Below are 115,343 nucleotides of genomic sequence, written 5' to 3' on the forward strand. Positions count from 1 at the left end.
TCGTCGTCAGTACCGCCTCGACGAGGTCGTCGATGGCGTTGATGTTCGCCCAGGACTCGGCTGCGGGGTCGTCGGCCGCCTCGATGACGTTGAGGTGGATGCCGTTGGAGAAGAAGTCCCGTTCGCCGCCCAGCACCAGTACCGCGGTGGGGCGCGCGCAGGCCTCCCGGTAGGCGTCCAGCAGCCGTCGGCATCCGTCGGTGCTCATGGCGCCGCCGGGGAAGGAGAACGCGAGGAAGCCCACGTCGCCGTCCTCCCGGTAGCGGATGTCCGTCCAGGTGTCGCACCGCGGCCCGGGCGGGAACGGCGCGGGGTGCTCCGGCAGCGGCGGCAGCCGGTCGCCCAGGGCCGACACGGCGGGCAGCTTGAACGTGGGGGGCCCGCCGGGTGCGCGCCGGGGCCGCAGTTCGGGAATCCACACGGCGCCGTCGCTGGTGGCCCGGCAGACCGCCCCGGTCCGGGTCGCCAGCAGTTCGCCCGGGCGGCCGCGCAGCACGCTCTCGGGGTGACCGCCGTGCAGGTACCACTCGCCGTCGAGCAGCGTGTCCAGGACACCGGGCTGCGAGTCCGCCGCCCGCAGCTTGCGCAGGACGGTCCGGGTGGAGTCCTCGGCCCAGTCGATCCGGCGGACGCTCTGGTCGAGATACGGGCGGGTGCGCAGGGGTGCGTCGGCGGCGCCCGCCGTGTCCTGCCTGCGCGGCACGTGGGTTCCGCCGGCGAAGCGCTCCACGGCGAGCAGGACCGCCTCGAGCGCGGCGTCGGCGATCTCACCCCGGTACAGCTCGCTCTTGGACACCGGGGGAAGCCGGCACGGCACGGTGGCCCACACGTCGCCGGCGTCCATCTCCGCGTCGGCCTGGAGGACGGTGACCCCCCAGTCCTCGATGCCCTCGTGGATCGCCCAGTCCAGGGAGGACGGCCCCCGGTCCCCCACGGGTCCCGGATGCACCACGAGGCAGGTGTGCGCCGTCCAGACCTCCTCGGGGATCGCCGTCCTGAGCATGGGCGCCACGATCAGCTGCGGTGCGTGCCGCCGCACGGCACCGGGCAGGGAGTGGCCGGGCAGGGCGAGTTCCAGTGCCACCCGGTGGCCGCGGTCGCGCAGCTCGGCGTGGACGCGCTGGGTCAGGCTGTTGAACGCGCTGGCCAGGATGAGGATGTGCACGGCTGCCTCCGGGCGGACGGACGGCAGGGATGTCCGCCGCCGCGATCCTCGGCCCCCGTCGGCCGCCGTCCCCGCCGACAGGCGGTCGGATCATCCGAAAGCGGGCCTCGATCCGCCGTCCGGCCTCACCCTCCGCCGCTCCGGGCGACACCGGCGTGCGCGGGGGCGCCGCACGCGGTGGGCCGCCGTCAGCCGTCGGCGGGGCTCAGCGTCGTCGCAGGCCGCTGGTGATGCGCTCCCACGGGGAGCGGGTGGCGCCGAAGTGGGTCTCGTGCGCCCAGATGTGGGTGCACGAACGGCACTGGAGGTGCAGCAGGCTGCCGGCGTTGGCGAGCAGATAACGCCAGTGCTCGGAGCAGGTCCGCCCCTGTTCGCAGGTGGCGCATCCCTGACGGTCGTCACAGTTCGGGCAGGCCACCCAGGCCCGGCGCCCGACGTCGGCCTGCGGGTCAAGCGGCAGCATGGCCACCGCCCCGGCTCGGAAGCACCCCGGCCGAGACCAGTTCGTCGTACACGCGCTGCTGCTCGGCGTCGAGGCCGGAGTACAGCAGCGCGTACGCGGCCTCCTCGCCGCGCAGGGCGGCGACGGGGTCCCAGTCGGTGCCGAGGGCGTCCAGGACGTGTGCGCGCCGGAGCATCTCGTGCGCGCCGAGGTCGATGGCGAAGTCGGCCGGCGGGAGGGCGCCGGACCTGTCCGGGACAGGCCCGCTCGCCGTATCGGGTTCGTCCGGTTCGCCGGTGAAGGCGCGATCGTCGGGGGCCATACGCCCGAACGTAGGTAAGCGTTCCTCGCGCAGGCAAGAGCGCGTGGGAGAAGTCACAGCGGGGTGTACGCGGGCAATCCCCACGGCGGCGCGGAAGCGGGCGGTGATCTCCTCCGCGGCGGCCCGCGGGCAGGGGTCTCCCTGCGGCCCGCCGCGGAGGGCTCGCACGGGAGGCGCCGCCGCCGGCCTCGCGCCGCCGCCCGTGCCACGGCCAGTGCGGCCCGCTCGGATCACGAGGGCCCCCGTACGAGCCGCGGGCGGCAGCACCGGACCGGGCTGCCCGGACGTCCGCTCGCGCCACCCCGGCGACATCGTCGTCGTGTGTGGGGGGAGCGGGCGGAAGGACCGGGTGCGCGTGGGTGGTGGCGGACGCGGGGCGGATCCGCGGCGGCCGCCCGTCAGCGCTCGTGCGTCGTGTCGTCCTCGCCCGCCTCCAGCAGGGTGGCCGCCGCGCCGATGATCCGCGGGTCGGGACGGCCGACGACCTCCTCGTCCTTGTCCGTGTAGTCGAAGCGGGCCAGGACGCTGGGGCCTCCACGCGGGCGCGCTTCTTGTCGTTGCTCTTGACCACCGTCCACGGGGCGTGTTCGGTGTCCGTCTCACGGAACATGGCGACCTTCGCGGCGGTGTAGTCGTCCCACAGGTCGAGGGACGCCAGGTCCATGGAGCTGAGTTTCCACTGCCGCACGGGGTCTACCTGACGGATCGTGAAACGGGTGCGCTGCTCGCCCTGCGAGACGGAGAACCAGAACTTGACCAGTTCGACCCCGTCGTCCACGAGCATCCGCTCGAACAGCGGCGTCTGGCGCATGAACCGGCGGTACTCGTCGTCCGTGCAGAAGCCCATCACCCGCTCCACACCGGCCCGGTTGTACCAGGAGCGGTCCAGCAGGACGATCTCGCCCGCGGTCGGCAGATGCTCTACGTAGCGCTGGAAGTACCACTGGCCGCGCTCGCGTTCGGTCGGCTTCTCCAGGGCCACCACGCGGGCGCCGCGGGGGTTGAGGTGCTCGGTGAACCGCTTGATGGTGCCGCCCTTGCCGGCCGCGTCCCGCCCCTCGAAGACGATGACGAGCCGGCGCCCGGTCTCCTTGATCCAGCTCTGCAGTTTCAGGAGCTCTATCTGCTGGAGCCGCTTGTGCAGGTCGTACTCCCTGCGCTCCATGCGCCGGTCGTACGGGTAGTTCTCCCGCCAGGTGTCCACCGGGGTGCCGTCCGGCCGGATCAGCACCGGATCGTCGTGGTCCGTGTAGTCGACGCGCATCCCTGACAGCAGTTGTTCCATCCCCCGAGGGAAGCAAGTGCGTACGTACGGGGGGCCAACGGCGCGCGAAGCCCAGGTGTCCGCCACCGCGCGGGCGGCTCGCCGCAGGAGTCCTGCGCTGCCGCCGGGGGCCGCCGGCGCCAGGAGAGGCCGAGGTCACAGGGGCACAGCGGCCAAGGTCACAGCCGTGCCCTCTGCTGCCGGCGGGTCCGTCTGGCCTAGCATCCGGAGCATGAAGGTCGTGCCCGACGACGGGCTTTCGCTGGCCGCCGAGTTCCCTGACGCGAACCTTGAGCAGTGGCAACGCCTCGTGGCGGGTGTCCTGCGCAAGTCGGGCAGGGAGGTCTCGGACACGGCAGCCGAGGAGGCTCTGTCCACCGCGCTGGAGGACGGGCTCCGGGTCCGGCCCCTGTACACCGCGGACGATCCCGCTCCCGACCCCGGCCTGCCCGGTTTCGCGCCCTTCGTGCGCGGTGCCCGGGCGGAGGGGAACACCGTCGGCGGCTGGGACGTGCGGCAGCAGCACACGGCCGGCGGCGCGGTCCTCGCCGACCTGGAGAACGGCGTCACGTCACTGTGGCTGGTGCTGGGCGAGGGCGGTGTGCCGCTCTCCTCCCTCGGCGCGGTCCTCGAAGGCGTCCATCTCGACCTGGCGCCCGTCGTCCTGGACGCCGGAGGCGACGTCGAGGCCGCCGCGCAGGGGCTGCTGCGGCTGTACGAGGAGCGGGGCGTCGCCCGGGAGGCGGCGCGCGGCAACCTGGGTGCGGACCCGCTGGGCCACGAGGCCCGTACCGGCCGGCCCGCCGACTTCGCGCCCGTGGCCGGCCTCGCGCGCAGGTGCGCCGAGGCGTATCCGGGGCTGCGGGCGCTGACCGTGGACGCGCTGCCGTATCACGAGGCCGGCGGCTCCGCCGCGCAGGAGCTCGGCAGTTCGATGGCGACCGCGGTGGCCTACCTGCGGGAGCTGACCGAGGCCGGCCTGCCCGTGCGGCAGGCCTGCGCGCAGCTGGAGTTCCGGTACGCCGCCACGGCCGACCAGTTCCTGACCGTCGCCAAACTGCGTGCGGCCCGCCGCCTGTGGGCACGCGTCACCGAGGTCTGCGGGGCGCCCACCGGGCAGATCCAGCACGCCGTGACCTCGCCGGTGATGATGGCCCGGCGCGACCCCTGGGTGAACATGCTGCGCACGACCGTCGCCACGCTGGCGGCCGGGGTGGGCGGCGCCGACGCGGTGACCGTGCTGCCCTTCGACCACTCGCTCGGCCTGCCGGACGCCTTCGCGCGGCGCATCGCCCGCAACACCTCCACCATCCTCATCGAGGAGTCGCACCTGTCCCGGGTCATCGACCCGGCGGGCGGCTCCTGGTACGTGGAACGCCTCACCGACGAACTCGCCCGTGCGGGCTGGGAGTTCTTCCAGGAGATCGAGCGGACGGGCGGCCAGGCGGCCGGTCTGCGCTCGGGCCGGATCGGCCAGGACCTGGCGGACACCTGGCAGGCGCGCAGCACGAAGCTCGCCCAGCGGCGCGAACCCGTCACCGGTGTCAGCGAGTTCCCGAACCTCGCCGAGCGTGCGGTGGAGCGCGCCCCCGCGCCGGCACCCCGTTCCGGCGGGCTGCCCCGGGTCCGGCGTGACGAGACCTACGAGAGGCTGCGCGCCCGGTCCGACGCCCATCTCGCGGCGACCGGATCACGCCCCCGTGTCCATCTCACCGCCCTCGGCCCGGCCGCCGCGCACACCGCCCGCCTCGGCTTCGCCGCGAACCTGTTCCAGGCCGGCGGCATCGAGCCCGTCACGGAGGGCTCCTTCGCGGACAGCGGCGCCACCGAGGTCTGTCTGTGCTCCAGCGACGCGCTGTACGAGGAGCAGGCGGCGGCCGTCGCCCAGGAGCTCAAGGACGCGGGCGCCTCGCACGTGTTCCTCGCGGGGCGTCCGGGCGGGTACCCGGGAGTCGACGCGTACGTCTTCGCGGGCTGCGACGCCGTCGCCGTGCTCTCCGCCGCCCTCGACCGCATGGGAGTGTCCTGATGGGAATCCCCGACTTCGCCGGGATCGAACTGGGGACCCCGGCCGCCGACGCCGGCCCCGACGAGTGGCGTACGGCTGTCAAGCAGGCCACCGGGGGCGACGAGCCGCTGTGGGAGACCCCGGAGGGCATCGCCGTCAAGCCGCTGTACACCGGTCATGACCTGGAGGGCCTGGACTTCCTGGGCACCTACCCGGGCATCACCCCGTATCTGCGCGGCCCGTACCCGACGATGTACGTCAACCAGCCCTGGACGATCCGTCAGTACGCGGGCTTCTCCACCGCCGAGGAGTCCAACGCCTTCTACCGGCGCAATCTGGCGGCCGGCCAGAAGGGTCTGTCGGTCGCCTTCGACCTGCCCACCCACCGCGGGTACGACAGCGACCACCCACGGGTCACGGGCGACGTGGGCATGGCGGGCGTGGCCATCGACTCGATCCTCGACATGCGGCAGTTGTTCGACGGCATCCCGCTGGACCGGATGACGGTGTCGATGACGATGAACGGCGCCGTGCTGCCGGTGCTCGCGCTCTACATCGTGGCGGCCGAGGAGCAGGGTGTACCGGCGGAGAAGCTGGCCGGGACCATCCAGAACGACATCCTCAAGGAGTTCATGGTCCGCAACACCTACATCTACCCGCCGAAGCCGTCGATGCGGATCATCTCCGACATCTTCGCCTTCACCTCGCAGCGGATGCCCCGCTACAACTCCATCTCGATCTCCGGCTACCACATCCAGGAGGCGGGCGCGACGGCCGACCTGGAACTCGCCTACACCCTCGCGGACGGCGTGGAGTACATCCGGGCCGGGCGGGAGGCAGGGCTGGACGTGGACGCGTTCGCGCCCCGGCTGTCGTTCTTCTGGGCGATCGGCATGAACTTCTTCATGGAGATCGCCAAGTTGAGGGCAGCGCGTCTGCTCTGGGCCAAGCTCGTGCGGCAGTTCGACCCGCAGAACGCCAAGTCGCTTTCCCTGCGCACCCATTCGCAGACCTCGGGCTGGTCGCTGACCGCGCAGGACGTGTTCAACAACGTGACCCGTACCTGCGTCGAGGCGATGGCGGCGACGCAGGGCCACACCCAGTCGCTGCACACCAACGCCCTGGACGAGGCGCTCGCGCTGCCCACCGACTTCTCGGCGCGCATCGCCCGCAACACACAGCTGCTGATCCAGCAGGAATCCGGCACCAACCGGGTGATCGACCCGTGGGGCGGCAGCGCGTACGTCGAGAAGCTGACGTACGACCTCGCCCGGCGGGCCTGGCAGCACATCCAGGAGGTCGAGGCGGCGGGCGGCATGGCCAGGGCGATCGACGCCGGCATCCCCAAACTGCGCATCGAGGAGGCCGCGGCCCGCACCCAGGCCCGTATCGACTCCGGGCGCCAGCCGGTGATCGGCGTCAACAAGTACCGCGTCGAGACCGACGAGCGGATCGACGTGCGCTCGGTCGACAACTCCTCGGTGCGCGCCCAGCAGATCGCCAAGTTGCGGCGGCTGCGCGCCGAGCGTGACGAGCGGGCCTGTCAGGACGCGCTCGACGACCTGACCCGGGCGGCCGGCGGGGAGGGCAACCTGCTGGAGCTGGCGGTGCGCGCGGCCCGCGCGAAGGCCACCGTCGGGGAGATCTCCGACGCCCTGGAGAAGGTGTACGGGCGCCACGCGAGCCAGATCCGTACCATCTCCGGCGTGTACCGCAACGAAGCCGGAGAGTCCCCTTCCGTGGAACGCACGCGCACCCTGGTGAACGCCTTCGAGGAGGCCGAGGGCCGCCGGCCGCGGATCCTGGTCGCCAAGATGGGCCAGGACGGGCACGACCGCGGCCAGAAGGTGATCGCCACCGCCTTCGCCGACCTCGGTTTCGACGTGGACGTCGGCCCCCTGTTCCAGACGCCTGCCGAGGTGGCCCGGCAGGCCGTCGAGGCGGACGTGCACATCGTCGGCGTCTCGTCGCTGGCCGCCGGGCACCTCACCCTGGTGCCGGCGCTGCGGGAACAGCTCGCCGAGGAGGGCCGCGAGGACATCATGGTCGTGGTCGGCGGGGTGATCCCGCCGCAGGACGTGCCCCTGCTGCTGGAGATGGGCGCGGCTGCCGTCTTCCCGCCCGGGACGGTGATCCCGGACGCGGCGTACGACCTGGTGGAACGGCTGTCAGCCGGCCTCGGACACGATCTGTAAGCCCCATGGCGATCGATGTGGACGCGTATGTGAAGGGGGTGCTCGACGGCAGGCGGGCCCTGGTGGCCCGTGCGATCACGCTGGTCGAGTCCACCCGGCCCGATCACCGCGCGCTGGCGCAGGGCCTGCTGACCGAGCTGCTCCCGCACAGCGGAAAGGCGCGGCGGATCGGGGTCAGCGGGGTGCCCGGCGTCGGCAAGTCGACGTTCATCGACGCGTTCGGCACCATGCTCACCGGGCTCGGGCACCGGGTCGCGGTGCTCGCCGTCGACCCGTCCTCCAGCCGCACCGGCGGCTCGATCCTGGGCGACAAGACGCGGATGGAGCGCCTGGCCGTCGACCCGGCGGCCTTCGTCCGTCCGTCCCCGACCTCGGGGACGCTGGGCGGGGTGGCCAAGGCGACGCGCGAGTCGATCGTGGTGATGGAGGCCGCGGGCTACGACGTGGTCCTGGTGGAGACGGTGGGCGTCGGTCAGTCGGAGACGGCGGTCGCGAACATGGTCGACTCCTTCCTGCTGCTCACCCTCGCCCGCACCGGCGACCAGCTCCAGGGCATCAAGAAGGGCGTCCTGGAACTGGCCGACGTGATCGCCGTCAACAAGGCGGACGGTCCGCACGAGCGCGACGCCCGCGCGGCCGCCCGGGAGCTGTCGGGCGCCCTGCGGCTGATGCACGGCCGGGACGCCGCCTGGACCCCGCCGGTCCTCAGTTGCAGCGCCCGCGAGGCGGCCGGCCTGGACACCGTCTGGGACCGTCTCGAACAGCACCGCGGCCTGCTCGACTCCACCGGCCGGCTCGCCGCCAAGCGCCGCGAGCAGCAGGTCGACTGGACCTGGGCCATGGTCCGCGACGAGCTGCTCGGCCGTCTGCACTCGGCCCCGGCGGTCCGGGCCCTCGCACCCGAGCTGGAACAGCGGGTCAGGGACGGTGAGTTGACGGCCACGCTGGCCGCCGAGCGCATCCTGAGGGTGTTCGGAGGAGGAGAGGGCTGAGAGCCGCCGGCCCGGCGGTCCCGACCGGCGGGGCGAGGCGACCGGGCGCCGGGCGGGCCGACCGCCTGCTCAGGGGGGCGCCCCGCCGCCCTCCGGGCTCAAAAGATCTTCGCGGCAGCGTTGCTCTTCCGACCGTATTGTGACGTAATCGAATCTCAGGAACGGATCTTGGCGGTGCCCCCGCCGCGCCGGAAGGAGCGGCTGGCATGCATGGGTATGCGGCGGACGGCGACGAGGTCACGGCGGCGCCCAGCGGCTTGCTGGACCTCCTGAAGGTCGCGGCCGTCGTGCTGGACGCGCGCGGGCACATCGCGCTGTGGAGCCCCGAGATCGAACAGCTGCTCGGCTACTCGGCGCAGGAGGCCCTGCGGCAACGCGCCGACACCCTCCTCGTCGCGCCCGGGAACCGGGCGCGGGGCCGGGAACTGTTCACGCAGGTCCGTTCGGGGGCCCGGTGGGCGGGTGTGTTCCCGCTGCGCCACCGGGACGGCACGGATCGCGCCGTGGAGTTCCGCACGATGCGGCTGCTCGACAGCGAGGGGCAGCCCCATCTGCTGGGACTCGCCACGGACGCGATGACGGTGCGCGGCGTGGAACGGGATCTGGCCCTCTCCCACAGTCTCGTCAACCAGACCCCGGTCGGCATCGCCGTCTTCGACAACGATCTGCGCTGGGTGGGCGTCAATCCGTCGCTCGAGCGCATGAACGGCGTGTCCGAGGCGGCCGTGGTGGGCCGCCGGGTGGGCGAGGTGCTCCCGGACCTGGACGTGGAGGCGATCGAGGCCCGTATGCGGCATGTCCTGGCGACCGGCCGTCCGCTGCTCGACCAGCAGACCGTCGGGCGTACGGCCGCGCACGTCGAGGACCGCGCGTACTCCGAGTCCTATCACCGCATCGAGGACACGAACGGCCGGGTGCTCGGCCTCGCCATGGCCGTCCTGGACGTCTCCGAACGCCAGCAGGCCGCGGCCGAGGTCGCCCGGGCCCGCCAGCGCCTTTCCGTGATCGCGGACGCCGGGGTGCGGATCGGCACCACCCTGGACCTGCGGCAGACCGCGCGGGAACTGACCGACGTGACCGTCCCGCACGTGGCCGACCTGGCGGCCGTCGACATCCTGGAGTCCGTGGTGGCCCACGGGACCATCACGCCCGTGACGGGTCACGCCCCGGCCGAGTTCCGGGCGCTGGCCGTCGCCGCCGGGTACCCCACCGACGCCATCCACGCCGCCGACCCGGTCGGCGAGCTGGCCACCTACGGCCCCTCGCGCATCATCACCCGCTGTGTGCGCAGCGCCCGGCCGGTCCTGGTGGAGCGCGTGGAGGCGCGCATGATGCGACGCATCGCCCGTGACGCGAACGCCGCTCGCACCCTGCACGCGGCAGGCGTCCACTCCTACCTGGCCCTGCCGCTGATGGCGCGGGGCAAGGTGCTCGGGACGCTCAGCCTGTACCGCACCGTCAACGAGCGGCCCTTCGACGAACAGGACCGGGTGCTCGCCTCGGAGCTCGCCGCGCGCGCCGCGATCTGCATCGACAACGCCCGCCTCTACGGACGGGAACGCACCACCGCCCTGACCCTCCAGCGCAGCCTGCTCCCGTCCGCGCCCGCCGCGCGGGAGGGACTGGACATCGCCGCCCGGTACCGCCCGGCTCTCAGCGAGGTCGGCGGTGACTGGTACGACGTGCTGCCCCTGGGGCCGCAGCGCACCGCTCTCGTCGTCGGGGACGTGATGGGCAAGGGCGTCCAGGCCGCCGCGATCATGGGTCAGCTGAGCAGCGCGACGCGGGCGCTGGCCCGGCTCGACCTCCCGCCTGCCGAGCTGATGCGGCACCTCGACGACATCGCCGGCTCGCTCGGCGACGCGATCGCCACCTGCGTCTACGCCGTGTGCGACCTGCGGCGCGGCATCTGCACCCTGTCCGGCGCGGGCCATCTCCCGCCGGTTCTGACCAGGCCGGACGGCACCACCGAACTGGTCGACATCCCCGGCGGCGTACCTCTGGGGGTGGGCGGGGTGGACTTCGGGACCACGGAGCTGGAGCTCTCCGCGGGGTCGTTGCTCGCCCTCTACACGGACGGCCTGGTCGAGAACCGGGAGGACCCCATCGACACCGGCCTCACCACCCTGACCCGGCTCCTCCAGAGCACCGGCGGGGACTCCCTGGAGCAGACTGCCGACACCGTCCTCAGCGCCCTGAGTCCGGAGCCCGACGACGATGTCGCGCTCCTGCTGGCCCGGACCCGCCCGGCCGGCTGAGGACGCCGGTCGCGTACTGAGACAGAGGCGACCGGCTCACCGCGGCCGCCCCTGTCTCAGGCGTCGGGCGGCGTGGCGGCGAGGTCGGCCGCCGTCGCGCACACGCGGCGTCCGACGCCCGAACGCCTCCGCCTCACCCGGTAACCGCGTCGGGCTTGCTTCCCCTGCCGGGCGCGCGTTGAGTACGCGTACTCAGGCGCGTTCCTCCCCCGCGGCACGACACTGGGGCTCCGATCGCCCTCACCGGAGGTTCCCTCGTGTTCAGCCGTGCCGTTCTCGCCCTGACACCGTTCTTCGGACGTCTCACGGTCACCAGTGAGATCAAGCTGCGTCTGCCCGCGGGGACCATCTTCGTGGCCAACCACGACTCCATGGCCGACCCCGCCGTCGTCATGGCCGCGCTGCGGCGGCTGGACCTGGAGCCGGTGGTGATGGCGACCGCGGGGCTGTGGCGCATACCGCTGCTCGGCAGGGCGCTGACCCGCGAGGGGCACATACCGGTCCACCGCCGTACGGCGCACGCGGCGCTGGCCCTGGACGCCGCCGCCGAAGCCCTGGCGGGCGGGCGGCACGTCCTGCTCTACGGAGAGGGCCGGCTGCCGCGCCGCCGGGACGCGGCCGCCACCGCACCCGAACCGTTCCGCACGGGGCTCGCCCGCCTGGCCCGGGCGAGTGGCGCTCTGGTGGTGCCGGTGGGCCACGCGGGCGCCCGGCGGATCGCCTCGGGGTCGGCCGCGAAGCAGCTGGCGGGCACGTTGACGGCACCGGTCCGCAGACCGCACTGCCACGTCCATCTCGGCGCGCCGCTGCGGCTCCCCGCGGAGACGGAGCGCGGCACGGCGGCCGCCCGCCTCGCGGTCACCACGGCCTGGCGAACAGCGGCCCGCGCCGTGGGCGAACACCCGCGGTAGTCACCGCCGCACAGCGGGGACGAACACGGGGGCGAACCGCGCGGGACGGACGCCGGCCGATCCGTGGCGTCGGCCTGGAGCGCGCACGCCCGACCCCGCAGCGGCGGCACCGCGTTGAGGACCCCGGCCCCCGCGGCAGGCGAACCCGAGGCGGCCGGCGGCTCGCTCCCGCCTCGAAGCGGCCACCGTGGCAGCGCGGCCCCGGCCCCGGCCCGCGCGCTACACGCACACCCGAGGCGGCCCTGAGCAGGCCGTACTCCGAAGCGGCTGCCTTCGCAGCGCGACCGCGGTCCACGCCATGGGCGTGTCACCGGTGCATCCGTCGGACCGGTGGGACCGGCGCCGTCGTCACCGGGGCGTCGGCGGTGGCGCCGTGCTCTGGCGCAGCACCAGCCGCGTCGGTACGAGCGTCGTCCCGTGTTCCGAGCCGTCCGGGCGCATCTTGCGCAGCACGGCCTGGACACAGAGCCGGCCGACCTCGGCGAAGTCCTGGTGCAGGGTGGTGAGCGGGGGCAGGAAGGAGCCCGCCTCGGGGATGTCGTCGAAGCCGATGACGCTGACGTCCTGCGGCACCCGGCGCCCGCCTTCGTGCAGGGCGCGCAGCAGGCCCAGTGCCATCTGGTCGTTGGCCGCGAAGACGGCGGTGCAGTCCTCGCGGGCCACCAGTTCGCGTCCGGCCAGGTAGCCGGACTCCGCCGACCAGTCACCCCTGACCAGCGGCGGTGCGCTGCGGCCCGCCTCGGTGAGCGCGGCCCGCCAGGCGTCCGCACGGCGCTGGGCGGCGAACGAGCCCTCGGGTCCGCCGAGATGCCAGACGGTCCGGTGGCCGAGGTCGAGCAGGTGGTGGACGGCGGTCTTGGTGCCGCCGGCCTGATCGGTGTCCACGACGGTGTAGTGGTCGCCGGCGTCGGAGTCCACCACCACGACCTGGACGTGCGGCGGCAGCTTCACGGTCGCCGCGTCCAGCAGGTGGACCTCCATGATGACGATCACGGCGTCGACGGCCAGCTCCTCCAGCCGGGAGAACGCGCCGCGCACCTCGTCGCTGGTGGGGACGGCCACCGGGAGCAGGGTCACCGCGTAGCCCTCGGCGGCCGCCGAGGTCGCGATCGCCTCCAGGGTGCGCACGTTCCCGGTGGTGGACAACGTGAACGTGATGACGCCGATCGTCCGGAACTCGCCGCGCTTGAGGGCGCGGGCGGCGCTGTTGGGCCGGTAGCCGAGTTCGGCCATGGCGTGGAGGACCTGCTGCCGGGTCTCCTCGTTCACGCCCGCGTAACCGTTGGAGACCCGGGAGACGGTCTGCGAGGACACGCCGGCGAGCCTCGCGACGTCCGCCATGGAGGCCGTGGCCCGGGTGCGTCTCGGCACGTTGGCCGGTGTTCTCTCAGCCATGTCCACTCGGTGTGCCCACCTCTCTGTCGGCGCAGGTGCGACGGCCGCCCCAGAGGACTCTTGACCATCGTTATCGGGGCAGTGTAGACATGCCGCCATCAGATGTTTACGTAAACATAACAGCTTGCCAAGCCTCTTGCGTGGCTGATGTTTACGTAAACATCATGGTGGTGGTGAGGCGTTCGGAAATCTCCGCGCGTTCGGAAATCTCCGCGCACCACCGCCGGGCTCCAGGACTGGACGAGCGAGGAACGACATGACGACGCTGCAACCGCCGGTGGCCGCCGAGCCGCGGCCGGCACCGCCTCCGGCGAAACGGGACCGCCGCTCCTGGACGGGATGGGGTTTCATCGGTCCCTTCGTGGCGGTGTTCGCGCTGGTCTTCCTGGCGCCGATCGCATACTCGATCTACCTGAGCCTCTTCCGGGACCAGTTGATCGGCGGCAACCAGTTCGTCGGGCTGGACAACTACACACGGGCCCTCCAGGACGAGGCGTTCTGGTCGGCGGTCGGCCGCGTGGCGCTCTTCCTGGTGATCCAGGTGCCGATCATGCTGGGCATCGCCCTGCTGGTGGCGCTGGCACTGGACAGCGGCCGCCTCTACGGCAAGAGCTTCTTCCGGATCACGATCTTCCTGCCGTACGCCGTGCCCGCCGTGGTCGCCACCCTGATGTGGGGCTTCATGTACGGCACCAAGTACGGCCTGGTGGGCGACATCAACTCCGCGTTCGGTGTCACCCTGCCCGACCTGCTCTCCCCCAGCTGGGTACTCGCCTCCATCGGCAACATCGTGACCTGGGAGTTCGTCGGCTACAACATGCTGATCTTCTACTCGGCGCTGCGGGTCGTCCCGACCTCGCTCTACGAGGCGGCGGAGATCGACGGCGCCGGTCAGTGGCGGATCATCAGCGCGATCAAGCTGCCCGCGATCCGGGGCGCGCTCGTCATCGCGACGATCTTCTCGATCATCGGCAGCTTCCAGCTGTTCAACGAGCCGAGCATCCTGCGTCCGCTGGCCCTGAACTCCATCACCACGGACTTCACACCGAACTACTACACGTACTCGCTGTCCTTCAACGGCCAGCAGCACAACTACTCCGCGACGGTGGCCATCATCATGGGCGTCATCACGATGATCGTCGCCTACGTCGTCCAGCTGCGCGGCATGCGCAAGGGAGCGTGACCCGATGAGCACGACTGTCACCGCCTCCCCCGCGAAGAACACCGCCCCGAGGCTGCGGACCCCCCGCAAGAAGCACAGCCCGGGCAAGCCGAAGCGCAATGTGCTGCTGACGGTGCTGATGGCCCTGATGGTCCTCTACACCGTGGTGCCGCTGATCTGGCTGGTCATCAACTCCACGAAGACCCAGGCGGGCCTGGCCGACTCCAACGGACTGTGGTTCGCCCACGACTTCGCCCTCTGGGACAACATCCGGACCACCTTCACCTACCACGACGGCATCTTCGGACGCTGGCTGCTGAACACGCTGCTGTACGTGGTGCTCGGTGCGGGTGGCGCGACCCTGCTGGCCGTGCTGGGCGGGTACGCCCTTGCGAAGTTCCAGTTCCCCGGCAAGCGCGCCATCTTCGCCGTGGTGATCGGTGCGGTCGCCGTGCCGGCCACTGCGCTGGCCGTGCCGACCTTCCTGATGTTCAGCAAGATGGGGCTGACCGACACCCCGTGGGCGGTGATCATCCCGTCGCTCGTGTCACCGTTCGGCCTCTACCTGATGTGGGTGTTCGCCGCGGAGGCGATCCCGACCGAGCTGCTGGAGGCGGCCCGGATGGACGGGGCGAGCGAGGTGCGCACCTTCTTCCAGGTCGCGCTGCCGCTGCTGGCTCCCGGGATCGTGACCGTCCTGCTGTTCACCACGGTCGCCACCTGGAACAACTACTTCCTCCCCCTGATCATGCTGAAGGACCCGGACTGGTACCCGCTGACCCTGGGTCTGAGCGCCTGGAGCTCGCAGGCACAGACCATCGGCGGTGACGTGATCTTCAACCTGGTGATCACCGGATCCCTGCTGACGATCATTCCGCTGATCGCCGCCTTCCTGTTCCTCCAGAAGTACTGGCAGTCCGGCCTCGCCGCCGGAAGCGTCAAGGAGTGACGTGGACGGCGCCCCCAAGCCCCACATTTAAGCCATACCAGCACCACCCCCACCCTCACCTGTCCCACCCACGAAGAAGTGGAAGCCCCATGCGCAGAACAACGAGCCGCATCCTGCGCGGCATCGCCCTCGTCTCCACCCTCGCCCTGGGCGTCACCGCCTGCGGCGGTTCGGACGATGACTCCGACACCAAGGCCGTCTCCGCCAACGACATCCAGACTGCCCTGGACAAGGGCGGCGACATCACGGTCTGGGCCTGGGAGCCCACCCTGAAGACGGTGGCCGCCGACTTCCAGAAGAAGTACCCGAAGGTCAAGGTCAACCTGGTCAGCGAGCGCTCCGGCGACAAGCACTACACCGCGCTGTCCAACGCGATCTCGGCCGGCAAGGGCGTCCCGGACGTCGCCCAGATCGAGTACTTCGCGCTCGGCCAGTACTCCCTGACCAAGGGCCTGACCGACCTGGCGCCCTACGGTGCCGACAAGCTCGCCTCCAAGTACACGCCGGGCCCGTGGAACGCCGTGAGCGACGGCGACAAGGTCTACGGCCTGCCGATGGACTCGGGCCCGATGGCGCTGTTCTACAACAAGACGGTCTTCGACAAGTACAAGATCGCCGTCCCCACCACCTGGGACGAGTACCTGGACGCGGCCCGCAAGCTCCACAAGGCCGACCCGAAGGCCTACATCACCAGCGACCTCGGTGACGCGGGCCTCACCACCTCCCTGCTGTGGCAGGCCGGTTCGCGCCCCTACAAGGTCGACGGCACCAAGCTCGGCATCAGCTTCGACGACGCGGGCGCCAAGAAGTACGAGACGGTCTGGCAGCAGCTGATCAGCGAGAAGCTGCTCGCCCCGGTCAACGGCTGGACCGACGACTGGTACAAGGGCCTGGGCGACGGCACCATCGCCACCCTGCCCACCGGCGCCTGGATGCCCGCCAACTTCGTCACCGGCGTCCCGAACGCCAAGGGCCAGTGGCGCGCCGCGGCGATGCCGGCCTGGACCAAGGGCGACAAGGCGAGCGCGGAGAACGGCGGCAGCTCGCTGGCCGTCCCGGCGCTGGCCAAGAACAAGGAACTCGCCTACGCCTTCACCGAGTACGCCAACTCCGGCGCCGGTGTCGCCACCCGCATCGGCGAGGGCGCCTTCCCCGCCACCAAGGCGGAGCTCGAGTCGCCCGCGTTCCAGAGCAAGAAGTTCGACTACTTCGGCGGCCAGGAAGCGAACAAGATATTCGCCGACTCCGCCGCGAACGTGGCGAGCGACTGGTCGTACCTCCCGTTCCAGCCGTACGCCAACTCGATCTTCAACGACACCGTCGGCAAGGCCTACGTCTCCGGCACCAAGCTGGCGGACGGTCTGAAGGCCTGGCAGGACGCGTCGGTCAAGTACGGCGGCGAGCAGGGCTTCACCATCGAGAAGTAGTCGGGGAGCACTCCTCGCAGTACCTCGCCACGCGGTGATCGGTACGCAGTGATCGGTACGCAGTAAAACGCCGGGCGGCGCGGCTCCCGGGCCGCGCCGCCCCCGTGCACCACCCTTCGGAAGGACCGCCATGATCTCCACCCTCCAGTCCCGCATGCTGCGCGGGGCGGACGGTGACCCCGCCCCGCGTCTGGCGTACGGCGCCGACTACAACCCCGAGCAGTGGCCCCGGGACGTGTGGGAGGAGGACGTCCGGCTGATGCGGGAGGCCGGTGTCACCGTCGTCTCCGTGGGGATCTTCTCCTGGGCCCGTATCCAGCCGGGCCCGGACACCTGGGACTTCGGCTGGCTCGACGAGGTCATGGACCTGCTCCACGCGGGCGGGATCGGCGTCGACCTGGCCACCGCCACCGCGTCCCCGCCGCCCTGGCTCACCACCGCCCACCCGGAGATCCTGCCGGTCACGGCGAACGGCGAGACGCTCTGGCCGGGCGCCCGCCAGCACTGGCGGCCCACCTCGCCCGTCTTCCGCGAGCACGCCCTGCGTCTGGTCCGGGAGATCGCCGACCGGTACAAGGACCATCCGGCCCTGGTCGCCTGGCACGTCTCCAACGAGCTCGGCTGCCACAACGTCTACGACTTCTCCGACGACGCGGCCCGCGCCTTCCGGGTGTGGCTGCGCGCCCGCTACGGATCGCTCGACGCCCTGAACCACGCCTGGGGGACGGCGTTCTGGTCGCAGCGCTACAGCGACTGGGAGCAGATCCTGCCGCCGCGGCTGGCCGCCTCGCACCCCAACCCCACCCAGCAGCTCGACTTCAAGCGGTTCTCCTCGGACGCGCTGAAGGACCATCTCGTCGCGGAACGGGAGATCCTGCGGGAGATCACGCCCGGGATACCGGTCACCACCAACTTCATGGTGATGGGCGGCACCAAGGGCATGAACTACCCGGACTGGGCCGACGAGATCGACTTCGTCTCCAACGACCACTACGTCCACCCCGGCCCGCAGGACCGCGACGAGCTGTCCTTCTCCGCGAACCTCGTCAGCGGCATCGCGAGCGGCCGGCCCTGGTTCCTGATGGAGCACTCCACCAGCGCCGTCAACTGGCAGCCCGTCAACGTGGCGAAGCGGCCCGGGGACCTGGCCCGCGACTCGCTGCTGCATGTGGCGCACGGCGCCGACGCGGTGTGCTTCTTCCAGTGGCGGCAGTCGGCGGCCGGCGCCGAGAAGTACCACTCGGCGATGGTCCCGCACGCCGGAGAGGACAGCGACCTGTTCCGCGCGGTGGCCGACCTCGGCGCCACCCTCAAGGCCCTTGCCCCGGTGGCCGGTTCCGAGCGGGAGACGGCCGCCGTCGGCATCCTCTACGACTGGGACTCGTGGTGGGCCAGCGAGCAGGACTCGCACCCCACCGCCCTGCTGGACTACCGGCAGGAGGCGCTCGACTGGTACTCGGCGCTGCTCGCCCTCGGCGTCCGCGCCGACCTCGTCACCACCCGCGCCGACCTCTCCCGGCACCAGGTGCTCATCGCGCCCGTGCTGCACGTCGTGCCGGCCGAGCTCGCGAAGGAGCTCACGCGCTACGCCGAGCAGGGCGGCCACCTCGTCACCACGTACTTCTCCGGGGTCGTCGACGAGAACGACCACATCTGGCTCGGCGGCTACCCGGGCGCCCTGCGGGAACTGCTCGGCATCCGCATCGAGGAGTTCGGTCCGCTGCTCGCCGGGGAGTCCGTGGAACTGGACGACGCCACCTCGGGCAGCCTGTGGACCGACCGGATCACCGTCACCGACGGAGACACCGAGGTGCTGGCGCACTACCGCACCGGTGTGCACGCCGGACGCCCCGCCGTCACCCGGCGCCCGACCGGAGGCGGTTCGGCCTCCTATGTCTCCACCCGGCTGGGCGTCGACGGGCTCCGCTCGCTGCTGCCCCGGCTGCTGGACCCGGCCGGGGTCAGCAGTGAACTCCCCTCGGACGTCCGGGGATCGGTCGAACTGACCGTCCGGCGCGGCGCCGAAGGCCGTTTCCTGTTCCTGGTCAACCGGACCGACGGCACGGTGCCGGTGACCGGACTCGACGGCGAGGTGCTGATCGGCACCGGCGGCGCGCAGGGCGGCCTCGTCCTCGGGCCGCGGGAGGTCGCCGTGCTGCGACAGCCCGCCGGCTGACCTCGCCCGTTCCCACCCCCACGACTCCTCGGCACGGCACGCGCCCGTACCGGGGGCCATCCCCTCCTGCCCGCGCGGCAGGAGGGGGCCCACCACAGCGACCGCACCGCAGTTGGGAGCACACATGGCACGCCGTACCCGCAGCAGACGGACCCTCGGGGCCGCCGCACTCACCGCCCTGGCCACCGGGGCCGCGCTGCTCAGCGTCCCCGTGCAGGCGCACGCCGATGCCGCCGTCACCGTGACGCCGGACCCGTCGTACGCCCACGACGAGTTCGAGGGCTGGGGCACCAGTCTGGTCTGGTTCGCCAACGCGACCGGCGACTACCCGCCGGCCGTCCGCGAGAAGCTCGCGGACCTGCTGTTCGGTGACGACGGTCTCGCGCTGAACATCGCCCGCTACAACATAGGCGGCGGCAACGCCCCGGACGTCAAGGACTATCTGCGGGCGGGCGGCGCGGTCGAGGGCTGGTGGAAGGCGCCCGCGGGCACCACCCGTACCGACACCGACTGGTGGAGCGCCGACGACGAGGCGGACTGGAACGAGGACGCCGACGCCAATCAGCGGTGGTGGGTGGAGCGCATCAAGAAGGACATCGACCACTGGGAGACGTTCAGCAACTCGCCGCCGTGGTTCATGACCGTCAGCGGCTACGTCTCCGGCGGCTTCGACGCCAACGCCGACCAGCTGAAGACGGACTCGGTCGACGACTTCGCCGCGTACCTCGCGGGCGCGACCAAGCGGCTCGAGAAGTCCGAGCACATCAAGGTCGACACGATCGACCCGTTCAACGAGCCCAACACCGGCTACTGGGGCACACGTCTGGGTGCGGACGGACAGCCCACGGGCGGTCGCCAGGAGGGCGCCCACATCGGGCCCGCGCTCCAGCAGAAGGTGCTCGCCGCGCTTCCCTCCGCGCTGACGAAGGCGAAGGTCAAGGCGGACATCTCGGCGATGGACGAGACCAACCCGTCCATCTTCGCGACGAACTGGAACTCGTACTCGCAGGCGTCCAAGGACGCCGTCGGGCAGATGAACGTCCACACCTACGGCACCGGGCAGCGCACGACCGTGCGCGACCTCGCCAAGGCGGCCGACAAGCCGCTGTGGATGAGCGAGGTCGAGGGCGACTGGGGTGACGGGCAGAGCTTCACGGACATGCGTCCGGGCCTCGGCCTCGCCCAGCAGATGGTGAACGACCTGCGTGAACTGGAGCCCAAGGCCTGGGTGTTCTGGCAGCCGGTCGAGGACTACGGCAACATGAAGCCGGGCGGCGAGTCCGCCAAGGGCGGCAACTGGGGCTCCATCCAGCTCCCGTTCAGCTGCACCGCGGCGGACACCCTCCAGTCGTGCCCGATCTTCACGAACACCAAGTTCGACACGGCGCGTAACTTCACGCACTTCATCCAGCCCGGCGACCAGCTGATCAAGGTGGACGACACGTCGAGTGCCGCCGCCGTGACGAAGAACGGCAAGGGCGCCTCGCTGGTCCACGTCAACTCCACCACCGCGCCCCGCACGGTCACCATCGACCTGTCGAAGTTCGGCACGATCAAGGACAACGCGAGGGTCACGCCGACCGTGACGAGCGCCGACGGCAAGCTTCAGCAGCAGGCTTCCTTCAGGGTCGTCGACGGCAAGGCCACCTACACCGTCCCCGCCCAGTCCGTGACCTCCTTCGCCATCAAGGGTGTCTCGGGCGTCGCGGAGAACGCGGGTCCGTTCACCGCCGGCCACTCCTACACGCTGACCGGCGTGCAGAGCGGGAAGGCCGTCACCGTCAAGGCCAACGGCTCCAACCTGGCGATCGGTTCCGCCAACGGCACCGTCGCGCAGCGGTGGCAGCTGGACGCCCGGTACGGCGAGACCGGCAACCGGCAGCGTTACGTCCTCGCCAACCCGGCCGAGGGCAAGCGCCTCGCCGTCCGCGACAACGTCCCGGTGGTCGAGCCCGACACCGGTGTGCGTGACCCCGCCACCGAGTGGATCCTGTCGACCACCGGTGACGGCACGTGGACCCTGGTCAACGTGGCCACCGGACGGCTCCTCGAGGTCGGCGGCCAGGCCACGAACGAAGGCGCGGCCGTCACCACCTGGCAGGCCAACTCCGGCTCCAACCAGCGCTGGAGGGTCACGGACGTGACTCCGTGAGGCCCTGCTGCTCCGCTGCCCCCGCCCGCATCGCGATCGTCGCGATGCGGGCGGGGTGCTGTGCGAGGGCTGGAGCGGATGCGGGCGCGGGTGCCGGGATGCGTTCCAGGACCCCGCCCGCGAAGACGTCGTACAGCGGCAGCGTCTCGAGGTGGACGTAGCCGATGTGGCAGTCGCAGACGGCGAGCGGGCAGGGGCGTGGGCGCAGGGCGTCGCGGTACGAGCCGTCGTAGAGGTTGCCCAGTTCGGCGCGGACGAAGTGGCAGCGGCGCACGGTGCCCTCGCCGTCGACCGAGATCACGGACTCGCCGGTGCGGCAGGGCAGGCCCGCGCTGGTGTGCGGGTGCCGGCTGTACGGGAAGAGCGGGTCGACGGCGGTCCACCGGTCGGCTTCGGCGTCCTCGTAGGTGTACCCCTCGGCGGCGTTGATCCACAGGTAGACGTGCGGGGGCAGGTCCACGCGCAGCCGGCGGGCCGCGTCGAGGTGCTCGGGCAGGCCGACGACGCCGACGCTGAAGCGGACGCCACGGTCCGACAGTTCGCGGCACTTTGCGAGGAAGCGGTCGTAGGGGGTCTGGCCGGGGTGGAACGTGCACCACAGGGCCAGGGTTCGCGGGTCGGCCTCGGCGAGCCAGTCGGTGCGGCAGCTGAGGTTGGTCTGGATGGCGACGCGGCGGATGTGCGGGAGGCGGGACAGGTCGGCGAGGGCGCGCCGGTACCAGGAACGGACCAGGCCCTCGCCCCAGGGGGTGAACAGCAGCGAGAGGCTGTCGTCGGTCCGGGACGCGGCCCACCGTGTGAAGCGTTCGAGCGCGGCCCGGTCGGCGCGCAGTTGCGCCCCGCTGTCGCGCCGCTTGGCGAACGGGCAGTAGGGGCAGTCGTAGTCGCAGGAGGCGAGCGGACCGCGGTAGAGCAGCGTCAGATCCATGGCCGCCGCCTCACTTCCGCTCGTAGGCGGCCATGGCGGCCCGCACGGCCGGGGAGAACAGCTCGGGGCCGATGGCGTCGGAGTGGGCGAGGCCCTCGGGGGTGAGCCGCAGGGCCGCAGGGTCGGCGTCGGTCAGCCAGCCGCGGTCGGCGAAGCGTTCGAGTTCGGGACCGAAGTCGTCGGCGGGCGCGCCGTCGAAGCGGGCCCGGTAGTCGTCGAGCCGCAGGCCCTCGGCCTGGAGGAGCGATTGCAGGAGGTGGCGTCGGCGCGCCTCCTCGGCCCGCATGACGTGGCCCACCTCGGCGTGGGCGAAGCCGGACGCGTCGGTGGCGACGTAGTCGTCGATGATGCCCCGGATCTGGTGCATGTCGACGGCGTAGTCGAAGGAGTAGTGCAGGCCGGCCGTGTAGGAGCGGGCGCCGCAGCCGAGGCCGATCATGCCGTCGGTCTGGCAGGCGTAGTCGTCCGAGCCCTGCGGCGGGGCGTCGGTGCGGCGGAACATGCGCATCGACTGCTGGGTGTAGCCGTGTGCGAGGAGGTGGTCGCGGCCCGTGCGGTACAGCCGCAGCCGCTGCTCGTCCCAGGCCGGGTCGCCGACCGCGTCGGGCCCCGGGCCGGGGCCGCGGCGGCCGAGGCCGGTGAGGGGACGGACGTAGAGCGGGTAGAGGTAGAGCTCCTCGGGCCGCCAGGCCAGGGCCGCGTCCAGGGAGTGCCGCCAGGTCCGCTCGGTCTGGCCGTCGATGCCGTAGATGAGGTCGATGTTGAGGACCGGGAGCGCGGTGTCGCGGATGCGGGCGAGGGCCGCCTCGACGTCGGCGCGGCGCTGCGGGCGCACGGCGGCCCGGGCCTCGGAGTCGACGAAGCTCTGGACACCCAGACTCAGCCGGGTGGTGCCCCGGCCGGCCAGGACGGCGAGCCGGTCGGCGGTGGCCGTGGCGGGCGAGGCCTCCACCGACAGCGGTACCGCGCGCAGGTCCGCGCCCATGCGGTGCTCGGCGATGTCGCAGAGGCGGTCCAGTTCGGCGGCGGTGAGGAAGGTGGGGGTGCCGCCGCCGAACGCGGCCGTCGCGAACCGGACGTCGTCCGACCCCAGCGCATCCCGCACGGTGGTCGCCTGCCGTTCCAGGGCGTCCAGGTAGGCGCCGGTCAGGCCGTCGGGGGCGCCGATGCGGGTGAAGAGGTTGCAGAAGCCGCAGCGGACCTCGCAGAACGGGATGTGCAGGTAGAGCGAGAGCGCCTCCTTGGGCTCGGCCGCCCAGAGGGCCTTCAGGGGCGGGCGGTCGGGCAGCCGGCGGTAGGCCGTCTTGTGGGGGTAGGCGTAGACGTAGTGCTGGTAGGGGCTGGTGCGGGTGGCCGGCTCGGCGGTGGTCATCGGACGGCCTCCGCCGGACGGGTCGCGGGATCACGGGGTGCGGGATCGAGGAAGAAGTGGGCGTACGGCACGGTCCACACGCACTCGTGGCCGATGCGGTGGCCGGTGTAGCCGTCGTCGCCGTAGGCGGTGCCGTGGTCGGAGCAGACGATCGCGAAACAGCGCCGTCTGCTGCTCATCGCGGCGAACAGCCGCCCGATGTGCCGGTCCACGTACTCCAGCGCGGCGGCGTGCGTCTCCCGGCTGTCGCCTGCCTCGCGGGTCGCGCCCGGCAGATGGAACCAGTTCGGCTGGTGCAGGGCGGACACGTTGACGAAGAGGAACAGCCGCTGCCCGTGCGGGAGTCGGCGCACGATGTCCTCGGCGCGGGCGATCTGGTTCTCGAAGGACTCGGGTGAGGTGACGCCGAACTCCGGCTCCCAGTGGGACTCGTGGAACAGGCCGGGCAGCACGGAGCCCAGCGGGCCCTGCTTGTTGAAGAAGCCCACGCCTCCGATGCACGCCGTGTGGTAGCCGTCCTCGGCCAGGCCCGAGACGAGGTCGGGGGTGTCGTAGACGTAGGTGCCGCCGGCGGTGGTCTCGCTGCCCGCGAAGCTCGCCGCGAACAGGCGCGGGTGCGGTCCGGGGGCGGCCGGCGTCGGCAGGAACCCGGCGAAGATCGCCTGGTGGGAGGCGTAGGTGAAGCTTCCCGGTGCGTGCCGCTTCTCCCAGCGGCCGCCGGGGAGGTGCCGGGCCAGGTGGGGGATGCGGCCGGCCGCCGCCAGCTCGGCGGCGACGTCGTGGCGGAGTGTGTCGAGGGTGACGAGCAGGAGGTCGTGGCTGCCGACCACCTCGTTCATGTCGTGCACTTCGTTCATGTCGTGCACTTCGTTCACGGTGGGCACTTCGTTCGTCTGCGGCCCGTCGTTCGTGACGAGCGCTTCCTTCGCGCGGGGTACGTGGTTCGGGACGGGCGTGGCCGCGTGGGGTACCTGGTGGGTGACGGGCACGTCCCTCGCGTGGGGCACGTCGTTCGTGTCGGGCTCAGGCATGCGCTGTTCCTGTTCTGTGCCGGGCGACGTCAGCCAGGGCGGCGGCCACCTGGGCCGCGTAGGTGTCGAGGCCCTCCGCGCCGCCTCCGGGCAGTCCCGTGAGCCGGGGCAGCAGGTCGCCGAAGGCGTTGACCTCTCCCACGGCGACCCTGCGCCAGCCGACGGCCGGCAGCAGGTCGACGCCGACGCACAGGGTGCGGGGGAAGCAGGCCGCGGCCCGCTCGCACGCGCCCAGCACGTCGGCCCAGCCGGCGCCCGCCGCCTCGACGGCCTCCCGTACCGCGGCCAGGTCGCCCCTGCGTCCGCCGAGATGGAGGTTGGTCAGGGGGGAACGGCTGGTGCGGACCACCGCATGGGTGGCGCGACCGGCCACGACGACGACCCTGAGGTCGGCGGCCCGGCCCTCCTGGGACGCCTTCGGCAGCCACCGCTCGAGGTGCAGCCCGTCCGGGGCGAGCGCGTCGACGATGGCCGCGATCTGCTGCTCGCGTTCGTAGCGGCGCACCCGGAGGGAGTTGTACAGACCGCCGTCCGCGGCGAGTTCCACGGAGGTGGTGGCCCGGATCCGGCCGCCGCCTCCCGACTCGACGGCGAGGACACCCGAGGCGGACGACCCGTGCGCGGGCTTCACGAACAGCCGGGGCATCCGGTGCTCGCGCATCACCGCGCGGACGTCGTCCCAGCCGCGCACCGGCACGCCGCGCGCGCCCGAGGTGGGTGAGGCGGGCACCGGGACACCCGCCCCGTCGAGGACGGCGTGGCAGAGCCGCTTGTCGAACAGCACGGCGAGTTCGTCCGGGTCGTCCAGCCGGACGCCGCCGCGCAGGCTGCGTACCGCGGCGACGAAGCCCGCGTACCAGCGGCCCGAGCCCTCGACCCGGGTGGGGTCGCCGGCGCCCCGCAGCAGCCGGTCGACCTCGGGGTCCTCACCCGGTGAATCCAGCCGGACGATCTCCTCGGCCGTGAAATCGGCGCCCCCGTCGCGCAGCACCTCCGCCCACGGGACGACCCGCGGGGCCGGCAGACCGGCCCGGCGTACCGCGTCCTCGAAGAGGGCGATCCGGCGGTTCTCCGGGTTGCCGACCACCGCGAGGCGCGGCTCGGACGCCTGCCGCGGGCGGAACGCGTCGGGGGAGGAGAGACGGTGACCCATGGGTGGCGTACTCACTCCCCCACGGCGACGTAACGCCACACCGTGCCGTCGTCCTCCGCCTCCTCCTCCGCGTCGTCACGGTCGAGGTCCACCTCGACGCCCGCGGTCTCCACGCTCCGCCGGACACGCTCCTGCGCGGCCTCGCTCAGGTAGTGGTGGTGCAGGTCCAGCTTCCGGAGGTGGGTGAGCGGCCGGCCGGCGAGCAGGGCGGCCACGCCCTCGTCGGTCAGCACGCCCATGGAGAGGTCCAGCACCTCCAGACGCTCCAGCACCGGCGCGGTGGCCACCGCGGCGGCCACCGCGTCCTGGATCTCGCTGTTGCGCAGGGCGAGGTGGCGCAGGCTCGGCAGCCGGGCCCCGGACAGGATGGGCTCCAGGTCGGCGGCCTCGGTGTCACCTCCGTACTCGGGGGTGCCGAGCCAGAGGTCGAGGTGGACCAGCGCGGGCAGGTCGCTGCCGCCGACCCCGCGCACGACCTCCGCGGGCAACCCGCCCGTCTCGATCACCAGCCTGCGCAGCGCTCCGTGGCTCACAGCGGGGAAACGCAGCCCGGATCCGCCGCGCACGCCGAGTTCCTCCAGAGCGGGGAACGCGGCGAGCAGCGGGGTGACGTCGGTCTGGTTGATCCAGGAGATCTCGCACTCCTCCCCCACCATGTCGCCGAGGAACACCGCCCGCAGCGCCGGGAACCGGTCCCGGGCGGCCACGAGCGCCGCCACGACGTCCGAGGGGTCCGTGTCGTACGCCTCCTGCCAGGCGCCGACGATCAGGGCCCTGACGCGGGTGGTGTCGACGGCGGAGCAGAAGCGGGCGAACGCCTTCGTCCAGTCCTCGTCGGCGTCGTAGACGTCGACGGTGACGCGCCAGGCGACGGCTTCCGGCTCCACCGGGCGCGGCTTGTGCTCGGCGCCCGGGAAGGTGTACGCGGGCAGCCCGAACAACACGTCGAGGTGGTCACCGATGGTCATGCGGCTGCTCCCGGGAGAAAAAGTGCGCGGTCCGTGATGTGTCCGCAGTTCTACCAACAGGCACCGACAACGCACCTCGGCGGGGCCCCGGTTCGGGGGCATCGGTGCGTGCCCCGGTGCAGGGGCGTCGTCGCGGACCGCGATGCGAGGGAGTCGCGCGGCCGGGCCTCAGCGGTCGGCGGCGCGGGCCAGTACGTCGGTGACCTGGACGCGGACCACGTCCCGGGCGGCGGCGGGGAGGGCGCCCAGATCCGTGCCGGCCAAGGCGTGCAGCACCTGCTCGGGGTCCGGGTCGTACGGCGTGCGCTCGCTGAACACCTCGTAGCCGTCGCGCACGGCCACCCGCAGGTCACCGGGACCGTCGTCGGCGGCGTGCAGCGCGGCGGCGATGACAAGGGGCGGCGGGCCGCCCGCCTCGCCGTCCAGCTTGCGGTAGGCGCTGACGAGGGGGGTGCGCCAGCTCAGGGCGAGCAGTACGTGACGCTTCGCCAGCAGTTCGCTCAGATCGGTGTCGTAGACGCTGTCGGGTTCCAGGACCGTGGCCCGGGCGTCGAGGACGAGGGCCGCGGGAAGCAGACAGCGCAGGGTGCTGCCCACGATGTTGCCGCCGACCGTGGCGGCCCGGCGCACCGCGCCCGTGCCGACACCGGAGGCCGCCCGGTGCAGCACCTCGGGCACGGTCGCGTCGACGCGGTTCAGCAGCACGGCACCGCCCAGTTCCCCGGGGCCGACCGTGCCGGCCTCCGGCACGTTGCGCAGCGACACGGCCTGCTCGGGGAAGCCGTCCCGCTGCCAGCCGGCCCAGACGAGCGTGGCGCCTCCCACCGGTACCGCTCCTTCGGCCAGGCACCGCTGTGCTTCGGATATCGAGGAGGGAAGACGCAACTGCACGACAACCGACCTGCCTTCCCGGGAAGTCGGGCGAGTACCGTTCCACGCCGCCCGCATGATCAATGCCAGAACGGATTCTGCCCAGGCGTACGGGGGCGCATACAGGGCTCATGGCTGCACCTCGCACCACGTGAAATTGCGTTGCGGCCGGCCGCCCTCCCCCGGACCCTGGCGCCATGCGCTTTCTCCTGCGTCCCGCGTCCTTCGCCGACGCGCCGGCCGTCACCGGTCTCCTCAACGAGATCGACGTCATCGAGATCGGCCGGCCCGAGACGGATCTGCACACCGTCGAGGCCGACCTGGGGCGTCCCGGCACCGATCTGGAGCGGGACTCCTGGCTCGCCTTCGACGGGGACCGGCTGGTCGGCTACGGGCTCGTGTGGGACGAGTCCGGCGGCGAACGCGTGGACGTCGACCACTACGTCCTGCCGGACCGGCAGGAGGCGGGGCGGCTGGTCCTGGCGGCGATGGAGGCCCGGGCACTGGAGAAGGCGCTGGGGAACGGCGCCGAGCGGGCCGTGGTGCATCTGCATCTCAACGCGGAGCCCACCCTCGACACCTCGCTGCTCCGGCTCCGCGGCTGGTCCGTCGTGCGGCGCTACCACGTACTGCGCCGGCCCCTGGACGGGGCCGGGGACATGCCGCCGACGCCGCCCGCGGGCGTGTGGCTGCGGTCCTGTGCCGGCGAGGCGGACCGGGTCCGCGTCCATGAGCTCTACCAGGCGTCCTTCGCCGAGCACTTCGACTTCCAGCCGCGCGGCTACGCGCAGTGGTCGCACGACGTGGACGCGGCGGGGCTCGACTGGTCCCTGGTGTGGATCGCCGGCACGGACGAGTCCGGGGACGCCGGGTTCCTGATGGCCCGCGACGACCGTGAGGCGATGGGGTGGATCCGCAGCATCGGCGTGCTCGGCGAGGCCCGCGGGCGCGGACTGGCCGGGCTGCTGCTGCGGCACGCCTTCGCGGCCTTCGCCGCCCGGGGCCGGGACACCGTGGGGCTCGGTGTGGACACCTCGAACCCGACCGGCGCGCCGCGGCTGTACGCACGTCACGGCCTGGTCCTGCACTACGCCGTGGACACCTGGGAGACGGTCCTGCGCCGGCCGCGCGGGCAGCGCCGGATGCCCGGTCCCTCTGGCGCCCCGGGGGCCGGCGGTCAGCCCGTGGACGCCAGCCAGGGCATCGGGTCGGCGTAGTAGCCGTCGTAGATCACCTCGAAGTGCAGGTGAGGGCCGGTGGACAGGCCGGTGGAGCCCACCCGTCCCAGCGGGGTCCCCGTCTGCACCGCCCGGCCCGTGGTGACGTCGATGGCGGACAGGTGGCTGTACGTCGTCTGGAGCCGTTTGCCCTCGATCGTGCCGTGGTCGACGACGACACGGTTGCCGTAGGCCGTGGTCATGGCCGCGAAGACGACCGTGCCCGCCCGGGCGGCGAAGACCTGGGCGCCCTGGGGCGCGCCGAAATCCACGCCGGTGTGGAGCTTGGTGACCCCGGTCAGCGGGTGCTGGCGCGATCCGTACGGCGAGGTGACGGTAAGGGTGGTGACGGGCGGGGCCAGGATCGCGTCGGCCAGGACACTTCCGGTGGGCGGGTCCTCCCGGTCGAAGGCCTCGTACTTGCCGAACAGGGCCTTGACCTCGGTCAGGTAGGTCTGCGCCGCGGCGGGCACGGCTCCCGCCTTCGTCACGGCGTCCGTGCCGACCGCGTAGGCGGCGAGGGTGAGATCGACCAGGTCCCCGTTGACGGTGCCGTCGGTTCTGAGGCCGGTGACCTCGCGGGCCAGGGAGCAGTCCTGGCGGCCGAGCGCCATGATGGCGTCGGCCGGATCCGTGGGCGAGGCACGTCCGTTGCCGTCGTCGTCCTTGCCCCAGGCCTTCCACCCCGCGTCGGTGAAGGCGGCGATGCCCCGCGCTTGGGAGGTGGTGGCGCTGTCGTTGCTCCAGCCGGTGAGCTGGTCGATCTGCGCGGCGAGGACGGACGGGGTGACGACCGTACAGGCGTCGGCGGACTTGCGCAGCCAGGGGCCGTAGGTCGCGTCGACGCCGCCCGCGGCGCCCTGTGGTGCGCTTCCCTGCGTGCTCCAGTCGTCGGGGAGCCCCCCGGTCAGGGCGAGGAATCCGGCGACTGCGGACAGGGTGACCAGGCCGGGGAGGACCAGGAGGGTGAAGGCGCCCGGGCCGCGCCGCCGGGGGCGTGCGGCAGGCGACGCCTGTGCCTGTGCGTGGGGAGTGTTGACCCCCGGGGCGGCGGCTTGCGGAGTGACGGGCTCCGGTGCGAGGGCGGTCTCGTGCGGAGGGGTCTCGACGGCTTGCTCGTCGCTCACGCGGCGCGCTCCTGACGACCGGTCAACGGCCGTTCCGGAAAAGTGCAGTTGCTCACGGGCGGACGTTAGCGGGTGACCCGTCCCGCGTCACCGGACGCGAGGGCAGACCTGTTGCCCGCGGGGGCAACGCCCGCCCGAGGACTCCCGACGAGGCCGGTGGAACGTACGGTGCACGGTCCGGGGCGGGCGGCGGCCGCCGTCCGCCCACGGAAGCACCCGCCCATGGAGGCGCCCGCCGATGGCGGCGGACCACGTCACCTGGGCGGGCAGCCCGTCCGCCCGCCCCGTCAGTCCGTCCGTCCATCAGTCCGTCCGCCCCCCGCCCGTCAAGGGAAGCGCAGGCTGCGGACCCGACGTCCAGGGGGAGGTGACCGCGGCCTTCGCCGCCGCCCCGCTCGTCGCGCCGCACCGCGCCGCGCCCGGGCGGCGGCCGGGGCGCCGACGACGGCGCCCCGGCTCAGCCCACCTCGGCCAGCAGGTCGCCGCCCTCCACCTGCTGGATCCGGTTGATGGCGAGCCGCGACACCGTACCGGCCTTCGGGGCCGTGATCGTGGCCTCCATCTTCATCGCCTCGATGGTGGCGATCGTCGTGCCGGCCTCCACCTGGTCGCCTTCCGCCACCGCAAGCGTGACCACGCCCGCGAACGGCGCTGCGACATGGCCGGGGTTGGCGCGGTCGGCCTTCTCGGTCACCGGCACGTCGGAGGCCGCCGCCTTGTCCCGGACCTGGATGGGCCGCAGCTGGCCGTTCAGAGAGGACATCACCGTGCGCAGGCCGCGCTCGTCGGCCTCGCCGATGGCCTGGAGCTCGATCAGCAGCCGTACGCCCGGCTCGAGGTCGACGGCGTACTCCTTGCTCGGGCGCAGACCGTAGAAGAAGTCCTTGCTGTCGAGCACGCTGGTGTCGCCGTAGGCCTGGCGGTGAGCCTCGAAGTCGCGGGTCGGACCGGGGAACAGCAGCCGGTTGAGAGTGCTGCGGCGGGCCTTCTCCAGGCCCTCGCGGTCCTCGGTGCTCAGTTCCTGGACGGGCTTGGCCTCGGTGCGGCCGCGCAGCGCCTTGCTGCGGAACGGCTCGGGCCAGCCGCCGGGTGGGGTGCCGAGTTCGCCGCGCAGGAAGCCGATGACGGAGTCCGGGATGTCGTACCGGTCGGGCGTCGCCTCGAACTCCTTCGGGTCGACTCCGGCGCCGACCAGGTGCAGCGCGAGGTCGCCGACCACCTTGGACGACGGGGTGACCTTCACCAGATGGCCGAGGATGCGGTCGGCGGCGGCGTACATCGCCTCGATGTCCTCGAAGCGGTCGCCGAGGCCGAGCGCGACGGCCTGGGTGCGCAGGTTGGAGAGCTGTCCGCCGGGGATCTCGTGGTGGTAGACCCGTCCGGTCGGAGAGGCCAGGCCCGCCTCGAAGGGGGCGTAGATCCTGCGGACGCCCTCCCAGTACGGCTCCAGGTCGCCGACGGCCTGGAGGTCGAGGCCGGTGGGCCGCTCGGAGTGGTCCGTCGCGGCGACGATCGCCGACAGCGAGGGCTGCGAGGTCGTCCCCGCCATGGAGGCGACGGCGCCGTCGACGGCGTCCGCGCCGGCCTGGATCGCGGCCAGGTAGGTGGCGAGCTGACCGCCCGCGGTGTCGTGGGTGTGCAGGTGCACCGGCAGGTCGAACTCACGGCGCAGCGCCGCCACGAGCTTCGCGGCGGCCGGGGCGCGCAGCAGGCCCGCCATGTCCTTGACGGCCAGGACGTGGGCGCCTGCGTCGACGATCTGTTCGGCCAGGCGGAGGTAGTAGTCGAGGGTGTACAGCCGCTCCGACGGGTCGGACAGGTCGGAGGTGTAGCAGAGGGCGACCTCGGCGATCGCCGTGCCCGTCTCCCGTACCGCGTCGATGGCGGGGCGCATCTGGCCGACGTCGTTGAGGGCGTCGAAGATGCGGAAGATGTCGATGCCGGTGGCGGCCGCCTCCTGCACGAAGGCGTCGGTCACCTCGGTCGGGTACGGGGTGTAGCCCACCGTGTTGCGGCCGCGCAGCAGCATCTGGAGGCAGATGTTGGGCACCGCCTCGCGCAGGGCCGCCAGCCGCTCCCACGGGTCCTCGGCGAGGAAGCGCAGGGCGACGTCGTAGGTCGCGCCGCCCCAGCACTCCAGCGACAGCAGCTGGGGCAGGGTCCGGGCGACCAGCGGGGCGGAGGCGAGGAGGTCCTTGGTGCGGACGCGGGTGGCCAGCAGGGACTGGTGGGCGTCGCGGAAGGTGGTGTCGGTGACGCCGATGGTCGGCGACTCGCGCAGCGCGCGGGCGAAGCCCTCGGGCCCGAGGTGGACCAGGCGCTGGCGGGAGCCGGCGGGCGGCTCGGCGTCGGGCACCGGCGGCAGCTTGGTGACCGGGTCGATCACCTCGGGCCGCTCACCGTGCGGCTTGTTGACGGTGACGTCGGCGAGGTAGGTCAGCAGCTTGGTGCCGCGGTCGGCGGAGGAGCGCGCGGTGAGCAGGTGCGGGCGCTGTTCGATGAACGACGTCGTGACGCGTCCGCCCTGGAAGTCCGGGTCGTCCAGGACGGCCTGGAGGAAGGGGATGTTGGTGGACACGCCCCGGATGCGGAACTCGGCCACGGCACGCCGGGCCCGCTTGATCGCGGTCTCGAAGTCCCGGCCCCGACACGTCAGTTTGACCAGCATCGAGTCGAAGTGCGCGCTGATCTCCGTACCCGCGTGGGTGGTACCGCCGTCGAGGCGGATGCCGGAGCCGCCGGGCGAGCGGTAGGCGCTGATGCGGCCGGTGTCGGGGCGGAAGCCGTTGGCGGGGTCCTCGGTGGTGATCCGGCACTGGAGGGCGGCGCCGTGCAGGGTGACGGTCTCCTGGGACAGGCCGAGGTCGGCCAGGGTCTCGCCGCCGGCGATGCGCAGCTGGGCCTGGACGAGGTCGACGTCGGTGACCTCCTCGGTCACCGTGTGCTCGACCTGGATGCGGGGGTTCATCTCGATGAAGACGTGGTTGCCCGCGGGGTCGAGCAGGAACTCGACGGTGCCGGCGTTGCGGTAGCCGATCTGCCGGGCGAAGCGGACCGCGTCGGCGCAGATGCGGTCGCGCAGCTCGGGGGCGAGGTTGGGCGCGGGGGCCAGCTCGATCACCTTCTGGTGACGGCGCTGGACCGAGCAGTCGCGCTCGAAGAGATGGATGACGTTGCCCTCGCCGTCGGCGAGGATCTGCACCTCGATGTGGCGCGGGTCGACGACGGCCTTCTCCAGGAAGACGGTGGGGTCGCCGAAGGCGGACGCGGCCTCCCGGGACGCCGCCTCGATGGACTCGCGCAGCACGGCCGGGTCCTCGACGCGGCGCATGCCCCGTCCGCCGCCGCCGGCGACGGCCTTGACGAACAGGGGGAAGCCAATCTCCTCGGCGGCCCGGACGAGTTCGTCGATGTCGTTGGAGGGCGCGGACGAGCCGAGCACGGGTACGCCCGCCGCGCGGGCCGCGGCCACGGCGCTCGCCTTGTTGCCGGTCAGTTCGAGCGTGCGCGCGTCGGGGCCGACGAACGTGATGCCCGCCTCCTCGCAGGCCCGCGCGAGTTCGGGGTTCTCGGAGAGGAACCCGTAGCCCGGGTAGACGGCATCGGCGCCCGCCCGGCGCGCGGCGCCGACGATCTCCTCGACGGAGAGGTAGGCGCGCACGGGGTGCCCCTGCTCGCCGATCTCGTAGGCCTCGTCGGCCTTCTGCCGGTGGAGTGAGTTGCGGTCCTCGTGCGGGAAGACCGCGACCGTGCGCGCGCCCAGCTCATAGCCGGCGCGGAACGCACGGATCGCGATCTCACCACGGTTGGCGACCAGCACCTTGCGGAACATCCGGGACCCCTTCAGCCTGGCGGTGACGAGGACCATGGTGTCGGTGCGTGACCGGGTTGGCCATGTGAGTCGGGCCACTCGGCCCATGTCTCGCTCGATCGGAGCGTGTCCGACGGTGTGCGACGCCCGGTCAGGTGGCGTCCGACGGGCGGTCAGGAGGCCTCCGGGGTGCGAGGGTCGGATCGCGTCCCAGGTCGGGTCGCCGTCGCCGCGGCGGCCGCCCGTCCCGCCCGGCGGCCGGAGAACGGACAGCCGCCGAGGACCGTGCCTTCGAGGGAGCGACGGCCGTGGATCCCGTCGCCTCCGAAGCCGGCGACCTCTTCGGCGGCGTACTGACCGGGCACGGGGCTGCCCGCCGCGTTCGAGTCCCGTCCTCGCCCCGAACCGCCCGAGCGACAGCCTCAGCCGTAGGACCGCCGTCCGCCGGATCCTCGACTCCGGCTCCGGCCCGCCGGCAGCCGTGCGGCCTCGTCGGCGGCCGCGGCCGCCGACGAGGCCGGCCCCGGGGCCCTCTTCGTGGTCGCGCCCGCACTGGTGGCGGGCCCTCTCACGTGGCTGGAGCCGTCAACCCGGCACTGGGCACAAGGCGTTGCCGACCCCCCTCCACTCGTTCGACCCGCCGGACATTGTTCGAGAAGTATTGACGCGGCCATGTACACCGTTTGACACTCTCGCAACATCACGTCACACGGTTGAAACGGCGGTTGCCCCCATGACCCACAGACATCGACTCCGCGGCCGTGCAAGACGCGGGGTGGGGCAACTGGCCGCACTGACCGCCGCCTGTCTGCTCATGGGCCTGACAGGGGCCGCGACTCCCGTCCAGGCCGACGAGGCCGCCGACCTCACCGACGGTCTGGCCCTCTGGTACAAGCTCGACGCCACGTCCGGCACCACGGTGACCGACGCCTCCGGTCACGGCCGCGACGGCACGGTGACCGGCGCCGCCGGCTGGTCGTCCACCGGCCAGGGCCTCGCCTTCAACGGCTCCGACACCTACATCAAGGTGCCGAACGACGTGATGAAGGGCATGGACGCGATCAGCGTCGCCATGGACGTGCGCATCGACGCCGCCCAGTCCACGCCGTACTTCCTCTACGGATTCGGCAACTCCAGCGGCAGCAACGGCAACGGCTACCTGTTCACCACGGGCAACTCCCTGCGCACCTCGATCGCCACCGGCAACTGGTCGACGGAACAGACCACCAAGCCCGCCGACTCCCACAACCTGACCCGCGCGGTGTGGAAGCACCTCACCTACACACAGTCCGGCACCACCGCTGTGCTGTACGAGGACGGCGTCGAGGTCGCCCGCAACACCTCGGTCACCATCACCCCCGGCGCCATCGGCTCCGGCATCACCACCGCCAACTACATCGGCAAGTCCGTGTACTCCGGCGACAAACTCTTCAAGGGCGACATCCGCGACTTCCGCGTGTACGACCACGCGCTGGCCGCCTCCGACGTGGAGCAGCTCGCCCTCCCGGTGGCCGCCCAGGGCGTGGCCGACGACAAGGCCGCCCTGGACCTCGGCGACACGGACGCCGTCATCGCCGACCTGGACCTGCCGAAGACCGGCGCGGCCGGCGGCGCCTCCATCAGCTGGTCCAGCGACAACACCGCCCTGGTGTCGGACGCGGGCAAGGTGACCCGTCCCACCGCGGGTGAGCCGGACGGCCACGCCACCCTCACGGCGACCCTCAGGAAGGGGACGGTCACGGCCACCAAGTCGTTCGACGTCACGGTCCTCGCCGCGTTCGACGACGCGACCGCCGCGCACCGGGCCGCCGACGCCCTCACGGTCCACAACCTCGACGACGCGCGAGGCAACCTCAGCCTCCCCGCGACGGGTTCCTACGGCACCGGCGTCACCTGGGCCTCCGCCCGGGAGGACGTGGTCACGGCCGAGGGCGTGGTCCACCGTCCCGCGCACGGCGCCGGCACCACCACCGTCGAGCTGACCGCGACCGTCACCAAGGGCGCGGCGAAGGCGACCCGCGTGTTCACCGCGAAGGTCCCCGAACTCCCCGCGAAGGAAGCCCTCAAGGGCTACATGTTCAGCTACTTCACCGGCGAGGGCACGTCCGACGGCGAGCAGCTCTACGCCGCGCTCAGCAAGGGCAACGACCCGCTGAAGTGGCGGGAGCTGAACGACGCGAAGCCCGTCCTGACCTCGACCCTCGGCGAGAAGGGCCTGCGCGACCCGTTCATCATCCGCTCTCGCGAGGGCGACAAGTTCTACCAGATCGCCACCGACCTCAGGATCTACGGCAACGGCGACTGGGACGCCTCCCAGCGCACCGGCAGCAAGTCCATCATGATCTGGGAGTCCACCGACCTCGTCCACTGGACGGACCAGCGCCTGGTCAAGGTCTCCCCGGACAGCGCGGGCAACACCTGGGCGCCGGAGGCCTACTACGACAGCGACCTCGGCGCGTACGTGGTCTTCTGGGCGTCGAAGCTGTACGACAACGCCTCGCACTCCGGCGACACCTACAACCGGATGATGTACGCCACGACCCGCGACTTCTACACGTTCAGCGAGCCCAAGGTCTGGATCGACCGCGGCTACTCGGTCATCGACTCCACGGTGATCCAGCACGACGGCACGTACTTCCGGCTGTCGAAGGACGAACGCAACAACACCTCCTCCACCCCCAACAGCAAGTTCATCTTCGAGGAGAAGAGCAACTCGCTGCTGAACCTCTCCTGGGACGCCGTCGCCGAGGGCATCGGCAAGGGCGCGATGAACGCGGCGGAGGGACCGCTGGTGTTCAAGTCCAACACCGAGGAGAAGTGGTACGCCTTCCTCGACGAGTTCGGCGGCCGCGGCTACCTCCCCTTCGAGACGACGGACCTCGCCTCCGGCGTCTGGACGCCGTCCACCGGCTACGACCTGCCGGCCAGGCCCCGCCACGGCACCGTCCTTCCGGTCACCCAGGCCGAGTACGACCGGCTGCTGCGCGCCTACCAGCCGGACCAGCTGGTCGAGAGCGTCGAAAACACCGCGGTGAAGACCCGCGTCGGTGACGCCCCGGTCCTGCCGGCCACCGTCATCGCCACGTACGCCGACGGCGTCCGCCGCCCGGTGGCGGTCACCTGGGACGCGGTCCCGGCGTCGGCCTACGCCCAGGCCGGCACCTTCACCGTGACGGGCAGCCTCCCCGACGGCGCCGCGCTCCCCGTCCGCGCCGAGGTCACGGTCTCCGCGGAGGGCCCCGACGTGCCCGCCGACCTGCTCCTGCACTACGACTTCGACGAGACGTCCGGCAGCATCGCCCGTGACTCCAGCGGCCACGGCAACCACGGCACCTACGTCCGTACGCCCGAGTTCGGTACCGGCGTGGACGGCGGCTCGTTCAAGATGTCCGGCGACTCCGCCACCTCCCCGTACGTCAAGATCCCGAACGGTGTGCTGAAGGGCGCCGACAGCGTCACCGTCTCCACGTACGCCAAGTGGAAGGGCGGCGCAGGCTTCCAATGGCTGTTCGGGCTCGGCCCGGACAGCAACAAGTACCTGTTCGCGACCCCCTCCAACGGCGGCTCCAGCCTGTACTCGGCCATCACCAAGGCGAGTTGGTCGGCGGAGTCGAAGCTGACGGCCGGCTCGCAGCTGACGCCCGGCGAGTGGCGGCACGTCACGGTCACCCTCGACGGCGCCACCGGCACGATGGTCCTCTACGTCGACGGCGTGGAGGCTGCCCGCGCCACCGGCGTCACCGTCAAGCCCTCCGAGCTGTACGACGCCGCCAAGGACTACAGCGGCTACATCGGCAGGTCGCTGTACTCGGCCGACCCGTACTTCGGCGGCGAGGTCGACGACTTCCGCATCTACGGCCGGGCCCTGTCGGCGGCGGAGGTCATGGAACTCAGCGGCAACACCGCGGGCATCGCCAAGGCGACGCATCCCGCCCTCAAGGTCGACGCCCTGCTCGACAACGCGGCCGGCAGGATCACGCTGCCGCTCAAGGAAGGCACCGATCTCACCGCGCTGGCACCGGAGTTCACCCTCGCCCACGGTGCGGCGATCAGCCCCGCCTCCGGCAGCGTCCACGACTTCACCCGGCCGGTGACGTACCAGGTGACCGGCTCGGACGGAAAGAAGCGCACCTGGACGGTGTCGGCGCTGGTCATGAGGAGCCCGGTGCTGCCGGGTCTCAACGCCGACCCGAACATCGTGCGCTTCGGCGACACCTTCTACATGTACCCGACCACCGACGGCTTCGACGGGTGGAGCGGTACGCAGTTCAAGGCGTACTCCTCGACCGACCTGGTGCACTGGACGGACCACGGCGTCATCCTCGACCTGGGTCCGGACGTGAGCTGGGCGGACAGCAGGGCCTGGGCGCCGACGATCGCCGAGAAGAACGGCAAGTACTACTTCTACTTCTGCGCCGACGCCAGCATCGGCGTCGCCGTCTCCGACTCGCCCACCGGACCCTTCAAGGACGCCCTGGACAAGCCGCTGCTCAAGGCGGGCCAGTACAGCGGCCAGATGATCGACCCGGCGGTCTTCACGGACGACGACGGCCAGTCGTACCTCTACTGGGGCAACGGCCACGCCTACGTCGTCCCGCTCGGCGCCGACATGGTGTCCTTCGACGCCTCGAAGATCACCGACATCACCCCGAGCGGTTACAACGAGGGCAGCTTCGTCGTGAAGCGCAAGGGCACCTACTACTTCATGTGGTCGGAGAACGACACCCGGGACGAGAACTACCGCGTCGCCTACGCCACCGGCCCCTCGCCCACCGGCCCGTGGACCAAGCGGGGCGTGATCCTGGAGAAGGACCTGTCCCTGGGCATCAAGGGCACCGGCCACCACTCGGTCGTCCAGGTGCCGGGCACCGACGACTGGTACATCGCCTACCACCGCTTCGCGATCCCCGGCGGTGACGGCACCCATCGCGAGACCACCGTCGACAAGATGGAGTTCGACGCCGACGGCCTGATCAAGAAGGTCGTGCCCACCCTCACGAGCATCGACCCGGTCACCATCGTGCACTCCGGTCCGGACGCCAAGGGCGTCGAGGGCGCCGCGATCACGATCGCCGGCACGGTCTCCGGAGCGGGCGGCGCGCGGTGGACCCTGGAGAAGGGCGCGCCCTGCAAGATCGCGGACCCGGCCGCCGGCCGGACCACGGTCACCTGCACCGACAACGGCGCCTACACCGTCACCCTGACCGGCGGCCGCAGCACCGACACGGCCGTGGTGACGGTGACCAACGCGGCCCCGGCCATCACGTCGGCCACCGGCCCGGCCGGGCCTGTGCCCACCGGCCGCGCTACGGCCGTCACCGTCCGGTTCACCGACCCGGGCGCCGGGGACAGCCACACCTGCGTGGTCGACTGGAAGGACGGCGGCAGACCGGCGGGCGGCACGGTCACCGCGTCCGGCTGCCGGGCCGAGCACACCTACACCTCGGCGGGCATCCGCCGTCCGGTGATCACCGTCACCGACGACGACGGCGCCTCGGTCGGCACGACGCTCCCCGAGCTGATCGTGTACGACCGTGCCGCCGGACCGGTGGTCGGCGCGGGCAGCATCACCGCCCCGTTCGGACCCAGGCTGAAGGGCCGGGCGTCCTTCTCGATCGCGGCCGGCTATCTGCCGGGCGCCGCCGCCCCCGCCGGCCAGGTCGCCTTCGACTTCAGGCCCGCCCGCCTGGCGCTCCGTTCCACCGGCCTCGACTGGCTCGTCGTCACCGGCAACACGGCCGTCCTCCAGGGCTCGGGCACGGTCAACGGCAAGAGCGGCTACGCCTTCCGCGTCACGACGACCGACAACCCGGACACGTACCTCGTCAAGGTCTGGAAGAAGTCCGGCGGGGAGGTGGTCTACAGCAGCGGCGCCGCGGCGAAGGTCAACGGCGTCATCACCGTCGGCGTCCACCGCCGGTAGGACGTCTCCGCCGCCGGGCCGTCCGTCCGGTCCCGGCGCCGGCCGACCGCTCGGACGAACGGGCCCCCTGCGCATGCAGGGGGCCCGTTCGTCCTCCGGACGACCGCCGCCCTCCCGGTCCGGTGGGCGGCACGCGCGGTCAGCCGCCGCTCAGCAGGGTCTCCAGGGCCGTCGCCGTCGCGGGGTGCCGGGAGAGCAGGGCGGCTCCGGCCGGGGCGGCGGCGTCCGTCGCCCACGTCCCGTCGCAGCCCAGCAGACCGGCGAGCGCGTCGCAGGTCCCGGGGTGCGCGGCCAGCAGCGGCAGGCCGCCTGCGGTGACCGCCGCCGGTCCCACGGGCGCGCGCGGCGGTTCCTGCGGAAGAAGCCACGGTGGCACCCAGCCGTCCAGTTCGGCGAGCCGGGCGGGGAAGACCCGGCCGGCCTCACGGATCAGCAGCGGGGCCGACTCGGCGCCGCCGGCCCGCAGGGTGGTGATCAGGGTCGGCAGCCAGGGCAGCAGCACCTCGTCCGGAAGCCGGGCGAACGCGTTCGACACGGCCTCGACGACGAAGTCGGCCAGGCCGGGGACCGGCTCCAGGGCGTGCACGAACCCGCTGAGGTAGCGGGGGTAGGCGGGCACCACCAGCGGGTTCGCCAGCAGTTCGGCGCAGCGCGCCCGCAGGGCCGTCCTCGGCAGGGCGCCCAGGTGGGTCTGGGCCGCCCAGAGCAGTGCGGTGCGGGCGGGATCGGCCGGGTGGGACTGGGCGAGGGCGAGTTCGAGCTGGGTGCGGTCGCAGCCCAGGGACAGGGCCAGGGCCTCCATGCCGAACAGGAAACCCAGCATCGCCGCGACCTGGCGGACGGTCGCGTCGTCGTCGGTGAACGCCGTCGGCAGCAGCGTGCAGTAGTGCGCGTAGCCGGTCTTGACGAAGGACTCGATCCACGGCGGGAGCACCGGCTCGGACGTGCGGTAGTGGGCCAGCAGCCGGCGTACCCGGCGCAGCACCTCCGGCGCGCCGTCGACGCTGCGCTCGCTCGCCAGCACCTCCAGCGCCCGGGTGCCGAGCTCGTCGGCGAGACGGCGGCTGCGCAGGTGGAGCAGGGCGTCCTCGACGGCCTCCAGGACCTGGGCCGCCGTGGCCTGCGGCGCGTACGCGGCGCGCCGCAGCCGCTGTTCGAGGACCTGCTCGATGCTGACGCCCTCGTAACCGAGTTCGATGAGGGCGCGCTGGTGGGTGCCCAGGGCCAGGTCCCAGGACTCCTGGAGGGAGCGCTCGCCGAGGCGGCGTTCGCCCATGACGGGCCGGGCCGCACCCGGGGGCAGCAGCCGGCGCAGCATCCACAGCAGGTCGGAGCAGGGCGCGAGTTCCGGACGCGAGGCGATGTCCAGCAGCGCGCGCTGCACTCCGCGCTGCTGGAGTCTCAGCTCCAGCGGTGCGAGCCGGTCGTGCACGTCGCGGGCCAGCGGCGGCAGCGCGTCGTAGCCGACCTGGCCGACGCGGTCGCCGCCCATCATGATCTCGACCAGCCGGCCCACGTCCCGCCGGCCCGGTACGGCGTCCTTCTCGATGCAGGTGACGGCTGCGTCCTGGAAGTCGTACGGCGTCGGCCTGGCGCGGTCGCGCAGGCCGGCCAGCAGGATCGACGTCTCGAAGACGGCGATGGCGTCGGCGGTGGAGGCCAGGTAGCCGTGACGACGGGCGGCGCGCACGATCTCTACGGACCAGCCGAGCAGTTCGGCCTTGTCCAGGGCGTCGAGGGCGGGCGGCCGTCCGAGGAATCCCGTCAGCCGGTCGGCCGGCGGGACAGGCGGCGCGGGGACGGTGGTGGTGAGGGGTCTCTTCGGCTTCGCGCGCTTCTTGGTGCCCGCCTGGCCGTCCAGGCGGAACGGGCGGACGCCGGTGCGTCTGACGTTCTTCGCCCATTCCGTGGCGGCGATGGACACCGAGCCCGCGGCGAGTCCGAACTGCGCCTCGATCGCCCCGTGGCTGGAGGGGATCAGGCCGTGCCGCCACGTGGTGCCGCTCGGCGGGCCGACGGTGAACGTGTCGCTGCCGTGCACGCCGAACTCGGCGACCCGGCTGGCCGCGTGGAAGGCGCCGCAGACGTAGAGGCAGTCGGCGGGGTCGGTGCCGGTGGCGGCGAGGTGCTCGCGCATCCGGGTCCACATGTACCGCTCGCGGTCCTCGTCGACGTGTAGCTTGCCCGGGTGGCCGGGGGCGAGGCGCCTGAAGAGGCTGCCGATGAGCAGCATCACCTGGCGGTAGGTGTCGTGGTCGCTGTCGCCGAGGGGCAGTTCGACGTACTGGTGCCACCATTCCGACCAGTGCCGTACCCGGCCGTGGCGCAGGAGGTGCTCCTCCAGTTCGGCGAAGCGGGGGCGCAGGTCGCCGATCTCCACGCCGACGGCGTCGCCGTGCAGGGCCGTCTGCTCGGTGGTCTCGGGCGCGTCGGGATCGCCGGCGTCGTCGCTGTCGCCTCGGGGGCCGGTCTCCCACTGGAAGACGTGGTCCGAGGACCGGTCGACGAGGACGAGTTCGACTCCCGGGGTGTCCAGTGCGTAGGCGATGGCCTGGTACTCGGCGGAGGCCTCGGTGACCGGGGCGACCACCGAGAGCGGCGCCCAGTCCGCGGGGAAGCCCTCGATCTCGCTCGCGAAGGACTGCACGGCCACCGGCAGACGGCAGTTGCGCAGTTCGGTGAGGAGAGGAGCCATGTCCTCGCACAGTTCGAGATAGACCACCTTCGGCTGTTTCTCACGCAGCCGACGTGCCATGGCGATGGCCGAGGCCGGTGAATGGTGGCAGACCGGGAAGATCTCCAGGGGTTCGGCCACCGCGCGTTCGACGTCGTCGACGATGCCCCGCAGGATGCCCTCCAGGGCTCCCGGTCCGTCGGCGAACACGGCGGCCGCGTCCTGGAGCTGGGTGCGCAGGGCGGTGAACGCGCCCTCGGGGGTCGGGGTCACGACAGGGTCGCGATCGCGTCGCGGCCGCCCGCGAGGAACTCCGGCCAGGAGCCCCCCTCCTCCTTGCTGCGGGGTTCGACGACACCGTGCAGGTACTTGTTGAGGATGGCGAGGTCCTCCGGTGTGCGCCGGGCCAGGGAGCCGACGAGGGAGGAGGCGAGGGTGTGGGCGGTGAGGGCGCGTTCGCCGAAGAAGTTGCTGTGCAGGACGGCGTCCTCCAGAACACCGATCTGCTCCGCCGTGGACAGGGCCGACTCCAGTTTCTCGTCGTCGCTGCCGGCGGCCGCCGAGGAGGCCCGCAGGTCGGCGAAGCTGCGCAGCAGCACGTCCAGCAGGGTCGGTGGGACGTCCAGCTCGATGCGGTGGCGGCGCAGCAGTTCCTCGGTGCGGAAGCGGACGATCTCCGCCTCGCTCCTCTTGTTCGTCACCACCGGGATCCGCACGAAGTTGAAGCGGCGCTTGAGGGCCGAGGAGAGGTCGTTGACGCCCCGGTCGCGGCTGTTCGCGGTGGCGATCACCGAGAAACCGGGCTTGGCGAACACGATGTTGTCGCTGTCCCGGTCGCTGCCGAGTTCCGGGACGGAGATGTACTTCTCGGAGAGGATCGAGATCAGCGCGTCCTGGACATCGCTGGTGGAACGGGTGAGTTCCTCGAAGCGGCCGATCGAGCCGGTCTCCATCGCGGTCATGATCGGGGAGGGGATCATCGACTCCCGCGACTGACCCTTGGCGATGACCATCGAGACGTTCCACGAGTACTTGATGTGGTCCTCGGTGGTACCGGCCGTGCCCTGCACGACCAGCGTGGAGTTGCGGGAGATCGCGGCGGACAGCAGCTCGGCCAGCCAGCTCTTGCCGGTGCCGGGGTCGCCGATGAGGAGCAGGCCGCGGTCGGAGGCGAGCGTGACGATGGAGCGCTCGACGAAGCTGCGGTCGCCGAACCACTTGGGGGCGATCTCCCGGTCGAGGCCGTCGGCGCGCTCGGAGCCGAGGACGAACAGGCGGACCATCTTCGGGGACAGCCGCCAGGAGAACGGCTTGGGGTTGTCGTCGACGGACTCCAGCCAGTCGAGTTCCTCGGCGTACTTGAGCTCGGCGGGGGCGCGCAGCAGGTCGGTCATCCGAAGGCCTTTCCAGGGGAGGGGGCGGGTCAGGTGAGGAACGTCTTGAGTTCGTGCACGAGCTTGTCGATGTGCCCGGAGATCACCGGGGTGCCGAGGGTCTTGAACCGTTCCCGGAACCAGGGGTTGACCTCCTGCCGGCCCGAGCTGGTCACCGAGCCCACGGGGATGAACTTCACGCCGGAGCGGTGGACCTCCTCGATGCCCTCGAACAACGGCTGGGACCGGTCGAACTCGTAGAAGTCCGAGATCCACACCAGCACGGTGTTCTTCGGCTCGGTGATCTTCGGGCGGGCCATGGCCATGGCTACCGGGCCGTCGTTCCCGCCGCCCAGCTTGGTCCGCAGCAGCACCTCGAAGGGCTCGTTCACCCAGGGGGTGAGGTCGATGGCCCGGGTGTCGTAAGCGATCAGGTGCACGTCCACCTTGGGCAGACCGGCGAAGATCGACGCCAGGATGGTGCAGTTGACCATCGAGTCGACCATCGAGCCCGACTGGTCCACGACGACGACGAGCCGCTGCGGTGTCGTCCTGCGGGCGGTGTGGCGGTAGTAGAGGCGGTCGACGTAGAGGCGTTCCTCCTCGGGGCTGTAGTTGGTCAGGTTCTTCCAGACCGTGCGGTCGAGGTCGAGGTTGCGGTACACCCGCTTGGGCGGGACCGAGCGGTCCAGTGCGCCGACGGCGGCCTTCTCCACCTGGGTGCGCAGCACTTCGGCGACCTCGTCCACGAAACGGCGGATCAGCGCCTTGGCGTTGGAGAGGGCGACGCCGGAGAGGTTGTCCTTGTCCCGCAGCAACTGCTCGATCAGCGACATGCTCGGCGTGAGCCGCGCGGCGAGCTCGGCGTCGGCCAGCACTTCCCTGAGGTGCATGCGCCGCACGAGGTCCGCTTCGAGGGTGCCGAGCTCCGGGCCGAGCCCGCCGCCGTCGGATGCCGTGCCGCGACCGCCTCGCAGCTCCCCCGGCCGGCAGCCGAGCGCGCGCTCCAGCCAGCCGGCGTCGCTCTGCCACCGGGACAACTGCGCGGCGCTCACGGCTCCGGTGCCGGTGGAGAAGACGTTCAGCAGCACCTTGGACACGAGTGCCGCGCGCCGCACCTCCGCGGCACGATCGCGCCCGTCGCCGTCGCCGTCGCCGTCGGCGTCACCGTCGGCGGCGGCCTCGGCACGGGTATCGGTGCCGGCGTCACGACCGGCACCGGTGTCCGTACCACCGTTGCGCTCCGTGCGCTCCGTGCCGCCGTCGGTGTCGGCACCGGTCCCGGGAACCATCAGCCCGTCGAACTCCGCCGCCAGTCCCGGATGGCGCTGGACGAGGGTGTCGACGGAGGTCTGCGGGTCCAGAAGCGCGGGCGGCAGGCCGATGTCCTCGACGACGGCCAGGCTCGCCGCTTCCAGGCCGGCCTGCTCCTCCGGGTCGAAGAGGCGGGCCAGCAGCCGCCAGTAGAGGACCTGACGGCGGTTGTCGTCGGGGACGGCTCGCGGCATGGGCTCGGTCATTTGCGCAGCAGCCTTCCCGCTCGCTCGCGCAGGACGGTCACGGCGTCGGTGGCGGCCTTCTCGGCCCGGGCGCCGGCTGTGTCGGTGGTGCCGCCGGCCCAGGCGCCCGCGTGGAGGGCGACGGCCTTCTTGCGCACCGTGGTCTCGACGGCGAGCGGCTGGAGGCGGAAGCCGTCGCCGTCCCAGCGCAGCAGGCCGACGCAGGCGCGGGAGGCAGCGACTGCCTCCGGGGTGAGCGGGCTCGCGGCCGGGATGCGGTCGGTGTCGACCGTGAACGCCCGACCGGCGGCGGTGAAGGTGAGCGTGCCGCCGTCCTGCGCGCTGTCGTATCCCTCCAGGAACACCGGCTCGGCGAGGCGCACGGGGTGGCGGTCCAGGGGCGCCGTGGGCAGGGCGGTGGCGGCCGGCAGGACGACGCGTGCGGTGGCGAGGGCGTCCGCGGCATCGCCCGCGCGCGCCCGGGTGTCGTCCCAGAGCAGGTCGCCCTCGTCGGTGAGGGGCATGGCGTCGAGGTCCATCGCCCGGCCTTCGCCGAGGGCGGTGAGCAGGGACAGGTGCGGCCGCAGCAGTTGCCAGACGCCCGCCGCGACGACGGTGTCCGGCTTGGGCGCCGAGACGCTCGCGCGGACCAGGCGGGGCGGGGTGCCGTCGGCGGGTTCGAGCACCGCGTGGACCTGGGCCTGCGCGGCGGTGGCGTGTTCGTGGAGGTCGACGCCGAGCGGCAGCAGACGGCCGCTGACGGTCGTGACGGCGGGCCGGTCGGCGGCGCCCGGCAGGGTCAGCAGCAGGGCGCGGGACCACAGGTCGCCCCAGCGGCGCGTGGGGATCCGCTCCAGGCTCGCGCCGGGGCAGGAGGCGGCGAGTTCGGCGGCGAAGCCGTCGAGCAGGGTGGCCAGGCGGCGCAGGCCGGGGTGGGGCAGCATCGCGGAGACGATGGGCGCGGCGCCCCCGGCCAGTTCGTGGTCGATGCCCTGCCAGCCCGCGCGCGCGAGGTCGGACAGCCAGGTGCGGGCGGCCGCCGGCAGGTTCGTCGCAGGCCCCTCGCCGGGCGGCGCGGCTGTCCGCTCCTGGCGTCGGCGGCCGGTCACCTCGTCGGCGCCGACGGCGAGCGCGTCGTGCACGGCCCCGAGCAGGGCGGTGCGGGCGGCGGCGAGGGCGACGAAGTGGTCCTCGCCCGCTGCTCCGGTCGCGGCCTTCCCGGCGGCCTCGGCGACCCGGGCGGCGAGCGGGCTGCCGGCGACGGCGCGGGCGAGGACGGCGAGACCTTCCACCCGGTCGGGCCGGGGACGCAGCAGGCCGGCCACCAGGGTCCGGTCGAAGGCGTCGACCGCCTCCAGGGTGTCGCCCAGTCCCTCCACGGAAGCGTTGAGCGGGGCGGTCCGCTCCCCCGGGCCGGGGGCGGGCCCGCTCGTAGGAGTCTGCGGGTCGGCCGTCGCCCGGGTCGGCGGGAACCACTGGAGCTCCGGGACGGGAACGGTGACCGCGGGCAGTTCCAGGTAGGCCAGGTGGCGCAGGAACCGGCTGAAGACGGGTGCGGCGGCCGCCTTGCCGTCCTCCTGCGGCGGACGGGCGCCGGTCATCACGGCGGTCAGGGCGGCCGCGTCCGCTCCCTCCGGCTCGACGCGCAGATAGCGGGTGACACGGCCGGCCCCGTACTGGAGCACGGCCTCGGTGACCAGGGCGCGGATGTGGTTGCAGAACGAGCCCCGCGCGCCTCCGCAGGGTCGGTTGTTGTTGGTGCTGCACGCGAAGGCGTAGGTGCCGGCGGCGACCGACGAGACGTACACCCGTTCGATGTCCGAGCCGCTGGAGACCACGCCCTGGAGGCGTCCGTCGGCCAGTTCGACGAAGGGGACCTTGGCGAGCTTGCGCGGCCGTGCGGGCGGCACCACCCGGGCCGTACTCGAATTCTCCCAGTCGGACAACGGACCATCTCCTTCGCGGCACAGGGCTTCGCACGCCGAATCGGCGCAGCACAGAGGGGGGTTGCCGGACCGGATCGGCTCGACGACGACGAACTTACCGGCGACCACTGACAACGCCGTCCACGAGCGCGGAGGGCCCCGTCCGTATGACGGTCGGCGCGGGCCCGGGCCGCCGGGCTCTTCTAGAATTCCGGTGATCATGCTCGGGGGCGACGACGGGAGCATGCCGGCACGAAGGGGCGGGGTTGAGCGGGGAGCAGGCGGCGTTCGGAGCGCTGCTGCGGGAGTTTCGGCTGACCGCGTCGCAGACCATCGAAGGGCTGGCCGAGGCGTCGGGCGTGAGCGTGCGGGGCATCGGGGACCTGGAGCGCGGACGCCGGGCGGCGCCGCAGCGGCGGACGGTCGCCGCGCTCGCGGACGGGCTGGGCCTGGACGAGACGCTGCGGGAGCGGCTGCTCACGGCCGCGCGGGCCGGGCGCTGCGGCGGCTACAGCCCTGTGGGGGTACGGGCGTTCCCGCGCGGCATCGACGACTTCGTCGGCCGGGAGGGGGAGCTGACGCGGCTGGCGGAGCTCGCGGAGCACGGGGAAGCCGCCCAGCCGGTCGTGGTCGCGGTGTCCGGGCCGCCGGGCACCGGCAAGACGACCCTGGCGCTCCAGGCGGCGCGCAATCTCGCCGACCGGTTTCCGGACGGGCAGCTGGTGCTGGACCTGAGCGGCACGGACGACGATCCGCCCGGTCCTGCCGAACTCGTGCTGCGTGTGCTGAAGGCCCTTCAGGTGGCCGACCGGGACCTTTCCCAGGCCGGTCCGCAGGGTCATCCGGCGCTGTACCGGCAGCTGTTGGCCGAGCGGCGCTGTCTGCTGGTCCTGGACAACGCGCGCGACGAGGGGCAGGTGCGTCCGCTGCTGCCGGCCGCGGGCGCCGGCATGGTGGTGGTGACGAGCCGTCGCATGCTGACCGGGCTGGACAGTGTGCACCGGGTGCAGCTCGGTGAGCTGAGGCCCGCCGAGGCCGCCGAGTTCCTGACCGGTCTGGTCGGAGCCGACCGGGCCGCCGCCGATCCGGGCGCCCTGCGCGAGGTCGCCGAGCGCTGCGGGCATCTGCCGCTCGCCCTGCGGGTGGCGGGCAACTGGCTGGCCACCAGGACGGGTTGGAGCGTGCGCCGGCTCGCGGACCGCCTCGCGGGCGAGGAACGGCGGCTGGACGCGCTGGCCGCCGGGGACGTACGTGTGGCCGCCGCCTTCGACCTCTCCTACCGTCAGCTGACTCCCGCGGCCGCGCGGCTTTTCCGGCGTCTCGCCCTGGTCCCCGGCCAGGACACGGCGGCGCCGGGAGCCGCGCGGCTCACCGGGCAACCGGTGTTCGACACCGAGGACACCCTGGAGGAACTGGTCGAGACCGGGCTGCTGGGGACGGACGGGGACCGCTACCGCCTGCACGACCTGCTGCGGCTGTACGCCCGCGGCCGTCTGGAGGCGGAGGACGGCGTGCGCGAGGTGGAGGAGGCACGCACGGCGCTCCTGCGCTGGCTGCTGGAGACCGCGGTCGTTGCGGGCCGCTGGTTCGAGCCGGGCCACGGCGCTCCGCCGCCCGGCTGGCAGGGCACGGTGGATCTGTCGACGGCGGCCCGGGCCAGGGCGTGGCTCCAGGCGGAGGGCGCCAACTGGCTGGCCGCCCTGCGCGCGGCCGCGGCCGCCGGTGAGCACGCGACGGTGGTGGAGGTGGCGGAGGCCCTGCACTGGTTCTCCGACCAGTGGATCTTCTGGGGGCACTGGCCCGAGGTCTTCGGCACGGCAGCGCGGTGCGCGCTGGCGCTCGGCGATCCGTCATTGGAGGCCACCCAGCTCAACTACCACGCCTGGGCGCTCCTCGTGTGCGAACGCCGCCACCAGGACAGCCTGCTGCGGTCCGGCGAGGCACTGGCCGCCGCGGAGCGTGCGGGCGACGTCGGCCAGCAGGCCTGGGCCCACATGTACCAGGCCTGGGCGCTTCAGCAGCTCGACGACCTCGGCCCCGCCGCCGAGCACCTGCACCACGCCGCCCGTCACTTCGAAACCGTCGGCGATCTGCACGGCGATCTCCAGGCCCGGCACGGACGGGCGATCGTCCTGCAAAAGCTTGGCCTGACCGAGGAGGCGCGCCTGTTCTACCAGGACACGCTCGCCTTCCTCGAGCAGGTCAGCGACCGGCTGGAACCGCACATCGCCGACATCACCCGGATCGGGCTGTACGCGGGCCTCGGCAGCAGCCTCGGCGTGCTGGAGCGCTGGCCGGAGGCGGTGGACCGGCTGACCGCCGCTGCCGCGATCTGCCGGGCGAGCGGCAACACGGCCCTGGAGAGCCGTCAGCTCGTCCAGCTCGGCAACGCACTGCTGGCCGCCGGCCGTCCGGCACAGGCGCGCGCGGCCTTCGTGCGCTGTGTCTCCCTCGGTGTCCATGCCGATCCGCGGCCCGTCGACGAGGCCCGCGCGCTCCTCGCCCGGCTCGACGCGTCCTGACCCGCGCCCCGTCCCCGGTCCGCCGCGACACGGGGACGGGGGCGGGGCGGCACGCGCCGCCGACGGGCGAAGCCCCTCGCCGTGCCGCCCATCCTGCTCCCGGGCCCGCTCCGGTGTCTTGTCCCGCAGCGCACCGCACTGTTCTCCCAGCGCACAGCCGTACCGGCGCGCCGCGCCCTCCGGTCGTACCCGCGCGGTGCGTGTGTCCGGCGTACCGGCGCCGGGCGTGTTTCTGCCTGTCTCCTGCCTGGAGCCGGCCGCGGAGCGCTGCTTGGCTGGGGACGGCGGGGAGAACGGGCCGCCGTTCGCCCCTTCTCCCCCGCTTTCGCACAGATGAAGAGGAGAGCCAGTGACCCTGGTGCTGACGACTGCTTCCGTTCCCGACGGACAAAGACTCGCGTACTGGCGGGATGCGCTGGGCAGAGCGCTGGTGCCGATGGCGGTCACCGCGCGGCACGACGGCCCGTTCGAGGGCCGTGTCTCCGCCGAGCGGCTGGGGTGTCTGCGCATCGCCACGGTCGAGGCGGACGCGCAGCGCGTGAGCCGCACACCCGCGCACCTCACCGCGGCGGCCCCGGCCACGGCCGGGGACTTCGTGGCCGTCGGACTTCAGACGGCGGGTTCGGCCACCCTGGTCCAGGACGGCCGGCGGGCCTTCGCGGACGAGGGCGACCTCGTCGTCTACGACACGGGACGGCCGTACTCCCTGGACTTCCCGCGGCGCTTCGCCACCCGTGTGGTCCACATGCCCCGGCGGGCGCTGGGCCTTCGCGAGGAGGACCTGCGCCGGGTGACCGGGACCGTGATCACCGGTACGGAGGGCTTCGGCGCCCTGCTGGTGAACTTCCTGACCTCGCTGACCGCCTCGGTCCCGCCCTGTGCCCCGGCCGTCGCGGCCAGGCTGGGCACGGGTGTGGTGGACCTCTTCGCCACTCTGGTCGACGCGCGGACCCGGGACGGCGCGGAGCCCGGGGCGAACCAGGGGGACCACCTGCTCCTGCGCGTCCGCGACCACATCGACCGCAACCTCGCCGACCCCGCTCTCTGCCCGCGGACCGTCGCGGCGGCGCACCACATCTCGGTGCGCTATCTGCACCGGCTGTTCGAGGGCGAGGGCGTCACGGTCGCCCGGCTGATCCAGCAGCGCCGTCTGGAGCGCTGCGCCCGGGAACTGCACCGGTCCGACGCCACGGCTTCCACGGTGTCGGCGATCGCCCAGCGCTGGGGTTTCGCCAACCCCGCCCACTTCAGCCGGGTCTTCCGCGCCGCCTACGGACGCTCCCCGCGCGAGTGGCGCGAGGGCCGCCACGAGCTCCTCCCGACCGGCTGACCCTGCCGGGTCACCGGCCGGCCCCCGTGCGGGTCGGGGGCCGGCTCACCTCATCTCGGGGCGCGGCTGCGGCCCGGTGCCCGGGTGCACAGCAGCACCGTCCCGGCGGCCATGACCGCCGCCGTGCCGATCGCGCAGACACCGCCCCGTGAGCGCCAGGACAGTACCGAGCCGGTCGAGTGCCCGGACAGCGCCGAACCCGCGCTGAGCCAGGAACCCGCGGACACGAAGGACACGGCGGATCCCACGGACCCCACGGACAGGAAGCTGCCGACGGAGGCGATGGACAGGGAACTGCCCACGGAGCCGATGGAGAGGAACGAGTCCACGGAACCGATCGACAGCGCCGAGTTCTTCGACCACAGCGAACGCCAGGAGCCGTCGACTCCAGCCCTTCGGCTCGCCGCCCGCGCCGGCGTGCTCGTCCCGGATCTCGTGCTGGAAGCCGTGCTGGAACCCGTCATGCTCCGAATCATAGGAGCGAACCGGTCAGGACGGCGGCCAGTCGCGGTAGGCGATGCGGGCCCGGTCGTGGATCTCACCGACGGTGCCCCACTCGTTGCGGCCCAGCCGTGACAGGGGCAGCAGACGCCTGATGTCGGGGTGTCCGTCCACGACGACGTCCTCGCGCACGGCGGCGTGCACGACCTCGCCGAGGACCAGGGTGGAGTTGCCGATGCGGAGCGTGGAGTGGAGCCGGCATTCCAGGGCCACGGGCGAGGCGGCCACGCGGGGCGGCTTCACCCGCAGGGAGGGCTCCCGCTCGATACCCACGGCGTCGAACTCGCCCTCGTGCGGGGGGAAGTCGGTGCCGGTGGCGTTGACCTCGTCGAAGAGCGGCTCGGACGCGAAGTTGACCACGAACTCGCCCGTGGCCTCGACGTTGCGCAGCGAGTCCTTGCGCCCGACGGAGGTGAACTGGACGATCGGGGGGTCGGTGCAGGCCACGGTGAAGAAGGAGTGCGGGGCGAGGTTGGCGGTCGTGCCGTCCGCCGCAAGGGTGGACACCCAGGCGATCGGCCGGGGTACGACGACGGCGGTGAGCAGCCGGTAGAAGGCTCCCGCGCCCAGGGTCCCGGGATCGTAGTCAACGCGCATGTCGGCCAGTTCTACCTGATGGGCGGCCCAGGGGCGGAATCGGGCCGCCTCTCATCCCACCCCCCAGAGGAACCGGTGGGTGTGGATGGCGAAGTACGGGAAGGACTGCACGGCGCTCACCCCCTCGATCTCCCGCACGGTGTCGTTGACGAAGTCGAGCAGCTCCTTGGCGGTGGGGCTGACGACCTCCGCGAAGAGATCGAAGCCGCCGGAGGTGAGCACGGAGTAGACGACCTCGGGGTGGAGGGCCAGCGCGTCCGCGACGGGACGCGGGTCCGCGGCGGCGGTGATGCCGAGAAGGGCCATGGCCTGGCCGCCGTCGGCCATCGGGTCGGTGACGCCGACGACCTGCACGGCGCGGGAGTCCAGCAGGCGTTGCAGGCGCTGGCGGGCCGCCGAGGCGGACAGGCCGACCCTGGGGCCGAGGTCGGCGTAGGCGATGCGTCCGTCGGTCTGGAGTTCGCGCAGGATGGCCCGGTCGATCTCGTCCACGTGTGGTTCCCTTCCCTGCTCGGTGGTGTCAGCCGGCCAGTTCGGCGAGGGCCGCGGCGTAGAGCTCGGTGTGGGTGTCCACGTCCCGCTCGGTGGTGTCGGGGCACATCAGGGCCATGTTGTGGAACGGGGTGAGGAGGATGCCCCGGTTGGCCAGGTAGAGGTGGAGGTAGTCCTCCAGGTCGGAGTCGCCGGCCTCGGCGGCCTCGGTGCCGGTGCGGGGCCCCGGGTCGGTGAAGCGGTACTCGGTGCGGGCGCCGAGGCGGCAGACGGACCAGGGCAGGGCGTGCGCTTCGATGCCCGCGCGCACGCCGGCCTCGAAGCGTTCGGACAGGGTGTGCATACGGGCGAACGCGTCGTCGGTCAGCACGTGTTCGAGGGTGGCTCGGGTCGCGGCGACGGACAGGGCGTTGCCCGCGAGAGTGCCGCCGACCCCGCCCATGTCGACCAGGTCGAGGTCTTCTCGGCCCAGCAGCCGGTCGGCCAGGTCGGCGCAGAGACCGTAGGCGCCGGCCGGGACGCCTCCACCGATGGCCTTGCCGATCGTCAGGACGTCCGGTTCCAGGTTCCAGGCGGCGGTGCAGCCGCCCGGTCCGGCGGAGAACGTGTGCGTCTCGTCGTTGATCAGGAGCGTGCCGTGGCGGCGGGTCAGTTCACGGACCCCGGCCAGGTAACCGGGTTCGGGCAGCACGATGCCGATGTTGGTGAGGGCGGGTTCCATGAGGACGGCGGCCACATCACCGTGGGCGAGCTCGCGCTCCAGGTGGTCCAGATCGTTGAACTCGGCGACCCGGCTGGTGAGGGTGACGTCGCAGGGGGCACCGACGTTCCCGGGGCGGGCGCGGTCCCGGCCGTCGGGGCCCGCCACGATCAGGGACTCGTCGACGCTGCCGTGGTAGCAGTAACTGTTGACGAGGATCTTCGGGCGGCCGGTGACCGCGCGGGCGAGGCGGATCGCCCACCGGTTGGCGTCGGTGGCGGTCAGCGAGAAACTCCACCGGGTCAGGCCGAAGCGGCGGGTCAGCTCGGCGCCGACCCATTCGGCGTCCTCGGTCGGCAGCATCGCGGTAGCCCCGCCGAGCGTGGCGAAGCGGTGCTGCACGGCCTCGGCGACGGCGGCCGGCGAGTGGCCCGCCATGGCGCCGGTGTCGCCGAGGCAGAAGTCGATGTACTCGTGCCCGTCGATGTCGCGGATCCGGGCGCCCCGCGCCGACTCCAGGTAGCGGGGGAAGGCGCCGGCCGTCTTGTTCATCCAGGTCATCGGCACCCGGCCGAACAGGTGATCGGCCCTGGCGTAGGCGGCCTTCGAGCGCGGGTTGCGCCGGTCGGCGTCCGCGCTCTCGCGGGCCAGCAGCTCACGCAGTCGGGCACGTTCCATGGCACATCCCAGATCCGAGGACGAGTGAAGGGCCCAAACGTACAGCGGAATCAGTGGTGAACTCAAGACCGAACGAAGGAATCAGTCGTCGAGTCGCTCGATTCCTTCGCACAGCTGCCCGGTTGCACCCTCGCGGTCGCGGTCGCCGTCGCCGTCGGGGCCGGGGGCGTCGAACAGGACCCTGGTGCCGGTGAGGGACATCAGCCGTGCGACCGCGGGGCCGGCCGAGCGCAGGGTGAGCGTCTTCCGCCGCCTCAGAGCCTGTTCGCGTGCGTCGAGCAGCACGTTCAGAGTCGAACAGTCGCAGAACTCGACGGCGCCCAGCTCGAGATCGACACCGCGCACCGCGGCATCGAGAGCGGCACGGAGGGCATGTTCCAGGCGCTCGACCGCATCGAAATCGAGTTCGCCACACATCGCCACGACGACACGGTCACCTTCGGGACGGACATCGATCCCGGGCACGGAGGCAGACCCGGCGCGGCGCACACCCCTCACCTTCGCACCGGTACGGGGATCCCCGTCGCCGGCGTTCGCTTCGCAGGCAGGTTCCGGCACGACCGCCTCCCTCGGTCACTTCGCATGTCGCCTCCAGGTTCACCCGCCGCCCCTCACCCGTCAAGCGATACATGAAATGAAGTTCCGGTTTTTGTATACGTGAATGTCAGGCCGTTACCATCACCGCATGGAAGGAGTGCCCGAGCCACACAACGGATGGACGTTCCTCACCAACCACGCCCGCGTGCTGGCCGTCATCGCCGACAATCACAGTGCCCGCATCCGGGACATCGCCGCGCACTGCCGGCTCACGGAACGGGCGGTCCAGAAGATCATCGCCGACCTCGAACAGGACGGTTACCTGTCCCACACGAAGGAGGGGCGCGGCAACGTCTACCGGGTCCAGGCCGGCAAGGTGCTGCGGCATCCCGCCGAGGCCGGGCTGAGCGTGGCGGCCCTGCTGTCCCTGCTGGCCCGAGACGAGGCGGGACGCCACCCCCTCCCCGGAACGGAGGCGGGCGACCGCAGTTCGTGACCGCCGCGCGACCGTCCGTGGAGCCGGTAAACCGGTCTATGATCACAAGAGACGAAGGTCACGAATACGTATCGGACATTTGGCTCCGCAATCTTCACGTCAGCCACACAAGTTGGCTAAGTTGACGCTCAGGCCGTACGACTGCCCGTCAGGGCAGGGGGCTTGGGGCACCTGCGACATGGGTCGCCCGGATTCCTCCGCCGACGGGCGGAGCACGGAAGGAGTACGTCTTCCATGGCGACGGATCGCAGCCCGCGCTCCCCAGGCAGCAACACCGACGAGCCGAGCCGGGCGGAGATCCAGCAGCGGGTCAGCTCGCTCTACGACCGGGCCGAGAGCGACACGGGCAACCACAACCTGACGCGCGCCATGTCCGGGCGCCGGCCGGTCACCTCCGTCGCCACCGGCGGGCGGGGGTCCGTCGATCCGTCACTCGAAGCGGTTGCCAGGCAGTGGTTCGACATGGCACGCGACCGGGTCGGGCCGACCACGCCCGCGGTACTGCCGGCGGATCGTCAGCCCGCCCGCCCGGCCCGGACCGCGCGGCCGGCGAGCACACCGGAGCGGTCCGTGGAGAGCCCCGCCGTCAGGGAGTTGGAGGCGGCTCCCCGGCGGGCCCCGGAGCTGACCGCACGTGCCGTCGCCGCCCTTCCCGCGGCGCCCGAACCGCGCCAGGAGGAGCCCAGGGCGCTGCTGCCCGCGGTCCCCGCCCAGGCCGCCGCTCCCGCCCTGGGCGCCGTTCCCGCCCAGGCCCGCCCCGCCGCCTCCGCTCCCTCGGACCGGCAGGCGTCACTCAAGAACACCAAGGAACAGATCGGGCGCAAGCTCAGCACGGCCCGGGAGATACTGGCCCGCGCTCTCGCCCAGCCCGTGCAGTCACCGCCCGCGCCACCCTCACCCGCCGCCACGCCGCCCACGCCCTCCTTGCCCACGTCCCCGCTGGCCGCGGCCGGGACCCAGCAGACCGGCACACTGCCCGTCCAGCAGCCCTGGGACACCGCGGAACAGCAGGCCTTCCGCGCGGAGATCACGGCCGCGTGGGCAGGACGACCGCCCGCCACCGCGGGCGTCGCGGCACCGTCCGACGGCTCGGACGGTCTGCTCACGGCCGGTCAACTCGGTTTCGGCGCGCCGATGCCCGGTTTCGCGGCAGCGCCCGAGTCCGCCTACCTCGCTCCCGCCCCCGTTTCGGCTCCCGAGTACCTGGCCCCGGAACTCGGCCTCACCACACCGCCGTCCGGGTATCCGGTGACGGAACTCGGCCTGCCGGCACCGGAGTCCGCCTTCTCGACCCACGGCGCGGGCTTCGCCGTACCCGCAGCGACACCCGTACCGGGTTACCCGGCCCCCGGACTCGGCCTGCCCACACCGGAGCCCGCCTTCCCGACCCACGGCGCGGGCTTCGCCGTACCCGCAGCGGCACCCGTACCCGGTTACGCGACGTCCGAACTCGGTGTCCTGACACCGGCGTCGGGGTTCGCGGTGTCCGAACTCCCCCTCGGTGTGCCCGACTCCGGCTACGCGACATCCGGCTTCGCGTCCGCCGCGCCGTCCGCACCCGCCATGCCCCCGGTGTCCGTACCGAGTTACCCGGCGCCCGCGGTGGACGTCCTGACCGCCGGGGTCGGCTATCCGGCCGCCGTCGGTTATCCGGCCCCCGCCGCCCCACTCGCCGAGACCGTCCCGCCGGCCGCCGCACCCACCGATGCCACGGTGAGCACCACCGGGCCCGTCTACCTGGGCAAGGCGGACAAGGCGCTCTCCTTCGCCCGGGCTCAGATCGGCCGACCGTGCGTGATGGGAGCCACGGGGCCGGAGTCCTACGACTGCTCCAGTCTCACTCAGGCCGCGTGGCGGGCCGCCGGCGTGACGCTGCCGCGCACCGCCATCGACCAGGCGAAGGCGTTCACCCGGATCAGCCTGGCCGAACTCCGCCCCGGCGACCTCGTCTTCTTCTTCGACGACCTCAGCCACACCGGTCTGTGCACGGGCAACGGCATGATGATCCACGCCCCCGGCCCGGGCGCTTCCATCCGCGAGGAGGCGATCCTGCCCTTCGGGGAGGGCGCCCTGCGCGGCGCCGTCCGTCCCGCCTGAGACCGGGCGGAAGACGGTCCGGGCCGCCGGCACCGCACAGGTGCCGGTCCGCAGACCCGTCGGCGAACGGTCACCTCGCCGAGGTGACCGTTCGGCCCTCAGCGCAGCGCGGAGTCGGTCCGGGCCCGGGCCCTTCTGGCGTTGTTGTAGGCGCGCGCGAGCAGTTTGGAGACGGCGCACGGCGACATGTCGAAGTGACACTGACGGCAGGTGCGCATGTGCTCCTCGTAGGCGGAACGGGACTCTTGCAGGGCGTCCTCAGGCGAGGGCATGGGGTCCTCCGAACGAAGCGACGGTTACCCGGGGCCATGGCTACTCGCCAGTAGGGCCCGCGTCGAGAGGATTGGATCATGTTACTTACGGTAGTGGAAAATACGATTCCGGCCGTTTCCGGGTGGGTGGGGTTCCGCCGCCCGACCCCGGACACCGAGGCTTGAGGCACGGGGAACGGCACGGTTCGCGCACACCACTACGGAGGGACCCGGTTTGAACGGCGAGGACGGCGGGCAGCGCGCGGCACGGGTGTTCGATGCACTCGGGCCCATGTACGAGAAGGCGTTCGCGCACTCGGAGGCACATCGCAGGTCCCTGGAGTGGCTGCTGGGGCGGCTCGCCCCGGGCTCCCGGGTGCTGGACGTCGGCAGCGGCACGGGCCGGCCCACGGCGGAGACCCTCGTCCGGGCGGGTCACCACGTGCTCGGCGTCGACGTCTCCCCCGTCATGGTGGAGCTGGCCGCCCGGCAGGTGCCGGAGGCGGAGTTCCGGTGTACCGACGTACGCGGACTGCCCCTGGAGGAGAACTCCCTCGACGCCGTCTGCGTCTACTTCTCGCTGCTGCAACTGGACCGGGCGCAGCAGTCCGAGCTGGTCGGGCGGCTGGCCCGGGCACTGCGGCCGGGAGGCAGTCTCGTGTTCGCCACCGTGCCGCTGGACGTGGCCGGTGTCGACGCGACGTTCATGGGGCAGCCCGTGCGGGTGACCAGCTTCGCCCCCGGGGATCTCGTCGACGTGGTCACCGGGGCGGGTCTGACCGTACTGGCCCAGGAGAACGTGCTGTTCACGCCCGATCACCCCGAGGCCGGACCGGAGCCCCACCTCTTCCTTCACTGCGGCAGGGAGTGAGAGTTCCCTGCCGCCCCCACATCTGTCGGGCCCTCGGGCGCCACGGGCCCTCAGGCGCCCTTGGCGCCCTTGCCGGAGGTGAGTGCCAGGACCAGCGCCGCCGACCCTGTGCCCAGCAATGCCCCGGCCACGACGTCGCCCGGGTAGTGCACCCCGGTGTGGATCCGGGAGTAGCCCACCGCGCAGGCGAGGAGGCCCAGCGGGACCGCGGAGACGGGCAGGGTCGGGCCGACCGCCGCCGCGAAGGCGACGGCCGAGGCGGTGTGCCCGGACGGGAACGACGCCGAGTGCGGCATCGGGACGTGCCGCCCCGGGAACGGCGAGTCCTCGGCGCGGTGCGGCCGCGGACGGCGTACGAGCTTCTTGCCGAGCAGATTGGCGGTCGCCGATGCGACGCCGATGGCCGCGACGCCGAGCACGGCGGCGCGACGCGGGCGGCCGCTGCGCAGGGCCAGCGCGGCGGCGACCGTGAAGGAGAGCTTGGAATGGTCGGCGGCCGCCGACAGCCGGCGCAGCGCGCTGTCCAAAGTAGGCGTTCTGGTCACCGTGACCGTCTCGTACAGGGCCTGGTCCATGGTGACGAGGTCGCGGACCAGACTCAGAGCGGCCTGCTTCGGCCGGCCGTCAGACATCGTAGGCCTCCTTGATCGTTCGGGGGTCGGGGTGGCCGAGTGCGAGGCGGAGAATACGCCGCCAGTCGACCGTGGGGGGTGCGTAGGCCGCACCCGGGCGGTGCCGCGGCACCCGGACCCGCAGGGCCGCGGGCCGTACCGTGCACACGACGGGGGTGGCGAGTTCGAGTGCCTCGCCGTCGACGGCCACCGCGATGCGGTCCCGGTCGGCCTCGACGACGACGCGCCGGGACGTCACCGAGGTGATGCTGCCCGCGCGTTCACCGAGCAGTGCGAGTTCGGCGGCCTGGGCCGCGCTCTCCACCCGGACGCCGATCACTCCGAGCAGTCCGGCGTCCAGCCGGGGCCGGCGTCCGCCGCCGAGCGGGTCGGCGCGCGCGTAGGCGTTGTTGCTGACCAGGAGTGCCTGCGGCGCGTGCACCCGGGTGTCGTCCGTGTGGACGTCCAGGGTCGGACCGGCCTCGCCCTGGAGCAGGTCGGGCAGGTGGTCGAGTGCGGTGGCGGCCTTGGCGTCGCGGTAGTCGGGGCTCTGCACTATTTCCGCGTACGCCCCGAAGGAGACGGTGTTGACGAAGGCCCGGCCGCCGACGTCCCCGAGGTCCACGCGGAGTTCGACGCCGTTGGTGAGGGCGTCGAGGCTGCGGCTGGGGTCGGTGCGGTCGAGGCCGAGGTCCATGGCGAAGTGGTTGCGGGTGCCGGCGGCGATCACCAGGAAGGGCAGGTCGTGTTCGGCGGCCACGGACGCGACCAGTGCCTGGGTGCCGTCGCCGCCCGCGACGCCGAGCAGGTCCGCGCCCTCGGCGACGGCCCGCCGGGCCTCCGCCTCCGGGTCGGTGTGAACACCGTCGCCGCCGAGCAGGACCACCCGGGCGCCGAGCCCCTCGGCGCGCTCCACGAGGCCGTGCTTGACGACCTTGCCGCCGCCCGAGCGCACGTTCATGATCAGGACCGGTCGGCGCGGCGGCGGGGTCTTCCGCCCGTGCGTGCCCTTGGGACGGCGCACGCTGCGCAGTGCGGCCCGGGCCGAGGCCAGGGCCCCTGCCCACAGGCCCAGCGCGCCCACCGCCACCGGCCACAGGCCGGACGTGACGTACAGCGCCAGCACGCCCACGGGCGCGCTGACGGCCAGCAGCGCGCCGAGCAGCCTGGCTCCGCCCCGGTGCGCCAGCATCCACCACACGCCCGCCCCCGCCAGCGCGAGGAGGGCGAATCCGGTGAACAGGATCAGCCAGCCGCCGGAACCCACGCCCGCCAGCACCGCGGCGACGCAGGCGGCGAGCAGCACCAGGGCGAGCCGGGCCCAGCCCCGCGCGCGGGACACGGCGTCCCGCTGCGCCGGGCCGACGTGCGGCAGCGCCCATTTCGATCTACGTGTGTCGTTCACCGTGCGCCCGCCATGCCTCGAGGCTCCCTCATGTGCGTCGACCGCGCCGACGATCTCGATCAATTGTCCATGGCGCGGCACCCGGATGGGACCGTGGTCCCGATCCCGCTTCCGGTGTCGCTACGTGTCCGGGCATGCCGAGGGCCCGTCGGCGGTCCGACGGGCCCTCGGTGGAACAGCCGAATCTCAGTGCTTGCGGCGCGCGTCGCGGAACAGGACGGCGAATCCGGCGAGCACCAGCAGCCCTCCGGCCGCGGCGGGCCAGAGGCTGGCGCCCGTCTCGGCGAGGCCGCCCTGGACCGCCTGGGGCTCGGTTCCGCCCGGGGTGGTGGTGTCGGCCCCCGTGCCGGCCGCGCCCTGCGACTGCTCGGCAGTGGCCGCCGCGGCGCCGGCCGGAGCCGTCGCGGGGGCGCCGATCTCGCCGCCCGAGCCGCCGCCCGCGGGCGCCGAGGTGGCCGCCTTGGGCGACGGCTTCGAGTAGACACGGGGATCGGTCGTGGCGGAGCCGCCACCTGCACCGGCGCCGCCCTTGCCGGGCTCGGTGGTCACGGGCGCGGCGGGAGTCCCCGACGGCTGCTGGGCCCCTTGATCGGAGCCGCCACCGTTGCCGGAACCGTCGCCGCCGTTGCCGTTGTCGTCACCGGAACCTGCGTTGCCGCCGTTGCCCGAACCTGCGTTGTCACCGTTGCCCGACCCTGCGTTGTCACCGTTGCCGCCGTTGCCGGAACCTGCGTTGTCGCCGGTCCCGCCGTTGTCGCCGTTGCCCGAACCCGCGTTGCCGCCGTTTCCGTTCCCGTTGTCGTCGCCGTTGCCGGCGCCGTCGTCGGAGCCCGGGTCGGTGCCCGCGCCGCAGGTGCGGCCCTGGTTGATGCAGTCGACCATCTGGCGCATCAGGTTCTCGTCGAAGACGTTGATGAAGTCGCCGTGGTCGGTCACCGGCTTGTGCAGCTGCTCGGGGAAGGAGTCCACCGCGAACAGCGGGGTGGTCTTCCCGCCGTCCTGGAGGCTCGGCGCGTCGACGTCGTACACGATGCGCTGCACCAGCTGCGGGACGGCCTTGAAGCCGTTCGCGCAGGTGCCGTCGGCGGCCGCGAAGGCCACGTGGGTACGGTGGTTGGCGCTGTCGATGTTGCTGCCGTCCCAGCAGCTCTGGAAGCGGAAGGTGCGCACCACGTCGCTGCCGGACGGGCAGAGCGGGTACTTGTCCTTGAGCTGGCGGTCCTCGAAGCCGGTGCAGCTCCAGGACGCGTTGGCGTTGGCCGTGCCGTTGACGAAGGCCTTGGCGTCACCGGTGATGATCCGCAGCAGCCGGGGCATGGCGGTGACCTGGCTGCGCGGGTTGCCCACGAAGGTCAGCGTGACCTCCTTGGGGGTGACGATCTTGCCCGCGTTGCCCTCGATGCCACCGCCGGGGCTCTGCGCGTCCTGTTCCTGGGTGCCGTTCTGGAGGCGCACGACGGGCCAGTAGTAGGTGGACTTGTCGCCCTGGTCCACGCAGCTGGTCCCGGCCTTCGCCAGGTCGTCGTCGGAGGCGAAGGCGGTGTTGGACTGGTTGCCGACGTAGTCGTGGAAGTGGTGGGCGCCGTTGCTGACGCCCGGGGCCACGATCACGTTGTCCGAGTTGAACAGGCCGTTCGCGTTCACCCCGCAGCTGGTGGTGAAGGTGCCGCGGGAGGGGCCGGAGCCGGGGTCCGGGTTCTGCCGCGCCGGCTGGACGGACTTGATGTCGGCGTAGTCCGCGGCCACGGGGCCGTTTCCGGCCTGGCCGCCGTTGCCCTGCTGCCCGTTGCCGCCCTGGTCCCCGCCGCCCTGCTGGTTCCCGTCACCGTTCTGGTCGTCGCCGCCCTGGCCGCCGTTCTGGTTCTCGTCGCCGTTGCCGTCGGCGCCCTCGTCGGCCTGGTCGTTGTTGGCGCGCAAGGTGCAGCCGGCGAGGTCCTCGAGGCCCTCGGGGCGGTCGCCCACCCGGTCGATGGCCTCCGCGATGCGTCCGATCGTCGCGCCGCGCTTCTCCTTCAACGGGTTCATGACCGCGTTGTCGGCGAAGCCCGCGTCCTGACGCACCGACTCCGCGGACTCCTGGAGTCGGCGGTACGCGTCGGCGATCTGCTCGTCCAGGCCGGCGAGTTCACGGTCGACCTCGGCCGATGCCTGCTCCGGGACGGTGGTCAGCCGCTCACCGACGTCCGGGCAGTCGATGGTGACGGCGCTGTTGCCGGCGCGCCGCGTGGAGTTGGCGTCGGAGCCGTCCTCGGTGGCCGAGGCATAGACATTCACCGCCATCAGTCCACCTCCGCCGAGAATGAGCGCCAACGCCGCGAAAGTCGCGCGGCGTCCGCCCGTCTGGCGTCTGCGCCTGTTCTGAACCAAGGAGTGCTCCTACACGTCGTCGGCGGCCATGGACATGAATCCCCCCGGCCCTATACGCATCCGGACTCAGGAGTGTTCAACCGCACCACGAATTCATAGCAAGATCTCAGACAGGCACCGTGTCCTGCACCTTCGTGGCGGCTTCGCGCCGACGGCGCCCCCGCTCGTGCATCAGGCCCATGGCGAGGGCGGCGGCCACCGCGACGAGGTGTTCGCGGCCGGCGAGGTTGGGCTTGGCGATGGACTCCCACACCATCGAGCCGCCGGTGAGGACGAACACCACGGGGGCGTGGCGGACGACCGAGAGATACGTGAACAGGCCGACGACCGCCGCGGACGGGCCGGTGTCGAGCACCTGGCCGACCTCGGGCGGCAGCCCGAGGCCCCACCAGCCCGGTCCCGCCGCCAGCATCACCCGCACGGTGAGGGTGCCGGCCAGGGTGGATCCGTAGGCGATCAGCAGGGTCCGGCGACGGCCGAGGGCGAGTTCGGCCAGCGCGAAGGCGAGGAACAGCTGGGTGATGCCCGCCCAGACCGGCAGGTCGAGGGCGGGCACGTACAAGGACACGGGAGTGCGGAGCAGGGCGACCCAGAGCGGCAGGTCGCCCTGCACGCCACCGAGGACCCGTACCGCCGTCGCGCCCGCGGGGTGCTGGGCGATGGCGTGGAAGAAGATCACCCCCGCGCAGGCGACGAAGGCCAGCAGCAGTGCGGCGGGCCCGCGTCGGCGCAACTCCCGCAAGGGATCGACGACGATGCCGTACCACTCGCCGCGCACCGTCCGGCCGACGAACGCGGCGGTACGGGCGAGCACGTGATGCCGACGCTTCCCCTCGGGACGGCCGTCGCGCGGCTCTCCTCCGGTACGGCCGACGCGCGGCTTCCCGTCTGCGCCGGCGACCCGCGAGGCGCCCTCGGTACGGTCGGCGGCGCGCGACCCGGCACCGGAGCGGCCGGCGGACGGCTTCCCCTCGGTCCGGCCGGCGTGCGGTCCGCCCTCGGTACGCCGCACGTGCGACCGGGCCCCGGCGCGGCCGACGCGTGGCGCGTCCGCGGTCCGGTCGGCGACGCGGGGGCCGCCCTCCGCCCGGCCGGCGCGCGGCTCGTCACCGGCACGGCTTTCGCGGGGCCGCTGCACTTCCGGACGCAGGATGCTCACAGTCTCCCCCGAACACGCGTCGCACGATGTTCCATACGAGTCACGCCCGGGAAGACGCAGGGACGGCGCGCGAGGATTACTCACGCGCAGTCCGGCTGCCTCACATTTCGGCCGGGCGCCGGTCGGGCGGCGCGGCCCGGGGGACCTGGGGCGGGCGGGGCGGAGCCCGACCGGTGTGCCCGATGACGCCCGGTCACGCCCGTGTAACGCAAGTGGGCTAGTGTCACCGCTGTGGAACGCACTGACCAGCGGAACATGCCCCCGGCCAGGTTACGTCGCACAGCGGGCCCGACCGGCCCCGGCGGCCTCGGCTCCCTCCCGTCCCGGACGACCGCCGCGTGAACCGACCGCTGCCCGCCGGGGCCCTGCCCACCGACGAGCCCCTCCCGGCCCTGCTCGCCGACGGCCTGCTCACCGAACGGCTCGCCCTGGCCGTACCCGAGGACACCAGGGTCGTGGTGGCGGACTACGAGATCGCGCCGGGGCGCTCGCTGCCCTGGCACTACCACGAGGGCCGGGTCGTCGCCGTCGTGACGGCGGGCGTGCTGACCCGCACCCTGGCTGACGGATCCGAGTGCGTGACGCCCGCGGGGGGATGCATCGTCGAACCGGTGGGGCCGCAGGGCGTGCACATGGCGGAGAACCGGGAGCCGGAAACCCTGCGCATCTGCGCCCTCTTCTTCCTTCCGCAGGGCAGCCCATTGTCTACGCGCGCAGAACCGCCGGACCGGGTCGCTCGCGGCTGACGCGGGCGAGCATCGGGCTCAGCGCTGCGGCCGGGGGCCCGTCTCCTGCACCGGGAACGTCTGCTCGGCGCCCGGCAGCGTCGGCCTGGGCAGCGTGGCGACGTCCTCCTGCGCCTTCAGCAGCTGCTCCTGCGTGTCGTCGGGCAGCGCCGGGGCGAGCGCACCGGTGGAGGCGAAGCGGAAGGCGGAGGTGAGGTCGCCGAAGGCGCCGCGCCGCCAGCTGCTGATGTTGGGCTCCATGACTCCGGTGAGCCGTTCCAGGAAGCGCAGCGTCGAGGTGTGGTCGAAGGGCTCCGTGGCGACCCAGCCCCCCACGGTCCAGGGCGAGACGACGATGGCGGGTACCCGGAAGCCGCCGCCGATCGGCAGCCCGGCGACGAACTCGCCGGGCGTGTCGACGGGCGGGGACGGCGGCGGAACATGGTCGAACAGTCCGTCGTTCTCGTCGTAGTTGAGGATGAACGCGGTCTTGCGCCAGACCTTGGGATCGGAGGCGATCGCCTCGATCTTCGAGGCGACGAAGGCCGCGCCCGCCGCCGGCAGATAGTCCGGGTGCTCCGACTGGCGCCCGGGCGGCACGAGCCAGGACACGGTCGGCAGCCGGTCGGCCCGGGCGTCGTCCTCGAAGGCGCCCTCGGGCTGCGGCCGTACGCCCCGTTCGTACAGCTCGGAGCCGGGAAGCGCGTCGCGGAACGCGGCGAACTGCTCCAGCAGGTTGCAGCCGTAGTCGTCCTCCTGCTGGTACACCTTCCAGTCGACCCCGGCCGCCTGGAGCCGTTCGGCGTACGTCGTCCAGCTGAACGGTGTCGGGGCGGAGTTGCGGACGACCGGCCCCCCGTGGGCGCCCTCGGGGTCGATGGTGCCGGTCATCCACATCAGACGGTTGGGCCAGGTGGGGCCGAGGACCGAGCTGAAGTAGTGGTCGCAGACGGTGAAGGTCTCGGCGAGGGCGAACTGGAACGGGATGTCCTGGCGCGTGTAGTACCCCATGACGTACGGGGCGTCGGCGCCGTCGGCATTGCGGTGGGCCGGCAGCCAGCGGTCCATCCGGCCCCCGTTCCACGCCTCGTGCTGCACCGCCCAGGCGTGGCTCGTGGACGGGATGGACTGGGCGCTGGAGGTGCGGGTGTCCAGGTGGAAGGGCAGCAGGTAGCCCGCGGGGTTGCCGGTGTCGGGCTGGTAGAAGACCGAACGTCCGGTGTCGAGGGTGAGCGCGTCGGGGTCGGCGAAGCCGCGAACGCCGGACAGGGTGCCGAAGTAGTGGTCGAAGGAGCGGTTCTCCTGCATCAGCAGGACGACGTGTTCGACGTCGGCGAGTGAGCCGCGGCGGGACGGCCCGGCCGCGACCGCCTTCTGCACGCTCGGCGGGAGGAGGGAGAGGGCCGCGGCGGCCCCCAGCGCGCCCGCGGTCGAGCCCAGGAGTCGGCGACGGGTCAACTCGGCCATGTGTGGTGTGCCCCTTGGTGAGCGGAGGAAGCGGAGGAAGGCACCGGCCCGCGCCCCGCGCGAAGCGGGGCACCGCTCGTTCTCCGCCCGGGCCGGGAACGCGGAGACCGGTGGAGGCGGCGCCGTGCCGACCGCCCGTCAGACGGTGTGACGCGCCGCGCCGCTCAGGACCACAGCTCCCCGCTGTCGCACACCCGCGCGCCCATGTTGCGCTCCATCATCGTCAGGGCCGCGTTCGCGAGATCGGCGTGGATGTGGGCGACGGCGTCCCGGGGGACGGTCACGTCGATGTGGCGGATGTGGGCGTCGAGGGCCGAGTACAGGACACACTGCTCGGTGACCTGTCCGCACAGCACGATGTGACCGATGCCCTCCTGGTGGAGCAGGTAGGACAAGGGGGTCTCGAAGAAGATCGAGTGGCGTGCCTTCAGGACGAAGAGGGAGTCGTCGTCGGGCAGCAGCGGCTCGACGAGTTCGGCGTGCGCGCCGGCGAGGGCCGTGTCGAGGAGTTCGCCGTGGTGGGAGCGCCACTGGCCGAAGTTGTCGTTGACGTGGATGACGGGCACACCGGCACGGCGGGCCCGGTCGAGGAGACCGGCGATCACCGGGACCGTCTTCCGGGCCGACGGCACAAGCAGGTCGGCGTCCGGGTGGTCGTACGTGTTGATCATGTCGATGACGATCAGCGCGGTCTTGCTCATGCGGCTATGGGTTCCCAGCGCGGCGGGAATATGACGGCACATCACTCGTCCGCACGAGAGAGCGGCCGGGCTCCCCTTCGGGAACCCGGCCGCTCTCCCGCCTCAGGGCCGTCGTCGCTCAGCCCCGCAGGGCCGGCGTCCGGCTCAGCGTGTCTCCCGGAAGGCGACGTGCTGCCCGGCCACGGGGTCGTACTTGCGCAGGACCAGCCGGTCGGCGTCGTTGCGGCGGTTCTTGCGCGTCACATAGGTGACACCGGTACCGGCGGTGGACCTCAGCGTGATGACGGGGCGCGCTGTACTGCGGGCCATGGGGGCCTCCTCTCACACCGACTCGCACCTACTGAACGCTGCTTGTCGGTCAGGGGCTGCAACAGAGGGCCGGGCCCGCGCATTCCCCGGCTCGCCCGGCCCTCCGGCGCACCGGGCGGCGCATCCTGGCGGCGCGGGCGGCCCGGCGGACGAAATCTCGGTGGCGGGGGGCACGACCCCCTCGGTTACAGTGCTCCGCCGGTATCGCGCCGGTACCGAGAGGAGACAGAGCGGTGCGCTTTGGGGTGGGGAACGTGGGGCAGGGGCTGACGCTGGCTGCCCTCGTGGCGGGGCTGATGACCGGATGCGCGGCCGAGGACGCCGGCCCGGACGCGTCGGGGGCGTCGGCGAAGACGACCGCGAAGGTCGCCCAGCGCGGCGGGTCCGTCGGGGCCCGGGGATCCGCCTGCGAACTTCCCGTCACCTTCGACATCGCCGAGTTCTGGAAGGCCGAGGCCGTCGACGCCGGGGAGGCGACCACCGCGACCGGCGACCTGGCCGACCTGGCCGGCGCGTTCCTCCGCCAGGGCCCCGTCACCATGGCCTGCGAGGTCGACGCCAAGCCCGCGGGGAAGATCGGGTTCCTGCGGGTGTGGACGGGCAAGCCGGGCGCCGCCGACGCGCGGGCCGTGCTGGAGGGCTTCGTGGCCGCCGAGAAGGAGGCGAGCGGAGCGAAGTACGGCACGTTCGAGGCCGGCGACGTCACCGGCGCCGAGGTCGAGTACGTCACCACGAGCAAACTCCTCGAGGAGTCGAAGAAGGAGCACGCGCTCGCCGTCACCACGGCCGAGGGTCCCGTCGTCCTGCACCTGGGCGGAATGGACACCGCGGAGCACGAGGCGATGCTCCCGGCGTACGAGCTGGCCAAGAGCACGCTGCACGCCACCGGCTGACCGGGGACGGCTCGGGTCGGCCGACCCCGAGGCGGGCGTACGCGCAGGTGTGCCGCGCCCGGGGCGGGTGCGGCCCCCGTGCGGCGCACCCGTGTCCGTGAGCCGTCGTCCGCCGGCAAACCGCTCGTCGCGCCGGTACCGGCCGGCCGCGACGACGCCGTTCAGTGGGCGAGCAGGTCGCGCATCCGCTCGGCGGCGCGTACGGCGGAGTCGCCGCAGCAGGTGTTGAACAGCACGTGCACCCGCTCGGCCCGCCCGGCGAGCGCCCGCACCCTGGGCACCCACTCGCGCAGCTCACCGTCGGTGTACTCGTGCCGGAAGCGGTCCTCCTTGCTGCCGGTGCCCCAGGCGGGGCTGCGGCCGTGCAGACGGACGACCGCCAGCCGCTCGCAGGAGACAGGCGTGACGGGAGGCACGGCGGACGGCAGGGACTGCCGCATGTCGACGGCGACGGCCGCGAAGCCGTGGGAGCGCAGCAGGCCGGCGGTCGCCTCCTCCTGCTCGCCCCGCCACCAGTCCGGGTGCCTGAACTCGACGCAGACCGGCCACCCGGCGGTGCGCTCGGCGCACTGGGCGAGGAACGCGTCCGCCCGCGTGCCGGGGCAAAACCACGGCGGGAACTGGAAGAGGACGGCGCCCAGTCGCCCCGTGTCCCGTAACGGCCGGATCCCGTCGGTGAACCTCCGCCACACCTCGTCCAGGGCCTTGGGGCCACGGATGTCGTCGGGCAGCCCGGGTGGCAGCACGGCGGGCCGGGTGGGGTGGCCGGTCAGGAGGGAGAACGCCTTCACGTCGAAGACGAAGCCGTCGGGCGTGCGCTGCGCCCACAGTCCGCTGGTGCGCTCGACGGGCAGCGCGTAATAGGTGGAGTCGACCTCGACGACCGGGAAGCGTTCGGCGTAGTGGCGTAACCGTCCCTCCGCGTCGCGCCGCCCGGTCGGGTACCAGCCGCTGGACACCAGGGCCCGGTCCGTCCACGAGCACGCGCCCACCAGAATCTCGCCCATGGCGTGCGGTTACCCCGACGGGAGCCGATCTTTCCCGTCGCGCGGATGCACATCCGGTCGGGTGTGGCGCATTCTTGCTGTGTCGCCCTAGCTGCGGCGCACGGACGAGGTAGGACCTGATGACTGGGAGCGCCGGAAGCGAGCGGAAGCCGTCCGGGCCGCCGCCCGCACTGCTGACCGGGGCCGTGGCGGACGCGCTGCGGGCGACGGGCGGCCGCATCGGTGGCGTGTACCTGTGCTCGGCCACGCCCGGGCTGATGCGCCTCGCGGTCCTCTCGGGGCTGCCCGGACCGCTGTTCCGCCCCTGGTGGCGGGTGATCGCGGACCGGCCGTTCCCGGTGGCCGACGTGCACCGGACGGGCGTCCCGGTGGTGCTCGCGAACGCCACGGAGACGATGCGCCACTACCCGCAGCTCGCGGCGGGCCTGCCCTTCCAGTTCGGCTCTCTCTATGTGCCCGTCGTCGCGCAGGGGCGGTCCTTCGGGGTGCTGGCGATCCTGCGCCCGGCGGTGGCCGACGCGGCGGAGGTGCAGGAGGAGCGTGAGCAGCTGGCGGCCGTCGCCGACGCCCTGGGAGCGGCCCTGCTGCGGCTGGACGCGGACGGCGGGGACGTCACCTGGGACGGGGATCCGGTCTGCGTACGGCCGCCCGCCGCGGGACCGGCTCCGGGGCGCGTCGGGCGGTTCGCGTGGGATCCCACGACCGATGTCGTCACGCTCGACGAGCAGGCCCGCGTCCTGCTCGGGCTGCCGACCGGCGGGTCTCCGGGCACGCTGGACGCCCTGGCCCGGGCCGTCGACCCGACGGACGCCCACCGGCTTCCCGGCCTGCTGCACCGGACGGCCCGGGGCCGGCCCCCGCCGCTGCCGGTCCAGGTGCGCACCACCGAGGGCGGCCTGCGGCTCCTCGAGCTGTGGGAGGCGACCGGCCCGGAGACCCGGCCGCCGGATCCCCCCGGGTCCGCCGCGGCGCCCCGCCCCATCGCCGGCGTCCTCCTCGACCCGGGCCCGGGCGCCCTCGCCGACGGAGCCGCCGACCTCCTCCCGGAGGGGGTGTTCTGTCTCGACCGGCTGGGGCTCGTCGTGTACGCCAACGCGCGGGCCGGGCACCTCCTGGGCGTCCCGCGGGACCGGCTGGTCGGCCGGTCTCTGTGGGAGGCCGTGCCCTGGCTGAACCAGCCCACGTGCGAGGAACATCTGCGCGGCGCCCTGCTGTCGCCGGCCCCCGCGCACTTCCATGTGCGGCATCCCCTCACCACCGGCCCTTCCCCCGACCCCCGGCCGTACGAGGGCGACTGGCTGCACATCTCCCTGTATCCGGGCGCCGATCTCGTCACCTGCACGGCGGTTCCGGCGAACCGGGTGCCGGACGGCACACCCCCCGAGCCCTCGCAGACGGATCCGGGCGCACCCGACACCGCCGCCTCGACCGCTCCGCTCTACCGGCCCATCGTCCTGGCCATCGCGCTGACGGAGGCCGTGACCGCCCGCCAGGTCTCGGCGGTGGTGATGCGCGAGCTGCTGCCCGCGTTCGGCGGCCGTCGGCTCGCCATCTACCTGCTCCAGGAGCGGCACCTCTACCTGGCGTGGGAGTCCGGATTCCCGGACGGCTTCCTGAGTCCCTTCGAAGGGGTGGCTCTCGACGCCCGGCTGCCCGGTGTGGAGACCCTCACCACGGGCCGGCCGCTCTTCTTCGACTCGATGCAGCAGCTGGCCGCCGCCTATCCGGGCATCGCCCTGGACGCGTCGGAGGGCGCCCGCGCCTTCCTGCCGCTGATCGCCTCGGGCCGCCCCGTCGGCTCGTGCATCCTCGGCTTCGACCGCTCGCGCAGCTTCGGCTCCGAGGAACGCACGGTCCTGACCGCCCTCGCCGGGCTGATCGCCCACGCGATGGAGAAGGCCCAGCGCTACGACACCGAGGCAGCCCTCGCCCGAGGACTCCAGCAGGCCCTCCTCCCCCGGCGGCTGTCGCAGCACGCGCGCGTGGAGACCGCCGGGCGCTATCTGCCGGGCACCGAGGGCATGGACGTGGGCGGCGACTGGTACGACGTCGTGGAGGCCGGGGACGGGCTGGCCCTGGTCATCGGGGACGTACAGGGGCACGGGGTGCAGGCGGCGGCCACCATGGGGCAGCTGCGCAGCGCGGTGCGGGCGTTCGCGCTGGGCGACCGGCCGCCCGAGGAGGTGATGGGCGGCACGAACCACCTCCTCATCGACCTGGATCCCGGCCAGTTCGCCAGTTGCTGTTACGTGCGGCTCGACCCCGTCACCGGTGTGGCCCGGGCGGTGCGCGCCGGGCACCTGCCGCCGCTGCTTCGCCACCCCGACGGCCGAACCGAGGCCGTGGACCTGCCCGGCGGCGTGGTGCTCGGGGTCGACCCGCGCGCCCACTACCCGGTGACGGAGCTGCGGCTGGAGCCCGGCGCGATCCTCGCCCTCTACACGGACGGGCTGGTCGAACGGCCCGGCGAGGACATCGACGACGGCATCGCGGCACTGCTCCGCGCCCTCGCCGAAGCCGGCGGCCGCCCCGGGCCTCCCGCGGACGGCGCCTACGGGCCGCGGTCCGGCGGCTCTCACGGCCTGTCCCTCAGGGACGTCACCGGACCGTCCCGGAACCCGGCCGGGGCGGGTTCCGGCACCACCCCTTCCCCGGCCGGAGGCGGGGCCGCCGGGCCGCGTTCCGGCGGGCCTGCCCACCCTCCCCTGGCGGCGGTCGCGGACCGGCTCACGGCCACGGCCCGGCAGGCCGCGGACCGGGCGGACGACATCGCCCTCCTGCTGGCCACGCGCCGGCCCGCGGCGGACACCGCCTCCGGCGAACACCCACGCCACGGCCGTGACGGTGCGTGACTTCCCGCCACCGCCACCGCCACCGTCGGCGTCGCACGAGCCACCGGGGCCGTCCGACGGCTCTCGTCTGCCGGTTCGGGTGGCCGACGGCGCGCGCGGGCGGACGGGGCCACGGGTTCGCGGGCCGAGAGCCGAGGACGTGCCGGTGCGCGACTCCGGTCTCAGTCGGGCGAGTTCACGGCCCGAGCCGTCCCCCGCGGCCGGTCATCGTGCTGCCGGGCACGTTCCGGCCGCCCTCCCGCCCGTCCCCCCACCGAGGCCGCCGACCGGCTGACGGCGACGGCCCGGCAGGCCACGGGGCGCCCGGACGGCATCGCCCGGCCGCCGGCCGCACGCCGGGCCGCGGCGAAGGCCGCCTCCGGCGCACACCCACGCCACGGCCGTGACGGTGGGTGACGCCCCTCGCCTCGCGCGGCCCGGCAGTGTAGACATGGCACATGGTCCGACTCCTGGGGCGCTCGGACGCCCGGCCGGCCCGTCGTCCCCGGGGCCCGCGGGTCCGGCGCCCGCCCGAGTCCGCCCTGGGCGGGCGCAGTCTCGCAGCGCAAGTGTTCGTGCTCCAGGTGGTCATCGTGCTGCTGCTGGTCGTGGCCGCCGTGGTGGCACTGCTGCTCCAGGTGCGGCACGACACCACCCAGGAGGCCCGCAACCGCTCCCTGGCGGTCGCGCAGACCTTCGCCAACTCGCCGGGCATCGTCGAGGCCCTGAACAGCCCGAACCCGACGGCCGTGCTCCAGCCGAAGGCCGAGGCCGCCCGCGAGGCGTCCGACATGGACTTCATCGTCGTCATGAACACCGAGGGCATCCGCTACACCCACCCCAAGCCGGACCGCATCGGCAAGAAGTTCGTCGGGAACATCCAGCCCGCGCTGGACGGCGGGGTCGTGGTCGAGGAGGTGGACGGGACCATCGGTCGGCTGGTGCAGGCCGTGGTGCCGGTGAAGTCGGCCGACGGCAGCGTGGTCGGGCTGGTGTCGTCCGGCATCACCACGGCACACGTCGGCGGCAACGCCGACCGCCAGCTGCCGCTCGTCCTCGGCAGCGCCGCGGTGGCCCTCGCCCTGGCCACCGCGAGCACGGCGCTGGTCAGCCGCCGCCTGCTGCGCCAGACCCATGGCCTGGGGCCGCGCGAGATGACCCGGATGTACGAGCACCACGACGCGGTCCTGCACGCCGTGCGGGAAGGCGTGATCATCGTCGGCGGGGAGGGGGACCTGCTGCTCGCCAACGACGAGGCGCAGCGCCTGCTGGACCTCCCGCCGGACGCCGAGCGGCGCCAGGTCCTCGAGCTGGGACTCGACCGGGACACCGCCGAACTGCTGGCCTCCGGGCGGATGGTCACCGACGAGGTGCACCTCGTCGGGGAGCGGCTGCTGGCGATCAACCAGCGGCCCACCGACCTGGCGGGCGGACCGGCGGGCAGCGTCGCCACCCTGCGCGACTCCACGGAGCTGCGGGCCCTGTCGGGCCGGGCGGAGGCGGCCCGTGAGCGTCTGGACATGCTGTACGCGGCCGGGGTGGGCATCGGGACCAGCCTGGATGTCGCACGGACCGCCGAGGAGCTGGCCGAGCTGGCCGTGCCGAGGTTCGCGGACTTCGCGACCGTGGACCTCTTCGACGCCGTCCTGGACGGCGAGGAACCGGAGGCGCGCGGCGCGCTGCGGCGCACGGCGGTGAGCGCGATCCGCAAGGGCGCACCGCTCTACACGGTGGGTGAGCGGATCCGGTTCGTGGACTCCAGCCCGCAGGCCCGCAGTCTGGGCGACGCCCGGGCGGTCCTGGAGACCCATCTCTCCCGGGCGCCGGGCTGGCGGGCCCAGGACCTCGAACGTACCGAGCAGATCGTGGAGTTCGGCATCCACTCGCTGATCACCGTGCCCGTGCGGGCCGGCGCCCTGATCCTGGGCGTGGTCAGCTTCTGGCGTTCGGAGCGGCCCGATCCGTTCGACCCGGACGAGGTGGTGCTCGCGGAGGAGCTGGTGGCGCGGGCCGCGATCTCCATCGACAACGCGCGCCGCTTCACCCGCGAGCACGGCATGGCGGTCACCTTGCAGCGCAGCCTGCTGCCGCGCACCCTGCCCGAGCAGAACGCCCTGGACATCGCCTACCGCTATCTGCCCGCGCAGGCGGGCGTGGGCGGTGACTGGTTCGACGTGCTGCCCCTGTCAGGGTCCCGGGTCGCCCTCGTGGTGGGCGACGTGGTGGGCCACGGGCTGCACGCGGCGGCCACCATGGGGCGGCTGCGCACCGCGGTGCACAACTTCTCCGCCCTGGACCTGGCCCCGGAGGAACTGCTGGGGCTGCTGGACGAGCTGGTGGCCCGCATCGACCAGGACGAGGCGGACGACGGCACCGACGCGCCCGTCTCCGGGGCGACCTGTCTGTACGCCATCTACGACCCGGTCTCCCGGCGCTGCACGATCGCCCGGGCGGGTCATCCGCCGCCGGCGCTGGTGCATCCCGACGGCCGGGTGGAGTACCTCGAGGTGCCGGCCGGACTCCCGCTGGGGCTGGGCGGGCTGCCGTTCGAGACGGTCGAGCTGGAGCTGGCCGAGGGCAGCTCGCTGGTGCTGTACACCGACGGGCTGGTGGAGGACCGGGAACGGGACATCGACACCGGTCTTGAGCTGCTGCGCGCTGCCCTGGGGCACAGTGCCGAGGGCCCGCCCGAGGCGATCTGCCAGGCCGTCCTGGACGCCCTGCTGCCGCCCCGCCCGAACGACGACATCGCGCTGATCGTCGCGCGGACCCGGGCGCTGGGCGCCGACCGGGTCGCCGAGTGGGACGTGCCGGTGGACCCGGCGGCGGTCGGCGAGGTGCGGTCGGCGGTGGCGCGGCAGCTGGCCCGCTGGGATCTGGACGATCTGTCGTTCACGACGGAACTGATCCTGAGCGAACTGGTCACCAACGCGATCCGCTACGGCAGCGGCCCCGTGGGTGTCCGTCTGCTGCGCGACCGCACCCTGATCTGCGAGGTCTCCGACGGCAGCAGCACCTCACCGCACCTGCGGCACGCGGCGATGACCGACGAGGGCGGCCGCGGGCTGTTCCTGGTGGCGCAGCTGACCGAGCGCTGGGGCACCCGCTACACCCCCAAGGGGAAGGTGATCTGGGCCGAACAGCCGCTGCCCTGAGGCGAGTCGGCCGCCCCTCCACTCATAAATGATGCTTATGAGTCCATAGACCGGACCCGTGTACCGGGTAAGGTTTGCCTTAGTTTAGGCTTCCCCCGAGTCGATCTGTCGCCACTCGAAGGGAACCTGATCATGCCCCGCCCCCTGCGGGTAGCCATAGTCGGAGCCGGCCCCGCCGGGATCTACGCCGCCGACGCGCTGCTCAAGTCCGATGTGGCCGCCGGCCCGGGTGTCTCCATCGACCTCTTCGAGCGCATGCCGGCCCCGTTCGGCCTGATCCGCTACGGCGTCGCCCCGGACCACCCCCGGATCAAGGGCATCGTCAACGCCCTGCACCAGGTCCTCGACAAGCCGCAGATCCGCCTCTTCGGCAACGTCGACTACCCGACCGACATCAGCCTGGACGACCTGCGCGCCTTCTACGACGCCGTGATCTTCTCGACCGGCGCGACGGCCGACCGTGAGATGTCGATCCCCGGCATCGAGCTCGACGGCTCCTACGGCGCCGCGGACTTCGTCTCCTGGTACGACGGTCACCCGGACGTCCCGCGCACCTGGCCGCTGGAGGCGGAGAAGGTCGCGGTCCTGGGCGTCGGCAACGTCGCCCTCGACGTGGCCCGTGTGCTGGCGAAGACGGCGGACGAGCTGCTGCCGACAGAGATCCCGGCCAACGTCCACGAGGGCCTCAAGGCAAACAAGGCGCTGGAGATCCACGTCTTCGGCCGCCGTGGCCCGGCGCAGGCGAAGTTCTCCCCGATGGAGCTGCGGGAGCTGGACCACTCCCCCACCATCGAGGTCATCGTCGACCCCGAGGACATCGACTACGACGAGGGCTCCATCGCGACGCGGCGCGGCAACAAGCAGGCCGACATGGTGGCCAAGACGCTGGAGAACTGGGCGATCCGCGATGTCGGCGACCGCCCGCACAAGCTGTTCCTGCACTTCTTCGAGTCGCCGGCCGAGATCCTCGGCGAGGACGGCAAGGTCGTCGGTCTGCGCACCGAGCGCACCGCCCTCGACGGCACCGGTAACGTCAAGGGCACCGGCGAGTTCAAGGACTGGGACGTCACGGCCGTCTACCGCGCCGTCGGCTACCTCTCCGACAAGCTTCCCAAGCTGCCGTGGGACCTCGAGTCCGGCACCGTCCCGGACGAGGGCGGGCGCGTCATCGAGGAGTCCGGCGAGCACCTACAGTCCACGTACGTCACCGGCTGGATCCGGCGCGGCCCGGTCGGTCTGATCGGCCACACCAAGGGCGACGCCAACGAAACGGTGTCGAACCTGCTGGCCGACCACGCGAACGGCCGTCTGCACACGCCTGTCTCCCCCGACCCGCAGGCCGTGGACGCCTTCCTCGCCGAGCGCGAGGTCCGCTTCACCACCTGGGAGGGCTGGTACAAGCTGGACGCCGCCGAGAAGGCGCTGGGTGAGCCGCAGGGCCGCGAGCGCGTGAAGATCGTCGAGCGCGAGGACATGCTGCGCGAGAGCGGCGCGTAAGGCCCGGGCGCACGGGGGTTCGGAGGCCGGCGTCGGACCGCTCGGCACGGCCACGACCAGGCATCCGAACCCCGTCCCCGGTCGCGCTCAGCCGTCGTCGCGCGGGTAGGTCTGGATCACCCGGGCATGCACATCGGCCCGCAGGTAGGCGCTTCCGTAGTCGTCCGACAGGTAGACGCTCATCGTCGGCCCGGAGTCGAAGACCGAGGAACCCGGGTTGATCACCAGATAGCGGCTCGTCGGCCGGGGAACGCCCAGGGTCTTCGTGGCCCGGGCGAGCAGCGCGGGCACGGCGTCCCAGTCGTAGACGTCCAGGTCGACGGGGATGGTGCCGTTCATGACACTGCCGCCGGGGCCGTCCTTCACCGCCACGTCCCCGCCCCGGTAGACGTACCGGTCGTAGAGCTTGGGATGTCCGGCGACGATGCCCTCGGCGATGGCGTACTCGCCGTACACGACGAGGCTGCTGACCTTCGCCCCGCCCATGGCGGTGGTCAGCTTCGCCACGGCCGTCCTGATGCCGTCCGCGGTGAGCAGGTCCACCTTCGTCGCGGCGGCGACGTCGCCGGACGAGCCGCCCGAGGACCCCGCCCGGGCGCTCGTCGAAGCGAACGCCGACACCGACGCCGACACGGACGGGTCCGACCCGGCCGCGCCGCCGTTGCCGTCGTCGGTCGTGTGCGGGAGCAGCGTCCACATGAGGACGCCCATCAGGGTCGTGCCGACGACGGCTCCCACGACGATCGCACCGCGCCGACGCCGCTCGCGGGGCCGGGCCCCGGTGTACGGCAGGGCCGGGGTGACGTGGGCGATCTCCGGCGGAGCCAGCGGATAGGAGGTCGGCGGGGCGTCCTGGACCGGCGCCGTCACCGGCGCCGACGCGCGGACCGACGGATCCGGCGTGTCCCCGGCCGCGGTCACGGCCGCGAGCATCCGGTCGACGTCGGCGGCGTCGGGGCGCGCCCGCGGGTCACGGACCAGCAGCGCCCCGAGGACACCGGTCAGCGGTCCGGCCCTGCGCGGCTCGGGCACGTCCTCGCCGAGGACGGCCGCAAGGGTGGCGAGCGTGCTCGCCCGGCGCAGCGGATGGTGCCCCTCCACGGCGACGTACAGCAGCATCGCCAGCGACCAGAGGTCGGCGGCGGGACCGCCCTCCTTGCCGCTGACCCGTTCCGGCGCCATGAAGTCGGGCGAACCGATGACCGCGCCGGTGGCGGTGAGACTGGTGGCCTCCCGGACCGCGGCGATACCGAAGTCGGTGAGCACGGGCCGCCCGTCGGGACGCAGCAGGACGTTGGCGGGTTTCACGTCGCGGTGCTCGATGCCGACGGCGTGCGCGGCGCGCAGCGCGGACAGCACCTCGCGGCCCAGCCGGGCGGCCTCGACCGGATCCATCGCGCCCCGGTCGAGCCGGTCCTGGAGGGAACCGCCCTCGACCAGTTCCATCACGATCCACGGGTACGTGTTCTCGCCGCCGTCGACGATGTGATGGATCGTGACGACGTTGGGGTGGTGGACGCGCGCCAGCGCGCGGGCCTCCCGCAGGACGCGCTCGCGCAGCATGCGGGCGCCCTCGGGGTCGTACTCGGCCAGGTCCGGGTCCGGCGGCCGCACCTCTTTCACGGCCACGTCCCGATGCAGTGCCAGGTCGTGGGCGCGCCACACCAGGCCCATGCCTCCGCCGCCCAGTCTCCCGACCAGCTCGAAACGGCCGTCGACGACGCGTCTGTGAGGTTCCGCTGTGCTCATGGAGGGGAGCTTAGGCGTACGGGCCGACAGCCGATGTGCCGACCGGAGCAGGCAGCGGGAATGGTCCGCAGGAGCCACGGGCATGCTGTGAGCGAGGTCACTTCCGCCGGGCCGTGCCGGAACCGTTCCCGGACCGCTCCCCACTCGCTCATCGCCCTCCCCCGCGAAGGACATGTGCTTTGGCTCTTATGCACCCTGACGCCCCCTCAGCCCGCCGTCCGGGCCGCTGCTGGACGATCCGTGTGGTCGGGCACCGGGACCGCACCGCTTCGGTCACCTGCTCCTCGACCTGCGTGATGCCGCCGCGCTCCCGGGACATCCCGGCCCTGCGCCGCTTCGCGGAGGCCCACGCGGCCGCGCACGCCAGAGCGGCGGCCGTGCATCACGACGCCTCCTGCTCGTGCCGTCGTCAGCAGTGCGCGCTGCACGAGGGCACCCGGGTCGCCTGCGCGGGCACGGTCGTCCTCGTGCTCCGGCACGACCCGGCCGTCGGCCAGGTATGGACGCTCAGCGAAGTCTGCGCCGCCTGCGCCGCGTTGCTGCCCCACGCGCGCGTGCTGAACCGGTCGGCTCCGCCGGCGCCCCGGGCCCCGGTCACGCCGACAGACACGGGGACGGAGGCAGGGGCGGGGAGGGGCGAGGACACCGACACGGCTGCGAGAAGGGGTCCTGGCACCGGCCGGGGCACGGGAACGGACGCGGGCTCGAACCCCGCTTCCGGTTCGGGACCGGGTCCCGGTTCGGCCGGGGGCCCGGGCGCCGGCCGGCCGACTCCGTCCGGGCCGGGGACGCCGACCGTGGGACCGCCGAGACTCGTCCCGGGCGGGTTCAGCGCGCCCTCGTCGGGCGCCGGCGCGGGCCCGGAACGCACGGGCGGGCGACGGCGCGGGGCCGGCGGACGGCGCGGCAGGACCACAGGGTGGTAGCGGCTCCCGCAACAGCGTTTGCGGGTAAGCGATACGGCGACGGACCCGACGCCGCACGTCTCCCCCCGAACCGGCGTCCGGCTCCGCAGCGCGGGCCCGTCACGGCGGACCACCGGACCGCCGGACTCCGTGAGGGCTGATACGAGACCCACGGCGCGGAGCTCGCACGGCCGGCTGCCGGACGCCCTCCGGACGGATCAGAACGGTGCCCTGGAACCAGGACTCCCGCTCGGGCCCGTCACGGCCGGCCCGCCGGATTCCGTCGGAGAGGGGACGGCAGTGCCTAGCCGGCCCGGCGCGGCCCGGCCGCCGGGCTCCGTCAGAATTCGTAACGGGACTGCGGCGGGATCCGCACAGGCAGGGTGCCGAAGATCCGGCCCCGGGGCTGCGCCGCGGGCGGCTCGTCGTGCCGGACGACGGGCGGGCCCTCCGGCGACCGCCCCGCCACCAGTTCGGCGATGCGTGCGCCGCTGCGCCGCCCCTCCCGGTGCAGGCGGCCTATGTCGATCCTGTCGTCGGCGAGCAACGTCAGGACGGCGGACGGCCCGGCCGCGTAGGCCGTGAGGTATCCGCCGGCCCCGCGCACCAGGAGTTCACGGAACTCGCCGCGGGCCGCGAGGTCGACCATCCGGCGCCCGACGCCGAGCGCGGCCGCGGTGAGCGCGGCCAGCCCTTCCGGCTGCACGTCCGGCATGTCCTGGGCGAGGACGAGGCCGTCGGCCCCGGCCGCCAACGCCCCCGTCAACTCCGGCACACGCAGACGCAACCGGTGCAGTTCGTACAGAACCTCGGCCTCGACGGCCATGACCGTTGTCCCTTCGGCGCGTTGACGACTGACGCGGATCAAGTGCGGTGCGGCGCGCGGTGGTTCAGGTGCCTCTGAGGCTACGGAAGTCGGCGGCCGGAAGCGACTCCTTCGGCACTTTCCCTTGGAACATGCCAGGCACAACCCCGGCGCGCAACGTGTCCGGGCGGAAGCGCCGCGAGCGGGCGATCACCGACCTGACGGCCCGAGCGCACCGGCCGCGCCCCCCGGCGATCCGGAGGTCACACGGATCTCGGGTGCGGTCCTGCCGGTCGACGAAGGGGGGCGGGCCCGTACGGCGGGCCCGCCCCCCTTCTCTCCCCCGCACACAGCCTCAGCGGGCGTCGTCCAGCCGGAGCAGGACGGCGGTGTCGGGGCGGGGCAGGGAGACGGTGAGGATTCCCTCCGCCGCGTCCCACCGGGCGCCGGCACCGGACGGGCCGGAGTGGAGCACCTCCGGTACGAGGGGAACACCCCGCAGACGGGGCAGGGGGAGCGTGCGGCTCGCGCTGCCCGGTCCCCTGCGCCATACCGTCAGCAACGTGGCCCCCCGGCCCCGGAGCCCGTGCGCGATCCAGGCGTCCTCCCACGTCGGCAGCCCGAGCGGCCAGAAGGGGTGAGCGGTGGCGATCGACGGGCGGATGTCCTTGTACACGCGGATCGCCGAGCACACGAGGGCGAACTGTTCGTCGCTCATACGGTCGAGGAAGCCCGAGAGGTGGACGCGGCCGAGGAGCGCCCCGGTGAGTGTGAAGGCGATCCGGTCGAGGCTGTGATCCGGCTGCGGGTACGCCCACACCGCGGCCTGCTCGGGTGTCACGGCGGCCGCGGCCGAGGCGGCGATCGGCGGGTAGCGCAGCGGGTCCTGCTGGTCGCTGGTGGACTGGAGCTGCGCGACGGCCAGTTGTGCGTAGTCCATGCGCAGGCCGCCCGACCCGCAGTTCTCCAGGACGAGACGGGGGTGCCGGTCGAGGAGCGAGGCCATCCAGTCGAGGTGCGCACGGTGATGCCCGAGCAGTCCGGCACCCGGGCTTTCGTGGCCGTTCTCCGTGCCGGGGCCGATGTTGATGTTGTAGTCGAGCTTCAGGTAGCCGACGCCCCACTCGCCGACCAGCCGGTCCACGACCTCGTCGAGGTGGGCGCGGGCGGCCGGATGGCGCAGGTCCAGGTGGTGCCGGCCGTGCTCGGTGACACGCAGGCCGCCGCGCCGGAAGAACGCCTCCTCGGGCAGGGTGCGGGCCAGCGGGCTGCGGACGCCGACGACCTCGGGTTCGAGCCAGAGTCCCGGGGTCATGCCATGCCGTCGGATGGCGTCCAGGACCTCCTGGATGCCACCGGGGAAGCGGTGGGGGGCGGCCTCCCAGGCGCCGACGGAGTCCCACCAGCCCTGGGCGTCGTCGTCGTACCAGCCCGCGTCGACGACGAAGACCTCGGCGCCGGCCGCCCCCGCGGACTCGACGAGGGGCAGCAGCTTCTCCGTGGTCGGGTCACCCATGAGGGTGTTCATGTAGTCGTTGTAGATCACCGGCAGGGCGCGCAGGTCGGGGTGGTCGCGGCGGATGCTCCGGCGGTGGTCCGTGAGCACCCCGAAGGCCGCGTCCAGGCCGCCCGTCTCGGTCCGGACGAGCACGGCGGGCACGGTGGTGAACTCCTGGCCGGGGGCGAGTGTGTGGTGCCACTGGTGGTGGGCGTCGTCGGGGCCGAACAGGGCCACATAGGCGGCGCCCTCGCGCTCACCGGTCTCGAAGCGCCAGCCGGCGCTGGACTCGATCTGCCACAGCCAGGCGCGGCCGCCCCGGTCGGTGAGGCCGGCCACCGGGAGGTGGCGGCCGGTCGACCAGCTTCCCTGGGAGTACCGTGCGAAACAGCCGCGGCCCTCGTGGCCGTGCGCGGACCGGCTCAGCGGGACGACCCGGTCACGGAAGGGGGCCTGTCGCCACCGGCATTCGGCGAGCCACTCGTTGTCCGCCCAGTGCAGGGTGAGGCCGTCCGGGGAGCCGTCTGCGCCGGTCATGCCACCGAGGGTCAGGGTGGTCACGCTCTCCAGCCGGATCGGTGCGCCGCCCTCATTGGCCAGCCGCACCCGGGCCCGCAGAAAGCCGGTCCCGGTATCCGCCGGGCCGGGGCCCGTCTCGAGTGTGACGTCGGCGGCGAGGCCGGTCACGGGGTCGGCCAGCCGGATCGTGGTCCGCTCCCCGCCCTTCTCCTGGACCGTCTCGTGGTCGCGGAGGGCCAGGCGGTCGCCGATGGCCGTCTCGATGAAGCGTTCCCCCGACCACAGGCGCCCGTGGCCGGTGGCGGTGACCTCCACGAGGGGGACCAGGCGGGCCCAGTCCTGGTCGGGTCTGCCCAGCCGCACCGAACCGGTGGCGTCGACGAAGGCGTGCAGCCCGAGTTCCGGGCTCGACCAGATGCGGGACCTCTCCACTACGGCAGTGGTCAACGAAAAGTTCCCCTTCCGGGACGGTTCGGCCGTGCGGTGATTCACGTCGCTCACGTCGTGCCGAACCGCGGATGCCGCTCGTCGGCGGTGGCGGGTACGGCAGCGCCGCCGGCCTCCGGCACCGGTGACGACCTCCCGACGAGTTGTGACCGCTCACAATCCTCGCACGCCGGCGATCGGCCGCACAATCTCGCCATGTCCTTGAGGCCGCCGCAACGCCCTGGGACCGGCCGGCGCCGCCGCCCCCGCCTCGTCCGGCAGGAACCGGGACGCCGGGGCGGGCCGGCGCCGGGTCCGGAGCGATCACGGACGACAGCGCGCGGAGACGGCGACGCGCGGACAGGGCCCGCCCCTACGCGGATGGTGGGCGAGTCCTGTCCGCATGGTGTCGATTCTCCGGTCCGAGCCGGCGGTGGGCCCATGCGTGCGGGGGCGCCTGCCGTGGTGAACGGCGCACACCCCGTACGAGCGGCGCACACCCCGGACGCCCGGCGCGCCTTCGCGCCGCCCCGCGGGCCGGATCCGGACGCGTGACATGGTGCCCGCCGGGGAAGGCGCATCCCGGCGGGACGCCTCCGGGTGCCGCGCCGCGACCCGTCTGATCGCACACGCCGCGCGGAGAGCGATACTGGCCTTCGCACGTCGTCGTCACGTCGTCACCCGCCCTCACGAATGGACTCACGCACATCGCCGCGACCGTTCCGCCCACGACGCCCTCCACGGTGTGGCAGACCCGTGGCCGTCACACCGGCCCCACCGCGCCGGACGTCCTGCGCAAGCACCTTCAGGCACTCAAGGACGCCGGGAGCGTCCAGGACTTCATGGAGCTGCCCGACGCCGACACCCCCGAGGGGGAATCGGCCTTCGAAGCCCGGTGGCTGGTCGACGAGGAGGTCACCGTCCGCGCCCGGCTGCGGCTCGCCGAGTGGTCGGGCCCTGGCCAGGAGTGGACGCTGACGGCGGAGGCGGAGCGGCCGTGGGACCTGCGGTGGCCGTCGCCCGCCGCCATGTTCTGGCCCTGGGAGGCGGAGACCCCGTGGGGCCAGGAGACCGTCACCGGTGAGCGCTTCGTCGCCGCCAATCCGCTGCCGGCGGACGAGAAGGAGCTGCGGCGCTCACTGCGGGCCGCCCTGCGGGACACCTGGACCGTCCACCTCGTCGTCCATGAGGCCATGACGCCCGACGAGCGGGGCCGGCGGTCGCTGGTCCCGCTGCTGCCGCCCGGTCTGCACCACCGGGTCATCGAGCACCGCGCGGCCCCGCACCAGCTGCGCACCGTGAACTGGGCGCTCAAGGAGGCCGGGGTGGAGGTGCCGCGCGGCGGCGGGCTGGTGCTGCCCGGCGCTCCCGCTCCGGCCGGCTACGACGCCGCCGACTTCTCGGTGCGCAGCGTGTTCCTGGACGGCACGCACCCCACCGAGCTGCTGGACGCGGTACGGCGTTTCGCCGCCCTGACCGGGCCGCTGCCGGAGGGCGCCGATGCCGCGCTCACCGTGCTGCGGGAGGAGTGGCAGCTGCTGACCCTGGAGGAGGAGCTCGCGAGGGAACGCGAGCTCGTGGCGATGTACAAGGGGGCGCTGGAGGCGATGACGGAGTCCCGGGACCTGTACCGGGAGGCCGCCGAGCATGCCCACGAGGCGCTGGCCGCGTACCGGGAGGCGGCGGCCGAGGCCGGGGAGCCGCGGCAGGCGCCGGCCAGGAAGGGCGGATCGCCGTTCCAGCAGTGGGGCCGGACCCTGGAGCGCTTCAAGGAGACGACCAAGGGCCTGCGCCCGCCGGCACCGGCTCCCTCGACCGTTTCGCGCGAGTCGCCGGAACGGGACCGGGGCATCGGCACGACCGGCACGTCAGGCGACGAGGAACTCGAGGCGACCGACCGCTAGACGGCCGGCGGGCATCCGCACCGAATTGCCCCGCGCCCGGATGTGTCATGTGCCCCGCACGGGATACGCGGTCCCCACGGCACCACGGACCGCCCCGGAAGGGACCAGGACATGGGCAGCGAGCACGGCCCCCGGTCGGCGCCCCACCGCTCCGGCACCACTCTGCGCGTCAACGGCAAGCCGCACACCCTGACCGTCGACCACCGGCGGGTGCTGCTGGACGTACTGCGGGAGGACCTGGACCTCACCGGAGCCAAGAAGGGATGCGACCACGGTCAGTGCGGCGCGTGCACGGTCCTCGTCGACGGCCGGCGCGTCAACAGCTGTCTGCTGCTCGCCGTCGCCCTGGACGGCCGGGACGTCACGACCGTCGAGGGGCTGTCCGACGACGGCGAGGAGCCGCATCCGCTCCAGCGGGCGTTCCTGGAGCGCGACGCCTTCCAGTGCGGGTACTGCACGCCCGGACAGATCTGCTCGGCGGTCGGCGCGCTCGCCGAGGCCGCTGCGGGCCACCCCTCGCACGTCACGGACCCTTCGGCGCCCTCGGGACAGCCCGTGGCACTGGACCGGGACGAGATCCGCGAGCGGCTGAGCGGCAATCTCTGCCGCTGCGGCGCCTATCCCCGCATCGTCGACGCGGTCGAGGACGTGACCGGAGCGGACCGCGCATGACCGGGCCGGTGGCCCGGCGCCACGATCCGCGCGACCGAAGGACGTGATCTGGTGGAATCCTTCGCCTACGTACGGGCCGGCAGTCTCGCGGAGGCCGCCGACGCCTTCGCCGCGCACCCGGGCGCACGCTATCTGGGCGGCGGCACCAACCTCGTCGACCTGATGAAGCTCGGCGTGGAACGGCCGACCGCCCTGGTCGACGTCACCCGGCTCCCGCTGGAGGAGGTGACGGAGCTGCCGGACGGGTCGCTGCGGATCGGCGCCCTGGTGCGCAACAGCGACCTCGCGGCGCACCCGCGCGTGCGGGACCGCTACCCCGTTCTCTCCCAGGCGGTGCTGGCGGGCGCCTCGGGCCAGCTGCGCAACGCGGCCACGACCGGCGGGAATCTGCTCCAGCGCACCCGTTGCCCCTACTTCCAGGACGTCTCCAAACCCTGCAACAAACGGGAGCCGGACAGCGGCTGCGCCGCACGGGACGGCGTCCACCGCGACCATGCTGTCCTCGGGCACTCCGAACAGTGCATCGCCACCCACCCGTCCGACATGGCGGTCGCGCTGGCCGCGCTGGACGCCGAGGTCGAGCTGTACGGCACGGCGGGCGTGCGCAGGGTGCCGGCGGCCGGTTTCCACCGGCTGCCCGGGGCGGAGCCCGAGCGGGACACCGTGATCGAACCCGGCGAGATCGTCACCGCGGTCATGCTGCCGGCCGCGACGGCCGGTCTGCCGTCCGCGTACCGCAAGGCGCGCGACCGGGCCTCGTACGCCTTCGCGCTCGCCTCCGTCGCCGTGGTGCTGGAGGTCGCCGACGGTGTCGTCGCGCACGCCGGGATCGCCTTCGGCGCGCTGGCACACCGCCCGTGGCGGGCCCGGCTGGCCGAGGAGGCGCTGCGGGGCGCGGCTCCGACCCGGGCGGCCTTCGCACACGCGGCCGAGCTGGAACTGGCCGCCGCCCGACCGCTGCGCGACAACGCCTACAAGGTGCCGCTGGCCCGCAACCTCGCCGTCGACGTCCTGACGCGGCTGGTGCCGCGGGAGGAGGATTCATGACCGCCGTGGGCGCTCCCGCCGAGCGCCGGGAGGGCCGGGAGAAGGTCTCCGGAACCGCCCGCTACGCCGCTGAACACCCCTTCCCCGGACGGCTGTTCGCCCGTCCCGTGCCGGCCGCGGTCGCCCGGGGCCGGGTGACCGGCATCGACGTCACGGCCGCGCTCGCGATGCCCGGCGTCGTCACCGTGCTCACCCATGAGAACGCGCCGCGGCTCGCTGCCCCCGACGATGCGACCCTCGCCGTGCTCCAGGGCCCCGAGGTGCCGAACCGGGGCTGGTTCGTCGCCCTGGTGGTGGCCGACAGCCCGGAGGCCGCCCGCGCGGGCGCCGCCGCCGTACGGGTCGCCTGCGCCGAGGAGGCGCACGACGTCACGCTCACGGCCGCACACCCGCGGGCGTACCTCCCCGAGAAGGTCGCCGGCACCGAACCGGGAGTGCGTGAACAGGGCGACCCCGAAGGCGCGTTCGCCGGGGCGCAGATCCAGGTGGACGTGGGGTACCGAGTGCCGCCGCTGCACAACCACCCCATGGAACCGCACGCCAGCACCGCGCACTGGGACGGCGAACGGCTCGCCGTGCACACCTCCAGCCAGGGCACCACGGCCGTCCGCACCACGCTCGGCCGGCTGTTCGGGCTGCCGGAGGAGCGGATCACGGTCGTCGCCGAGCATGTCGGCGGCGGGTTCGGGTCCAAGGGCACGCCCCGGCCGGACGTCGTGCTCGCCGTGATGGCCGCACGGCACACCGGACGCCCGGTCACCGTGGTTTTCCCCCGCCGTCTGATGCCCACCTCCGTCGGCCACCGGGCGCCCACCCTGCACCGGTTGCGCCTGGGCGCGGAGCCGGACGGCCGGCTGACGTCCTTGGTGCACGAGGTGACGACGTACTCCTCGCGGATCAAGGAGTACGTGGAGTACGCGGCGATGCCGGCCCGCGTCATGTACGCCGCCCCGCACCGCCGCAGCCTGCACCGCGTGGTCCGGCTCGACGTGCCGACGCCGTCCTGGATGCGGGCGCCCGGTGAGGCGTCGGGCATGTACGCCCTGGAGTCGGCGATGGACGAACTGGCCGAGGCGCTGGGCATGGACCCGGTCGAGGTGCGGATCCGCAACGAGCCGGACACCGAGCCGGACAGTGGCAAACCGTTCAGCAGCCGGCACCTGGTCGAGTGCCTGCGGGAGGGCGCTCGCCGTTTCGGGTGGTCCGGCCGGGACCCCCGTCCCGGGACGCGCCCCCGGGGCCCGTTGCTGCTCGGGACGGGCGTGGCCGCCGCCACCTACCCCGTGCAGACGTACCCGTCGAGCGCTGCGGCGCGTGCCCTGCCGGACGGCTCCTATCTCGTCGAGGTGAACGCCGCGGACATCGGCACCGGCGCCCGCACGGTCCTCGCACAGATCGCGGCGGACGCGCTGGGCGTGCCCCTGGAGCGGGTGGGGATCCGGGTGGGCAGCAGTGATCTGCCGGCGGCCCCGCTGGCGGGCGGCTCCTCGGGCACCGCTTCCTGGGGCTGGGCGGTGCACGAGGCCTGCCTGCGGCTCGCCGCCCGGCTGGCGGAACGTCAGGGTCCGTTGCCGGACCGGGGAGTGGAGGTGCGAGCCGACACGGAAGGGAAGGCCGACGCCGAAAGCCCCTTCGCACGGCACGCGTTCGGGGCGCACTTCGCGGAGGTCTCGGTGGACACGGTGACCGGAGAGGTGCGGGTGCGCCGGCTCCTCGGGGTGTACGCGGCGGGCCGCATCCTCAACCCCCGTACGGCACGCTCCCAGTTCGTCGGCGGCATGACCATGGGCCTGGGGATGGCGCTGACGGAGGGCAGCACAGTGGACGCCGCCTTCGGCGACTTCGCCGAGTCCGATCTCGCGTCGTACCACGTGCCCGCGCACGCCGACGTGCCGGACATCGAGGCGCACTGGATCGACGAGGACGATCCGCACCTCAACCCGCTCGGCGGCAAGGGGATCGGCGAGATCGGGATCGTGGGCACGGCGGCCGCCATCGGCAACGCCGTGCACCACGCCACGGGCGTCCGCTTCCGCGAACCCCCCCTGACCCCCGACCGGGTGCTGACGGGCCTGCTCCGTACCCCCGGCGCCCGCTGACGGCCGGCTGACCGACCGACCGGCTCCGGCCGCGCGGACGTCGGTCCGGGCCGTCACAGCGACGCGCGACCGCAGCGCGGATCACGCGGCCGGCGGACGGAAGGCCGGTGACAGAGCGTGCGGAGCGGGTGATCACGCTGTGCTCTCCGCGGGGTCGGGCTGTGCTCTCCATAAGGGTGCGGTCGCCCCCCGGGCGTCCCCCGAGATGCGACACGCGAGGTGACGCCGCCCGTGCCACGGACCGTCCGGAACACCGCGCCACCCGGACGTGGCAGCCGTCCGAACCGCGTCCGATGCGGTAATCCCGCCGGAAAGGGGAATCCGGAGGCCGAAAGCGGGGCAATCGACAGTCAGGGACCACGAGGCCGGGTCCGGCACAACTGAGACCGAGCAAGAGCAGACGTCGCGCGACGGACCACCGGGAGGGCCCGTGGATGCGCCAACCACGCTCGTCGTCGTCGCCGTAGTGGCGGCCGCGGCCCTGTTCGCCGTGGCCGCCGCGGTGCTGGTGCGTCTCGTCCGGGCCCGCCGGGGTCTGAGACGAGCAGGACTGCCCACCGGACCGCGCTGGATGTTCTGGGGGGCGGTCCTGTACTTCGTGCTGCCGACCGACCTGCTGCCGGACCCTGTCTACCTCGACGACATCGGCGTCCTTCTGCTGGCCCTGCGCTCAATGCGCCGCGCCCCCGAGAACACGCCCGAACGCCTCTCCGACTGACCGTCCGAGAAGACGTTTTCCTCTCTGCTCGACCCGATCTTCCCTGCTCCGCGCCCTGATCGGCGCCCGACTCCGCGATGATCACGGAGAGTAAGGAAACCAACCACCCGTTCGATTCGTATAAGTGACTGAAGGACGCACCTATCCAGCACCAGCAGCGGGCCCGAGTGACGTCGCACAGCGGCACCGCTTGATCGAGGCAGTACCGACGAGGGAGAGACGATGCAACCGTTCACGCTCAACTACGCACGCCCTGCGGCAGAGTTGGAGTTCAGCACTCCGTACGCCTATGACCCCGGACTGCAGTTGAACGTAACTCTTGACGGCCGGATCGCCGCTCGTGACCACGCGCTGCTGAGAGAACTGGGGACGACGACCTCGACCGCGGGTTCCAAGACCCACTTCGACGACTGAACACGGGCCGACGAAAATGACCGTGCTCATCCTTACCTGTGAAGAGGACGTCACGGCGGACATGGTGGTCGTGCACCTGAACGCCGCGGGCGTCCCCGTCGTCCGGCTCGATCCGGCCGATCTGACCCACTCCGTCGCCTTGTCCGGCGAGTACGTGCACGGTGCCTTCCGGGGCCACCTGTCGTCCGCCGGACGGCTGGTGAGCCTCGACGGGCTTCGCTCGGTGTGGGTCCGCCGGCCCGGCACCGCGGCGGCCCGGGCAGCCCAGCCGTCCGCGTGGCTCACGGAGGAGGCCTCACAGGCGCTGTACGGCATGCTCCGCGGCACCGGGGCACGCTGGATGAACCACCCGGACGCGTCCCAGCGCGCCCGGCACAAGCCCTGGCAGCTGCGCCTCGCCCAGCTCAGCGGGCTGCCCGTGCCGGCCACGATCGTCACGACCTTCCCGCAGGCGGCCCGCGAGTTCGCGGACCGCTACCCGGATCTGGTGGTCAAACCGGTGTCCGGGGCTCATCCGCAGGATCCGCCCCGGGCGGTGCCCACCACCCGGGTTCCGCCGGGCGCGGACTTCGCCGCCGTCGCGTACGGTCCGACGCTGTTGCAACGCCGGGTGGCCAAGCGGGCCGACATCCGGCTGACGGCGGTGGGCGACCGCATCCTGGCCGCCCGCAAGGAAACGGTCCCCGGCGGCGACCCCGACGTGGTGGACGTGCGCTACTCGCCCTCCACCACACCGTGGAGTCCCGCCGACGTCCCGCCGCGCCTCGCCGAGGCCGTGGGCAGATATCTGCGGGGGGCGGAACTGGCTTACGGGGCTTTCGACTTCGCCGAGGACGCCGACGGGACGTGGTGGTTCCTGGAGTGCAACCAGTCGGGTCAGTTCGGCTTCGTGGAGGTGGACACGGGCCAGCCGATCGCCCGGACGATCGCCGAGTGGCTGGCCGGGGCGCCCCCGGAGCGTGACGCCCGGCGCGGCGACCGGTGCGGCTCCGCGGCCATATGAGCTCTCCGGGCGCGGCGACACCCCCTCAGGGCACCGCCGCGCCGGGTCCGGCTCACCGCCTTCAGACGGCCAGGGACAGTCCGCTTCCCGGGTCGTGGGCGGGCACCGCCGCCGCGGGCTCGAGCAGCGCGTCCGCCGCGGCGACCGCCTCCCGGACGTCGGCCGTGCCCATCAGCACGCACAAGGTGTACGTCACGTCGCGCAGTTCACGAGCCGTCTGCGGCGTGTCCCTCTCCGCCTGGGCGATCCTCAGCGTGGCGTACCTGGTGAGCAATGTCCTGGCGACCTTCGGGTCCGGCACGATCACGAGCGCCCCTCTCTCCATGTGTTGCGCTGCGTGTGCCCGGACCGGGGCGAATCATGCGCGATGGACGAGAAAGTCATCCGCAGGGGTCATGATCCGGCCACGCACCGTCACGCGACCTGCCCGCTGTGCAGATCGGTGTAGGCGCCGCCCCGGCGCAGGAGTTCGCCGTGCGTGCCGGTCTCCGGGATCCGCCCCTCTCCCCTCACCACGATCCGGTCCGCGCCGCGCGCGGTGGACAGCCGGTGCGCCACCACGAAGGTGGTGCGGCCCCGCAGCAGCCGGGCGAGGGCCTGCTGGACGAGCGCCTCGGACCGGGTGACGTCCCGCACCACCTTGGCCTGGAGCACGCCGGCGCTGACCCGGGAGTGGTAGCCGATGGACAGCTGCTGCGTGCGGGTGCACAGCGCGGACCGCAGGCTGGTGCCCATCCGGCGGACGCTGCCGTACAGCAGGCGCACGTAGAGGAGGTGCAGGGGATAGTTGATCAGCAGGATGAACAGGATGACCCCGGTGCTCGTCCAGAGGCTCCCGACCGGCCGGTGCTGGACGACGGTGTCGATGATGGACGCGGTGATCAGCGGCAGCAGCCAGATCGGGCTGTGTTCGACGGTGAACACGCCGGCCGCGGCGGCGAGGCTGCGCCGGTCGGCGCGCAGGAGGTAGGCGAGGGTGCGGACCGGGTGCTCTCCCCGGTAGCGGTGGTCGAGCGGTCTTTCGTGCGACGACGCCATGGACGGCGGTCCTCCGGTGGTCGTGTCAGACGGCGGCGTCCAGCTCCGCGAGTTCGCGGGCGGTGAGGACGAGGTCGGTCGCGGCGAGGGAGTCGAGGATCGTCTCGGGGCGGCTGGCTCCCGGGATGGGCACCACGACCGGCGACGCGGCGAGCATCCAGGCCAGGCACACCCGCTGCGGGCTGACCCCGTGGGCCTCGGCGACATGGGCGAACGGCGCGTACGAGGAGCCCAGTTCGCGGGCGCGGGAGATGCCGCCGAGCGGGCTCCAGGGCAGGAAGGCGATGCCGAGCTCGTCGCACAGGCGCAGTTCGGGCTCGCTGGAGCGGAAGGCCGGGGAGAACTGGTTCTGCACGGCGGCGAGGCGTCCGCCGAGGATCTCGTTCGCCTGTCTGATCTGCTCGGGGTTCGCGTTGGAGATGCCGGCGGCACGGATCTTGCCCTCGTCCAGCAGGTCCCGTACCGCGCCGACGGACTCCGCGTAGGGGATCCCCGGGTCGGGGCGGTGGAACTGGTACAGCCCGATGGCCTCCACGCCGAGCCGGCGCAGTGACGCCTCGCAGGCCGCCCTCAGGTGGGCGGGGCTGCCGTCCAGGGTCCAGCTGCCGTCGCCCGGGCGCAGATGGCCGCCCTTGGTGGCGACCAGGACCTCCCCGCCCCGGTCGTGCGAGGCGAGGGCCTTGGCGATCAGGGTCTCGTTGTGGCCGACCTCGTCGGCGTCGCGGTGATAGGCGTCCGCGGTGTCGATCAGGGTCACGCCGGCGTCCAGCGCGGCATGGATGGTGGCGAGGGAGCGGGCCTCGTCGGGTCGTCCTTCGATCGACATGGGCATGGCGCCGAGACCGATCGCGCTGATGTCCTGGTCACCGATGCGGCGGTTCTGCATGAGCTCGCGACCTCTTCCGAATGCGGGCGGGCAGGGGGAAGTCCCGTGCCCCCCGGAGGTGATGGCGGGGCACAGGACGTCCTCCAGCCTGGCCCCGCCGTCGGCCGCGGGTCCAATGGAGATAAGCGAACGCATTCAGCAGCAGGGCCGCTGAATCACCCGACGGCGGGTCAGGAGCGGTCCGCCAGGTACTCCGTCACACCCGGCGCCCGGTGCGCGTCCTCCACGCCCACCAGGGCGCCGACGGCCTTCGCGTCCGGCTTGAGCACGTAGCTCTCCAGGGCGGCGGGCCTGGAGACGTCGGAGAAGTCCTGCGGGGAGCCGAGTCCGGTGTCGGCGTTCTTCTGGGCGCGGTGCGCCTTCACCACGTCCTCGCGCGCGAGGCTGCCGGCCGCGCAGGCCTTCTTCAGGTCGGAGCCCAGCAGCTGGGCGGCGTTGTAGCCGGACAGCACCCCGGAGTCCACCGGGGAGTCCGGGTACTTCTTCCCGTACGCGGTGACCATCTTCCGGACGCCGGGCAGGTCCGAGCTGACGGCGGGCGCCGCGCTCACCAGGTTCAGCATGGCCGACAGGGCCGGTGCCGCCGGCGTCTTCATCAGCTGCGGCGCGAATCCCGGGGCGCTGCTGACGACGGGCACCTTCAGCCCGCGGGAGGCGGCGACGCCGACCAGGGAGGCCGTCTGGGCCGGGCCTGCGCTGATCAGAATGGCCTTCACGCCGGCCTTGCGCAGCGCCGACACCTGCGCGGACAGATCCGTGTCCGTCGCCTTGATCTTCTGCGGCACTATCTTCAGCCCGGCCTTTCGGGCCGCCCAGGTCGACCCCTCCAGGGCGTTGGCGCCGTAGTCGCCCTCGAAGTAGACGTGGCCGACCGCGTCGCCCTTGGTGAGGCCCTTGGTGCGGGTGAGGAAGTCGACGGCCGCGAGCATGTCGACGTCGTAGGTGGTGCCCATGACCTGGACGGAGTCCTTGCCCAGCAGGGAGGCGGCCCAGGCCTGCGGGAAGGTGAGCAGGTGGTCCTTCTCGATGTCGTCGAGGAGGGCGGCGACCACCGGGGATCCGATGACCTGCGGCAGAGCGACCACGTCCGGGGCGAGGTCGGCGTAGGCGGTGACCGCCTTCTGCACGTCGTAGCCGTGGTCCTTGACGACGATCTCCACCTTGCGGCCGCAGATGCCGCCGGCGGCGTTGGTCTCGTCGGCCCACATCTGCTGGGCCTGCACGATGGACTTGCCGAGCGTGGCGTAGGGACCGGTCAGGTCGGTGAGGGCGCCCAGTCTGACGGTCTTCGCGGTGACCCCGGGGCCCGCCTTGACGCCGTCGGCGCTCTCCGAGCCGCTGCCGCCGTCCGCCTTGGAGCTGCAACCGGTGGTCGTGACGAGCAGGGCCGCGAGCGCGGCGGCGAGGACGGTTGCGGGGGTGCGGTGCCTGTGGTGCGTGCGGTTCACGGGGTGTGCTCCTTGGTTCGGACGGCGGAGGCGGTCGGAGGGGCGGTGGGCGCCGGGGCCGGGGAGGCGGGGCGCGGACGGGGGCGGACGCGGCGGGTGAGACCGCGCAGTCCGTCGGGGGCGTACAGCAGGACGAGGACGATCGCCGCGCCGTAGAGGTAGCGGGCCGCCTCGGTCGGGCCCACCCCGCCGCCGGTGGTGCCGGGAGCGGTCACCAGCGGCAGCTGGTCGGCGTAACGGGTCATCAGCAGAGGCAGCGCGGTGACGAAGACGGCGCCCGCGGCGGCCCCGGCGACCGAGCCGAGGCCGCCGATCACGATCATCGCCAGGTAGTCGACCGAGAGGGCCAGGCCGAAGTAGTCGGGGACGACCCTGCGGAAGGCCAGCGCGAGCAGTACTCCGGCCAGGCCGGCGTACATCGACGACACGACGAAGGCCGCCGAGCGGTGGCGGGCGACGTCGACACCCATCACCGCCGCGGCCGTCTCGCTGTCGCGCAGGGCGGCGAGGGCGCGCCCCGGGCGTCCCCGCAGCAGGCCGCGCGCGGTCCACCAGGTCGCGGCCAGCAGGGTGAGGCCGAGGAACCACAGCCGCTCCTCGGCGCCGAACGGCACACCGAGGACGACGAGCGCCGGGCCGTCGTCGCTGAAGGAGAACCCGCCGAGGTTCAGCGCGGGCACGGAACGGCCGTTGAATCCGCCGGTGACGGAGTCGGCAGTCAGCAGGACGTGGTGGCCGAGGAAGACCAGGGCGAGCGTGGCGACGCCCAGGTAGATGCCGCGCACCCGCCCGGCGACGGGACTGAACAGGCCGCCCGCCGCCCCGGCGAGCAGTACGGCGAGGACCGCGGCGAGCGCGGTCGGCAGTCCGGGCCCGGGTTCGCCGGCCAGCCAGGTGTAGCCGTATGCGCCCACGGCGAGGAAGAAGGCGTGCCCCAGCGAGAGCTGGCCCGCGGTGCCGGTGAGCAGGCCGAGACCGACGGCGCCGATGGCCGCGGCCATCGAGAACAGGCCGATGCGCAGCCAGAAGGCGTCCAGGTAGAAGGGCGGCGCGCACAGCAGGAGGGCTGCCAGGAGCACGACGGCGCCCTTGGGGATCCGCTCAGACACGTGCCGCTCCCTTCGCGCCGAACAGTCCGGTGGGCCGCACCAGCAGGACGGCGACCATGACGGCGTAGGGGGCGACGTCGCCGAACCCTTCGCCCAGCACGTGCAGTTCGGACTGGTAGCCGGCGGCCAGGGCCTCGGTCAGGCCGATCAGCAGGCTGCCCGCCAGGGCGCCGGGCGGGGAGGTCAGACCGCCGAGGATCGCCGCCGGGAAGGCCTTGAGGGCGATCTGGCCGGTGGTCCGTTCCAGACCGGGAGCGGGGAACGCGGCGAGGAACACGGCCGCGAGGGCGGCCAGGGCTCCGGCCAGACACCAGGCGAGCATGCGCACCCGGCTGAGCCGTACGCCCATGAGGGCTGCCGCCTCCGTGTCCTCGGCGGCGGCCCGCAGGGCGAGGCCCCAGGGCGTGAAACGGAACAGGGCGAAGACGGCGCCGATGGCGACCGCGCAGACGGCGATCGCGGCGAGCCGGCTGTCCGCGACGGTCACGGAGCCGAGGCGGGTCACCGAGTCGCCCCACGGGTCGCCGAGGGTCAGCAGGTCACCGCCGATACGCCGGGACAGGTCGGTGAGCAGCACGATGTCGACGCCGATGGTGACGATGGTCTGCACATGGGCGGCCCGGGGATCGGGGTCACCACGTTGCAGCAGGAGCCGATCCAGGGCCCCGGCGAGCGCAGCGGTCCCCAGGACGGACACCGCGAGGGCGCCGGCGAAACCGAGGTCGTCGTGGAGGACGGCGATGAGGTAGCCGCCGAACAGCAGCAGCGACCCGTGGGCGAAGTTGAGCACGCCCGACGCCTTGAAGATGACGACGAAGCCGAGCGCGACCAGCGCGTAGACCGCGCCGAGGGCGAGGCCGGTGAGGACGCTGTCCAGGAAGGCGGTCATACGGTGTTCCCTTCGGGTTCTGTGTCCGCCTCGGAGCCTTTGTCCGCCTCGGAAGGGGTGTCCGCCTCGGCGTCGGCGGCCCTTCGGGACGCGGCGCGGGCTTCGGAGCCCGCGCCCGCTTCGGGAGCGGCGTCCTCTCCCGGGGCGGTGGCCGGCCCTGCTGTGAGCGGAGTGCCGGCCTGCTCCGGAGCGGTTTCCTCTCCGGGGGTGCCGAGGTAGGCGCGCAGCACATCGGGGTGGCGGCGGACCTCGTCGGGGGTGCCGTGGGCGATGCACCGCCCGAAGTCGAGCACCGTGACCTCGTCGGCGAGGCGCATCACCAGGCCCATGTCGTGCTCCACCAGCACGACGGACAGGCCCAGTTCGGTGCGGACCGTGTCGACCACCTCGGCCATCCGGACGCGTTCGGCGCCGTTCATGCCGGCCACGGGCTCGTCGAGCAGCAGGACACGCGGCTCGAGACACAGGGCACGGGCCAGCTCCACGCGCTTGCGGTCGCCGTACGACAGCAGGGCGACGGGCGTGTCGAAACGGGTGGCGAGTCCGGTGAGTTCGGCGATCTCGCGGGCCCGGGCGAGGTGGGCGCGCTGTTCGCGGACGGCGCCCGGCAGGCGCAGGGCCGTCGCGGCGAAGCCCGCGCGGGAGAGGGCGTGCCGGCCGAGCATGAGGTTGTCGCCGACGGTTCCCTCGGTGGTGACGATGTTCTGGAACGTGCGGGCCACGCCGAGGGCGGCGATGCGGTGGGGGGCGAGGCCGGTCAGCACGGTCTCGCCGAGCCGGACCTGCCCGGACTCCGGGCGGTACAGGCCCGACAGGACGTTGAAGCAGGTGGACTTCCCGGCGCCGTTGGGGCCGATCAGGGCGTGCACCGAACCCGGGGCGACGGTGAACGACACCGCGTCCAGGGCGGTCAGGCCGGCGAAGCGCACGGTCACGTCCCGCACCCCGAGTTCGGGGGTGGCCTCCGGGGGACGGGGCCGAGCGGTGCTCTCGGTGGGGCGGAGGTTCACGCGGCCCCCTGGTCGCCGGCGTCGTCGCCGAGGTAGAGGCGCCGTACGGCGTCCGTGCGCGCGAGCTCGTCGGCCGGACCGGACAGCCGGACCTCGCCCACCTCCAGGACGTGGGCGTGGTCGGCGAGGGACAGCGCCATGCCCGCGTTCTGCTCCACCAGCAGGACGGCCGTCCCCTGGCCGTTGATCTCACGGATCACCTCGGCGATCCGGAACACCATGCGCGGGGCCAGGCCGAGCGAGGGCTCGTCGAGCAGGAGCAGCCGGGGCGCGGCCATCAGCGCCCGGCCGATGGCCAGCATCTGCTGCTCGCCCCCGGACAGCAGACCGGCCGCCTGCGTGCCGCGCTCGGCGAGCACCGGGAACAGCGTGTACACGCGGTCCCGCGCTTCCCGGACCTGCCCGGGGGCGCGCCGGCCGAGGCCGAGGCCGCCGGTACGCAGGTTCTCCTCCACGGTCAGCCCGGCGAAGACCCGACGGCCCTCCGGGACCTGGACGACGCCGGCCCGCACCGCGGCGACCGGGTCGCGGCCGTCCAGAACCGTGTCCCCGTACCGGATGAGGCCGGCCGTGACCGTGCCGCGGTGCAGGCGCAGGGTGCCCGACACCGCCCGCAGCAGCGTGGACTTGCCGGCGCCGTTGGCACCCAGCAGCGCCACGACCGAGCCGTGCGGGACGGTCAGGGACACGGAACGCAGGGCCGACAGGGCCCGCCCGTACGTCACGTCGAGACCTTCGACGTGCAGCGCGGGCGGCTCCTGCGGGGGTACTCCGGGCATCGCGGCTCCTCGGGTCCGTGCCGGCGGGCACGGCGTTTCGGCGGAAGGGGAGCTCACGACAGCACGGCGGACGAGCACCGGTACAGCCACGGACACGGGCTCGCTGCGCGACCCCAACAGAACCGCGACGGCCTTGTGCGGGTGCCCAGGGGCCGGGTGGCCCCGGCCGAGGTGTCGGGGACCGGGTGCTTGGAGGACCGGGGTGACAGGAGGCCGGGGAGCGCATGGAGGACCGGGGCGGCAGGGGGCCGGGGGCGCATGGAGGACCGGGGTGCTGGGGCCGGGGGCGCCGGTGGGCGGGGGTCCCGCACCGCGGGGGCCGAAAACCGGGGTGCCGGTGGGCCGGGGGTGCCCGTGGGCCGGGGGCCCGCACCGGAGGGCTGGAAACCCGAGTGCCGGGGCCGAAAGCGCCGGTGGACCGTGGGGGCCGAAAACCGGAGTGCCGGGGCCGGGAGCACCGGCGGACCGGGAGTGCCGGTGGACCAGGGGCCCGCGCCGGGAGGGCCGAAAACCGGAGTGCCGGGGCCGAAAGCGCCGGTAGGCCGGGGGCCCGCACCCGGGAGGGCTGGAAGCCGGAGCGCCGGGGCCGGGAGCGCGGTGGGCTGGGAGCCCCGCATCCGGGGGGCCGAAAGCCGGGGTGCCGGGGCCGGGAGCACCGGCGGACCGGGAGTGCCGGTGGACCAGGGGCCCGCGCCGGGAGGGCCGAAAACCGGAGTGCCGGGGCCGAAAGCGCCGGTAGGCCGGGGGCCCGCACCCGGGAGGGCTGGAAGCCGGAGCGCCGGGGCTGGGAGCACCGGCGGACCGGGAGTGCCGGTGGACCAGGGGCCCGCGCCGGGAGGGCCGAAAACCGGAGTGCCGGGGCCGGGGTGCAAGCGCGTCGGAGCGGGGATGCCAGGGTCCGGGCTACTTGAAGGGCCGGGGTACCCAGGGCCCGAGGGCGCCTGGAGCCGGGGCGCCACGGGCCCGGGGCGCCTGAAGAACCGGGGCGCCACAGGTCAGTGCGGCCAGGGTCGGGCGGGTGCCGGAGATGTGCGGGGGCGTGTCGGCTGCGGGGGCGTAGAACTGGGTGCGGGGCGCCGGGGGGCGGGTGCTCAGCGGGTTCGCAGGCCCCGGGCCGTCAGTGCGAGGCTGATCTCCACCAGGTCGGCCGGGCGGGACAGGGAGCGTCCCGTCAGCTGCTCGTAGCGGCGCAGCCGGTTGAGGACCGTGTTGCGATGGCAGTACAGCCGCTCCCCCGCCCGCTGGGCAGAGCCGTCGCAGGTCAGCCAGGTGGCCACGGTGTCGAGCAGGACGGCCTCGTCGGCGGGCTCCAGACCGCTCAGCGGCCCGAGGACCCGCTCCACCAGCGCCATGCCCAGATCCGGGGCGGAGGCCACCAGCGCGGCCGGGAGGTGCTCGGTCAGCCGGACCGTGCCGCCGGTCGGCGGGCACAGGTCGAGCGCGATGTCCGCGAGCCGACGGGCGTCCCCGACCGCGGCGAGCCCCGACACGGCGGTGCTGACGCCCGTCCGCGCGCCGCCGGGGACCGGGGGGACGGCGGACAGCTGCGCACGGCTCCCGGGACCTGTGTCCCCGCCCGGTCCGGCGCCCCGGCCCACGCCCGCGCCGACGCCTCCACTCTCGGTCTCGGCCTCGTCCTCGGTCAGCAGGACGATGCCGTAGTCCACCTCCACTCCCGTGTGCCAGTAGACGCGCGTGCCCCGGCCGTGCGCGGCGCGCGCCCCGGCACCGTCGGAAGGACTGCCGGCCGCCACCGCCACGACGACGTACCGGCCCTCCTCGGGCAGGTCCAGCGCGTGGGCGGTCTCCGGCAGGTCCGCGATGCGGCTCGCTCCGTCGAGCAGGGCGCCCGCCAGCACCCGCAGCCGGTTCTCGCGCCGCCAGGCGAGCTGCCGTTCGACCTGCCGGTAGGCGTCCGCGACGAGGGAGCAGTGCTCGTCCACGAAGTTCCAGACGTCGGTGGCGATGTGCACGAGCAGCCGCACGTCCTCGGGGGCGGTACGGCAGGTCTCCTCGATGAGGCCCTGCCACACCAGGGATCCGCCCAGCCGGAACGCGTGCAGCAGGGCGTCGAGCGGAAGGCCCTGTTCCGCGCGGGTCGCGCCGATCTTCCACGAGCACCGGCGGGCCGCGTCCCGGCTGCCGCGCGGGTCGATCAGCGAGGCGACACTGTGCCGCAGCGAGCGGTGCACCTCCTGCCAGGTGGCGGCGGGATCGCTCGTCACGGCCGCACGGTAGGCGGGTTCCAGCTCCTGGATGGCGGCCACCAGCCGGTCGGTCAGATCGGGCAGCTCGTCCTGGAGCACCCGGGCGGCGCGATGCAGGACCCGCAGGGCGTCGGCGTCGATCAGCGACCGGACGGGCCGGGGGTGCGGCCTGGGTCCCGGCGCCGCCGGAGCGCCGTACACGGGGCGGGACACGTTCCGTGTCCGTAGGGCCTGATGCATCGCGGTCCTCCCCTGGGCTGTGTCCCGTCCGACTCGTCCTGCCCCGAAGGATGACATACCGTCCGGTCGGTCCCTAGGGGTCTGCACGATTGTTTTCAGACCGGTCAGCCCTCCTGCCCCGCCTTCTCGACCATGCGCACCAGTTCGACCCGGGAGCGCACGCCGAGCGTCGCAAAGACCTTGCGCAGGTGGTAGTCGACCGTCCGGGTGCTGACCGACAGGGTCAGCGCCACCTCCCGGTTGGTCGCGCCCTCGGCGACGCACCGGGCGATCCGCTGCTGCTGCGGCGTCAGCGCCGAGAGTCCTCCCACTGTGCTCGCGCCGCCGCCCGGGGCCGCCCCGCCCGCCCGCAGTTCGGCGCGGGTCTGCTCGGCCCAGGCGAGCGCCCCGCAGCGCTCGAACCCCACCAGAGCGGCGCCGAGACGGTCGCGTGCCTCACTCAGCCGGCGGCGCCGGCGCAGCCACTTGCCGTGCAGCAGCCCGGTGCGGGCGTGTTCGAAATCGCCGCCTCCGGCCGCGTCGTGCAGATCGAGCGCACGGCGGTACAGGGCGTCGGGACGGTCCGCCGGGGCCAGCAGGGCGCGGCAGCGCATCAGATGGGCGGGAGCCTGGGGGTCGGCGCCGAATCCGGCCCACCGGGCGAACTCCTCGACGACCTCGGGGACACCCTCGTCGGCCCGTCCGGTCGACGCGGCGGCCTCCACGAAGCACGGCACGGCGAGCATCCACACCGCGAAGTGCCCCCTTCGCGGCCCCGGCCGCACGAGCGGCCCGAGCCGGTCCGCGGCCTCCCGGGGGCGCCCGCGGCCGAGATCGGCGCGGCCCGCCGCCCACTCCGCCAGCGTCGCCGCCTGGACCAGGCCGTGCCGCCGGGCGACGGCCAGCGCGGCAGCCGCATGGGCGGCGACCTCCTGCGGAGTGCCGTCGATCGACGCCGCCAGGGCCAGTACCGCGTGGTGATGGGCGGCCGTGTTGCGCTGCCCCGTCCGATGTGCGGCGCGCAGCCCTTCCTCCGCGTGGGTCCTGGCCAGCGTGTGCCGCCCGGCACGCAGTGCGGCGTAGGCGAGGTACTCCCGGGCCCGCGCGAGGGCCGAAGGGCTTCCGGGCATCCGGGCGGCGGCCAGGGCCCGCGCCCCGGCGCGGCGGGCGGCCGCCGGATCGCCCAGCAGCAGGGCGGCCGCCGCCGCGAGCAGAGCCTGCTCCGCTTCGTCGGCGCCGGCGGCACTCTGCGCGCCCTCCGAGGCCGCCACCAGTCGCCGTAAGGGCTCCGCGGCCTCGGGGAACCGCCCTTCGAGCAGGGCCCTGACCCCGGTCCGGTAGTCGTGCAGCGCGCCGCCGCGGCCCTCACGCACCGGAGCGGTCGCGCGCGACACCACCCCCGGAGGGCCCTGGAACGGCCGGGCACCGGGTCGCGTGCCGTCGTCCGGGAGGCCGGTGCCGGCGTCCGGGAGGCCGGACCCGGCGCCCGGGAGGCCGGTCCCGTCGTCCGGGTCGCCGGACCCGGCGCCCGAGAGGCCGGACCCGTCGTCCGGGATGCCGGACCCGGCGTCCGGGATGCCGGACCCGGCGTCCGGGATGCCGGACCCGGCGTCCGGGATGCCGGACCCGGCGGCGCCCAGTGCGTGCAGGCATCCCGGGGCGTCGCCCGCCGCCCACGCGGCGGCCATGGCCGCCGACAGCGCCGTCTGTGCCTGCCCGGGGGCCGGCGCGGCCAGCAGACGGGCGGCCAGGAGCAGGGATCCCCGGGCCTCGTCGACGGGTCCGTCGTAGAGGACCGCGGTGCCGCGCACCAGCTCGATGCGGCCGCGCAGCGCCGGGGACGCCGTCCCGTCACGGGCCCGGTCGAGCAGCCGCAGGGCCCGGTGCGTGCGTCCGCCGAGCAGTGCCTGCTCGGCCGCGGCCGTGTACCACGCCGCGCGCCGCGCGCCGTCCTCGGCCAGTCCGGCGGCGTGAGCGTAGGCGGCGCTCCGCAGCATGGGGGGTGCGGGACACGCGGGGTCGCCGGCCGCCACGGCCAGTTCGGCGGCCGCGCCCCGCCCGGGCCCGGCTGCCGAACGGCCCCTCGCCCGGTGCAACAGCGCGTCAAGCCCGTCGGCTCCGGCCTCCTCCAGGGCCCGGGCCAGCGCCCGGTGGGCCGCACGGCGCCGCTCGGGGTGCGCCCCCGCGTAGACGGCGCGGCGCAGCAGACTGCTGCGGAACCCGGCCCCGCCGTCGGTTCGGACGAGAACCTCCGGCAGTTCGTCGTGCGGCGGCGCGGACGGCAACGGGGAGGAATGCGCGGTCTCCGTGGCGGGGGGCGTCGCCCGGAGGTGTTCTGCGGCCCTCCGGGCGAGTGCCGGGTCGATGTGTGCGTCCTCGGTGTCGTCCGCGTCCCGCAGGGCCGCCGCCACCGTCAACAGCAGGTCGGCCTGCGCGGGCGTGAGTCCGGTCAGCAGGCCGCCGACCAGCCCGGTCAGGATCCCGGCGTCGGTGGGCGGGTCCGGCAGAGCACGGTGACCGCGGAGCTGGGCGGGCGTCAGTCGCCGGACCATGGCCAGCAACAGGGCCGGGCTGCCGTCGGCCGCGTCCACCAGGTCGTCCCGGACGGCTCGGTCGACGGCGCCGCCCGTCGCCTCGTCCAGCAGCGCGGCGGCCTCCGCCGGGGAGAGCGGGTCGAGGCGTGTCACCGGCAGCGCCGCGAACTCCCGGTCGACCGGGCGGTGTCCGGCGACGCTCAGCAGCACGCCCACCCGGTCGGTCCCGCTCAGGCGTCCGGCGACGGCGCCCAGTGCGGCCCTGGTGGGGGCGTCCCACAGATGCGCGTCGTCGACGCACACCAGCAGGGGTCCGGAGGTGGACGCGGCCCGCAACGCGTCGAGGAGTACCGCGTCGGCGGGCCGGGCGGGCGGCCACGGCCCGGCAGGCGTGCCGAGGGCGTGCAGCAGGGCGCGCAGGCCGTCCAGGGGCAGCGCCGAGGCCGTCGGGCCGGCTTCTGTCCGGACCACGGACGCGGCCGGGAGGGAGCGGGCGGCGCGGTTCAGGAACGTCGTGCGGCCGCATCCGGGTTCACCCGTCACCACCCGCGCGCCGCCGACCGCGGTCGTCTGTCCGGTCATCCCCGTGACGTTACGTACGGGTAACGGGTGGCGGAAGCCGCGCGCCCGGTTCGCCGCCGGCCATGGGCCGGCCCTTCCGGACTGTCACCAGCGGGTTCGCGCGCGGCAGGCGGGGCCGGTCCTGTGCCGCCGCCCAACGACCGCCGCCGCCCGGCGTGCACGGGCACAGCGACGGCAGCCGCGGGCGGGTCCGCTCTGCGGCCTCCGCCCCGGTCGGCTCCGCGGACCCGAGGGGGCCGACGGAGCCGCCGAGCCCAGGACCGGCCAGGCCCACGCACCGGCCAGCCCCACGGACCGGCCAGGTCCACCGCGCGCAGGGGTCCGCGAGGCCGATGGGTCCGCGAGGCCACCGGGTCGGTGCAGTCGAGCCGGATGGCTCAGGACGCGTGCGGGCAGTTGCCGCGGTACTCGTCGATCGTCAGTCCCGGCCGGGGCAGCGGGCACAGGAACTGCTCGTAGCGGACGTCGTTGTCGATGAAGCGTTTCAGCCACGAGATGCCGTACTTCGCGATCGTCGTGTTGGACGAGATCGGGGTGAGGTGGGTGGCGTTGTTCAGCTCCAGGTAGGCGCGGTCCAGGGAGGACGGAAGCGTCGAGTAGAACGGCTCGGCGTGGGTGGCGACAGGGGCGATGGTGTCGCCGTCGGCGCCGAAGATCAGTGTGGGTGTGCTGATCTCCGGCCAGCTCTTGTCGACGTTCCACGGGGTGAGGGGGATCGCGGCCCGGAGCGAGGGCCGGGACTTGGCGGCCTCCAGGCTGCCGCCGCCGCCCATCGAGTGGCCCATGACGCCGAGGCGGCTGCTGTCGACGCGGCTGCGGACGGAGCTGACCTGTGTGAGGTGGTCCAGGGCGGCGAGCAGCTGACGGCCGCGGGAGTCGGGCTGGTCCAGTGTGGTGAGGGTGTCGATGGTGAAGACGACGAAACCCTGGGAGGCCAGCCGCGGACCCAGCCAGGCGATGGAGGACTGGGTGCCGGTGTACCCGGGTGAGACGGCGATCGCGCCGAAGGTGCCGTCGGCGGTGCTGGTCGGGTAGTAGATCGTGCCGCCGCCGAAGCCGGTGACGGCCGGCCGGGAGACGGTGGTCTGGGAGACGGCGTACGGGCCGCGTGACGCCTCGATGCTCGCGTCGGTGGGCGCCGGGCCCCGTTCGTAGGGGTTGTCCGCCGCGTGCGCTCCGGGCCCGCTGAGGGTGGTGAGGCCGACGACGGCGGCGATCGCCGTCGCGACGCGGGCGAGCTGTCCGGACCTGCGGTGGGGGGAGCCGGTGGAGCCGTGACGGTCGGCACCGACGCGCGCTGGATGCTGCACGGCGAGTGGTCCTCTCTGTCGGGCGGACGGCCGGGGCGCGGCGGCCGGACCCCGCACGAGCGGGTCCGGGCCGCCGCCCCGACGGGCGCCGCCGATGGGCTGGCCCTGCCACTGTCGGGGCCGCGCCCCGGCCGGGGATCGGCGATGTCACCGGTCTCGCGGATTCGACCGGTCCTCCGGGGAAATCCGGGGAGGGGGTCTGTCCCCCGAGGACGCGGGCCCCGTGCGGGAGGACTCTGGGAGTGTCGCCCGACCCGCGACACCCCGTACTCCCCGAAGGAGACGTGCACGTGCTGCTTCCCACCGAGAACGACCCGGCAGGCCCCTCCCCCGTCGCCCTCGCCGTCCGTCAGGCCGTCGCGGACGGGCTGCTCGGCGAGGACCGGCCGCTGGCCGGGTTCGTCGACGTACAGGGCGTGCGCGACAGCGTCGCCGCACTGCACGAGGCGTTCGCGCATGTGCCGGACGTGCTGCACACCTTCGCCGCCAAGGCCTGTCCGCTGGTCCCCGTGCTGCGGCTGCTCGCCGGTACCGGCATGGGCGGTGAGGTGGCGAGCCCGGGCGAGCTGCGGCTGGCGCTGGACGCGGGGTTCGACCCGGCGCGCATCGTGCTGGACTCGCCGGCCAAGACCCGCCGGGAGATCCGCGAGGCCCTCGCCCTGGGCGTCGCGCTGAACGCGGACAACCTCGACGAGCTGGAGCGGATCGACGCCCTCCGTCCGCAGGACTGCGCCTCGGTGCTCGGGGTGCGCGTCAATCCGCAGGTCGGGGGCGGGTCGATCGGCGCGATGAGCACGGCGACCGCGCACTCCAAGTTCGGCGTGGCGCTGCGGGACCCCGGGGCACGCGCGCGTGTCGTCGAGGCCTTCGCGCGGCGGCCGTGGCTGACCCGGCTGCACGCGCACGTGGGTTCGCAGGGCTGCCCGCTGCCGTTGATCGCGGAGGGCCTCGCCGTGGTCCACCGGCTCGCCCAGGAGATCGACGCGTACGTCGGCCGCCGGCAGGTGACCAGCCTCGACCTGGGCGGCGGGCTGCCGGTGAACTTCGCCGACGACACGGTGACGCCCACCTACGCGCAGTACGCGGCCGCGCTCACCGCCGCCGAACCGGCGCTGCTGGACGGCCGCTACGAGGTGGTCACCGAGTTCGGCCGGTCCCTGATCGCCAAGAACGGCTTCACGGTGGCCCGCGTGGAGTACGTGAAGGACGCCGGTGGACGCCGGGTCGCCGTCACCCATGCCGGCGGGCAGGTCGCCACCCGGACCGTCTTCATGCCGGAGGCCTGGCCGCTGCGGGTGTCCGCGTACGGCCCGGACGGCACGCCCAAGCGGACTCCCCCCGTCCGGCAGGACGTCGCCGGGCCGCTCTGCTTCGCCGGGGACGTCGTGGCGCACGACCGGCCGCTGCCCGCGCTGGCGGAGGGGGACCTGGTGGTGCTGCACGACACGGGCGGGTACTACTTCTCGGCGCACTGGTCGTACAACAGCCTGCCGAGGCCCCCCGTGTACGGCTGTCTGGCCGAGGGCGGCCGGGTCGGGTTCGCCACGATCCGGTCCGCGCAGACGCTGCGGGAGATCTCCGCGGAGAGCGGTCTGGCGCAGGCCGACGCCCTGCTGACGGGGTTCGGCGCGCCGTCGCGGACCTGAGGGGCGGACCGGTTGCGGCCCACCGGGCATCAGCGGCCGGATTCGGAGCACCCGGCCCCCGTCGCCTGTCGAGGAGAGAGCCGTGCTCTGGATCGCCGTACTGCTGCTGCCGCTCCTGTCCGTCCTGTTGGTGGTGATGGACCGGGTCGAGGAACACCTGCTCGCCCCGGCCCGGGACAAGCGGCGCCATGCCGCCCGCGGACGGCATCTCCGTCTGGTCCGGGACACCTCGCCCGCCCCGACGGCGGACGAGTCCCGTCCGCCGCGGGCCCGGGCGGCCTGACACGTCCCACCTGCCGGCCGGGGTGATCCGCCAGAGGGCGGTGTGCGACGCTCACGGACGGAGTCGGCGTCCCGGCCGGGACGTCGCCCGCCAGTCGGTCGGCATCAGGGAGAGTAAGCGGTATGCGCATCGGTCTGCTCGGCACCGGCCCCTGGGCCCGGATGATCCACGCCCCCGTCCTTCAGGCGCACGAGTCGCTCGACTTCGCCGGTGTCTGGGGCCGGCGCCCGGAGGCCGCGAAGGAACTGGCCGACCGGCACGGGACACGGGCCTACGACGACGTCGACGCCCTGCTGGCGGACGTCGACGCGGTGGCCGTCGCCCTGCCTCCGGACGTCCAGGCGCAGCTCGCGGTGCGGGCCGCGGAAGCCGGATGTCACCTCCTGCTCGACAAGCCCGTGGCCACGACCGTGGCGGGAGCGCGCGAGGTCGTACGGGCCGCGCGGGAGGCCCGGGTGGCGTCGGTCGTCTTCTTCACCACCCGGTTCATGCCCGAGGCCGGCACCTGGATCGCCGAACAGGCGCGGACCGGCGGCTGGTTCACGGGGCACGCCCAGTGGCTGGGCGACGTGTTCCACGGTGAGAGCGACAGCGCCTTCGCCACTCCTTGGCGCGGCGAGAAGGGCGCCGTCTGGGACGTGGGCCCGCACGCGCTGTCCGTGCTGCTGCCGGTCCTCGGCGACGTCCGCCGGGTGGCGGCCGCGGCACGTGGTCCCCACGACACCGTCCACCTGGTTCTGGACCATGCGGACGGTGCCTCCAGCACGGTGACGCTCAGTCTGACCGCCCCGCCCGCGGCGACGGCCGCGGACGTCGAACTGCGCGGCGACGCCGGGGTGACGCGGCTCCCCCGAGGGGGTGACGCGGCCGGTGCCCTCACACGGGCCGCGGACGAACTGATCGCCGCGGCCCGCGACGGCCGGCCCCACGCCTGCGATGCCGCGTTCGGCCTGCGCGTCACGGAGATCCTGGCCGAGGCCGAGGACCTGCTGACGGACGGAGCGCGCTGACGCACCGCCCCTCGCGGCCTCCGGGACCGGCAAGGACCTGCCGTGACGGTTCCCGGAGGCTCGGCCCGCCGCCGACGGAAGCCGCCCGCGAAGGCCGTTCGGCGGAGGCCGTCAGCGGAGGCCGTCAGCGGATCTCGAAGTTCACCCGCTCCCGCACGATCGGGTAGCCGGCCTTCGCGAAGTGCGCCGCCATCGGGAAGTTCCCCTGGTCGGTGGCGCCGGCGATGAACTCGGCGCCCCGCTCGACGAGATGGTGGGTGCACTCGGCCAGCAGGTCGTAGGCGTACCCGTGTCCCCGGTGCTCCGGCAGCACGCCGATGAAACCGACGCAGGGCCCGGAGGGGTTGTGGGCGGGGATGTGGATGCCCGCGAGCTCCCCGTGCGGGGTGCGGGCGACCTGCCACCACTCCCGCGGTGACGGGCACCAGCGGAAGAAGTCCAGTTCCTCCTGGGCGGCCCGGTCGAGGCCGCCCTCCTCGATGGCCCTGCGGGCGTGCGCGTCGAGGGTGTCGGAGTGGATGCGGCGCAGCGCGTCGAAGAACACCGCGTCGTCCGGTTCGGGGGCGAAGCTCAGCCGGCCGGGGCGTTCGGGCAGTCCGCACTCCGGTGTCCACCGGTACACGAACCGTTCCACCAGCGGGGTGTACCCGGCCGCGCGGGCTGCGGCGTGGCGGGCCCCGGCGGCGGCCCGCATCACCGGGTCCTCGCGCCAGCCGCCGGGCAGGACCAGGTCCAGGCCCACCTGCCAGGGGGCGGTGCGCAGAAGTGCGACGGCGGCCTCCTCCTCGCCGTCGACGAAGTCGAACCATTCGACGACGAGGGGTTCGGTGTCCTGCGGCCCGCCCCACCAGGCGGCGCGGGCCACTACCCGGCCGTCGCGCAGGGCGACGCGTTTCCACTCCGGGCGGTGGGCGGCGTGGCGGAAGGCGTCGGCGGCGCGCAGCGGGTCGGGCAGGGTGTCGAACAGATGGACGTCACTCTCGTCGAGAGCGCGGATGACCGGATCGGTCACGGATTCCTCCGGGTGCGTACGGCATGGTGCGCTCCCGGGGGCGTCGGACGCAGGTCAGACGCGGCACGCCGGGGTCACGGGGCGGGAGCGCGGGACGGGTGTGGTTCGCATGGCGCTCGCCTCCTTCCGTGGGTGTCCGGGCGTGCGGTCACACGCTAGAGGGCGAGCCTCGACGCCGTCCACCGGTTTGTCCCGGCGTGCGCGGGCCGGTGCCGAGGGGGAGCGTGGTGGTGTGCGACGACTGGACGGAGACCGGCGGGGCTGGCTGCGGGGCGCGCCGGCGCCGCGCTGGGTGCGGGCGTTGCCGCTCCTGCTGGTGGCGGGCATCTGCGCGGCCACGCTGACCAGCCCCGACCCGCTGGACATCGGCTTCCTGCTGGGCGCGATCCCGCCGCTGGCCGTGCTGTCGTACGGTCCCGTGGCGACCGCGTTCCTCGGCGCGGCCGTGATCGTGATGCTCAACGTGCCCGCGTTCCAGCTCGACCGGCCCGGCCGGACGGATGTGCTGACGGTGTCCTTCGTGGCCTTGCTGAGCGTGTTCGTGGCGTTCGTGAGCCGCCGCCGGGACGTCCAGCTGGACACCGAGCGGACCATCGCCGAGGCCGCGCAGAACGCCTTGGTGCCGCCGGTGCCGCAGCGGGTCGGGCCGGTGGCCTGCGCGGGGCTCTACCGTGCGGCGCAGCGCGGGACGCTGGTCGGCGGCGACTTCTTCGACGTGCGGACGAGCGGGCACGGAGTGCGGGCGGTGCTGGGCGACGTCCAGGGGCACGGGCTCGCGGCGATCGCGACCGTGGCCGCGCTGCTCGGCGCGTTCCGGGAGGCGGTGCTCGACCAGCCGGACCTGGAGAAGGTCGCCGCCCGCCTGGACCGGCGGCTGGTGGCCGACTCGGCGCGGGTCGCGCACGCGGAGCTGTTCGCGACGGCCGTACTGCTGGAGTTCACGCCGGGCGCGGACACCGTGCGCATCGTCGTCTGCGGGCATCCCCCGCCGGTGCTGCTGCGCGACGGCACGGCCACGGAGGTGGACCTCGTCCCATGGACGCCACTGGGGCTCGGTCTGCCGGAAGGCGCTCCGCTCGCCGCCCATATCCTGCCGCTGCGCCCCGGTGACCGTCTCTTCCTGGCCTCCGACGGCGTCTCGGAGGCGAGGGACACCGCAGGAGTCTTCTATCCCCTGCTGGACCGGCTGCCCGCGCTCGCCGCCGGCGCGGACCCGGCGACCACCGCCGACCGGGTGTGGGCGGACGTCCGGGGCTACTGTCCCGACATCCGCGACGACGTCACGATGCTCGTTCTCGCGCCGGGCCGTCGGGCGGACCGCTGAGGGTCTCCGCGTCGCCCTCGGCGTCGATGTGCGGCAGGATCCGGTCCAGCCAGTGCGGAGTCCACCAGGCGTGCGACCCCAGCAGGGTCATCACGGCGGGCACCATCAGCAGCCGTACGACGGTGGCGTCGATGAGGACGCTGACGGCGAGGCCGAGGCCCAGCATCTTGACGACGATGTTGTCGCTGATGATGAACGCCGAGAACACGCTCACCATGATCAGCGCCGCGCAGGTGATGACCCGGGCGGTGATCTCCAGGGCGTGGGCGACGGCGTCCTTGGCGTCACCGGTGCGCATCCAGGCCTCGTGCACCCGGGACAGCAGGAAGATCTCGTAGTCCATGCTGAGGCCGAAGATGATCGCGAACATCATCATCGGCACGTAGCTCTCGATGGGCACCTTGCCGTGCACGCCCAGCGCGGGCCCGCCCCAGCCCCACTGGAAGACGGCCACGACGACGCCGTACGAGGCGGTGATCGACAGGACGTTGAGGACGGCGGCCTTGACCGCGACGAGGAGGCCGCGGAAAACGGCGAGGATGATCAGGAAGGCGAGGGCGACGACCACCAGGATGATCAGGGGCAGCCGGCTGGCGACGATGTCGCGGAAGTCGACCTGGGCCGCCGTGGTGCCGGTGACATAGCCCTTGGCGTCGTAGCCGGAGACCGCGTCGGGGAGCGTGTCGTCGACGAGACGGTTCGTCAGGTCGGTGGTCGTGGCGCTCTGCGGGGACTCCTTGGAGTAGACCGTGGCCAGCAGGACGTCGCCGTCGCTGGTGGCGGTCAGCGGGGTGACCGTGGCGGCGCCGGACACCGCGTTCAGCGTCTTCTGCGCCTGGCCGGAGAGGTCGGAGCGCTTGTCGGACGGGACGGACGTCTGGTCGATGACGACGGTGAGGGGGCCGTTGGAGCCGGGCCCGAAGGCGTCGGTCATCAGGTCGTAGGCCCGCCGGTCGGTGAAGGAGGTCGGGTCGGCGCCGTCGCCGATGTGGCCGAGCTGGATGGAGAAGACGGGGATCGCGAGGATCGCGATGACGGCCACGCCGGCGCCGAGGTACTGCCAGGGCCTGCGCTCGACGCGCTTGGCGTAGCGGTGCCAGGTGCCGTGCGGGACGGCGTCCGGTCCGGCGTCCGTCTCGGCGACCGGTCTGCGGACGTGGTAGCGGTCGATGTGTCTGCCGATGAGCCCGAGAAGGGCCGGTACGAGGGTGAGGGCGCCGATGACGGCGGAGACGACGGTGACGGCGGCGGCGAGTCCGAGTTTGCCGATGAAGGACACCCCGGACGCGTACAGACCGAACAGCGCGATGATCACGGTGGTGCCGGAGACGAGCACGGCGCGGCCGCTGGTGGCGGTGGCGTGCCCGGCGGCCTCGGCGGGGTCGGCGCCGTTCATCAGGTTCTGCCGGTGCCGGGTGACGAGGAAGAGGGCGTAGTCGATGCCGACGCCGAGGCCGATCATGGTGGCGAGGGTCGGTGAGACGGTCGCGAAGGTGAAGGCTGCGGCCAGCAGCCCGAGGCAGGCCAGTCCGCCGACCACGCTGATCAGGGCGGTGATCAGGGGCAGTCCGGCCGCGATGACGCTGCCGAACCCGACGAGCAGGACGACGATGGCGACCGCGAAGCCGATCAGCTCGCTGATCTTGTCGTTCGCGGCGGGACGGGCGAGCTCGCCGAGCGAACCGCCGTACTCGACGTCGGCGCCGGCCGTCCGCAGCGGCTGGACGGCCTTGTCGACGCCGTTCAGGTAGTCGTCGCCGAGGGTGGAGGGCTGCACGTCGAAGCGGACGGTGACGTAGGCGGTCTTGCCGTCGCCCGACACCGGGCCGACCTTCGAGGACGTCACCGACAGGGGGTTCACGGCCGAGAGCACATGGGGGAGCTTCTCGAGGTCCCCGACGGCCGTGGACAGCTGGGAACTCAGCGTGCTCACGGCCTGGTCGTCGTGCAGGACGATCTGGCTGCTGTAGCCGCCGGCCTGCGGGTCGTGCTCCTTGAGCACGTCCAGGCCCTTGGTGGACTGCACGCCGGGCAGCTGGAAGTTGTCCTCGTAGGTCCCGCCGACGGTGCGGCTGACCACCTGGAGGGCGACCACGGCCACGAGCCAGGCGATGATGACGATCGTGCAGTGGCGGGCGCACCAGGCGCCGAGCCTGCGCAGTCCCCCGCGTCGCGGGTTCCCGGCGGTGGTGGGTGCCATGGAGCCCATTAGACCCCCACTTGATCATTCCGGCACCTCGGGCGGGAACTGATCGCGATTGCAGGGTGCGGCCGCAGGATGAATGGTGTTAGTACATTCCTTCGGACGCGAGGAGCAGACATCATGCCGACGTCAGAGCCGGGCGCCGCCCAGCCCTCCCCGGACCGCGCCACCCCGGACCGACTGCTCCACACCCGTACGGGTACCGAGGTGTCGCCGGAGGACATGGTCCTCGCCACGGGCCGGGACCTCACCCCGCGCAACCTCGAGTGGGCGCGTCGCAAGCTGGCCGAGGAAGGGCCGGGCGCGATCGAGAAGCTGTTGCCCTAGCTCCCTGACGGGGCCCGGATCCACGACCGGGGCCGGCGGCCCGTCCCGCGATCGGGGCACACTCTTCCGCCGCGGCCCCTGCGGCTGCCAGACTCCGGAGCGTGCCCGACTTCGACATGCTCGTCCTCGGATCAGGTCCCGGCGGCCAGAAGGCCGCCATCGCCGCGGCCAAACTGGGCCGCCGGGTGGCCGTCGTCGACCGCCCCGACATGGTCGGCGGGGTCTCCCTCCATACCGGCACCATCCCCTCCAAGACCCTGCGTGAGGCGGTGCTCTACCTCACCGGCCTCACCCAGCGCGATCTGTACGGGCAGAGCTACCGCCTCAAGGAGAACATCACCGTCGCCGATCTCACCGCCCGCACCGAGCATGTGGTGGGGCGTGAGATCGACGTCATCCGCAGCCAGTTGTCCCGCAACCACGTCGCCCTGTTCGCCGGCACGGGCCGGTTCCTCGACGCGCACACCGTCGCGCTGCGGGAGATCACCGGGCAGGAGCGGCTGATCAGCGCCGAGCACATCGTGATCGCCACCGGGACCCGGCCGGCGCGGCCGGACAGTGTGGAGTTCGACGGCCGGACGATCCTCGACTCCGACAACGTCCTGACGGTCGAGCGGGTTCCGCAGTCCATGGTGATCGTCGGCGCCGGTGTGATCGGCATGGAGTACGCGTCGATGTTCGCCGCGCTCGGCAGCAAGGTCACGGTGGTGGAGAAGCGGGCCGGGATGCTCGACATGTGCGACGTCGAGGTCATCGAGTCGCTCAAGTACCACCTGCGGGACCTGGCGGTGACCTTCCGTTTCGGGGAGACCGTCGCCGCCGTGGAACGGCATGCGCGCGGTGCGCTGACCGTGCTGGAGAGCGGCAAGAAGATCCCGGCCGACGCCGTGATGTACTCGGCGGGACGGCAGGGCCTCACCGACGGACTCGACCTGGACAAGGCGGGGCTGGCGGCCGACCGGCGCGGCCGGATCGAGGTCGACGAGCACTACCGCACCCCGGTGCCGCACATCTACGCCGTCGGCGACGTCATCGGCTTCCCGGCGCTCGCGGCGACGGCGATGGAGCAGGGCCGGGCGGCCGCCTACCACGCGTGCGGCGAGCCCGTCGGGCAGATGCACCACCTTCAGCCGATCGGCATCTACACCATCCCTGAGATCAGTTTCGTGGGGCGGACCGAGGACCAGCTCACCGAGGACAGCGTGCCCTTCGAGGTGGGCATAGCCCGCTACCGTGAACTGGCCCGCGGGCAGATCATCGGGGACGCCCACGGGATGCTGAAGCTGCTGGTCTCGCCCGTGGACCGCAAGCTGCTCGGGGTGCACTGCTTCGGCACCGGCGCGACCGAGCTGATCCACATCGGGCAGTCGGTGATGGGCTGCGGCGGCACCGTCGACTACCTGGTCGACGCGGTCTTCAACTACCCGACGCTGGCGGAGTCCTACAAGGTCGCCGCCCTCGACGCGACCAACCGGCTACGGCAGCTGGACCGCATCGGGGACTGAAGGAGCGCGCCGGCGGCGGGCGGGAGCGGCGGAGGCCGGGAGCGGCGCGGGGCGCTCACTCCTCGACGACGTGGACGGCCGCCTCCTCGGCGCCCGCGGCTCCGCCGTCGATGCCCACGTCCCGGGCGATCTCCTCCTTGACGGCGTCGGGGTGGGCGCCCTCGTCGGGGGCCACGAGCCGTCCCGCGCGCCGGTCGCCTGCCTCGGGGTCGACGGGTTCGCCCTCGCCGCCGGGGAGGTCGCCGATGCCGTCCCCGGCCGGGTCCGACACGTCCGGCACCTCCTGGGCCAGGCGCCGGTCAAGACTCTCGCCGTCGTGCTGCTCGGCCGCGGTGGTGCCGTACTTGGTCACCCCGAGCGGCTTCTCCGGCGGAGAGTAGCCCTCGTCCAGGGCGTCGTCGTAGGTGCGTTCGTCCACGGCGTCCTGAAGGTCGAGCGGGGCGCCGTCCTCCTGTTCCTCGTTCGTGCCGGTGGGCTGGTAGACGTCGTCGCCCATCGCCTCGGACTCCGTACCCATGGGTGCCTCCTCGTGACAGCGGCTGTTCTCTCCCCGTCCGCGTTTCCCGTGCGGCCCGCTCCAATCTCGGCACATGCCGTCCGCACGGGCGGCGGTGGACGTTACCCATCCGTCAATCTTGAAAGCTCAATAGTTGGGGCTATAGTCACTCGCACACTCCGGGTGACCGTCCGCCGACGCAGTGCTGGAACGGAATCCTCCGCGCCTTGCTCCGCCGACGTTTCCCGAGGTCATCCCTCTCGACGCGCGGCGGCGTTCTCCACCGCCCCCACCCCCCATACGCCGTCGGGTCCTCCCCGCCCGGGCGGCGTGCACGACGGAAAGCAGCGCAACCATGAGCAACAGCACCGGAAGAGGGCTCCAGGCGAATGTGCTGGGCACCTTCGACACGGTGGTGATGGCGGTCGCCGGCAGTGCGCCCGCCTACTCCATCGCCGCGACCACCGCGGTCCTGGCCGGCGCCGTGGGCCTGGCAGGCCCGGCGGCACTGCTGTACTGCGCGATACCGATGCTGGGCATCGCGCTGGCCTTCAGCCGGCTCAGCCGGATCGACGTCAACGCAGGTGCCAGCTACTCCTGGGTGGGGCGCACGCTCCACCCGTTCCTGGGTTTCATCAGCGGCTGGGCACTGGTGATCTCGGCGACCATCTTCATGGTCGCGGGCTCGCTGCCGGCCGGGTCGATGACGCTCGCCCTGTTCGACGACGGCCTCGCCGACAACACCGCGCTGTCGACCGTGGTCGGCGCCGCCTGGTTCATCGTGATGCTGGCCGTGGTGCTGGGCGGGGCCCGGCTCACCGTACGCGCGCAGTTGATCATGTCGGGTGTGGAGCTCGCGATCCTCGCGCTGTTCGCGCTGCTCGCCCTGTTCCACTCGGACTCCGCGCTGCCGTTCGACTGGTCCTGGCTCGGATTCAGCCATTTCGAGGGGGTGTCCGGCTTCGCGTCCGGCGCGCTCGTCGCCGCGTTCTACTACTGGGGCTGGGACGTGACCAGCAACCTCAGTGAGGAGACCCGCAACAGCCGCCGTACGACGGGCCTCGCGGGGCTGATCGGGGTGGGCATCGTCTTCCTGCTCTTCGAGGTCTTCACCATCGCGGTGAACGTCATCCTGAGCTCGCAGCAGGTCGAGGACAACGGCGCCAACGTGCTGGCGGCGCTGGGCGAGGAGGTGTGGCCGGGCTGGGGCGGCAAGGTGCTGATCGTGGCCGTGATGCTGTCCACCGTCGCCACCCTGGAGACGACCCTGATCCAGGTCACGCGCTCGCTGTTCGCAATGGGCCGGGACCGTACGATGCCGTCCGCGCTGGGCCGGGTGCACCGCACCTGGAACACGCCCTGCGTGGCGATCGCGGTGGTGGGCGGGGTGGCTCTGGTGCTGTTCGTCGCCTCCAACGCGCTGGGCTCGGTCGGCGACATCCTCGCCGACGCCATCTCGGCGATCGGTCTTCAGATCGCGATCTACTACGGCCTGGCGGGCCTCGCGGCGGTCGTCGCGTACCGCAAGACCCTGCTGAAGTCCCCGTCCGACTTCCTCCTCGGCGGTGTGTGGCCGCTGTTCGGCGCCCTGTTCATGTTCTGGATCTTCGCGGAGTCGCTCGGCGAACTGGACCCGGCGGCCATCGCCATCGGCGTCGGCGGGCTCGCCGTCGGACTGGTACCGATGCTCTGGTACTGGCGGCAGGGCAGCGAGTACTACCGCCCCTCCCGGCTGGACGCCTCGCGCACCGTCGAGGCCGGCTACGTGCCCGACGGCCACCCGGCCGCGCACTCCGCCGGTCACGAGGGTCTCTCCACCGACTTCTGAGAGGGGACCAGATGGCGCGGGACCGCTTCGCTCCCGATTTCGACCCCGACT

82 protein-coding genes and 4 pseudogenes (2 of these 86 cut by a window edge) are annotated in these 115,343 nt (G+C 73.1%); 37 read left to right on the plus strand and 49 right to left on the minus strand.

Annotated features, from left to right (window positions below):
• The 4 genes and pseudogenes from OHS71_RS03960 to ppk2 all read right to left on the minus strand — a co-directional run.
• Nucleotides 1-1,165, minus strand: partial view of a hydrogenase maturation protein gene (locus tag OHS71_RS03960; protein WP_328476834.1) — the 5' portion only. 578 nt of this gene lie to the left of the window's left edge; only the first 1,165 of its 1,743 coding nucleotides appear in the window; its start codon is at nt 1,163-1,165; its stop codon lies beyond the left edge, outside the window.
• 205 nt (nt 1,166-1,370) lie between these two features.
• The gene (locus OHS71_RS03965; protein ID WP_328476836.1) at nt 1,371-1,628 is read right to left on the minus strand and encodes a hypothetical protein; all 258 of its coding nucleotides are present in this window, start codon (nt 1,626-1,628) and stop codon (nt 1,371-1,373) included.
• Nucleotides 1,615-1,929 (minus strand): DUF6400 family protein, encoded by a 315-nt coding sequence (locus OHS71_RS03970; RefSeq protein ID WP_328476838.1) that lies wholly within the window; start codon nt 1,927-1,929, stop codon nt 1,615-1,617. The genes OHS71_RS03965 and OHS71_RS03970 overlap by 14 nt, the downstream gene beginning before the upstream one ends.
• 398 nt (nt 1,930-2,327) lie before the next feature.
• Nucleotides 2,328-3,214, minus strand: a pseudogene (gene ppk2, locus OHS71_RS03975) (polyphosphate kinase 2).
• A gap of 211 nt (nt 3,215-3,425) precedes the next feature.
• On the opposite strand from ppk2, the gene OHS71_RS03980 reads away from it, so the two are divergent.
• The 5 genes from OHS71_RS03980 to OHS71_RS04000 all read left to right on the plus strand — a co-directional run bounded on the left by OHS71_RS03980 (nt 3,426) and on the right by OHS71_RS04000 (nt 11,557).
• Nucleotides 3,426-5,222: a methylmalonyl-CoA mutase subunit beta gene (locus tag OHS71_RS03980; protein ID WP_328476840.1), complete on the plus strand. Its 1,797-nt coding sequence runs from the start codon at nt 3,426-3,428 to the stop codon at nt 5,220-5,222.
• Nucleotides 5,222-7,396 carry a methylmalonyl-CoA mutase gene (gene scpA / locus OHS71_RS03985; protein ID WP_328476842.1) on the plus strand — a complete coding sequence of 725 codons (2,175 nt, stop codon included), beginning with the start codon at nt 5,222-5,224 and terminating at the stop codon, nt 7,394-7,396. Before OHS71_RS03980 ends, scpA begins: the two co-directional genes overlap by 1 nt.
• A 5-nt stretch (nt 7,397-7,401) precedes the next feature.
• The gene (gene meaB, locus OHS71_RS03990) at nt 7,402-8,388 is read left to right on the plus strand and encodes a methylmalonyl Co-A mutase-associated GTPase MeaB (RefSeq protein ID WP_328476844.1); all 987 of its coding nucleotides are present in this window, start codon (nt 7,402-7,404) and stop codon (nt 8,386-8,388) included.
• A gap of 206 nt (nt 8,389-8,594) precedes the next feature.
• Nucleotides 8,595-10,646 carry a SpoIIE family protein phosphatase gene (locus tag OHS71_RS03995; protein WP_328476846.1) on the plus strand — a complete coding sequence of 684 codons (2,052 nt, stop codon included), beginning with the start codon at nt 8,595-8,597 and terminating at the stop codon, nt 10,644-10,646.
• 257 nt (nt 10,647-10,903) lie between these two features.
• Nucleotides 10,904-11,557: a lysophospholipid acyltransferase family protein gene (locus OHS71_RS04000; RefSeq protein ID WP_328476848.1), complete on the plus strand. Its 654-nt coding sequence runs from the start codon at nt 10,904-10,906 to the stop codon at nt 11,555-11,557.
• A 348-nt stretch (nt 11,558-11,905) separates the two neighbouring features.
• Here the strand turns inward: OHS71_RS04000 and OHS71_RS04005 are convergent, their stop codons facing one another.
• Entirely contained in the window at nt 11,906-12,898 is a 993-nt protein-coding gene (locus OHS71_RS04005) for a LacI family DNA-binding transcriptional regulator (protein ID WP_443047153.1), read from the minus strand.
• 310 nt (nt 12,899-13,208) lie between these two features.
• Between OHS71_RS04005 and OHS71_RS04010 the strand changes: the two genes are divergently transcribed.
• The 5 genes from OHS71_RS04010 (at nt 13,209) to OHS71_RS04030 (ending at nt 20,818) form a co-directional block, all read left to right on the plus strand.
• Entirely contained in the window at nt 13,209-14,135 is a 927-nt protein-coding gene (locus tag OHS71_RS04010) for a carbohydrate ABC transporter permease (protein WP_328476852.1), read from the plus strand.
• Nucleotides 14,136-14,139: 4 nt separating this feature from the next.
• The gene (locus tag OHS71_RS04015) at nt 14,140-15,063 is read left to right on the plus strand and encodes a carbohydrate ABC transporter permease (RefSeq protein ID WP_328476854.1); all 924 of its coding nucleotides are present in this window, start codon (nt 14,140-14,142) and stop codon (nt 15,061-15,063) included.
• 89 nt (nt 15,064-15,152) lie between these two features.
• Nucleotides 15,153-16,490, plus strand: a complete 1,338-nt coding sequence (locus OHS71_RS04020; protein ID WP_328476856.1) for an ABC transporter substrate-binding protein — start codon at nt 15,153-15,155, stop codon at nt 16,488-16,490.
• Between the two features lie 130 nt (nt 16,491-16,620).
• The gene (locus tag OHS71_RS04025; protein WP_328476858.1) at nt 16,621-18,666 is read left to right on the plus strand and encodes a beta-galactosidase; all 2,046 of its coding nucleotides are present in this window, start codon (nt 16,621-16,623) and stop codon (nt 18,664-18,666) included.
• Nucleotides 18,667-18,790: 124 nt separating this feature from the next.
• On the plus strand, nt 18,791-20,818 hold the full coding sequence (locus OHS71_RS04030; protein WP_328476860.1) for an RICIN domain-containing protein: 2,028 nt from the start codon (nt 18,791-18,793) through the stop codon (nt 20,816-20,818).
• On the opposite strand, the gene OHS71_RS04035 is transcribed toward OHS71_RS04030, so the two are convergent.
• The 6 genes from OHS71_RS04035 to OHS71_RS04060 form a co-directional block, all read right to left on the minus strand.
• The gene (locus tag OHS71_RS04035; protein WP_328476862.1) at nt 20,799-21,746 is read right to left on the minus strand and encodes an STM4011 family radical SAM protein; all 948 of its coding nucleotides are present in this window, start codon (nt 21,744-21,746) and stop codon (nt 20,799-20,801) included. The two genes, OHS71_RS04030 and OHS71_RS04035, sit on opposite strands and share 20 nt — an antisense overlap.
• 10 nt (nt 21,747-21,756) lie before the next feature.
• A complete protein-coding gene (locus OHS71_RS04040) occupies nt 21,757-23,118 on the minus strand; it encodes an STM4012 family radical SAM protein (RefSeq protein WP_328476864.1) in 1,362 nt (453 codons plus the stop codon).
• Nucleotides 23,115-23,957, minus strand: a complete 843-nt coding sequence (locus OHS71_RS04045; protein WP_328484381.1) for an STM4013/SEN3800 family hydrolase — start codon at nt 23,955-23,957, stop codon at nt 23,115-23,117. The genes OHS71_RS04040 and OHS71_RS04045 overlap by 4 nt, the downstream gene beginning before the upstream one ends.
• Nucleotides 23,958-24,141: 184 nt before the next feature.
• Nucleotides 24,142-25,302: an STM4014 family protein gene (locus tag OHS71_RS04050; protein WP_328476867.1), complete on the minus strand. Its 1,161-nt coding sequence runs from the start codon at nt 25,300-25,302 to the stop codon at nt 24,142-24,144.
• An 11-nt stretch (nt 25,303-25,313) separates the two neighbouring features.
• On the minus strand, nt 25,314-26,270 hold the full coding sequence (locus OHS71_RS04055; RefSeq protein WP_328476869.1) for an STM4015 family protein: 957 nt from the start codon (nt 26,268-26,270) through the stop codon (nt 25,314-25,316).
• A 168-nt stretch (nt 26,271-26,438) separates the two neighbouring features.
• The gene (locus OHS71_RS04060; protein WP_328476871.1) at nt 26,439-27,161 is read right to left on the minus strand and encodes an FAD binding domain-containing protein; all 723 of its coding nucleotides are present in this window, start codon (nt 27,159-27,161) and stop codon (nt 26,439-26,441) included.
• A gap of 176 nt (nt 27,162-27,337) precedes the next feature.
• Here OHS71_RS04060 and OHS71_RS04065 point away from each other — a divergent pair, with 176 nt between their 5' ends.
• Nucleotides 27,338-28,357: a GNAT family N-acetyltransferase gene (locus OHS71_RS04065; protein ID WP_328476873.1), complete on the plus strand. Its 1,020-nt coding sequence runs from the start codon at nt 27,338-27,340 to the stop codon at nt 28,355-28,357.
• On the opposite strand, the gene OHS71_RS04070 is transcribed toward OHS71_RS04065, so the two are convergent.
• Together OHS71_RS04070 and OHS71_RS04075 are read right to left on the minus strand one after the other, a co-directional pair.
• Nucleotides 28,318-29,484 carry a M23 family metallopeptidase gene (locus tag OHS71_RS04070; RefSeq protein WP_328476875.1) on the minus strand — a complete coding sequence of 389 codons (1,167 nt, stop codon included), beginning with the start codon at nt 29,482-29,484 and terminating at the stop codon, nt 28,318-28,320. The two genes, OHS71_RS04065 and OHS71_RS04070, sit on opposite strands and share 40 nt — an antisense overlap.
• 457 nt (nt 29,485-29,941) lie before the next feature.
• The gene (locus OHS71_RS04075) at nt 29,942-33,316 is read right to left on the minus strand and encodes a pyruvate carboxylase (protein ID WP_328484382.1); all 3,375 of its coding nucleotides are present in this window, start codon (nt 33,314-33,316) and stop codon (nt 29,942-29,944) included.
• Nucleotides 33,317-34,028: 712 nt separating this feature from the next.
• On the opposite strand from OHS71_RS04075, the gene OHS71_RS04085 reads away from it, so the two are divergent.
• A complete protein-coding gene (locus tag OHS71_RS04085; protein ID WP_328476877.1) occupies nt 34,029-39,218 on the plus strand; it encodes a family 43 glycosylhydrolase in 5,190 nt (1,729 codons plus the stop codon).
• A 139-nt stretch (nt 39,219-39,357) separates the two neighbouring features.
• Here the strand turns inward: OHS71_RS04085 and OHS71_RS04090 are convergent, their stop codons facing one another.
• From OHS71_RS04090 to OHS71_RS04110, 5 genes and pseudogenes are all read right to left on the minus strand, one after another.
• Complete coding sequence (locus OHS71_RS04090; protein ID WP_328476879.1) at nt 39,358-42,165, minus strand: hypothetical protein; 2,808 nt, start codon at nt 42,163-42,165, stop codon at nt 39,358-39,360.
• Complete coding sequence (locus OHS71_RS04095; RefSeq protein ID WP_328476881.1) at nt 42,162-43,286, minus strand: ATP-binding protein; 1,125 nt, start codon at nt 43,284-43,286, stop codon at nt 42,162-42,164. Before OHS71_RS04095 ends, OHS71_RS04090 begins: the two co-directional genes overlap by 4 nt.
• A 29-nt stretch (nt 43,287-43,315) precedes the next feature.
• A complete protein-coding gene (locus tag OHS71_RS04100; protein WP_328476883.1) occupies nt 43,316-44,785 on the minus strand; it encodes a VWA domain-containing protein in 1,470 nt (489 codons plus the stop codon).
• Nucleotides 44,782-46,143, minus strand: a complete 1,362-nt coding sequence (locus OHS71_RS04105) for a hypothetical protein (RefSeq protein WP_328484383.1) — start codon at nt 46,141-46,143, stop codon at nt 44,782-44,784. The genes OHS71_RS04100 and OHS71_RS04105 overlap by 4 nt, the downstream gene beginning before the upstream one ends.
• Before the next feature lie 69 nt (nt 46,144-46,212).
• Nucleotides 46,213-46,710, minus strand: a pseudogene (locus tag OHS71_RS04110) (hypothetical protein); the annotation flags it as partial.
• 245 nt (nt 46,711-46,955) lie between these two features.
• Between OHS71_RS04110 and OHS71_RS04115 the strand changes: the two are divergent.
• On the plus strand, nt 46,956-49,211 hold the full coding sequence (locus OHS71_RS04115) for an ATP-binding protein (protein ID WP_328476885.1): 2,256 nt from the start codon (nt 46,956-46,958) through the stop codon (nt 49,209-49,211).
• Nucleotides 49,212-49,560: 349 nt separating this feature from the next.
• Nucleotides 49,561-50,541: a helix-turn-helix domain-containing protein gene (locus tag OHS71_RS04120; RefSeq protein ID WP_328476887.1), complete on the plus strand. Its 981-nt coding sequence runs from the start codon at nt 49,561-49,563 to the stop codon at nt 50,539-50,541.
• Between the two features lie 50 nt (nt 50,542-50,591).
• On the opposite strand, the gene OHS71_RS04125 is transcribed toward OHS71_RS04120, so the two are convergent.
• The 5 genes from OHS71_RS04125 to OHS71_RS04145 form a co-directional block, all read right to left on the minus strand.
• Nucleotides 50,592-51,005: a hypothetical protein gene (locus OHS71_RS04125; RefSeq protein WP_328476889.1), complete on the minus strand. Its 414-nt coding sequence runs from the start codon at nt 51,003-51,005 to the stop codon at nt 50,592-50,594.
• Nucleotides 51,006-51,030: 25 nt separating this feature from the next.
• A complete protein-coding gene (locus OHS71_RS04130; protein ID WP_328476891.1) occupies nt 51,031-51,639 on the minus strand; it encodes a flavin reductase family protein in 609 nt (202 codons plus the stop codon).
• 51 nt (nt 51,640-51,690) lie between these two features.
• Nucleotides 51,691-52,131 (minus strand): Lrp/AsnC family transcriptional regulator, encoded by a 441-nt coding sequence (locus tag OHS71_RS04135; protein WP_328476893.1) that lies wholly within the window; start codon nt 52,129-52,131, stop codon nt 51,691-51,693.
• A 28-nt stretch (nt 52,132-52,159) separates the two neighbouring features.
• Nucleotides 52,160-53,509, minus strand: coding sequence for a transaminase (locus OHS71_RS04140; protein ID WP_328476895.1), 1,350 nt, complete (start codon nt 53,507-53,509; stop codon nt 52,160-52,162).
• A gap of 81 nt (nt 53,510-53,590) precedes the next feature.
• Nucleotides 53,591-53,998, minus strand: a complete 408-nt coding sequence (locus OHS71_RS04145; RefSeq protein ID WP_328476897.1) for an STAS domain-containing protein — start codon at nt 53,996-53,998, stop codon at nt 53,591-53,593.
• Nucleotides 53,999-54,194: 196 nt separating this feature from the next.
• On the opposite strand from OHS71_RS04145, the gene OHS71_RS04150 reads away from it, so the two are divergent.
• Together OHS71_RS04150 and OHS71_RS04155 are read left to right on the plus strand one after the other, a co-directional pair.
• Nucleotides 54,195-54,542, plus strand: coding sequence for a helix-turn-helix transcriptional regulator (locus tag OHS71_RS04150; RefSeq protein ID WP_328476899.1), 348 nt, complete (start codon nt 54,195-54,197; stop codon nt 54,540-54,542).
• A 234-nt stretch (nt 54,543-54,776) separates the two neighbouring features.
• Entirely contained in the window at nt 54,777-56,639 is a 1,863-nt protein-coding gene (locus OHS71_RS04155; protein WP_328476901.1) for a C40 family peptidase, read from the plus strand.
• Nucleotides 56,640-56,737: 98 nt separating this feature from the next.
• Here OHS71_RS04155 and OHS71_RS04160 read toward each other — a convergent pair whose 3' ends face one another.
• On the minus strand, nt 56,738-56,911 hold the full coding sequence (locus tag OHS71_RS04160; protein WP_328476903.1) for a hypothetical protein: 174 nt from the start codon (nt 56,909-56,911) through the stop codon (nt 56,738-56,740).
• A 271-nt stretch (nt 56,912-57,182) separates the two neighbouring features.
• On the opposite strand from OHS71_RS04160, the gene OHS71_RS04165 reads away from it, so the two are divergent.
• Nucleotides 57,183-57,761, plus strand: a complete 579-nt coding sequence (locus OHS71_RS04165) for a class I SAM-dependent methyltransferase (RefSeq protein ID WP_328476905.1) — start codon at nt 57,183-57,185, stop codon at nt 57,759-57,761.
• A gap of 50 nt (nt 57,762-57,811) precedes the next feature.
• Here OHS71_RS04165 and OHS71_RS04170 read toward each other — a convergent pair whose 3' ends face one another.
• The 4 genes from OHS71_RS04170 to OHS71_RS04185 all read right to left on the minus strand — a co-directional run bounded on the left by OHS71_RS04170 (nt 57,812) and on the right by OHS71_RS04185 (nt 63,303).
• Nucleotides 57,812-58,393, minus strand: coding sequence for a phosphatase PAP2 family protein (locus tag OHS71_RS04170; RefSeq protein ID WP_328476907.1), 582 nt, complete (start codon nt 58,391-58,393; stop codon nt 57,812-57,814).
• Nucleotides 58,386-59,777 carry a diacylglycerol/lipid kinase family protein gene (locus OHS71_RS04175; protein WP_443046847.1) on the minus strand — a complete coding sequence of 464 codons (1,392 nt, stop codon included), beginning with the start codon at nt 59,775-59,777 and terminating at the stop codon, nt 58,386-58,388. The genes OHS71_RS04170 and OHS71_RS04175 overlap by 8 nt, the downstream gene beginning before the upstream one ends.
• Nucleotides 59,778-59,963: 186 nt before the next feature.
• Nucleotides 59,964-62,057 (minus strand): DUF1996 domain-containing protein, encoded by a 2,094-nt coding sequence (locus OHS71_RS04180; protein ID WP_328476909.1) that lies wholly within the window; start codon nt 62,055-62,057, stop codon nt 59,964-59,966.
• Nucleotides 62,058-62,250: 193 nt separating this feature from the next.
• Complete coding sequence (locus OHS71_RS04185) at nt 62,251-63,303, minus strand: hypothetical protein (protein ID WP_443046848.1); 1,053 nt, start codon at nt 63,301-63,303, stop codon at nt 62,251-62,253.
• A gap of 338 nt (nt 63,304-63,641) precedes the next feature.
• On the opposite strand from OHS71_RS04185, the gene OHS71_RS04190 reads away from it, so the two are divergent.
• Entirely contained in the window at nt 63,642-64,049 is a 408-nt protein-coding gene (locus OHS71_RS04190) for a cupin domain-containing protein (protein WP_328476911.1), read from the plus strand.
• A gap of 18 nt (nt 64,050-64,067) precedes the next feature.
• Here OHS71_RS04190 and OHS71_RS04195 read toward each other — a convergent pair whose 3' ends face one another.
• From OHS71_RS04195 to rpmG, 3 genes are all read right to left on the minus strand, one after another.
• Nucleotides 64,068-65,495: an alkaline phosphatase family protein gene (locus OHS71_RS04195; protein WP_328476913.1), complete on the minus strand. Its 1,428-nt coding sequence runs from the start codon at nt 65,493-65,495 to the stop codon at nt 64,068-64,070.
• A gap of 164 nt (nt 65,496-65,659) precedes the next feature.
• Nucleotides 65,660-66,196: a cysteine hydrolase family protein gene (locus tag OHS71_RS04200; protein WP_328476915.1), complete on the minus strand. Its 537-nt coding sequence runs from the start codon at nt 66,194-66,196 to the stop codon at nt 65,660-65,662.
• 144 nt (nt 66,197-66,340) lie between these two features.
• A complete protein-coding gene (gene rpmG, locus OHS71_RS04205) occupies nt 66,341-66,505 on the minus strand; it encodes a 50S ribosomal protein L33 (protein WP_328476918.1) in 165 nt (54 codons plus the stop codon).
• 233 nt (nt 66,506-66,738) lie between these two features.
• On the opposite strand from rpmG, the gene OHS71_RS04210 reads away from it, so the two are divergent.
• A complete protein-coding gene (locus OHS71_RS04210; protein WP_328476920.1) occupies nt 66,739-67,398 on the plus strand; it encodes a lipoprotein in 660 nt (219 codons plus the stop codon).
• 161 nt (nt 67,399-67,559) lie between these two features.
• Here OHS71_RS04210 and OHS71_RS04215 read toward each other — a convergent pair whose 3' ends face one another.
• On the minus strand, nt 67,560-68,405 hold the full coding sequence (locus OHS71_RS04215) for a DUF72 domain-containing protein (protein WP_328476922.1): 846 nt from the start codon (nt 68,403-68,405) through the stop codon (nt 67,560-67,562).
• Nucleotides 68,406-68,524: 119 nt separating this feature from the next.
• Here OHS71_RS04215 and OHS71_RS04220 point away from each other — a divergent pair, with 119 nt between their 5' ends.
• The 3 genes from OHS71_RS04220 (at nt 68,525) to OHS71_RS04230 (ending at nt 75,888) form a co-directional block, all read left to right on the plus strand.
• A complete protein-coding gene (locus OHS71_RS04220; RefSeq protein WP_328476924.1) occupies nt 68,525-71,257 on the plus strand; it encodes a SpoIIE family protein phosphatase in 2,733 nt (910 codons plus the stop codon).
• A 437-nt stretch (nt 71,258-71,694) separates the two neighbouring features.
• Nucleotides 71,695-74,391 (plus strand): SpoIIE family protein phosphatase, encoded by a 2,697-nt coding sequence (locus tag OHS71_RS04225; protein ID WP_328476926.1) that lies wholly within the window; start codon nt 71,695-71,697, stop codon nt 74,389-74,391.
• Between the two features lie 132 nt (nt 74,392-74,523).
• The gene (locus OHS71_RS04230) at nt 74,524-75,888 is read left to right on the plus strand and encodes an FAD-dependent oxidoreductase (RefSeq protein WP_328476928.1); all 1,365 of its coding nucleotides are present in this window, start codon (nt 74,524-74,526) and stop codon (nt 75,886-75,888) included.
• A gap of 87 nt (nt 75,889-75,975) precedes the next feature.
• Here OHS71_RS04230 and OHS71_RS04235 read toward each other — a convergent pair whose 3' ends face one another.
• From OHS71_RS04235 to OHS71_RS04245, 3 genes are all read right to left on the minus strand, one after another.
• Nucleotides 75,976-77,637, minus strand: coding sequence for a serine/threonine-protein kinase (locus OHS71_RS04235; protein ID WP_328476930.1), 1,662 nt, complete (start codon nt 77,635-77,637; stop codon nt 75,976-75,978).
• Between the two features lie 1,245 nt (nt 77,638-78,882).
• Nucleotides 78,883-79,368, minus strand: a complete 486-nt coding sequence (locus tag OHS71_RS04240; RefSeq protein WP_328476932.1) for a roadblock/LC7 domain-containing protein — start codon at nt 79,366-79,368, stop codon at nt 78,883-78,885.
• 334 nt (nt 79,369-79,702) lie between these two features.
• Complete coding sequence (locus OHS71_RS04245; RefSeq protein WP_328476934.1) at nt 79,703-81,811, minus strand: glycoside hydrolase family 36 protein; 2,109 nt, start codon at nt 81,809-81,811, stop codon at nt 79,703-79,705.
• Nucleotides 81,812-82,533: 722 nt separating this feature from the next.
• Between OHS71_RS04245 and OHS71_RS04250 the strand changes: the two genes are divergently transcribed.
• The 7 genes from OHS71_RS04250 to tgmB all read left to right on the plus strand — a co-directional run bounded on the left by OHS71_RS04250 (nt 82,534) and on the right by tgmB (nt 89,647).
• Nucleotides 82,534-83,694 carry a hypothetical protein gene (locus tag OHS71_RS04250; protein WP_328476936.1) on the plus strand — a complete coding sequence of 387 codons (1,161 nt, stop codon included), beginning with the start codon at nt 82,534-82,536 and terminating at the stop codon, nt 83,692-83,694.
• Between the two features lie 111 nt (nt 83,695-83,805).
• Nucleotides 83,806-84,366 (plus strand): (2Fe-2S)-binding protein, encoded by a 561-nt coding sequence (locus OHS71_RS04255; RefSeq protein ID WP_328476938.1) that lies wholly within the window; start codon nt 83,806-83,808, stop codon nt 84,364-84,366.
• A 51-nt stretch (nt 84,367-84,417) separates the two neighbouring features.
• Nucleotides 84,418-85,413 (plus strand): FAD binding domain-containing protein, encoded by a 996-nt coding sequence (locus tag OHS71_RS04260; protein ID WP_328476940.1) that lies wholly within the window; start codon nt 84,418-84,420, stop codon nt 85,411-85,413.
• A complete protein-coding gene (locus tag OHS71_RS04265) occupies nt 85,410-87,512 on the plus strand; it encodes a xanthine dehydrogenase family protein molybdopterin-binding subunit (protein ID WP_328476942.1) in 2,103 nt (700 codons plus the stop codon). The genes OHS71_RS04260 and OHS71_RS04265 overlap by 4 nt, the downstream gene beginning before the upstream one ends.
• A 430-nt stretch (nt 87,513-87,942) precedes the next feature.
• Complete coding sequence (locus tag OHS71_RS04270) at nt 87,943-88,230, plus strand: YkvA family protein (RefSeq protein WP_328476943.1); 288 nt, start codon at nt 87,943-87,945, stop codon at nt 88,228-88,230.
• A 222-nt stretch (nt 88,231-88,452) separates the two neighbouring features.
• Entirely contained in the window at nt 88,453-88,644 is a 192-nt protein-coding gene (gene tgmA, locus OHS71_RS04275; RefSeq protein WP_327319993.1) for a putative ATP-grasp-modified RiPP, read from the plus strand.
• Nucleotides 88,645-88,660: 16 nt separating this feature from the next.
• On the plus strand, nt 88,661-89,647 hold the full coding sequence (gene tgmB / locus OHS71_RS04280) for an ATP-grasp ribosomal peptide maturase (protein WP_328476946.1): 987 nt from the start codon (nt 88,661-88,663) through the stop codon (nt 89,645-89,647).
• A gap of 61 nt (nt 89,648-89,708) precedes the next feature.
• Here the strand turns inward: tgmB and OHS71_RS04285 are convergent, their stop codons facing one another.
• The 11 genes and pseudogenes from OHS71_RS04285 to bdeA all read right to left on the minus strand — a co-directional run bounded on the left by OHS71_RS04285 (nt 89,709) and on the right by bdeA (nt 103,658).
• Nucleotides 89,709-89,954, minus strand: a complete 246-nt coding sequence (locus OHS71_RS04285; protein WP_328476948.1) for a DUF5133 domain-containing protein — start codon at nt 89,952-89,954, stop codon at nt 89,709-89,711.
• 290 nt (nt 89,955-90,244) lie between these two features.
• Nucleotides 90,245-90,685 (minus strand): annotated as a pseudogene (locus OHS71_RS04290) (ABC transporter ATP-binding protein); the annotation flags it as partial.
• A gap of 25 nt (nt 90,686-90,710) precedes the next feature.
• Nucleotides 90,711-91,571: an aldo/keto reductase gene (locus tag OHS71_RS04295; RefSeq protein ID WP_328476950.1), complete on the minus strand. Its 861-nt coding sequence runs from the start codon at nt 91,569-91,571 to the stop codon at nt 90,711-90,713.
• A 170-nt stretch (nt 91,572-91,741) separates the two neighbouring features.
• A complete protein-coding gene (locus OHS71_RS04300; RefSeq protein WP_328476952.1) occupies nt 91,742-93,019 on the minus strand; it encodes an ABC transporter substrate-binding protein in 1,278 nt (425 codons plus the stop codon).
• Complete coding sequence (locus tag OHS71_RS04305; protein WP_328476954.1) at nt 93,016-94,128, minus strand: branched-chain amino acid ABC transporter permease; 1,113 nt, start codon at nt 94,126-94,128, stop codon at nt 93,016-93,018. Before OHS71_RS04305 ends, OHS71_RS04300 begins: the two co-directional genes overlap by 4 nt.
• Nucleotides 94,121-95,017 (minus strand): branched-chain amino acid ABC transporter permease, encoded by an 897-nt coding sequence (locus OHS71_RS04310; RefSeq protein WP_328476956.1) that lies wholly within the window; start codon nt 95,015-95,017, stop codon nt 94,121-94,123. The genes OHS71_RS04305 and OHS71_RS04310 overlap by 8 nt, the downstream gene beginning before the upstream one ends.
• 188 nt (nt 95,018-95,205) lie before the next feature.
• Nucleotides 95,206-96,027, minus strand: a pseudogene (locus tag OHS71_RS04315) (ABC transporter ATP-binding protein); the annotation flags it as partial.
• On the minus strand, nt 96,024-96,806 hold the full coding sequence (locus OHS71_RS04320) for an ABC transporter ATP-binding protein (protein WP_328476958.1): 783 nt from the start codon (nt 96,804-96,806) through the stop codon (nt 96,024-96,026). The pseudogene OHS71_RS04315 and the gene OHS71_RS04320, both read right to left, overlap by 4 nt.
• Nucleotides 96,807-97,897: 1,091 nt before the next feature.
• Nucleotides 97,898-99,253 carry a helix-turn-helix domain-containing protein gene (locus OHS71_RS04325; protein ID WP_328476960.1) on the minus strand — a complete coding sequence of 452 codons (1,356 nt, stop codon included), beginning with the start codon at nt 99,251-99,253 and terminating at the stop codon, nt 97,898-97,900.
• A 104-nt stretch (nt 99,254-99,357) separates the two neighbouring features.
• Nucleotides 99,358-102,348, minus strand: a complete 2,991-nt coding sequence (locus tag OHS71_RS04330) for a LuxR C-terminal-related transcriptional regulator (RefSeq protein ID WP_328476962.1) — start codon at nt 102,346-102,348, stop codon at nt 99,358-99,360.
• Between the two features lie 377 nt (nt 102,349-102,725).
• Nucleotides 102,726-103,658, minus strand: coding sequence for a bis(hydroxyethyl) terephthalate hydrolase (gene bdeA / locus OHS71_RS04335; protein WP_328476963.1), 933 nt, complete (start codon nt 103,656-103,658; stop codon nt 102,726-102,728).
• A 290-nt stretch (nt 103,659-103,948) separates the two neighbouring features.
• On the opposite strand from bdeA, the gene OHS71_RS04340 reads away from it, so the two are divergent.
• From OHS71_RS04340 to OHS71_RS04350, 3 genes are all read left to right on the plus strand, one after another.
• Complete coding sequence (locus OHS71_RS04340; RefSeq protein WP_328476964.1) at nt 103,949-105,304, plus strand: diaminopimelate decarboxylase; 1,356 nt, start codon at nt 103,949-103,951, stop codon at nt 105,302-105,304.
• A gap of 82 nt (nt 105,305-105,386) precedes the next feature.
• Nucleotides 105,387-105,587 (plus strand): hypothetical protein, encoded by a 201-nt coding sequence (locus tag OHS71_RS04345; RefSeq protein WP_328476965.1) that lies wholly within the window; start codon nt 105,387-105,389, stop codon nt 105,585-105,587.
• A 122-nt stretch (nt 105,588-105,709) separates the two neighbouring features.
• Nucleotides 105,710-106,597 (plus strand): Gfo/Idh/MocA family protein, encoded by an 888-nt coding sequence (locus tag OHS71_RS04350; RefSeq protein ID WP_328476967.1) that lies wholly within the window; start codon nt 105,710-105,712, stop codon nt 106,595-106,597.
• Between the two features lie 124 nt (nt 106,598-106,721).
• Here OHS71_RS04350 and OHS71_RS04355 read toward each other — a convergent pair whose 3' ends face one another.
• Nucleotides 106,722-107,609, minus strand: a complete 888-nt coding sequence (locus tag OHS71_RS04355) for a GNAT family N-acetyltransferase (RefSeq protein WP_328476969.1) — start codon at nt 107,607-107,609, stop codon at nt 106,722-106,724.
• A gap of 232 nt (nt 107,610-107,841) precedes the next feature.
• Between OHS71_RS04355 and OHS71_RS04360 the strand changes: the two genes are divergently transcribed.
• The gene (locus tag OHS71_RS04360) at nt 107,842-108,933 is read left to right on the plus strand and encodes a PP2C family protein-serine/threonine phosphatase (RefSeq protein WP_328476971.1); all 1,092 of its coding nucleotides are present in this window, start codon (nt 107,842-107,844) and stop codon (nt 108,931-108,933) included.
• On the opposite strand, the gene OHS71_RS04365 is transcribed toward OHS71_RS04360, so the two are convergent.
• Nucleotides 108,890-111,142, minus strand: a complete 2,253-nt coding sequence (locus tag OHS71_RS04365) for an MMPL family transporter (RefSeq protein ID WP_443046849.1) — start codon at nt 111,140-111,142, stop codon at nt 108,890-108,892. The genes OHS71_RS04360 and OHS71_RS04365 overlap by 44 nt on opposite strands.
• Nucleotides 111,143-111,256: 114 nt before the next feature.
• Here OHS71_RS04365 and OHS71_RS04370 point away from each other — a divergent pair, with 114 nt between their 5' ends.
• Together OHS71_RS04370 and sthA are read left to right on the plus strand one after the other, a co-directional pair.
• Nucleotides 111,257-111,463 carry a hypothetical protein gene (locus OHS71_RS04370; RefSeq protein ID WP_328476975.1) on the plus strand — a complete coding sequence of 69 codons (207 nt, stop codon included), beginning with the start codon at nt 111,257-111,259 and terminating at the stop codon, nt 111,461-111,463.
• 101 nt (nt 111,464-111,564) lie between these two features.
• Nucleotides 111,565-112,968: a Si-specific NAD(P)(+) transhydrogenase gene (sthA, locus tag OHS71_RS04375; protein ID WP_328476977.1), complete on the plus strand. Its 1,404-nt coding sequence runs from the start codon at nt 111,565-111,567 to the stop codon at nt 112,966-112,968.
• Between the two features lie 55 nt (nt 112,969-113,023).
• On the opposite strand, the gene OHS71_RS04380 is transcribed toward sthA, so the two are convergent.
• The gene (locus OHS71_RS04380; protein ID WP_328476979.1) at nt 113,024-113,485 is read right to left on the minus strand and encodes a DUF5709 domain-containing protein; all 462 of its coding nucleotides are present in this window, start codon (nt 113,483-113,485) and stop codon (nt 113,024-113,026) included.
• Between the two features lie 334 nt (nt 113,486-113,819).
• Here OHS71_RS04380 and OHS71_RS04385 point away from each other — a divergent pair, with 334 nt between their 5' ends.
• Both OHS71_RS04385 and OHS71_RS04390 read left to right on the plus strand, forming a co-directional pair.
• Nucleotides 113,820-115,292 carry an APC family permease gene (locus OHS71_RS04385; protein WP_328476981.1) on the plus strand — a complete coding sequence of 491 codons (1,473 nt, stop codon included), beginning with the start codon at nt 113,820-113,822 and terminating at the stop codon, nt 115,290-115,292.
• An 11-nt stretch (nt 115,293-115,303) separates the two neighbouring features.
• Nucleotides 115,304-115,343 carry the start of a hypothetical protein gene (locus OHS71_RS04390; protein WP_328476983.1) on the plus strand. 920 nt of this gene lie beyond the right edge of the window, so the window shows 40 of its 960 coding nt (coding positions 1-40); it begins with the start codon at nt 115,304-115,306; the stop codon falls past the right edge of the window.

This window comes from Streptomyces sp. NBC_00377 (assembly GCF_036075115.1).
Classification (GTDB): domain Bacteria; phylum Actinomycetota; class Actinomycetes; order Streptomycetales; family Streptomycetaceae; genus Streptomyces.

Excerpts from the sequence above, each read along its gene's own strand:
- OHS71_RS03965 (WP_328476836.1), bottom strand. The coding sequence starts at position 1,628 with ATGCTGCCGCTTGACCCGCAGGCCGACGTCGGGCGCCGGGCCTGGGTG.
- OHS71_RS03970 (WP_328476838.1), bottom strand. The coding sequence starts at position 1,929 with ATGGCCCCCGACGATCGCGCCTTCACCGGCGAACCGGACGAACCCGAT.
- OHS71_RS03980 (WP_328476840.1), top strand. The coding sequence starts at position 3,426 with ATGAAGGTCGTGCCCGACGACGGGCTTTCGCTGGCCGCCGAGTTCCCT.
- scpA (WP_328476842.1), top strand. The coding sequence starts at position 5,222 with ATGGGAATCCCCGACTTCGCCGGGATCGAACTGGGGACCCCGGCCGCC.
- meaB (WP_328476844.1), top strand. The coding sequence starts at position 7,402 with ATGGCGATCGATGTGGACGCGTATGTGAAGGGGGTGCTCGACGGCAGG.
- OHS71_RS03995 (WP_328476846.1), top strand. The coding sequence starts at position 8,595 with ATGCATGGGTATGCGGCGGACGGCGACGAGGTCACGGCGGCGCCCAGC.
- OHS71_RS04005 (WP_443047153.1), bottom strand. The coding sequence starts at position 12,898 with ATGGCGGACGTCGCGAGGCTCGCCGGCGTGTCCTCGCAGACCGTCTCC.
- OHS71_RS04010 (WP_328476852.1), top strand. The coding sequence starts at position 13,209 with ATGACGACGCTGCAACCGCCGGTGGCCGCCGAGCCGCGGCCGGCACCG.
- OHS71_RS04015 (WP_328476854.1), top strand. The coding sequence starts at position 14,140 with ATGAGCACGACTGTCACCGCCTCCCCCGCGAAGAACACCGCCCCGAGG.
- OHS71_RS04020 (WP_328476856.1), top strand. The coding sequence starts at position 15,153 with ATGCGCAGAACAACGAGCCGCATCCTGCGCGGCATCGCCCTCGTCTCC.
- OHS71_RS04025 (WP_328476858.1), top strand. The coding sequence starts at position 16,621 with ATGATCTCCACCCTCCAGTCCCGCATGCTGCGCGGGGCGGACGGTGAC.
- OHS71_RS04030 (WP_328476860.1), top strand. The coding sequence starts at position 18,791 with ATGGCACGCCGTACCCGCAGCAGACGGACCCTCGGGGCCGCCGCACTC.
- OHS71_RS04035 (WP_328476862.1), bottom strand. The coding sequence starts at position 21,746 with ATGGATCTGACGCTGCTCTACCGCGGTCCGCTCGCCTCCTGCGACTAC.
- OHS71_RS04040 (WP_328476864.1), bottom strand. The coding sequence starts at position 23,118 with ATGACCACCGCCGAGCCGGCCACCCGCACCAGCCCCTACCAGCACTAC.
- OHS71_RS04045 (WP_328484381.1), bottom strand. The coding sequence starts at position 23,957 with ATGAACGAGGTGGTCGGCAGCCACGACCTCCTGCTCGTCACCCTCGAC.
- OHS71_RS04050 (WP_328476867.1), bottom strand. The coding sequence starts at position 25,302 with ATGGGTCACCGTCTCTCCTCCCCCGACGCGTTCCGCCCGCGGCAGGCG.
- OHS71_RS04055 (WP_328476869.1), bottom strand. The coding sequence starts at position 26,270 with ATGACCATCGGTGACCACCTCGACGTGTTGTTCGGGCTGCCCGCGTAC.
- OHS71_RS04065 (WP_328476873.1), top strand. The coding sequence starts at position 27,338 with ATGCGCTTTCTCCTGCGTCCCGCGTCCTTCGCCGACGCGCCGGCCGTC.
- OHS71_RS04075 (WP_328484382.1), bottom strand. The coding sequence starts at position 33,316 with ATGTTCCGCAAGGTGCTGGTCGCCAACCGTGGTGAGATCGCGATCCGT.
- OHS71_RS04085 (WP_328476877.1), top strand. The coding sequence starts at position 34,029 with ATGACCCACAGACATCGACTCCGCGGCCGTGCAAGACGCGGGGTGGGG.
- OHS71_RS04095 (WP_328476881.1), bottom strand. The coding sequence starts at position 43,286 with ATGACCGACCTGCTGCGCGCCCCCGCCGAGCTCAAGTACGCCGAGGAA.
- OHS71_RS04100 (WP_328476883.1), bottom strand. The coding sequence starts at position 44,785 with ATGACCGAGCCCATGCCGCGAGCCGTCCCCGACGACAACCGCCGTCAG.
- OHS71_RS04125 (WP_328476889.1), bottom strand. The coding sequence starts at position 51,005 with ATGACGGGTTCCAGCACGGCTTCCAGCACGAGATCCGGGACGAGCACG.
- OHS71_RS04130 (WP_328476891.1), bottom strand. The coding sequence starts at position 51,639 with ATGCGCGTTGACTACGATCCCGGGACCCTGGGCGCGGGAGCCTTCTAC.
- OHS71_RS04140 (WP_328476895.1), bottom strand. The coding sequence starts at position 53,509 with ATGGAACGTGCCCGACTGCGTGAGCTGCTGGCCCGCGAGAGCGCGGAC.
- OHS71_RS04150 (WP_328476899.1), top strand. The coding sequence starts at position 54,195 with ATGGAAGGAGTGCCCGAGCCACACAACGGATGGACGTTCCTCACCAAC.
- OHS71_RS04155 (WP_328476901.1), top strand. The coding sequence starts at position 54,777 with ATGGCGACGGATCGCAGCCCGCGCTCCCCAGGCAGCAACACCGACGAG.
- OHS71_RS04160 (WP_328476903.1), bottom strand. The coding sequence starts at position 56,911 with ATGCCCTCGCCTGAGGACGCCCTGCAAGAGTCCCGTTCCGCCTACGAG.
- OHS71_RS04165 (WP_328476905.1), top strand. The coding sequence starts at position 57,183 with ATGTACGAGAAGGCGTTCGCGCACTCGGAGGCACATCGCAGGTCCCTG.
- OHS71_RS04170 (WP_328476907.1), bottom strand. The coding sequence starts at position 58,393 with ATGTCTGACGGCCGGCCGAAGCAGGCCGCTCTGAGTCTGGTCCGCGAC.
- OHS71_RS04180 (WP_328476909.1), bottom strand. The coding sequence starts at position 62,057 with ATGGCGGTGAATGTCTATGCCTCGGCCACCGAGGACGGCTCCGACGCC.
- OHS71_RS04195 (WP_328476913.1), bottom strand. The coding sequence starts at position 65,495 with ATGGCCGAGTTGACCCGTCGCCGACTCCTGGGCTCGACCGCGGGCGCG.
- OHS71_RS04200 (WP_328476915.1), bottom strand. The coding sequence starts at position 66,196 with ATGAGCAAGACCGCGCTGATCGTCATCGACATGATCAACACGTACGAC.
- rpmG (WP_328476918.1), bottom strand. The coding sequence starts at position 66,505 with ATGGCCCGCAGTACAGCGCGCCCCGTCATCACGCTGAGGTCCACCGCC.
- OHS71_RS04215 (WP_328476922.1), bottom strand. The coding sequence starts at position 68,405 with ATGGGCGAGATTCTGGTGGGCGCGTGCTCGTGGACGGACCGGGCCCTG.
- OHS71_RS04220 (WP_328476924.1), top strand. The coding sequence starts at position 68,525 with ATGACTGGGAGCGCCGGAAGCGAGCGGAAGCCGTCCGGGCCGCCGCCC.
- OHS71_RS04225 (WP_328476926.1), top strand. The coding sequence starts at position 71,695 with ATGGTCCGACTCCTGGGGCGCTCGGACGCCCGGCCGGCCCGTCGTCCC.
- OHS71_RS04230 (WP_328476928.1), top strand. The coding sequence starts at position 74,524 with ATGCCCCGCCCCCTGCGGGTAGCCATAGTCGGAGCCGGCCCCGCCGGG.
- OHS71_RS04235 (WP_328476930.1), bottom strand. The coding sequence starts at position 77,637 with ATGAGCACAGCGGAACCTCACAGACGCGTCGTCGACGGCCGTTTCGAG.
- OHS71_RS04240 (WP_328476932.1), bottom strand. The coding sequence starts at position 79,368 with ATGGCCGTCGAGGCCGAGGTTCTGTACGAACTGCACCGGTTGCGTCTG.
- OHS71_RS04255 (WP_328476938.1), top strand. The coding sequence starts at position 83,806 with ATGGGCAGCGAGCACGGCCCCCGGTCGGCGCCCCACCGCTCCGGCACC.
- OHS71_RS04265 (WP_328476942.1), top strand. The coding sequence starts at position 85,410 with ATGACCGCCGTGGGCGCTCCCGCCGAGCGCCGGGAGGGCCGGGAGAAG.
- tgmA (WP_327319993.1), top strand. The coding sequence starts at position 88,453 with ATGCAACCGTTCACGCTCAACTACGCACGCCCTGCGGCAGAGTTGGAG.
- tgmB (WP_328476946.1), top strand. The coding sequence starts at position 88,661 with ATGACCGTGCTCATCCTTACCTGTGAAGAGGACGTCACGGCGGACATG.
- OHS71_RS04295 (WP_328476950.1), bottom strand. The coding sequence starts at position 91,571 with ATGCAGAACCGCCGCATCGGTGACCAGGACATCAGCGCGATCGGTCTC.
- OHS71_RS04310 (WP_328476956.1), bottom strand. The coding sequence starts at position 95,017 with ATGACCGCCTTCCTGGACAGCGTCCTCACCGGCCTCGCCCTCGGCGCG.
- OHS71_RS04320 (WP_328476958.1), bottom strand. The coding sequence starts at position 96,806 with ATGCCCGGAGTACCCCCGCAGGAGCCGCCCGCGCTGCACGTCGAAGGT.
- OHS71_RS04325 (WP_328476960.1), bottom strand. The coding sequence starts at position 99,253 with ATGCATCAGGCCCTACGGACACGGAACGTGTCCCGCCCCGTGTACGGC.
- OHS71_RS04330 (WP_328476962.1), bottom strand. The coding sequence starts at position 102,348 with ATGACCGGACAGACGACCGCGGTCGGCGGCGCGCGGGTGGTGACGGGT.
- OHS71_RS04350 (WP_328476967.1), top strand. The coding sequence starts at position 105,710 with ATGCGCATCGGTCTGCTCGGCACCGGCCCCTGGGCCCGGATGATCCAC.
- OHS71_RS04365 (WP_443046849.1), bottom strand. The coding sequence starts at position 111,142 with ATGGGCTCCATGGCACCCACCACCGCCGGGAACCCGCGACGCGGGGGA.
- OHS71_RS04370 (WP_328476975.1), top strand. The coding sequence starts at position 111,257 with ATGCCGACGTCAGAGCCGGGCGCCGCCCAGCCCTCCCCGGACCGCGCC.
- OHS71_RS04380 (WP_328476979.1), bottom strand. The coding sequence starts at position 113,485 with ATGGGTACGGAGTCCGAGGCGATGGGCGACGACGTCTACCAGCCCACC.
- OHS71_RS04385 (WP_328476981.1), top strand. The coding sequence starts at position 113,820 with ATGAGCAACAGCACCGGAAGAGGGCTCCAGGCGAATGTGCTGGGCACC.